This is a genomic window from Streptomyces sp. SID12501 (assembly GCF_010550245.1).
GTDB lineage: Bacteria > Actinomycetota > Actinomycetes > Streptomycetales > Streptomycetaceae > Streptomyces.
The window spans coordinates 114,834-228,583 of record NZ_JAAGLU010000001.1 but is presented as its reverse complement, the minus strand read 5'-3'; the positions used below and the strand labels follow the sequence as shown (position 1 = coordinate 228,583).

At 70.7% G+C, this 113,750-nt stretch carries 105 protein-coding genes and 1 pseudogene (2 of these 106 cut by a window edge); 52 read left to right on the top strand and 54 right to left on the bottom strand.

The annotated features are described in order from the left end of the window. Together tgmB and rpmF are read left to right on the top strand one after the other, a co-directional pair. A protein-coding gene (gene tgmB, locus G3I71_RS01015) for an ATP-grasp ribosomal peptide maturase (RefSeq protein ID WP_164311921.1) crosses the window boundary here: on the top strand, positions 1-120 show its 3' end. 873 nt of this gene lie to the left of the window's left edge; 120 of the gene's 993 nt are visible here — the last part of the coding sequence; its start codon lies beyond the left edge, outside the window; its stop codon occupies positions 118-120. Positions 121-215: 95 nt separating this feature from the next. After that, positions 216-380, top strand: a complete 165-nt coding sequence (rpmF, locus tag G3I71_RS01010) for a 50S ribosomal protein L32 (RefSeq protein ID WP_164311920.1) — start codon at positions 216-218, stop codon at positions 378-380. Positions 381-401: 21 nt separating this feature from the next. Here rpmF and G3I71_RS01005 read toward each other — a convergent pair whose 3' ends face one another. After that, positions 402-1,184: a TIGR03943 family protein gene (locus G3I71_RS01005; RefSeq protein ID WP_164311919.1), complete on the bottom strand. Its 783-nt coding sequence runs from the start codon at positions 1,182-1,184 to the stop codon at positions 402-404. After that, positions 1,181-2,227 carry a permease gene (locus tag G3I71_RS01000; protein ID WP_164311918.1) on the bottom strand — a complete coding sequence of 349 codons (1,047 nt, stop codon included), beginning with the start codon at positions 2,225-2,227 and terminating at the stop codon, positions 1,181-1,183. The genes G3I71_RS01005 and G3I71_RS01000 overlap by 4 nt, the downstream gene beginning before the upstream one ends. A 115-nt stretch (positions 2,228-2,342) precedes the next feature. On the opposite strand from G3I71_RS01000, the gene G3I71_RS00995 reads away from it, so the two are divergent. The 3 genes from G3I71_RS00995 (at position 2,343) to G3I71_RS00985 (ending at position 4,662) form a co-directional block, all read left to right on the top strand. Then, on the top strand, positions 2,343-2,750 hold the full coding sequence (locus G3I71_RS00995) for a molybdopterin-binding protein (protein ID WP_164311917.1): 408 nt from the start codon (positions 2,343-2,345) through the stop codon (positions 2,748-2,750). A gap of 90 nt (positions 2,751-2,840) precedes the next feature. Continuing rightward, the gene (locus G3I71_RS00990; RefSeq protein ID WP_164311916.1) at positions 2,841-3,959 is read left to right on the top strand and encodes a serine hydrolase domain-containing protein; all 1,119 of its coding nucleotides are present in this window, start codon (positions 2,841-2,843) and stop codon (positions 3,957-3,959) included. Positions 3,960-3,972: 13 nt separating this feature from the next. Continuing rightward, positions 3,973-4,662 carry a nucleoside/nucleotide kinase family protein gene (locus G3I71_RS00985; protein WP_164311915.1) on the top strand — a complete coding sequence of 230 codons (690 nt, stop codon included), beginning with the start codon at positions 3,973-3,975 and terminating at the stop codon, positions 4,660-4,662. A 63-nt stretch (positions 4,663-4,725) separates the two neighbouring features. Here the strand turns inward: G3I71_RS00985 and G3I71_RS00980 are convergent, their stop codons facing one another. The 6 genes from G3I71_RS00980 to G3I71_RS00955 form a co-directional block, all read right to left on the bottom strand. Further along, complete coding sequence (locus tag G3I71_RS00980) at positions 4,726-6,573, bottom strand: hypothetical protein (RefSeq protein WP_164311914.1); 1,848 nt, start codon at positions 6,571-6,573, stop codon at positions 4,726-4,728. Positions 6,574-6,621: 48 nt separating this feature from the next. Beyond that, positions 6,622-8,340, bottom strand: a complete 1,719-nt coding sequence (locus G3I71_RS00975) for a hypothetical protein (RefSeq protein WP_164311913.1) — start codon at positions 8,338-8,340, stop codon at positions 6,622-6,624. 7 nt (positions 8,341-8,347) lie between these two features. After that, a complete protein-coding gene (locus tag G3I71_RS00970; RefSeq protein ID WP_164311912.1) occupies positions 8,348-9,259 on the bottom strand; it encodes a carbohydrate ABC transporter permease in 912 nt (303 codons plus the stop codon). After that, on the bottom strand, positions 9,256-10,176 hold the full coding sequence (locus tag G3I71_RS00965) for a carbohydrate ABC transporter permease (RefSeq protein ID WP_164311911.1): 921 nt from the start codon (positions 10,174-10,176) through the stop codon (positions 9,256-9,258). The genes G3I71_RS00970 and G3I71_RS00965 overlap by 4 nt, the downstream gene beginning before the upstream one ends. Before the next feature lie 125 nt (positions 10,177-10,301). Further along, positions 10,302-11,624, bottom strand: a complete 1,323-nt coding sequence (locus tag G3I71_RS00960) for an extracellular solute-binding protein (protein ID WP_164311910.1) — start codon at positions 11,622-11,624, stop codon at positions 10,302-10,304. Between the two features lie 276 nt (positions 11,625-11,900). After that, positions 11,901-13,031 (bottom strand): ROK family transcriptional regulator, encoded by a 1,131-nt coding sequence (locus G3I71_RS00955; protein WP_343242800.1) that lies wholly within the window; start codon positions 13,029-13,031, stop codon positions 11,901-11,903. Positions 13,032-13,362: 331 nt separating this feature from the next. Between G3I71_RS00955 and G3I71_RS00950 the strand changes: the two genes are divergently transcribed. The 5 genes from G3I71_RS00950 to G3I71_RS00930 all read left to right on the top strand — a co-directional run bounded on the left by G3I71_RS00950 (position 13,363) and on the right by G3I71_RS00930 (position 20,005). Beyond that, complete coding sequence (locus G3I71_RS00950; protein WP_164311908.1) at positions 13,363-14,271, top strand: BadF/BadG/BcrA/BcrD ATPase family protein; 909 nt, start codon at positions 13,363-13,365, stop codon at positions 14,269-14,271. Positions 14,272-14,496: 225 nt separating this feature from the next. Then, positions 14,497-16,476, top strand: coding sequence for a phosphatase PAP2 family protein (locus G3I71_RS00945; RefSeq protein WP_164311907.1), 1,980 nt, complete (start codon positions 14,497-14,499; stop codon positions 16,474-16,476). 302 nt (positions 16,477-16,778) lie between these two features. Further along, entirely contained in the window at positions 16,779-18,338 is a 1,560-nt protein-coding gene (locus tag G3I71_RS00940) for a phospholipid carrier-dependent glycosyltransferase (protein ID WP_239148787.1), read from the top strand. 47 nt (positions 18,339-18,385) lie between these two features. Further along, positions 18,386-19,309 carry a MurR/RpiR family transcriptional regulator gene (locus tag G3I71_RS00935; protein ID WP_164311906.1) on the top strand — a complete coding sequence of 308 codons (924 nt, stop codon included), beginning with the start codon at positions 18,386-18,388 and terminating at the stop codon, positions 19,307-19,309. Positions 19,310-19,621: 312 nt separating this feature from the next. Then, entirely contained in the window at positions 19,622-20,005 is a 384-nt protein-coding gene (locus tag G3I71_RS00930) for a hypothetical protein (protein WP_164311905.1), read from the top strand. Between the two features lie 45 nt (positions 20,006-20,050). Here G3I71_RS00930 and G3I71_RS00925 read toward each other — a convergent pair whose 3' ends face one another. Next, entirely contained in the window at positions 20,051-20,734 is a 684-nt protein-coding gene (locus G3I71_RS00925) for a peptidoglycan-binding protein (protein ID WP_343242799.1), read from the bottom strand. A 157-nt stretch (positions 20,735-20,891) separates the two neighbouring features. Then, entirely contained in the window at positions 20,892-21,926 is a 1,035-nt protein-coding gene (locus G3I71_RS00920; protein WP_164311904.1) for a LuxR C-terminal-related transcriptional regulator, read from the bottom strand. 321 nt (positions 21,927-22,247) lie between these two features. Here G3I71_RS00920 and G3I71_RS00915 point away from each other — a divergent pair, with 321 nt between their 5' ends. The 4 genes from G3I71_RS00915 to G3I71_RS00900 all read left to right on the top strand — a co-directional run bounded on the left by G3I71_RS00915 (position 22,248) and on the right by G3I71_RS00900 (position 27,767). Continuing rightward, entirely contained in the window at positions 22,248-23,279 is a 1,032-nt protein-coding gene (locus tag G3I71_RS00915) for a sugar ABC transporter substrate-binding protein (RefSeq protein ID WP_164311903.1), read from the top strand. A gap of 9 nt (positions 23,280-23,288) precedes the next feature. After that, the gene (locus tag G3I71_RS00910; protein ID WP_164311902.1) at positions 23,289-24,968 is read left to right on the top strand and encodes a sugar ABC transporter ATP-binding protein; all 1,680 of its coding nucleotides are present in this window, start codon (positions 23,289-23,291) and stop codon (positions 24,966-24,968) included. Continuing rightward, on the top strand, positions 24,965-25,954 hold the full coding sequence (locus G3I71_RS00905; RefSeq protein ID WP_164311901.1) for an ABC transporter permease: 990 nt from the start codon (positions 24,965-24,967) through the stop codon (positions 25,952-25,954). The genes G3I71_RS00910 and G3I71_RS00905 overlap by 4 nt, the downstream gene beginning before the upstream one ends. Before the next feature lie 112 nt (positions 25,955-26,066). After that, positions 26,067-27,767, top strand: coding sequence for an amidohydrolase (locus G3I71_RS00900; protein WP_164311900.1), 1,701 nt, complete (start codon positions 26,067-26,069; stop codon positions 27,765-27,767). A 143-nt stretch (positions 27,768-27,910) separates the two neighbouring features. Here the strand turns inward: G3I71_RS00900 and G3I71_RS00895 are convergent, their stop codons facing one another. The 10 genes from G3I71_RS00895 to G3I71_RS00850 form a co-directional block, all read right to left on the bottom strand. Then, entirely contained in the window at positions 27,911-28,618 is a 708-nt protein-coding gene (locus tag G3I71_RS00895) for a gamma-glutamyl-gamma-aminobutyrate hydrolase family protein (RefSeq protein ID WP_164311899.1), read from the bottom strand. After that, complete coding sequence (locus G3I71_RS00890) at positions 28,615-30,105, bottom strand: aldehyde dehydrogenase (protein ID WP_164311898.1); 1,491 nt, start codon at positions 30,103-30,105, stop codon at positions 28,615-28,617. Before G3I71_RS00890 ends, G3I71_RS00895 begins: the two co-directional genes overlap by 4 nt. 113 nt (positions 30,106-30,218) lie before the next feature. After that, positions 30,219-31,679: an APC family permease gene (locus tag G3I71_RS00885; protein ID WP_164311897.1), complete on the bottom strand. Its 1,461-nt coding sequence runs from the start codon at positions 31,677-31,679 to the stop codon at positions 30,219-30,221. 204 nt (positions 31,680-31,883) lie between these two features. Next, the gene (locus G3I71_RS00880; protein WP_164311896.1) at positions 31,884-32,492 is read right to left on the bottom strand and encodes a TetR/AcrR family transcriptional regulator; all 609 of its coding nucleotides are present in this window, start codon (positions 32,490-32,492) and stop codon (positions 31,884-31,886) included. A 26-nt stretch (positions 32,493-32,518) separates the two neighbouring features. Continuing rightward, positions 32,519-33,364, bottom strand: coding sequence for a fumarylacetoacetate hydrolase family protein (locus G3I71_RS00875; protein WP_164311895.1), 846 nt, complete (start codon positions 33,362-33,364; stop codon positions 32,519-32,521). 1 nt (position 33,365) lies between these two features. Next, positions 33,366-34,286, bottom strand: coding sequence for a 3,4-dihydroxyphenylacetate 2,3-dioxygenase (locus G3I71_RS00870; RefSeq protein ID WP_164311894.1), 921 nt, complete (start codon positions 34,284-34,286; stop codon positions 33,366-33,368). Further along, a complete protein-coding gene (locus G3I71_RS00865) occupies positions 34,279-35,745 on the bottom strand; it encodes an aldehyde dehydrogenase (RefSeq protein ID WP_164311893.1) in 1,467 nt (488 codons plus the stop codon). The genes G3I71_RS00870 and G3I71_RS00865 overlap by 8 nt, the downstream gene beginning before the upstream one ends. Before the next feature lie 121 nt (positions 35,746-35,866). Beyond that, positions 35,867-36,679 carry an acetoacetate decarboxylase family protein gene (locus tag G3I71_RS00860; protein WP_164311892.1) on the bottom strand — a complete coding sequence of 271 codons (813 nt, stop codon included), beginning with the start codon at positions 36,677-36,679 and terminating at the stop codon, positions 35,867-35,869. Beyond that, entirely contained in the window at positions 36,676-37,920 is a 1,245-nt protein-coding gene (locus G3I71_RS00855) for an NAD(P)/FAD-dependent oxidoreductase (RefSeq protein ID WP_203729036.1), read from the bottom strand. The genes G3I71_RS00860 and G3I71_RS00855 overlap by 4 nt, the downstream gene beginning before the upstream one ends. A gap of 19 nt (positions 37,921-37,939) precedes the next feature. Next, on the bottom strand, positions 37,940-38,128 hold the full coding sequence (locus tag G3I71_RS00850) for a ferredoxin (RefSeq protein ID WP_055535835.1): 189 nt from the start codon (positions 38,126-38,128) through the stop codon (positions 37,940-37,942). Positions 38,129-38,481: 353 nt separating this feature from the next. On the opposite strand from G3I71_RS00850, the gene G3I71_RS00845 reads away from it, so the two are divergent. The 5 genes from G3I71_RS00845 to G3I71_RS00825 all read left to right on the top strand — a co-directional run bounded on the left by G3I71_RS00845 (position 38,482) and on the right by G3I71_RS00825 (position 45,530). After that, on the top strand, positions 38,482-39,852 hold the full coding sequence (locus G3I71_RS00845; RefSeq protein WP_164311891.1) for a glutamine synthetase family protein: 1,371 nt from the start codon (positions 38,482-38,484) through the stop codon (positions 39,850-39,852). Between the two features lie 78 nt (positions 39,853-39,930). Next, positions 39,931-41,238, top strand: a complete 1,308-nt coding sequence (locus G3I71_RS00840) for a cytochrome P450 (RefSeq protein ID WP_164311890.1) — start codon at positions 39,931-39,933, stop codon at positions 41,236-41,238. Positions 41,239-41,341: 103 nt separating this feature from the next. Further along, entirely contained in the window at positions 41,342-42,037 is a 696-nt protein-coding gene (locus G3I71_RS00835) for a TetR family transcriptional regulator (RefSeq protein WP_164312051.1), read from the top strand. Between the two features lie 140 nt (positions 42,038-42,177). Beyond that, positions 42,178-42,558: a Zn-ribbon domain-containing OB-fold protein gene (locus G3I71_RS00830; protein WP_164311889.1), complete on the top strand. Its 381-nt coding sequence runs from the start codon at positions 42,178-42,180 to the stop codon at positions 42,556-42,558. Between the two features lie 182 nt (positions 42,559-42,740). Next, positions 42,741-45,530: a hypothetical protein gene (locus G3I71_RS00825; protein ID WP_164311888.1), complete on the top strand. Its 2,790-nt coding sequence runs from the start codon at positions 42,741-42,743 to the stop codon at positions 45,528-45,530. A gap of 84 nt (positions 45,531-45,614) precedes the next feature. Here the strand turns inward: G3I71_RS00825 and G3I71_RS00820 are convergent, their stop codons facing one another. Continuing rightward, a complete protein-coding gene (locus G3I71_RS00820) occupies positions 45,615-46,007 on the bottom strand; it encodes a PPOX class F420-dependent oxidoreductase (RefSeq protein WP_164311887.1) in 393 nt (130 codons plus the stop codon). 185 nt (positions 46,008-46,192) lie between these two features. On the opposite strand from G3I71_RS00820, the gene G3I71_RS00815 reads away from it, so the two are divergent. From G3I71_RS00815 to G3I71_RS00805, 3 genes are all read left to right on the top strand, one after another. Next, the gene (locus tag G3I71_RS00815) at positions 46,193-47,194 is read left to right on the top strand and encodes a hypothetical protein (RefSeq protein WP_164311886.1); all 1,002 of its coding nucleotides are present in this window, start codon (positions 46,193-46,195) and stop codon (positions 47,192-47,194) included. 82 nt (positions 47,195-47,276) lie between these two features. Then, positions 47,277-48,098 (top strand): SAM-dependent methyltransferase, encoded by an 822-nt coding sequence (locus tag G3I71_RS00810; RefSeq protein ID WP_164311885.1) that lies wholly within the window; start codon positions 47,277-47,279, stop codon positions 48,096-48,098. Positions 48,099-48,246: 148 nt separating this feature from the next. Then, positions 48,247-49,605: a S1 family peptidase gene (locus tag G3I71_RS00805; protein ID WP_164311884.1), complete on the top strand. Its 1,359-nt coding sequence runs from the start codon at positions 48,247-48,249 to the stop codon at positions 49,603-49,605. A 73-nt stretch (positions 49,606-49,678) separates the two neighbouring features. Here the strand turns inward: G3I71_RS00805 and G3I71_RS00800 are convergent, their stop codons facing one another. Both G3I71_RS00800 and G3I71_RS00795 read right to left on the bottom strand, forming a co-directional pair. Beyond that, on the bottom strand, positions 49,679-49,864 hold the full coding sequence (locus G3I71_RS00800) for a hypothetical protein (RefSeq protein WP_164311883.1): 186 nt from the start codon (positions 49,862-49,864) through the stop codon (positions 49,679-49,681). 109 nt (positions 49,865-49,973) lie between these two features. Next, positions 49,974-51,134: an ROK family transcriptional regulator gene (locus G3I71_RS00795; RefSeq protein WP_164311882.1), complete on the bottom strand. Its 1,161-nt coding sequence runs from the start codon at positions 51,132-51,134 to the stop codon at positions 49,974-49,976. Positions 51,135-51,316: 182 nt separating this feature from the next. Between G3I71_RS00795 and G3I71_RS00790 the strand changes: the two genes are divergently transcribed. The 4 genes from G3I71_RS00790 to G3I71_RS00775 are packed head-to-tail and all read left to right on the top strand — an operon-like array spanning position 51,317 to position 55,845. Further along, positions 51,317-52,219, top strand: a complete 903-nt coding sequence (locus tag G3I71_RS00790) for a carbohydrate ABC transporter permease (RefSeq protein ID WP_164311881.1) — start codon at positions 51,317-51,319, stop codon at positions 52,217-52,219. A gap of 16 nt (positions 52,220-52,235) precedes the next feature. Next, positions 52,236-53,183 carry a carbohydrate ABC transporter permease gene (locus G3I71_RS00785; RefSeq protein ID WP_164311880.1) on the top strand — a complete coding sequence of 316 codons (948 nt, stop codon included), beginning with the start codon at positions 52,236-52,238 and terminating at the stop codon, positions 53,181-53,183. 47 nt (positions 53,184-53,230) lie between these two features. Beyond that, entirely contained in the window at positions 53,231-54,586 is a 1,356-nt protein-coding gene (locus tag G3I71_RS00780) for an ABC transporter substrate-binding protein (protein WP_164311879.1), read from the top strand. 56 nt (positions 54,587-54,642) lie between these two features. Continuing rightward, the gene (locus G3I71_RS00775; protein WP_164312050.1) at positions 54,643-55,845 is read left to right on the top strand and encodes a Gfo/Idh/MocA family protein; all 1,203 of its coding nucleotides are present in this window, start codon (positions 54,643-54,645) and stop codon (positions 55,843-55,845) included. A gap of 50 nt (positions 55,846-55,895) precedes the next feature. Here the strand turns inward: G3I71_RS00775 and G3I71_RS00770 are convergent, their stop codons facing one another. After that, positions 55,896-56,591 (bottom strand): L,D-transpeptidase, encoded by a 696-nt coding sequence (locus G3I71_RS00770; RefSeq protein WP_164311878.1) that lies wholly within the window; start codon positions 56,589-56,591, stop codon positions 55,896-55,898. A gap of 56 nt (positions 56,592-56,647) precedes the next feature. Next, positions 56,648-56,776 carry a hypothetical protein gene (locus tag G3I71_RS52175; RefSeq protein WP_275409139.1) on the bottom strand — a complete coding sequence of 43 codons (129 nt, stop codon included), beginning with the start codon at positions 56,774-56,776 and terminating at the stop codon, positions 56,648-56,650. Between the two features lie 49 nt (positions 56,777-56,825). On the opposite strand from G3I71_RS52175, the gene G3I71_RS00765 reads away from it, so the two are divergent. Next, on the top strand, positions 56,826-57,386 hold the full coding sequence (locus G3I71_RS00765) for a hypothetical protein (protein ID WP_164311877.1): 561 nt from the start codon (positions 56,826-56,828) through the stop codon (positions 57,384-57,386). A gap of 40 nt (positions 57,387-57,426) precedes the next feature. On the opposite strand, the gene G3I71_RS00760 is transcribed toward G3I71_RS00765, so the two are convergent. The 3 genes from G3I71_RS00760 to G3I71_RS00750 form a co-directional block, all read right to left on the bottom strand. Continuing rightward, positions 57,427-58,392, bottom strand: coding sequence for an SDR family oxidoreductase (locus G3I71_RS00760; RefSeq protein ID WP_239148766.1), 966 nt, complete (start codon positions 58,390-58,392; stop codon positions 57,427-57,429). 58 nt (positions 58,393-58,450) lie between these two features. Beyond that, positions 58,451-59,023 carry a DUF6624 domain-containing protein gene (locus tag G3I71_RS00755; protein ID WP_164311876.1) on the bottom strand — a complete coding sequence of 191 codons (573 nt, stop codon included), beginning with the start codon at positions 59,021-59,023 and terminating at the stop codon, positions 58,451-58,453. 218 nt (positions 59,024-59,241) lie between these two features. Then, positions 59,242-59,484, bottom strand: a complete 243-nt coding sequence (locus G3I71_RS00750) for a hypothetical protein (protein WP_203728965.1) — start codon at positions 59,482-59,484, stop codon at positions 59,242-59,244. Between the two features lie 247 nt (positions 59,485-59,731). On the opposite strand from G3I71_RS00750, the gene G3I71_RS00745 reads away from it, so the two are divergent. The 4 genes from G3I71_RS00745 (at position 59,732) to G3I71_RS00730 (ending at position 62,913) form a co-directional block, all read left to right on the top strand. Continuing rightward, positions 59,732-60,598, top strand: coding sequence for a helix-turn-helix transcriptional regulator (locus G3I71_RS00745; protein ID WP_343242798.1), 867 nt, complete (start codon positions 59,732-59,734; stop codon positions 60,596-60,598). Between the two features lie 3 nt (positions 60,599-60,601). Continuing rightward, on the top strand, positions 60,602-60,847 hold the full coding sequence (locus tag G3I71_RS00740; RefSeq protein ID WP_164311875.1) for a DUF397 domain-containing protein: 246 nt from the start codon (positions 60,602-60,604) through the stop codon (positions 60,845-60,847). A 233-nt stretch (positions 60,848-61,080) separates the two neighbouring features. Continuing rightward, positions 61,081-61,890 (top strand): SAM-dependent methyltransferase, encoded by an 810-nt coding sequence (locus tag G3I71_RS00735; RefSeq protein WP_164311874.1) that lies wholly within the window; start codon positions 61,081-61,083, stop codon positions 61,888-61,890. 87 nt (positions 61,891-61,977) lie between these two features. Then, positions 61,978-62,913 carry an alpha/beta hydrolase fold domain-containing protein gene (locus tag G3I71_RS00730; protein ID WP_164312047.1) on the top strand — a complete coding sequence of 312 codons (936 nt, stop codon included), beginning with the start codon at positions 61,978-61,980 and terminating at the stop codon, positions 62,911-62,913. A gap of 22 nt (positions 62,914-62,935) precedes the next feature. On the opposite strand, the gene G3I71_RS00725 is transcribed toward G3I71_RS00730, so the two are convergent. From G3I71_RS00725 to G3I71_RS00690, 8 genes are all read right to left on the bottom strand, one after another. Next, positions 62,936-63,856 (bottom strand): RNA polymerase sigma-70 factor, encoded by a 921-nt coding sequence (locus G3I71_RS00725; protein ID WP_164311873.1) that lies wholly within the window; start codon positions 63,854-63,856, stop codon positions 62,936-62,938. A gap of 224 nt (positions 63,857-64,080) precedes the next feature. Then, the gene (locus tag G3I71_RS00720; RefSeq protein WP_164311872.1) at positions 64,081-65,280 is read right to left on the bottom strand and encodes an NAD(P)/FAD-dependent oxidoreductase; all 1,200 of its coding nucleotides are present in this window, start codon (positions 65,278-65,280) and stop codon (positions 64,081-64,083) included. Between the two features lie 289 nt (positions 65,281-65,569). Then, positions 65,570-66,913: an aromatic acid/H+ symport family MFS transporter gene (locus G3I71_RS00715; protein ID WP_164311871.1), complete on the bottom strand. Its 1,344-nt coding sequence runs from the start codon at positions 66,911-66,913 to the stop codon at positions 65,570-65,572. A 170-nt stretch (positions 66,914-67,083) separates the two neighbouring features. After that, on the bottom strand, positions 67,084-68,034 hold the full coding sequence (locus tag G3I71_RS00710; RefSeq protein ID WP_164311870.1) for a catechol 2,3-dioxygenase: 951 nt from the start codon (positions 68,032-68,034) through the stop codon (positions 67,084-67,086). Continuing rightward, the gene (locus G3I71_RS00705) at positions 68,034-69,134 is read right to left on the bottom strand and encodes a 4-oxalomesaconate tautomerase (RefSeq protein WP_164312046.1); all 1,101 of its coding nucleotides are present in this window, start codon (positions 69,132-69,134) and stop codon (positions 68,034-68,036) included. Before G3I71_RS00705 ends, G3I71_RS00710 begins: the two co-directional genes overlap by 1 nt. Before the next feature lie 32 nt (positions 69,135-69,166). Continuing rightward, the gene (locus G3I71_RS00700; protein WP_164311869.1) at positions 69,167-69,922 is read right to left on the bottom strand and encodes a 4-carboxy-4-hydroxy-2-oxoadipate aldolase/oxaloacetate decarboxylase; all 756 of its coding nucleotides are present in this window, start codon (positions 69,920-69,922) and stop codon (positions 69,167-69,169) included. Then, a complete protein-coding gene (locus G3I71_RS00695; protein WP_164311868.1) occupies positions 69,919-70,668 on the bottom strand; it encodes a PIG-L deacetylase family protein in 750 nt (249 codons plus the stop codon). Before G3I71_RS00695 ends, G3I71_RS00700 begins: the two co-directional genes overlap by 4 nt. A gap of 64 nt (positions 70,669-70,732) precedes the next feature. Then, on the bottom strand, positions 70,733-71,383 hold the full coding sequence (locus tag G3I71_RS00690; RefSeq protein ID WP_164311867.1) for a GntR family transcriptional regulator: 651 nt from the start codon (positions 71,381-71,383) through the stop codon (positions 70,733-70,735). 259 nt (positions 71,384-71,642) lie between these two features. On the opposite strand from G3I71_RS00690, the gene G3I71_RS00685 reads away from it, so the two are divergent. Together G3I71_RS00685 and G3I71_RS00680 are read left to right on the top strand one after the other, a co-directional pair. Continuing rightward, entirely contained in the window at positions 71,643-73,715 is a 2,073-nt protein-coding gene (locus tag G3I71_RS00685) for a discoidin domain-containing protein (protein ID WP_203728961.1), read from the top strand. A 22-nt stretch (positions 73,716-73,737) separates the two neighbouring features. Continuing rightward, a complete protein-coding gene (locus G3I71_RS00680; protein ID WP_164311866.1) occupies positions 73,738-74,331 on the top strand; it encodes a TetR/AcrR family transcriptional regulator in 594 nt (197 codons plus the stop codon). A gap of 94 nt (positions 74,332-74,425) precedes the next feature. Here the strand turns inward: G3I71_RS00680 and G3I71_RS00675 are convergent, their stop codons facing one another. The 3 genes from G3I71_RS00675 to G3I71_RS52550 form a co-directional block, all read right to left on the bottom strand. Further along, a complete protein-coding gene (locus G3I71_RS00675) occupies positions 74,426-75,067 on the bottom strand; it encodes an NAD(P)H-dependent oxidoreductase (protein WP_164311865.1) in 642 nt (213 codons plus the stop codon). A gap of 132 nt (positions 75,068-75,199) precedes the next feature. Then, the gene (locus G3I71_RS00670; RefSeq protein ID WP_164311864.1) at positions 75,200-76,687 is read right to left on the bottom strand and encodes an ATP-binding protein; all 1,488 of its coding nucleotides are present in this window, start codon (positions 76,685-76,687) and stop codon (positions 75,200-75,202) included. Continuing rightward, entirely contained in the window at positions 76,684-77,382 is a 699-nt protein-coding gene (locus G3I71_RS52550) for a response regulator transcription factor (RefSeq protein ID WP_164311863.1), read from the bottom strand. The genes G3I71_RS00670 and G3I71_RS52550 overlap by 4 nt, the downstream gene beginning before the upstream one ends. A 150-nt stretch (positions 77,383-77,532) precedes the next feature. On the opposite strand from G3I71_RS52550, the gene G3I71_RS00660 reads away from it, so the two are divergent. From G3I71_RS00660 to G3I71_RS00650, 3 genes are read left to right on the top strand one after another with little or no spacing between them, the layout of a single operon-like run. Then, the gene (locus tag G3I71_RS00660) at positions 77,533-78,870 is read left to right on the top strand and encodes a ferredoxin reductase family protein (protein WP_164311862.1); all 1,338 of its coding nucleotides are present in this window, start codon (positions 77,533-77,535) and stop codon (positions 78,868-78,870) included. Between the two features lie 10 nt (positions 78,871-78,880). After that, positions 78,881-79,621, top strand: coding sequence for an FMN-binding protein (locus tag G3I71_RS00655; RefSeq protein WP_164311861.1), 741 nt, complete (start codon positions 78,881-78,883; stop codon positions 79,619-79,621). A 4-nt stretch (positions 79,622-79,625) separates the two neighbouring features. Then, a complete protein-coding gene (locus G3I71_RS00650; protein WP_164311860.1) occupies positions 79,626-80,348 on the top strand; it encodes an FAD:protein FMN transferase in 723 nt (240 codons plus the stop codon). Positions 80,349-80,431: 83 nt separating this feature from the next. Here the strand turns inward: G3I71_RS00650 and G3I71_RS00645 are convergent, their stop codons facing one another. Then, on the bottom strand, positions 80,432-81,061 hold the full coding sequence (locus G3I71_RS00645) for an MBL fold metallo-hydrolase (protein WP_164311859.1): 630 nt from the start codon (positions 81,059-81,061) through the stop codon (positions 80,432-80,434). Next, the gene (locus tag G3I71_RS00640; protein WP_164312044.1) at positions 81,061-82,146 is read right to left on the bottom strand and encodes an S-(hydroxymethyl)mycothiol dehydrogenase; all 1,086 of its coding nucleotides are present in this window, start codon (positions 82,144-82,146) and stop codon (positions 81,061-81,063) included. The genes G3I71_RS00645 and G3I71_RS00640 overlap by 1 nt, the downstream gene beginning before the upstream one ends. Before the next feature lie 185 nt (positions 82,147-82,331). On the opposite strand from G3I71_RS00640, the pseudogene G3I71_RS00635 reads away from it, so the two are divergent. From G3I71_RS00635 to G3I71_RS00630, 3 genes and pseudogenes are all read left to right on the top strand, one after another. Further along, positions 82,332-83,672: pseudogene (locus G3I71_RS00635) on the top strand (rhodanese-like domain-containing protein); the annotation flags it as partial. Between the two features lie 9 nt (positions 83,673-83,681). Then, on the top strand, positions 83,682-84,203 hold the full coding sequence (locus tag G3I71_RS50780) for a rhodanese-like domain-containing protein (protein WP_343242807.1): 522 nt from the start codon (positions 83,682-83,684) through the stop codon (positions 84,201-84,203). Continuing rightward, on the top strand, positions 84,200-84,946 hold the full coding sequence (locus G3I71_RS00630) for a sulfite exporter TauE/SafE family protein (protein WP_164311858.1): 747 nt from the start codon (positions 84,200-84,202) through the stop codon (positions 84,944-84,946). Before G3I71_RS50780 ends, G3I71_RS00630 begins: the two co-directional genes overlap by 4 nt. Before the next feature lie 35 nt (positions 84,947-84,981). Here G3I71_RS00630 and G3I71_RS00625 read toward each other — a convergent pair whose 3' ends face one another. Beyond that, the gene (locus tag G3I71_RS00625) at positions 84,982-85,269 is read right to left on the bottom strand and encodes a metal-sensitive transcriptional regulator (RefSeq protein ID WP_164311857.1); all 288 of its coding nucleotides are present in this window, start codon (positions 85,267-85,269) and stop codon (positions 84,982-84,984) included. A 77-nt stretch (positions 85,270-85,346) separates the two neighbouring features. On the opposite strand from G3I71_RS00625, the gene G3I71_RS00620 reads away from it, so the two are divergent. Further along, positions 85,347-85,985: a rhodanese-like domain-containing protein gene (locus tag G3I71_RS00620; RefSeq protein ID WP_164311856.1), complete on the top strand. Its 639-nt coding sequence runs from the start codon at positions 85,347-85,349 to the stop codon at positions 85,983-85,985. Here the strand turns inward: G3I71_RS00620 and G3I71_RS50775 are convergent. Further along, positions 85,897-86,265 carry a hypothetical protein gene (locus G3I71_RS50775; protein WP_239148765.1) on the bottom strand — a complete coding sequence of 123 codons (369 nt, stop codon included), beginning with the start codon at positions 86,263-86,265 and terminating at the stop codon, positions 85,897-85,899. The two genes, G3I71_RS00620 and G3I71_RS50775, sit on opposite strands and share 89 nt — an antisense overlap. A 261-nt stretch (positions 86,266-86,526) precedes the next feature. Here G3I71_RS50775 and G3I71_RS00610 point away from each other — a divergent pair, with 261 nt between their 5' ends. Beyond that, positions 86,527-88,284, top strand: a complete 1,758-nt coding sequence (locus G3I71_RS00610) for an ABC transporter ATP-binding protein (RefSeq protein ID WP_164311855.1) — start codon at positions 86,527-86,529, stop codon at positions 88,282-88,284. 22 nt (positions 88,285-88,306) lie between these two features. Here the strand turns inward: G3I71_RS00610 and G3I71_RS00605 are convergent, their stop codons facing one another. Beyond that, positions 88,307-89,152, bottom strand: coding sequence for a (2Fe-2S)-binding protein (locus G3I71_RS00605; protein ID WP_164311854.1), 846 nt, complete (start codon positions 89,150-89,152; stop codon positions 88,307-88,309). Between the two features lie 92 nt (positions 89,153-89,244). On the opposite strand from G3I71_RS00605, the gene G3I71_RS00600 reads away from it, so the two are divergent. The 5 genes from G3I71_RS00600 to G3I71_RS00580 all read left to right on the top strand — a co-directional run bounded on the left by G3I71_RS00600 (position 89,245) and on the right by G3I71_RS00580 (position 95,815). Next, positions 89,245-89,415: a hypothetical protein gene (locus tag G3I71_RS00600; RefSeq protein ID WP_164311853.1), complete on the top strand. Its 171-nt coding sequence runs from the start codon at positions 89,245-89,247 to the stop codon at positions 89,413-89,415. A gap of 107 nt (positions 89,416-89,522) precedes the next feature. Continuing rightward, positions 89,523-90,701, top strand: coding sequence for an acetyl-CoA carboxylase biotin carboxylase subunit family protein (locus G3I71_RS00595; protein ID WP_164311852.1), 1,179 nt, complete (start codon positions 89,523-89,525; stop codon positions 90,699-90,701). Beyond that, the gene (locus G3I71_RS00590; protein WP_164311851.1) at positions 90,698-92,467 is read left to right on the top strand and encodes an IucA/IucC family siderophore biosynthesis protein; all 1,770 of its coding nucleotides are present in this window, start codon (positions 90,698-90,700) and stop codon (positions 92,465-92,467) included. The genes G3I71_RS00595 and G3I71_RS00590 overlap by 4 nt, the downstream gene beginning before the upstream one ends. A 394-nt stretch (positions 92,468-92,861) precedes the next feature. Then, complete coding sequence (locus tag G3I71_RS00585; protein ID WP_164311850.1) at positions 92,862-94,610, top strand: IucA/IucC family siderophore biosynthesis protein; 1,749 nt, start codon at positions 92,862-92,864, stop codon at positions 94,608-94,610. Continuing rightward, the gene (locus G3I71_RS00580) at positions 94,607-95,815 is read left to right on the top strand and encodes a type III PLP-dependent enzyme (RefSeq protein ID WP_164311849.1); all 1,209 of its coding nucleotides are present in this window, start codon (positions 94,607-94,609) and stop codon (positions 95,813-95,815) included. The genes G3I71_RS00585 and G3I71_RS00580 overlap by 4 nt, the downstream gene beginning before the upstream one ends. Positions 95,816-95,897: 82 nt before the next feature. Here the strand turns inward: G3I71_RS00580 and G3I71_RS00575 are convergent, their stop codons facing one another. Further along, a complete protein-coding gene (locus G3I71_RS00575) occupies positions 95,898-96,194 on the bottom strand; it encodes a hypothetical protein (protein WP_164311848.1) in 297 nt (98 codons plus the stop codon). A 172-nt stretch (positions 96,195-96,366) separates the two neighbouring features. Here G3I71_RS00575 and G3I71_RS00570 point away from each other — a divergent pair, with 172 nt between their 5' ends. Beyond that, positions 96,367-96,741: a nuclear transport factor 2 family protein gene (locus G3I71_RS00570; RefSeq protein WP_164311847.1), complete on the top strand. Its 375-nt coding sequence runs from the start codon at positions 96,367-96,369 to the stop codon at positions 96,739-96,741. Positions 96,742-96,865: 124 nt separating this feature from the next. Here the strand turns inward: G3I71_RS00570 and G3I71_RS00565 are convergent, their stop codons facing one another. From G3I71_RS00565 to G3I71_RS00555, 3 genes are all read right to left on the bottom strand, one after another. Then, positions 96,866-97,843, bottom strand: a complete 978-nt coding sequence (locus G3I71_RS00565; RefSeq protein ID WP_164311846.1) for a CU044_5270 family protein — start codon at positions 97,841-97,843, stop codon at positions 96,866-96,868. Continuing rightward, entirely contained in the window at positions 97,836-98,285 is a 450-nt protein-coding gene (locus G3I71_RS00560; protein WP_343242797.1) for a sigma factor-like helix-turn-helix DNA-binding protein, read from the bottom strand. Before G3I71_RS00560 ends, G3I71_RS00565 begins: the two co-directional genes overlap by 8 nt. 187 nt (positions 98,286-98,472) lie before the next feature. After that, entirely contained in the window at positions 98,473-99,174 is a 702-nt protein-coding gene (locus G3I71_RS00555; RefSeq protein ID WP_164311844.1) for a TetR/AcrR family transcriptional regulator, read from the bottom strand. A gap of 204 nt (positions 99,175-99,378) precedes the next feature. Here G3I71_RS00555 and G3I71_RS00550 point away from each other — a divergent pair, with 204 nt between their 5' ends. Further along, positions 99,379-100,644 carry a YncE family protein gene (locus tag G3I71_RS00550; RefSeq protein ID WP_164311843.1) on the top strand — a complete coding sequence of 422 codons (1,266 nt, stop codon included), beginning with the start codon at positions 99,379-99,381 and terminating at the stop codon, positions 100,642-100,644. A 37-nt stretch (positions 100,645-100,681) separates the two neighbouring features. On the opposite strand, the gene G3I71_RS00545 is transcribed toward G3I71_RS00550, so the two are convergent. After that, a complete protein-coding gene (locus tag G3I71_RS00545; protein WP_164311842.1) occupies positions 100,682-102,544 on the bottom strand; it encodes a cellulase family glycosylhydrolase in 1,863 nt (620 codons plus the stop codon). 113 nt (positions 102,545-102,657) lie between these two features. Between G3I71_RS00545 and G3I71_RS00540 the strand changes: the two genes are divergently transcribed. The 3 genes from G3I71_RS00540 (at position 102,658) to rfbC (ending at position 106,668) form a co-directional block, all read left to right on the top strand. Beyond that, complete coding sequence (locus tag G3I71_RS00540) at positions 102,658-103,764, top strand: XdhC/CoxI family protein (RefSeq protein WP_164311841.1); 1,107 nt, start codon at positions 102,658-102,660, stop codon at positions 103,762-103,764. A gap of 314 nt (positions 103,765-104,078) precedes the next feature. Beyond that, positions 104,079-106,067 carry a glycosyltransferase family 2 protein gene (locus G3I71_RS00535; RefSeq protein ID WP_164311840.1) on the top strand — a complete coding sequence of 663 codons (1,989 nt, stop codon included), beginning with the start codon at positions 104,079-104,081 and terminating at the stop codon, positions 106,065-106,067. Positions 106,068-106,071: 4 nt separating this feature from the next. Further along, positions 106,072-106,668, top strand: a complete 597-nt coding sequence (gene rfbC / locus G3I71_RS00530) for a dTDP-4-dehydrorhamnose 3,5-epimerase (RefSeq protein ID WP_164311839.1) — start codon at positions 106,072-106,074, stop codon at positions 106,666-106,668. A gap of 73 nt (positions 106,669-106,741) precedes the next feature. On the opposite strand, the gene G3I71_RS00525 is transcribed toward rfbC, so the two are convergent. From G3I71_RS00525 to G3I71_RS00505, 5 genes are all read right to left on the bottom strand, one after another. Continuing rightward, positions 106,742-107,545, bottom strand: a complete 804-nt coding sequence (locus tag G3I71_RS00525; protein ID WP_164311838.1) for a class I SAM-dependent methyltransferase — start codon at positions 107,543-107,545, stop codon at positions 106,742-106,744. Then, a complete protein-coding gene (rfbD, locus tag G3I71_RS00520) occupies positions 107,545-108,417 on the bottom strand; it encodes a dTDP-4-dehydrorhamnose reductase (protein ID WP_164311837.1) in 873 nt (290 codons plus the stop codon). The genes G3I71_RS00525 and rfbD overlap by 1 nt, the downstream gene beginning before the upstream one ends. Further along, the gene (gene rfbB / locus G3I71_RS00515) at positions 108,414-109,424 is read right to left on the bottom strand and encodes a dTDP-glucose 4,6-dehydratase (protein WP_164311836.1); all 1,011 of its coding nucleotides are present in this window, start codon (positions 109,422-109,424) and stop codon (positions 108,414-108,416) included. Before rfbB ends, rfbD begins: the two co-directional genes overlap by 4 nt. Then, the gene (locus G3I71_RS00510) at positions 109,421-110,488 is read right to left on the bottom strand and encodes a glucose-1-phosphate thymidylyltransferase (protein WP_164311835.1); all 1,068 of its coding nucleotides are present in this window, start codon (positions 110,486-110,488) and stop codon (positions 109,421-109,423) included. Before G3I71_RS00510 ends, rfbB begins: the two co-directional genes overlap by 4 nt. An 81-nt stretch (positions 110,489-110,569) precedes the next feature. Next, complete coding sequence (locus G3I71_RS00505) at positions 110,570-113,053, bottom strand: SpoIIE family protein phosphatase (RefSeq protein ID WP_164311834.1); 2,484 nt, start codon at positions 113,051-113,053, stop codon at positions 110,570-110,572. Positions 113,054-113,493: 440 nt separating this feature from the next. On the opposite strand from G3I71_RS00505, the gene G3I71_RS00500 reads away from it, so the two are divergent. Continuing rightward, positions 113,494-113,750, top strand: the beginning of a protein-coding gene (locus G3I71_RS00500) for a SpoIIE family protein phosphatase (RefSeq protein WP_164311833.1). Its footprint extends 1,894 nt past the window's final position; the window shows 257 of its 2,151 coding nt (coding positions 1-257); the start codon lies at positions 113,494-113,496; the stop codon falls past the right edge of the window.

Below are 113,750 nucleotides of genomic sequence, written 5' to 3'. Positions count from 1 at the left end.
GTCGAGATGGACACCGGGCAGCCGATAGCCCGGTACGTCGCCGACTGGCTGGCCGGGGAAGGGCCGCACGCGCCGCCGTATCCCCATGACCCGCAGGGCTCCATGCGCATGGCTCCCTGAGAGGCCGTCCGGGCCGACCGCACCAAACTGTTAATGGGATCCGTTTTCATGTAGCGTCCTGTCTCGCCTGCCAACCGAGACCGAGGAGGACTCCCATGGCCGTTCCCAAGCGGAAGATGTCCCGCAGCAACACCCGCCACCGCCGCGCCCAGTGGAAGGCGACCACGGCCCAGCTGGTGCCGGTCACCGTCGACGGGGTCGAGCACATGGTTCCGCAGCGGCTGGTCAAGGCGTACGAGCGCGGCCTGATCCAGCCCTGACCGGGCTCCCCGGCCCGGGCGTCAGTTGTTCCAGCTCTCGTCGTACGGGTCGCGCGGGGTCGGGACCGGCCTGGCCTCGGCGATGTCGAAGAACGGGATGCGTCCCTTGTTCACCGGGTCCTTGGTCTGCCGATCGGTGTAGGTGCCGGTGAGCTCGAGCCAGGTGTCCGGTTGCAGCACCGGGGGGATCCGGCCGGTCAGGCCGACCTTCACCGGCTGGGCGTCCGCCGCACAGCAGTTGAGGGCCATGCGCACGAGGTACGGGGTGCCCTTGCCGTCGAGTGCGACGAACCCGGTGATCGCGATCCGCCGGTTTCCCAGCGAGCGCCCGTGGTCGTAGGCCGCGCGGCCCGCGTAGTCGACCAGGCTGAGGCGTACGGGGTCACCGGCGGGCATGGGCGGGTAGGCCAGCGGCGCCTGGAGGGCCGTACCCGTGCGCAGGGCGCTGTAGGAGCCCAGGGCGGGCGGTGCGACCAGGATCAGCGCGAACAGAGGCAGCACCAGGAGCCAGGAGACGCGCGGTTCACGGTGCACGTGAACTTCCCCGTCGTCTGTGTGCAGCTCCTCGTCGTGTTCGTGCGACTCCTTGTCGTGGCCGTGAACTTCGTTGTCGGGGCCGGTCTTCGAGTGTTTCCGCTCGTACCAGACCGTCGCCAGCGCGGCCACCATCAGCACCGCGCCGGCGCCGACGACCATCGGCTGGAGCCCTGCCTTGACGTAACGCAGGTAGAGGTCGGTGGTGCCGGCGTGCACCATCGCTCCGCCGACCAGGAACAGGACGACCACCTGTGCCTGCCGGTTCACAGGAGCACCGCCCCGACGAGGACCGCCGACGCCACGGCCATGACGAAGGTGGCCGGTGCGAAGCGGACGGCGAACCCGCGGCCGAAGGTGGCCGTCTGCATGGCGAAGAGTTTCAGGTCGATCATCGGGCCGACCACGAGGAACGCCAGCCTGGCCGTGAGTGAGAACTGGGTCAGGGACGCGGCGACGAACGCGTCCGCCTCCGAGCAGATCGACAGCAGCACCGCGAGGACGGCGAGCGCGAGGACCGACACCACCGGGTTGTCCGCCGCGAGGTTCAGCCAGCTCGCCGGCACGACGGACTTCAGAGTGGCGGCGGCCATCGCGCCGACGACCAGGAAGCCGCCGGCGTGCATCACGTCGTGCCGTACGGAGCTCCAGAACGCGGCGCCCTTGCCGAGTCCCTCGTCCGACGGATGGGCCGGGGGACGCAGCCAGTCGGTGCGGCCGAGCCGCTGCCAGAGCCAGCCCATCGCACACGCCGTGAGCAGGCTCGCGACGAACCGGGCGACGACCATCTCCGGCCTGCCGGGGAACGCGATGGCGGTCGCGGTCAGCACGATCGGGTTGATCGCCGGGGCGGAGAGCAGGAACGCCAGCGCCGCCGCCGGGGCGACACCCCGCCGCACCAGCGCGCCGGCCACCGGCACGGACGCGCACTCGCAGCCGGGCAGGATCGCTCCGGCCATCCCCGCGACCGGCACCGCGAGGGCGGGCCGGCTGGGCAGGGCGCGCACGAAGAACGACGGCGGTACGAACACCGCGAGCATCGCCGACAGCAGCACCCCGAGGACGAGGAAGGGCAGGGCCTGCACGACGACGGCGACGAACACCGTCATCCAGCTCTGCATCACCGGCGCGGACACCGCCCGGCGGATCGGCCCCTGCAGGGCGACCACCAGGATCATCAGCATGGTCAGGACGAGCGGCGAACTGAACTGCCAGCCCTGCTGCTCGCCCGTCGCACTGCCCTTCGCCTCGTCCGGCGGGGCCTCCGTGTCGCGGTGGCCGGCCCCGGGCGGGGCCGCTTTGGTGATGCTCACGGGTGGGGTACCTCCGGGCGTGGCTGTATTGCGTGCGTTCCCTACCACTTCAGTACGCCGGGACGGGCGCGGTTGCTCATTTTGCGAGATCGGGGAACGAGCTAGGTTGGCGCGTATGCAGTCCTACACCATTGGTCAGGCCGCCCGTCTGCTGGGCGTGAGCCCCGACACCGCGAGGCGGTGGGCGGATGCGGGCCGGGTGAAGACCCACCGCGACGAGGGCGGACGGCGGCTGATCGACGGACGGGATCTGGCCGCGTTCTCGATCGAACTGGCCGGCTCCGGCGCGGGCACCGGCTCCGGCGAGGAGGAGCCGTCGTACACCTCGGCCCGTAACGCCTTCCCCGGCATCGTCACGGCGGTGAAGCTCGGTGACGTCGCCGCTCAGGTCGAGATCCAGGCGGGCCCGCACCGGCTGGTGTCGCTGCTGACCCGGGAGGCCGTGGAGGAGCTGGGCCTCGAAGTCGGGGTGGAGGCGACGGCCCGGGTGAAGTCGACGAGCGTGCACATCGACCGGACCTGAGCGGCGCGCGCCGCCGGTGTGCGTACGGGCCGGGCGCGGGGCCGGAAATAATCGGTGGCCGTGTCGGCGACGCCTGGCTACGGTCGCCGCATGGTGGAGACATCCGGCACGTGCACGGACCGGTTCGCCCCTGTACGGGCGGCGTTGGCGGCCTCGCTCGACGACAAGGACGTCGGCGCGTCCGTCGCGGTGTACCTCGACGGCGAACCGGTGGCCGACCTGTGGGGCGGCCACACCGACGAGGCCCGTACCGTGCCGTGGGAGCGCGACACGCTCACCAACACGTGGTCCACGACGAAGACGATGACGGCCCTGTGCGCCCTGGTTCTCGCCGACCGGGGTGAACTCGACCCGGACGCGCCGGTCGCCCGCTACTGGCCCGAGTTCGCCGCGAACGGCAAGGAAGACGTCCTGGTACGGCAACTGCTGGGCCACACCGCGGGCCTCCCCACCTGGGACGAGCCGATGACCGTCGAGGACCTCTACGACTGGCCGACCGCCACCGCCCGCCTCGCCGCCCAGGCCCCGGCCTGGAAGCCCGGCGCCGAGGGCGGTTACCACGCCATCACCTACGGCTACCTCGTCGGCGAGGTGGTCCGCCGGGTCACCGGCCGCACTCTCGGTGCCTTCTTCGCCGAGGAGATCGCCGGGCCGCTGGACGCCGACTTCCACATCGGACTGGCCGCCCAGCACGACCACCGCGTCGCGCCCGTCATCGCGCCGCCCGAGCGGGTGCTCGATCCGAACGCCGCCCTGGCGCGCGACCGCCCCGGCAACCCGCACGTTCCGTCCGCCACCGCCAACACCGAGGCCTGGCGGCGCGCGGAACTTCCGGCCGTGGGCGGCCACGGCAACGCCCGCTCGGTCGCCGCCGTCCAGTCGCTGCTGTCCTGCGGCGGCACCGCGAGAGGCGTACGGCTGCTGTCGGAGGCGGGCTGTGAACGCGTCCTGGAGGAACAGTTCGCCGGGACGGACTCGGTCCTGGGCGTGCCCATGCGCTGGGGCCTGGGGTACGGCCTGAGCAACGGCCAACTCCCCAACCCCCGCACGTGTTTCTGGGGTGGCTGGGGCGGTTCGATGGTCCTGGTCGACATGGACGCGCGCCTGACGGTGGCGTACGTCATGAACCGCATGCTCGACGCGGACGGACTCGGCGACGACCGGGCCTTCCTGATGCTGGCGGCGGCCTACGAAGGACTGTCCGGGTGAGAGACTCGGCCGCGTGGAACGCCCCCTCTCCTCCCCCGCACCCACCTTCGACGATCTCCTTCGCCGGGCCCGGGAGCTGGTCCGGGACGACCGGCGTGCCGTGCTCGGTGTCACCGGGAGTCCCGGCGCGGGCAAGACGACACTCGCCGAGCGGCTCGTCCGGGCGCTGAACGGCGACGGCGCTCCCTGGGTCGCCCATGTGCCGATGGACGGGTTCCATCTCGCGGACGTCGAGCTGGAGCGGCTGGGCCTGCGGGACCGCAAGGGCGCTCCGGAGACGTTCGACGCGGCGGGATACGCGGCTCTGCTGCGGCGGCTGCGTGAGGACGACAAGGGGGCGGGCGACACAGAGACCGTCTACGCGCCGGGGTTCGAACGAGTCCTGGAGCAGCCGGTCGCGGGCGCGATCCCGGTGTTTCCGTCGGCCCGTCTTGTCGTCACCGAGGGCAACTACCTTCTCCTCGCGGAGCGTTCGTGGTCGCGGGTGCGGTCCCAGATCGACGAGGTGTGGTTCTGCGAGCTGGCCGAGGACGAGCGCGTCCGCCGGCTCGTCGCCCGGCACGAGGAGTTCGGCAAGGACCACGACACGGCCGTCGCGTGGGTGCGGGGCACGGACCAGCGCAACGCCGACCTGGTCGCCGCGACCCGGGACCGGGCGGATCTGGTGGTGCCGGGGGCGCTGCGATACCCGGCTGCCGGGTGACACGACGAGGCCGAGCAGCGCGCGGGTGAGCTGCTCGGCCTCGTACGTCATGTGGGGTCCTGCTCAGCCCTCTCGGCCGACGAGTGTCAGCTCCGGCTCACCGTGGGCGTCGCCCGCCGCCTCGCCGATCAGGGCCGTGAACGCCTCGGTGCTCACTCGCAGGCCGTCCGGCGTGGTCTCGAAGACCGGCGCGAACCCGGCGTCGCCGTCACCGCCGTACCGTACGGCGAAGACGCTCAGCCCCTCCGGTGCGCCGGGGGCCGGGTCGGCCTCCAGTGCCGTGGAGGTGACCAGGTGGCGCCAGCCCTCGTCGGGGTTGCCGTAGCCGCGCGGGTCGGCCGCGAGGGCGAAGGCCGCCTGTTCCTGGGTCGTCTCCGTGCGGGCGTCGAAGGCGTCCACGCCCTCCGCCTGGGGGTGAGTGAGACGCAGGGGGCCCGCGGAGGTCACGTCGGTGGCTTCCGCCGTGCGGCGGACCCGGTTGCCGTCGTCCGTGGCGTACGGCAGGCCGGCGAGCAGGTACGGGGTGCCGTCGAGGTGTTCGACGGCGACCGTGACCCACAGGGTCGTGCCGTCCGTGACGTACAGGGACCGGGTGTGACGCAGAACGTGGTCGCGGCCGACGACGGGCTTGGTGACCAGCTTGGCCGCGAAGTCGGCGGTGCGCAGGTCGCGTACCCGGACCTCGCCCATCGGGCGGCAGAGCAGGAAACCGTCCGCCACCGGGCCGAAGCCGTGCTGGCGGCCCACCGCCGCCGGGAGGTAGTACGTGCCCGCCGCCTCGACCAGTGACGGGGTCATCCTGTCGTCGAAGGCCACCGAGACCGTGCCCGCGCGGAGTTGGTGGCGCAGCGGTTCGGTCGAGGGGATGCGGTGCCAGGGGGTGGTGTCCTGGATCTGCCAGATGAGCATCCACGCGAAGTGGCCGTCGATGCCGCCGTCCTGCCTGACCGCGTGACGGGCCCAGCGGCTGTCGCCCCGGTAGCGGCCGAGGTCGGCGCCGATGCGGTGGCCGAAGTAGCGCAGGCCGAGGACCGATTCGAAGGCGGAGTGCTGCTCGCTGTAGCGGGGGCCGCCGTTGTCGTAGCCTCCGTTCGTCAGGCGGGCGTCGACATAGCGGGCCAGCGCCTCGCCGTCCTCAGCGAAGATCTCCTCGCCGCTGACCCGGTGGGCCTGGGCCAGGAAGGAGAGGGAGATCGGGCCGTAGTTGTTGTCGTAGGCGCCGCCGTGCTCGGGCGGCAGGGCCGCGCCCCGGTCCCGTACCCGGTGTGCGCGGATCTTGTCGACGTACAACGAGATCGCCCGCGACCGTACCGACTGCCCCTCTTCCGGGGGGAGATGGGGGGCCAGCATCAGGCCGCCCACGACGCAGCCGATGGCCTGGTTGCCGGCCTCCTGCGGGTTGAAGAAGGTCGCCTCGGTCAGCCAGCGCCAGTAGCCGTGCGCCAACCCGACCAGTTCCGCGCGCTGTTCGTCGGCGACGAGTCCCTCGGCCGCGTCCAGGACGTTCACCGCCTGGAGCAGCGCCCACACCGTGCTCGGCCAGTCGCCGATGGGGTGGGCGCCGGACTCCAGTACGTAACGGGCGTACGGGAAACCGGAGTTGCGGACCCTCAGGTTCGGATAGCCGGGATTGTCCTCGGTGTAGACCCGCTCCCTGAGGTGGAAGGCGAGGCTGCGGGCCACCGCCTCGGGCAGGCGTGGGTCCTTGTCACGCTGCCAGGCGAAGGCCAGCAGCGAGGTGATCCCGAGGGAGGTGTCGCCGATGTCGTCGTCGGTGTCGGGGTGTTCGAGGTTACCGTCGCGGGTGAGGCGAGTGAGCGCCTCACCCACGACGGCGTTCAGGAGGCCGTCGTAGTCGGCCGGTGTGTCCGGCAGATCGTGCAACGGCCCTCGCTGGTGCGGGAGATGCAATGCCCTCAGCCCTTCATGCCTGGGGTGGCCATGGTGTGGTCGTCGAAGTCACACGACGGGTGCGGGTCGGCGGGCGCGCAGTGCGACGGTCAGTGTGTGCGGGCCGAGTCCACCGACATAGACGCGGTTCCCGGTCGTCGCGTCGGTGCCGCCCACCACGGTGTGGTCCTGACCGGGGTCGTACCGCAGCACGTCGCTCCGGTCCGGTCCGGCGAGCGGTTCGCCCGTCTCGACGGCGGCCTCGACCCGGATCTCGTCGTCGCCGACCCGGTAGGTCATCGGCCCGGTCGTCAGGCACCAGCGTCCGTCGCCGATCGGTACGGCGCCCTGCGGCTCGCCGCCCGGCCGGAAGGTCAGTTCGAGGGCCCAGGGCACCGGTGGGCCGCTGATGTCGATCCGCAGGTCGGCCCCGTCCTCCCGCAGGTCGACCTCGACTCGGATCGTGTGGGAGACCTCGTCCTGAGGGCGGTCGGGGAAGGCCATCGCCGCGGAGAAGCGGCCCTCGTCCACCAGGCGGTAGGCGCCGTCGTCGCGCCTCCGGTCCTTCGGGAGCGGCTGGTAGTAGGCGGTCGTGAGGGTTTGGGTGAGCCGGTATCGGTTGTCGGCGAGCTGTTCCATGTCGGCGGCGCGGAACGGGCCCAGGTCGAAGAACACCCGCGAGAGGCGGACCGCGTCGAGGACGGCGTCGCCGGCGAACATGCGCAGGAAGGTGGGGTTGCAGGCGAGGCCCGAGCGGATGCGCCGGTGCTCGGGCATGTCGGAGCCGCCGTACACCACCGTGTGCGCGGTGGCCGAGGCGTGTGCGGCGAGGCGTGCGGTGGGGAGGTACCGGTCGCGCGGAAGTGTCTCCGCGACCGGGGCCGGCAGGGTGTGGCACAGGTCCGGGGTGAGGAGGGTCTGGGCGAGCAGGTCGGGGTCGTCGATGCCGTCGGCGGCGGCCAGCCGCGCTGCCCGGGCGAAGTCGCCCCGGCCGGTGCGGATCGCGAGCAGCCGGTAGTGCGGCAGGTAGAGCCACAGCGGGAACGAAAGCTTCTGGTCCTGGCGGCGCGAGTGGACGGTCTCCACCGTGCCGTCCGGCCTGATCAGGTCCAGGGTCGTGGCGAGGTTGCGTTCGACGGCGTCCAGCAGGTCGGTACGCCCGAGCACCTCGGCCAACAACAGCAGCGAGGGGTTGGTCACGAGGGACGCGTAGACGGCACTGCGTTCCGAGTACAGGCCCTCCGCGTCGATGTCGACGCCCTCGGAGAGCCACTCCTCGGCACGGTCGAGCAGCCGGTCGTCCGGGAACGACCGGTGCAGCCGGGCCAGCGCCGCGCACAGCTCCCAGCGGTGGTTCGGGGTGTGCACCCCGCCCGTCAGGAGACTGCCCGAGGCGGCGCCGGCGATCTCGGCGAGCGCGGCAGTGACGTCGCGCAGTTCCGGCCCCGCGCCGGCGGCGAGGACATGCGCGTCGCACACGTCGTTGACGGTGAAGGCGGAGTCCGGCGGCGACTGCACGTTGTCGCCGCCGGCGAAGAGGCCGACGGTGGTCTGCGCGGCCCGCAGAGCACCGAGGTGGGTCATCGCGGCGGCGACGGCCTGCCCGCTGCCGTGCAGTGCCGAGTCCGGGGAACGGTATGCCGCGACCAGAGTCCTCACCCGGCGGGCCAGAACGCGGTGGGTCACGCCGGCGGGTTCCTCGTCCGGGCAGGCCGCCAGCGGGGCGGCCTGCCGGTCGGCGGCGCGGGCCGCCGCACGGACGAACTCGTGGTCGAGCGCGGTGGGCACGGTCGGGTCAGTCCTTCAGTCCGGCGTTGATGTCGGCGCCCATGACGTAGCGCTGGAAGACCAGGAAGACGAGGATCAGCGGGATCATGGAGATGACCGATGCGCCGAGCAGTACCGACCAGTTGATGTTCTGCGCGCCCACAATGCTCTGGATGCCGATCTGCACCGTGAACTTGTTGGGGTCGTTGAGCATCAGCAGCGGCCAGATGTAGTCGTTCCACCGCCACTGGAAGGACAGGATGGCGAGGGTCAGCATGATGGGCCGGGAGATCGGCACCATGATCCGCAGGAAGATCGACAGCTCACGCGCGCCGTCGATGCGTGCGGCTTCCACGAGTTCGTCGGGAACCGTCAGGAAGAACTGGCGGAACATGAAGCAGCCGGTCGCGGTGAGCACGGCCGGGAGGATGATGCCGGCGAAGGAGTTGTAGAGGCCGAGGTTGCGGACCACCAGGAACTCCGGGGCGAGCATGACCTCGCCCGGCAGCATCGTGGTGGCCAGGATGCAGATGAAGAACGCCTTGAGCCATCTGTTGTCGTACTTGGCCAGCGCGTACCCCGTGCAGCAGCTGACACCCACCGTGAGGATCGTCGTGATCACGCACACGAGGGCCGTGTTGATGAAGTACTGGGAGAAGTTGGCACTGTCCCACGCCGCCTTGAAACCCGACAGGGTGGGGTTGTGCGGAACCAGCGTCAGCGGATAGGAGAACAGGTCGCTGGCCGGCTTGAAGGAGCTGAGGATGAACCACAGCACCGGCACCCCGTACAGGCACGCCATGATCCACAGCAGTGTCGTCGCGGACACCGCCCGCCGGAGCCCGCCGCTGCCCGCCCTGCTGGCCTTACTGGGCCGCTTCTTGGAGACGGCCCGTTTGGGATCGGCGTCCGCCGGTCGGGGCATGTCTGTGGTTGTCATCGGTTCTCCACCCGCCGGTTGACGATCAGCTGGATGATCGCGACGGCCATCAGGATGAGCATGAGCACGAATGACGCGGCACTCGCGTAGCCGATCTGGCCCCGTTTGAAGCCGGTCTCGTAGATGTACTGGACAAGCAGGTTGTTCGACGTGCCGGGTCCACCGTTGTTGAGGGCGACGAACACCGGGTATTCCTTCATCGCGTTGATCGTGTTGAGCAGGATGACGATGAACGAGGTGGGCGCGATGCTCGGCAGCGTGATGCTGATGAACTGACGCCATGGGCCGGCGCCGTCGAGCGAGGCCGCCTCGTAGTACGACACCGGTACGTTCTTGATCGCCGCGATGAACAGCAGCATCGAGAAGCCCGTCCATGCCCAGGATGCCGCCATCACCACCACGATCAGCGACAGGTCCTCGTTGGACTGCCACGGAACGGCACTTCCGCCGAACTTCTCGATGACGTAGTTGACCAGTCCGAAGTTCTCACCGAACAACCACCGCCACAGGACACCCACGACGATGGGCGACAGAAGCCATGGGATGAAGAAGATGACGCGGGCGACCGACGCGCCCTTTGCGTGCTTGTTCACCACCAGGTTGGCGGCGAGCAGCGAGAGCCCGAAGTTCAGCGGTACGAAGAGCACCGCGTAGAGCAGCGTCCGGGTCAGCGCGTCGTAGAAGGTGGAGTCCCCGAGCAGGTTGTGGTAGTTGTCCAGTCCGATGTACTGGAAGGCCCCCACACCCGTGTAGTTCGTGAAGGAGTAGACGAGCCCGATCACCGCCGGCCAGACGAAGAACAGCGAGAAGAGCACGACATTGGCCGCGATGAGGACGAGCGGCGCAAGGGTGTACTTACTGCGTCTCCTGGGCGGGCTCGCGGACACGGCGGACACGTCCGAGGCGCGTTTTGTCATCTTCCTGACTCCGTGCTGGTGGAATGGATTCCGGTGGACTCATACAAATGAGCCCGGCATTGCGTGGGCGCCCAGGGCCGGGCGGCGGTGTCCTCGACCCCGCCGCCCGGCCCTCGGGCCTACGATCAGCCGCCGACCTGCTGGTTGTAGCCGGCCACGATGTTCTCCAGGGCCTTGTCAGCCGTCTGCTGGCCGTTGATCGCCTTGCCGAGCTCCGTCTTGGTCGGGTCCTCGGTGAGGCTCTTGCCCTTCAGCACCCAGTTCGTCTGCGCGCCGCTGAAGTAGCCGGAGATCGGGGCGTAGAGCGGGATCGACTCGTTGTACAGCTTGTACGCCGCCTGCGCCGCAGCGGACTTGAAGGGGTACGTCGGGGTCAGACCGCTCTCGACCGGCAGGAAGCCGGACGCCTCGCACAGCGTCTGGTAGTGGGCCGGCTCGTACAGCCACGACAGGAACTTCGTCGCGGCGGCGGACGCGTCGGCGTTGTTGTTGAAGCCCACCGTCAGGCCGCCGCTGTTGACGTCACTGGCCTGCACCGGCTGGGCGGGAGTCGGAACACTCGCCCACTCGAACTTCTTGATGGTCTCCGCGAAGGCGGGAACCTGCCACACGCCGGACCAGTAGGCGACGACGTCACCGCTCTGGAACATGGCCGACGGGTCGGCGCCGCTGGTCCACACCGACTTCGGCATGGTCTTGTCGTCGTTCAGTCCGACGAAGTAGTTCACGGCCTTCTTGGTCGCCGCGTCCACCGAGAACTTGCCGGAGTCGTCCGCGTGGACGTACTGCCCGCCCATCTCGTAGACCATGGCGCGGAGCCTGGACGGCGACTGGTCGAACGTCAGGGAGTACTTGGCCTTGGCCTTCACGCGGACCTCGTCCGCCGCCTTGATGAAGTCGTCCCAGGTCCAGGTCGTCGCGGGCGAGGCCGGGAAGGAGACGCCTGCCTTCTCGAAGAGCGTCTTGTTGATGAACAGGCCGGACGCGGTGACGTCCGAGGGGATGGCCAGCACCTTCCCGGACGAGTCCTTCGCGAGGAAGTTGGCGTTGATCTTGTTGGTCGCGTTGTTGGCGATGGACTTGAGGTCGATCAGCTTGTTCGACCAGATCGGGTCCAGCGCCGGCACGGCCGCCACGTCGGGCAGGGAGTTCGCCTGCGCGGCGTTGTGCAGCTTCGTCGTGTAGCCGTCGTAGGGGATGTTGACGAGCTTGACGTTGACGCCGGATTCCTTCTTGTACTGCGCCACCACCTTCTTCCAGCCCGCGTCCTGCCCCGGAACCGTGGAGATCCAGAACGTCAGCGACTTGGACGTACCGCCCGAGTCCGACCCCCCACCGCAGGCGGAGAGCAGCAGGGCACCTGCCGTGGCAACGGCAGCGAGGGGAGCCAGGCGGCGCATACCGCCGCGGCCGAGTCGGCTGGAGCGCCGCACACCCACAGTGGTCATCTTCGATCCCTTTTTTTCGGTAGGGGACAGAGCACGGCGCCGATCGAGACGGCACGGGTGCAGTTTGCAGGAAAGTTTGCTTTCGGGGGGCGCAGCCTCGCCCGGCCGCGTCGTCCACGCGGGGCGGGATCCCCAGCCGTTCTGGCCGTCACCGCACGGGCACGCCCTCGTGCGGTTGCCGTACGTCGAGTACGGGCGGGAGGCTCGCCCCAAGTCGGCGTCCCGGCCGACCTAGAAAGCGCTTGTCCGGACATTGGCAGACCGAGTCCGAAACCGTCAATCCTTCTTCCCCGCCGCCTCGGTCACGGTTTGGACTCCTCTGGCGACCGCGAGCCGCGCCGCGCCCACCACGGTGCCGAGATCACCGACCTGACTGCTGACCACTTCGGTGGGCCAGCTCAGCCGCTCCAGCTCGGCCCGCACACCGGGCAGGAGCTGCGGATACGCGCCGGTACTGCCGCCCAGGACAAGCAGCCCGGGGTCCAGTACGGCGGTCACCGCGGCGGCCAGCCGGCCCACGTCCACCGCGTGCCGGTCGACGATCGCGCGGGCCGTGACGCCGCCCTGTCCGGCCAGCGAGAACAGCCGTTCGGCGGTACGGGGGCACGAACCGTCGGATTCCGGCCAGACCTCGGCGGCCCGGCGCAGCAGGGAGCGGGCGCCGATGTACTCCTCCAGGGCCTCGTGGCGGGGCTCCAGGTCGTCGTCCCAGGGGTAGGGCAGCCGGGCGAGCTCTCCGGCCGCACCGTTGGCCCCGGCCAGCACCTGCCCCCCCACGACGATTCCGAGACCGATACCGACACCGATCCGCAGATAGCCGAAGGTGTGCCGGCCGCGCGCCGCGCCCTCGTGCAGCTCGGCGAGCGCGGCGCAGTTGACGTTGTTCTCCAGGTGGACGGGCACCCCGGGCGGCAGCGCCACGGCCACCGCGTCGAAGACGGGTCCCGCCTTGGCGGTCGCCGGACGCACGGTGCCCTCCTCGGCGCGCGCGGTGACATCACCGACGGCCACGACGATGGTGCGCAGCGGAGCGTCGGCGGGGAGCGCGGACAGCGCTTCGCGCACCACGTCGGCGGCCTCCTCACGGGGACCGGTGGCTTCGGCGAGCAGGGTGCCGTCCAGGGCGCAGCCACGCACCCGGGTCAGGGCGGGGCCGAGGTCGACGGCGAGTACGGAGCCGGCCGCCGGACCGAGTCCGTACACGGCGGCGGAACGGCCCGTACCGCCGGAGGCGATGCCCGAGTGGGCGGCGAGCCCGGCGTTCTCCAGCTCCGCCACGGCGGAGGACACGGTCGGCTTCGACAGGCCCGCCAGTATCGCGAGCTGCGGCCGGGTGGCCGTGCCCGCCCCGGCCAGCACGGCGAACACCGCGCTCGCGCTCTCGGTCAGGCGGGGGGCCTTCGCCACGTCATGTTCCACAGTCTCCCCAAGGTCGAGGGCCGCACTCCCCCGGTAGCTCGATGTCGTGGGAGTGCGGCGATGGGATGCCCTGGTATCGCGGTTTCCCGCCGCGTTCCGGCCCGGTCGGTCCACCGCCGCTGTCGGGTGCGCGATACCTCTTGACACGCACTGTACTTCGTTAGTTAACTTCCTAACGAATGTCACGGTAGTCGCCTGCCGTGTCCGCTCAGAGGCCCGTCCCGGGGCTTCCCTAGCTCTTCCGTACATCAGGTTTTCCCTGCTCCAGGCACGGTTCGCCCACCGTCGCAGCCACAGTGCAACGACGTAAAGAGGATCCGTGCAGGACTCCCCCTTCCCGCGCCCGCTCGTCGTGGGCATCGACGTGGGCGGCACCAAGACGCACCTGCGCGCCTGCGCCGGGGACGATCTGACCGCCGATCACGTCCGCCCGAGCGCCGGCTGGCAGCCACACGATCCGGTGGCCGCCGCCGACTGGCTGTGCGCTCTGGTCGACGAGGCGCTGCCCGCGGGCGCCCGTCCCTCCTCGGTGGCCGTCGGCGCCCACGCCTGTGAGACGCCCCGGCAGTGCGAGGAGATCCGCTCCGTGCTCCAGGGGCGTCTCGGTGTGCCGTGTCTGGTCGTCGGCGACGCCGAACTGCTGGTCCCGGCAGCGGGACTGGACAAGGGTGTCGGGCTGGTCGCCGGCACCGGCTCGGTGGCCGTGGGACGGCGCCTCGACGGCACTCTCGTACAGGTCGGCGGCTGGGGCGCGGCACTCGGCGACGAAGGAGGGGCCGCGGGTCTCGTACGCGAGGCCGCGCGGGCCGTCTGGGCCGCCCATGACCGGGGCGAGGCGCCCGACACCCTCGCCGAGGGGCTCATATCCGCGTTCGGGGTGAGCGAAGTACCCGCCCTCGGCGCCGCGTTGGAGAAGGCCACCGACATCTCCGCGGAGTGGGGACGGCACGCTCCCGTGGTGTTCGAGGCCGTCGCGAGCGGCTCCCTGGTGGCCGGTGAGGTGGTCGCCGAGGGCGGCCGGTCCCTGGCGTCACTCGTGGTCCGGCTGGCCGAACGCGGGGTCCCCGTCGACGACGTGGTGGTCTCGGGCGGTACGGTGCTCGCTCAACCCGCCCTGCACGACGCACTGCTGGCGTCACTTGCCATACTCCTCCCCGGTGCCCGGCTACGGCCGTTGCGGGTGCCGCCGGTCGAAGGGGCCGTGGCGCTGGCTCGTTCACTCGCATGACAGTTCATGGCCGTCTCGTCGTCGCCGGACCATGGGCACCGGTACACGCTCCGGCCGTAGATCTTCGCTCGTACTCCCCGTACTGTGCGCTTCCTCCTCCGGAAACACACAACACACAGGCCGCATAAACCCCATGCGCCCCATGCGCCCCATGCGCACCTGGGGTACTGCCGTCCGCACGTCGTCACCCGGCCGCAGGGCCGAAGAACTCAAGAGAGGCATCGCATGCCGTCAGCAGCCGGGCACCACGCCACCCCGTCGGCCCGTGGCCGTGAACTCGCGGTCGACAGACGCAAGTTCCTCCGTACCTCCCTCGGCGCGTCGGCGGGTCTCCTCGCCGCGCCGACCGCCGTCAGCTGGCTGGCCGCGGCCGACGCGAAGGCCGCCACGCCTCTCGCGGTGGCGGCCGACGCGACGACCGCAACCGCAACCGCGCCTCTCGCGTTCGTCGACGACTACAGCACCAACATCGTCGCCAACTCGACGCCCGAGACCAACGCGGTCATCCGCGCCCTCGACGGCTTCGCCAAGGTGTGGAAGACCGGTGACGCCTGGAACACGGGCACGCCGCTGCAGCCCTCGGTCCTGCGCGCCAACGTGCGGTACAGCATCCAGCTCACCGGGCTGCGCACGGAGGCGCAGGCGAGGGAAGCGTTCGTCTACGACCGCCAGCACCAGAGCTACGCCGTCATCAACGGGCTGGGCCCGCTGGCCGAGTTGTACCGTTCGGGCGCCAAGGCGGTCACCTCGATCACCGCGGCCCCGCACAGCATCCCGGCGGCCAAGATCAACGACGCCGTCCCGGCCGGCGCGCCCGCGGGCTCCGCGCTGGGCGCCGGCTCGTACGACTCGGACCTCGGCCAGGTGGCCAAGCTCGTCGACACCGTGCGCGGGGACTTCACCTCCAGCAACCCCGCCAAGTACAGCTTCCAGTACCCGCGGCCGTGGCGGATGAACGAGGACAGCCAGGTCGTCGACACCGGATCGGTCGACGGACTCGGTTACCCGGTCTACGACTCCGATGTCGTCGTGGTGACGCAGCTGCTGCGGCAGCGCAGCGACGTCCCGGCCGAGGACGGCGGTTTCCCCAGCGGTCACACCAACGCCTTCCACCTGGCGGCCCTGGCGTACGCGTACGCGGTCCCGGAGCGCTTCCAGGAGATCGTGACCCGCGCCTTCGAGCTGAGCCACACCCGGATCATGTCCGGCATGCACTCCACGGTCGACGTCATCGGCGGCCGGATCATGGCCACCGCGCTGGCCGCCGCCGTGCTGTACAAGCCGGAGAACACCGCGCTCAAGGCCGCCGCGGTCAAGCAGGCCGCCGAGTACTTCCAGGCCAAGACGGGCACGACGGCCGACACGCTGTTCGCCTACGCGCACTCCGACGCCCAGGACAAGTACGCCGACCGGGCCGCGAACCTCGCCCTGGTCACGCCCAAGCTGACGTACGTCCTGAACCGGCAGGGCCGCTCCACGCCGCTGACCGTGCCGAAGGGCGCCGAAGTACTGCTGGAGACACGACTTCCCTATCTGACGGCGGACCAGCGCCGGGCGGTGCTGCGCTCGACCGCGCTGCCCTCCGGGTACGTCCTGCTCGACGGGTTCGAGCAGTGGGGGCGGCTCAACCTGTTCGCCGCGGCGGACGGTTACGGCTCCTTCGAGTCCGACGTGACCGTCACGCTCGACGCGGCGGCCCACGGCTTCGGTGCGGCCGACGCCTGGCGCAACGACATCGACGGCCGGGGCAGGCTGACGAAGACCGGCACCGGCAAGCTCACCCTGACCGGCCAGAACACCTACGCGGGCGGGACGGTCCTCAAGGCCGGCACGCTGGTCTCGGCCTCGTCCCACGCGCTGGGCCGCGGCGACGTCCGCGTGCAGGCCGGGACGCTGCGAGTGACCGAGTCGCTGCAGCTGCACGGCTCGTACGTCCAGGAGGCGGGAACGCTGGCGGTCACGCTGCGCAAGGACCGTCACAAGGAGGTCGTGACGGTGGCTCGACAGGTGCAGCTCGGGAAGGGCAACCTCCTGTCGCTGACCCTCGACGCCAAGAACCCGCCGACCGTGGGCAGCGTCGTCCCCGTCATAGCCGCTTCGGCGATCCATGGCCACTTCACCCGTGTCGTGGTCAACTCGGACAAGATCCGCGCCGTACCCGTCTACACGGCAAAGGGTCTGTCGGTACGACTCCTGAAGCGGTAATGCACGCTGCGGGGCGGGAGCTGATGCGAGAGTAGGGCCATGGCCCGGCTCCGGATCACTCCCGCCGCGCGGTCCGCGTCACCGTGGGGCGGACGATGACGCACGATCGGCACACGGTTCTCGACCTCAGGACTCCCCCGGACGTGGGGAGCCCGCCCGGCTCCGAGGCTCCGGAGGAGGTGCTCCCCGGTGCCGCCCCCGCCGCGCGGGGTACCCCGACCGGACGCGCGCGACTGCTCGCCCGTCTCAGACGCCACCGTCGTCCGCTGGTCCTGCTCGCCGTGGCCGTCCTGCTCCTCCAGATGGCCGTGGCGATGGTCACGACGGCGGTGGAGCAGACGCCCACCATCGACGAGCCTGTGTACGTCGGCACGGCGGCCGTCCATCTCCACGAGCGCAGCCTGCGCCTCAACCCCGAGCACCCGCCGCTGGGCAAGCTGATCATCGCCGCCGGGGTGGCCGCGGCCGATCCGCACTTCGACCGGGCCTATGTCGGCGACCAGAGCCATGTGGGCCGGCATCTGCTCTACGAGTCCGGCAACGACCCCTGGCGGCTGATGCTGTGGGCGCGGGCGCCGGTGATCGCGCTGACGCTGCTCTTCGGGTTGGTGGTGTTCGCCTTCGGCCGTGAACTCGCCGGTGCGGTCGGCGGGTTGGGGGCGCTCACTCTCTTCGCGTTCTCGCCGGACGTCATCGCGCACGGCTCGCTGGCCACGCTCGACGTACCGGCGGCCGGGTTCGTGCTGACGTCGGTGTGGCTGCTGTGGCGGGCGAGGTGGCGGCCCCGCCTGTATCTCCCGCTCGCCGGAGCCGCGCTCGGGGCTGCCGTGGCCACGAAGATGAACACCCTCGCCGCCGTCCCCGTGCTGCTCCTGCTGGCCGGCCTGTCGGTGTGGCGTGCCCGGCGCACGGCGGATCCGGGAGCACGGCTGAAGCTGCTCGCGCGGGCTGTCGCTGGCGCGGCCCTGGTGGCGCTGGTCACGGTGGCCGTCGTATGGGCGTCGTACCTCGCCGTCGATCCTCGGCTGCGCTGGACGCCGTCCCCCGGCGAGGTACCGGCCGTGCACGGGCTGCGGGGGCAGCTGACCGGCCTGCTGCCCTTCCCGGAGGCCTACCGCGACGGGATGCGGCTGCAGTTCGGCCTGGAGAACGCGCACTGGGAGGGCTTCCTCTTCGGGCGGCACTACGAGGGTTCCCTCTGGTACTACCTGCCGGCGGCGCTCCTGGTGAAGACACCGCTCGGCATGCTGGCGCTGTGGGCGGCGGGCACGGTCGCGTTCTTGAAGGTCCGTCAACTACGGCCCACCGCACCCTACTTGCTACTTCCGGCGGCGGTGCTGCTGGCCGCGGCCATGGCCGGGCAGCGGGACTTCGGGGTGCGCTACGCCATCTTCGTGCCGATGTTCGGGGCGGTGGCGGCGGTCGGTGTGCTCGCGCTGCGGCGCCGGTGGGTGCCGGTCGCGGCGGCTGGGCTGTTGGCGTTCGTGGCGGTCAGTTCGCTGCGGACGTTCCCGTTCTATCTGCCCTACTCCAACGAGGCGTTCGGCTCAACCACGAAGACGCACGAGCGGCTGCACGACTCCAACGTCGACTGGGGCCAGGACCTGGGACGGCTCGCGGACCGGCTGCGGGACCGGTACGCGGGGCAGCGGGTCTGGCTGGTCTACAAGGGCAGCGGGGTGCCGTCGCACTACGGGATCCACGCGTCCGATCCGCGCGGCCGGCCCGAACGGAAGGTGCGCGGAGTGCTGGTGGTGTCGGACTCGTCCGTCGCCAAGGCGCGGGGTCGACTGGCACGCCTGATCCACAGCAGCCACGAGGTCGACGAGGTCGGCCACTCGATCACGATCTTCCGCAGGTGAACGGTGAGCTATGTTGAGTCGCTGTGGGAGACGAACGAGGCACATCGGTGCCATCGCTGCAGCAGGCACGCGCCCAGGCATCCGCGATCACCTCGGGCAAGACCGCCCCGGAGGTGGAAGCGGCGCCGACCTCCAGGCTGCGGGAGTTGTTCGACGGGCCCCGGCTCTCCCCCGGACAGCGGCGCATCGCGCAGTATCTGATCGAGCACATCACCGAGGCCGCCTTCCTGTCGATCACGGACCTGGCGGACCGGGTGGGCGTGAGCCAGCCGTCGGTGACCCGGTTCGCGGCGGCCGTCGGCTTCAGCGGCTACCCCGCGCTGCGCGAGAGGCTCCAGGCCATCGCGCTCAGCACCCTCGCGAGCGCGCCGGGCACGGCGGAGGAGAACCGGAGCAACGAACTCCAGGCGGCCGTGGACGCCGAGATCGCGAACCTGGAGAACCTGCGGCGCGACTTCGCCGACCCCGACCGGGTGATCGAGGTGGGCCGGAGCCTGTCGCGCTCGACTCCGCTGACCGTGCTCGGCCTGCGTATCTCCGGGTCGCTGGCCGAGTACTTCGCCTACGCCGCCCGACGTATCCACCCCGACGTACGGCTGGTGACCCGGGGCGGCAGTGTCGCCTACGACGCGGTCCTCCAGTCGCGGGAGGCCGGGGGCACCTGGGTGCTGGCGTTCTCGATGCCCCGGCACGCACAGGAGACGCTCACCGCGGTGCGGGTCGCCCGGCGGGCCGGGCTGCGGGTGGCCCTGATCACCGACCTGGCCCTCGGTCCGCTGGCCGACGAGGCCGACGTCACCTTCGCCACCGGCACGGGCTCCCGGTTGGTGTTCGACTCGTACGCCGGGCCCGCGGTGCTGTCGGCGGCACTGCTCCAGGCCATGACGGACGCCGATCCGGAGCGGACACAGGGGCGCCTGGAGGACTACGAGCAGAGCGCCGACCTGCACCAGTTCTTTCTCCGGGACTGAATCGGCAGCCTGTGCCCTCGTACGGGTCGTATGGGTGTTCATCCCGTTTTGTGCATGAATTTTTTCATACTTCTTGCAAAGCGGACGGTATATATAAATACTGCTCACGGATCGCGTCCCGGTGGGACTCCGGAACACGATCCGCGCCTGCGCACCCGCTGCCGCCGTCTCCTACCCGCGTCGGCGCCGCGGGTGTCCGGACGGGTGTCGCCTGCGCGAATGCCCGTTGCGGCCCCGGCCATCCCCTGGGCCGGGGCCGCTGAATCCCGTCGCACCACCCTGTCGACGCCGCACTCCCGGAAGCGATGAACCATGCCCATGACGTCCACGATGACCACACGGATCAGCCCGGACTGGCCCTGTCAGGTCAAGATCCCCGGCAGCTACGACTGGGAGCGCTCGGCGGTCAAGTGGCTGCGCGAGCTCGTGCCGACGCGCTACGCGGGCTACCCCACGCTGATCCGCCACCCCGTCCTGCTGGCCCGCCACGCGCACATCCAGGTCCAGCACGAGATCCGCGTAGCCCGCACCGCCCTCCAGACGGCCCGCGCCGACCTGCCCGGCCTCGGCCTGAGCGAGTCGGTCATCGAGCACACGATCAAGATGTACGCCGCCGAGGTGCTCCAGATCCAGCACATCGCCCGCAGCATCCGCGCGGTCACCCAGGCCCTGGTCGACGCCCACGCCGCCCGCTGAGCCCGCCCGCCTGCGTACCTGGCCGGCCGTCCGTCACCAGGGCGTTCAGGACGCCGTACGGGACTCCAGGTCCTTGCGCGTGTCGTCACCGTAGACGCCCGACTCGTCGCCACGGATGCCGTACCAGAGCTGGAAGCGGGCCACGGCCTCGGTGAGGGCGGTGTCGTAACTGCCGCTCGTGGCGCCGTGGGTGTAGACGTCCGGGATGCGCAGCAGACGTTCCTGCAGGTCCGTCACCTCGGGGCCGCTGGCCCCCTCACGCAGGGTCCCCGGGCCGTCCGGGTCTGCCGCGACGGGCGCCGACGGGGCGGGAGTGGTGGCCGGGGTGACCGAGGGCGCAGGCCGGACCTCGTCGCCCTCGGCGCTGCCCGGGAGCAGCAGGGCCGACCCGAAGCCGACCAGGGCCGCCGCGCCGACGGCGACCACGACAGCGGCCCGGCGCAGGTTCGGGCCGAACCCGAAGCCCCTGTCGGTGCGTTCCGCGCGATTGACACGTCGGCGGCGGGACACGGGGGGCAACTCCTGCGTCGTGTCCTCGGCGCCGGGAGCCGGGCGGGGCGCGGGCCGGGGCAGGGGCACGGACTCGTAGCCCTCCGGGATCCCGGACATCGCCTCCGCGTGCTCCCGCATGAGCTGCGCCAGTGACTCGGTGCGGCGACGACGCACCACGCGCGTCGGCTCCAGGGGTCGGCGGCCTTCCGGCCGGCCTGGTGCGGGCGGTGTCGACACTCTGCTCCCCTTCACATTCCCAGCGTTCTCCTGCGTACGACTTCGTACGAGCCGCGTACGGCAAGGCCGTTGGCTCCGTGAAGTGATACGCGTTCAGATGCCACCGGGTTCAGTGCGGCGGGCAGAGGTTGCGGGAAGTCCGGCGTCCGGCACCGCCTCAGCTCAGGCCGGCCCGCTCGACGAAGTGGTCGAGGTGGTCAGGCGCCGGGCGCAGCAGGCCGTCGCGGACCGCGAGGGCGGTGGCCTCGGCGCGGGAGGCGGCGCCGGTCTTGCGCAGCAGATGTTCGATGTGGCTGTGGACGGTCCGCGGGGACAGGAACAGCGCCTGTGCGATGGCCTGGTTGGTCTGTCCGGTGGCGGCCCGCGTGAGCACTTCCAGTTCGCGCGGGCTGAGCCCGTACGGCAGTTCGGTCGGTGTCTCGTGGACCAGTACCGCCTCCGCCGGGCCGGCCATACCCGGGGCCGTGATGTGCCGGTGCAGGGAGACGCGGTACCAGGTTCCGTCGAGCGGCCACAGCAGCCGCAGCCGTCGGCCGCCCGTCCCGGCGAAGGCACGCAGCAGGGGACGGAACTCCTCGTCCGCCGCCACCCGGGCGCGCTCCCGCCCCGGCAGATCGACGCTGCCGCCCTCGGAGACGAGGCTCGCCGCGCCCTCGGCCGGCAGTCCGTGCAGGTCGCCGGTGTGTGCCGTCGGGTCGACGAGCGCTCCGAGCGCGGGGATGACGGAGGCGAGAAGGTGACGGGCCTCGGTGTCGTAGGCGTCCGCGTCGCGGGTCGAGAGGTTGATCAGGCCGACAAGTCGTCCGTCGTGCCGGAGCGCTCCGGTCATGGCGTCGCGCAGACCGGCCGGGCGGACCCGCTCGGCGTAGAACCAGCCGTGCCGGAAGCGCTGGCCGGGGTCGTCGGCGTCCTCGGAGATGGAGGGCGGCATGTCCTGGCGGACGACGTTGCGGTACCAGGGGGTGTCGACGAACTCGGCGGCCATCGCCTGCGAGTTCTCGGCGGTGTAGCCGATGCCGGCGACCTGGACGTGCTCGCCGGTCAGCGGGTCGATCGACAGCAGGGTCGCCAGGTCGAGGGGCAGCGCCCGGCCGAGTTCCTCCAGGGCCTGGGAGCACGCCGACACGGTGTCGCGCTCGCGCGTGAGCATGCCGATGCGGGTGGCCGCCGCGATCTGGTGGTGGCTGAGCATGCGCGCCTCCGGGAGCTGCCCGGGTGTCATCCAGCAGCGAAGTCGTTTGGCCCCTAACGTAGGGCCGCACCCCGCGCCGGGCAAGACGTTCGCCGCGACGTGACCGGATCGGTCCCGACCGGACCGCCGGGGTGGATCACGGAGGGCGCGGGGTCGGGACGGGGGCGGGACGGGGTCGGTATTTGTACGGATGGTGCTGCGGGGCGCGGGGGTCTTTTCTGGTCGGCACGGCCGGTCCTCGTGACCGGAAGCGTCACCAGCCCCTTGCCGCACCCCTCGCAGCCCGCCCCCGACGGGCACCTTCCCTGGGAGAGCACCGCCATGATCACATCCCCGTTCGCCGACTCCGCGGCCTCGCGCAGACAGTTCCTCGCCTGGTCCGGCGCGGCCCTCTCCCTCGCCGCCGCGGGCTGTTCGGCACCCGGCAGCAGCGCGGCGGCGTCGGGGCAGAATGCCGCCGCCAAGGGGTCCGCCGAGCCCCTGGCAAAGATCGGCCTGGACTATCCGTTCACCCAACTCCCGCTCTACGCGACGCTGGTGAAGCTCTCCACGGCCGCCGCGAAGAAGCACGGGGTCTCCCTGCTGACGACCAGCGACGGCAGCAGCCCCGACACCCAGGCGACCAACCTCAACACCTGGGTCGCCCGCAAGACACCCGCGATCGTGTCGTTCCCCATGGTCTTCGAGGCCACCGAAACGATCGCCAAGGCCGCACTGGACGCCGGACTGATCTGGGTGACGTACGGCGGCACGCTCGAGAACCAGAGCGCCGACATCCGGTTCAGCTTCCGGGAGGGCGGCGCCCTGCTCGGCGAGGCGGCGGCCAAGTGGGCGCTGGAGAACCTGGGCGGCAAGGGCAAGATCGCCTTCCTCACCGACAGCACGATCGAACTGGGCCGCGAGCGCACCAAGGGCATGGTCGACGCCTTCACCAAACTGGCGCCGGGCGTCGACGTGGTCGCCCAGGAGCAGGCCATCGACCCGGACACGGGTCTGACGAGGACCAAGGCCATCCTGGCCAAGCATCCCGACCTCAACCTGGTGCTCGGGGTCACGGACGCGTCGGCGTACGGCGGCTACAAAGCCCTGGAACAGACGGGACGGGCGAAGGACGACGCGAAGACGTTCGTCGGCGGGCAGGACGGCGCGGCGCCCTCGCTCCTCGCGATCAAGGCGGGCACGTTCTACCGCGCCTCGGCCGCACTCGCCCCGCAGGACATCGCGAACGCCATCGTGGACGTGCCGCTCGCCGTCGCCGCGGGCAAGGCCGACCCCGGCGTGGAGGTGCCGATAACGCTCGTCGGCCCCCGGGACACGGCGAAGATCGACGCGCTGCTCGCCCAGAACGGCTAGGGGACCGTCATGACGGAGGTGAGTCTCCGGATCCGCGGACTGACCAAGTCCTTCGGCGGGGTCCGGGCCCTGGACGGCGTGGACCTGACCGTGCCGATGGGACAGGTCCACGCCCTCCTCGGGCACAACGGCGCCGGCAAGTCCACGCTCATCAAGTGCCTGGGTGGGGCCTACCCGCCGGACGCGGGCACGATCGAGGTCGGCGGGCGGGCGTACGAGCGGCTGAGCCCGCGCGAGTCGATCGCGGCGGGTGTGGCGATCATCTTCCAGACACTGAGTGTGGTCGACGCACTCACCGTCTCCGAGAACATCTTCCTCGGCCAGGAATGGACGCGGTACGGCCGGATCGACCGACGCGCCCAGGAACAGGTCGCCACCGGACTCCTGGAACGCGTGGCGGCGACCTGCTCACCACGCGACCGGGTCGGCGAACTCCCCATGGGGCAGCGCCAGTTGGTGGAGATCGCCAAGGCGCTCAGCCGCAGCGCCTCGGTCCTGGTCCTCGACGAGCCGACCGCCGCCCTGTCCACCGCCGAGAGCGACGCCCTGGCCGAGCGGGTCGAGGACCTGCGCACCCAGGGACTGGCCATCGTCTACGTCACCCACCTGCTGGCGGAGGTCGAACGCCTCGCGGACGCGGTCACCGTCCTGCGGGACGGCCGGGTCGCCCATCACGCGGTGGGCACGGGTCAGCGCCGGCGGGACCTGGTCGCCGCCATCGCCGGACGACCGGCCGACACGCCCCCCGAGGGCCGGCCGGCCGAAGCCGTGGCCCCCGGTCCCGATCACGGTTCCGACACCGACACCACACCCCGCGCCACGGCCTCCCCCGCCGGTCCATCGGCGCGGGGTGTGGGCTCCTCCTCCGGTGGCCTGGTTCTGGAGGGCCTGCGGGGCCCCGGCTTCGGGCCCGTCACCCTCACCGTGGGCAGCGGTGAACGGGTCGGGCTGTACGGGCTCATCGGTTCCGGTCGTACGCGCATCCTGGAGACCCTGTACGGCAGGCGCCGCGCTTCCGGCGGCACCGTGCGGGTCGGTGACCGAACCGTCGCAGCCGCCCGCCCCGGCGACGCGCTGGCCGCCGGGATCGCCCTCGTCCCGGCGGACCGGCGCAGACAGGGACTGTTCCCCACGCTGAGCGCCCGGGACAACGCGCTGCTTCCCGCGGTGCGCCCGCTGTCCCGGTACGGCGTACGGGCACTCGGCGCCGAGCGGCGGGTGTTCGAGGCGCTGGCCGGTGCGGTGGGCCTGCGTCCGGCACGGCCCCGGCTGCCGGCTGCCTCGTTCTCCGGCGGGAACCAGCAGAAACTGGTCCTCGGCCGATGGATCAACGACACCCGGGACATCCGCGCACTGCTCCTCGACGAGCCGACCCAGGGCGTCGACGTGGGTGCCCGGCAGGAGATCTACCGCGTCGTGCGCTCCCTCGCCGCCGACCGGGGCACGGCCGTGCTGTTCGCCTCCAGTGACCCGGAGGAGATCGTCGCGCTCGCCGACCGGTGCCTCGTCGTCGCCGGGGGCCGGGTCGTCGGCGAGTTGTCCGGAGCCGGACTCACGGAGGAGGCCCTGCTGTCGGCCGTGCACGACGCCTCCGACGCGTCGGACTCCTCCGGCCTCTCCTACCCCTCCGACAATTCGGACGCCCCACCCGCACACCAGCAGTCCGTCCCCGCCGAAGGAGCAGTATGACCACCGCCGACTCCGTCCTCGTGCGCCCGCGCGCCCTCGCCGCGGGCGGTCTCGGCACCGTGCGGCGGCATCCGCTGATCCTCGTGCTGGCCGTGATGGTGCTGGTGTTCCAGGTGTCGACAGGGAATTTCCTCGACCCGGCCAACCTGCGTGGGATCGCCACCGACGCGGCCACCCTCGCCATCGTCGCCGTGCCCCTCGCACTGCTGGTGATCAGCGGGTATCTCGATCTGTCCGTCGGTTCGACGCTCGCCCTGGGCGGGCTGGTCGCCGGGTGGCTGGCCGGGCAGGGGCAGTCGCCGGTCGTCGCCGTGCTGGGCGGACTGGCCGCCGGGGCCGCGGTCGGTGCGGTGAACGGGGTGCTGTGCTGCTACTTCGGGCTGTCGGCGTTCATCGTGACGCTGGGCATGCTGACCGCCGTACGAGGGTTCGCGCAGCAGCTCTTCCCGTTGCCGCTCAGCGGGTTCGGCTCCGGGTTCGCCTGGCTCGGCGGGTCGCGGATCGCCGGGATCGCGGCGCCGGTCGTCATCGCCGCGGTCGTGCTGTTCGCCGGGGCCCTGTTCCTGGCACTCACACCGGCCGGGCGGCATGTCTTCGCGATCGGTGTCAACCGGGAGGCCGCGTATCTGTCCGGAATCAGCATCCGGCGTACGCCCTTCACGCTCTTCGTCGTCACCGGGGTGGCCGCCGCGCTCGCCGGGGCGATCAAGGCGTCGGTGCTGGACAGCGCGGTCGCCGGGACCTCGGGTGCAGGGTTCGAGCTGACGGTGCTGACCGCCGTGCTGCTGGGCGGGGTCGCCTTGACCGGCGGTTCCGGGTCGGTCCTGGGAGTGCTGCTCGGCGTGCTGTTCCTCGGCAGCCTGCAGAACGGGCTGACACTGCTCGACGTGCCCACCTTCTGGCAGCAGATGGCACAGGGGACCGCGCTGGTGGCGGGCGCCGCGCTCGCCCACTTCGCGCCCCGGTCGGCCGGTTCGGCGCGGTGAACCCTTCCGTCGGTCTCTCGGGTGTGAACGCGGTCAACACGCCCAGGGCCGCCAACACCATTGACGCCACCAACACCGTGAACCCTGTGAACTGCGTGAAAGAGGTTTCCGCGTGAGCGACACCGCTCCCACCCTGATCCTGACCGGCGGTCAGGTCCTCACCGTCGACGGCGACTTCACCGTGGCGGAAGGCATCGCCGTGTGCGGCCGGGACATCGTCGCCGTCGGGACCGACGCCGAGGTGCGCGCACTCGCCGGACCGGACACCCGCGTCGTCGAACTGGACGGCCGTACGGTCCTGCCCGGCATCAACGACTCGCATCTGCACGGGGCCGCATACGGCATGACGAAGCCGCCCTTCGCCCTCGACGTCGGCCATCCCACGGTCGGGTCGATCGCCGACATCGTCGGAGTCGTCGATCGAGCGGTGCGGGAGGCACCGGCCGGTGAGTGGGTGGTCGGGCTGGGCTGGGACCCCGGGTATCTGGCGGAGTGTCTCGCCGATCCGCGGCGGCTTCCGCACCGCGAGGACCTGGACGCGGTCGCGCCGGACCACCCGGTCTGTCTGACCGACTTCTCCTCGCACATGGCGTGGCTCAACAGTGCGGCGCTGCATGCGTGCGGCATCGACGCGGACAGTGCGGCGCCGGGCGGCGGCGTCGTCGACCTGGGCCCGGACGGACAGCCCACCGGCATCCTGCGCGAGGCCGCCCAGGGGCTCGTGCAGGCCGGGCTCCCCTCCCCCACCGTCGCCGAGCGACGCCGGGCCATCCAGGGAGTGGTCCGTGAGCTGCACTCGCGCGGGATCACCAGTTACACAGAGCCGGGTCTCGGGCCGGGCGGTGCCGGGACCTTCTTCGGCGGGCTGAGCACCGACAACTGGACGGCGTACGCCGAACTGGCGGCGGAAGGTGAGCTGGACGCCCGGATCAGCGTGCTGCTGCTTCCCGCGCCGATGGGCGGTTCCGCCGACGACGTGCGCAAGGGGCTGGCCGAGCTGCGCCGGCCGGAGTCGGCCGATCCCCGGCTCCTCAACGCCATCGGTGTGAAGATCTTCGCCGACGGGGTGCCGCCGAACCGTACGGCCTGGATGAACGACCCGTATCCCGAGGGCGGCCACGGCGCACTGTGTGTGCACGGGGCAACGCCCGCGCTCCAGGTGGACGAACTGCGCGAGATGATCCGGGTCGCGCACGAGGCCGGTTTCCAGCTGGGGGTGCACGTCACGGGTGACCGGGCGATCGACACCGTGGTCGACGCGTTCGTCGACGCCGAGACCGCTTCGCCCCGCGCCGACGCCCGGCACTACGTCATCCACGGCGACTTCATCGGCCCGGACAGCCTGGCGAAACTGGCGGCGCACGGGTACGGGGTCAACATGAACCCCGGCATCAAGTGGACCATCTCCGATCTGATGGACGAGGTCGTGGGACCCGTGCGGTCGGCGTACCAGTGGCCGGTGCGGTCGGCGGTCGAGGCCGGGGTTCGGGTGTGCGCGAGTTCCGACGCGCCGATCACCACGCCGGACTGGCGCCAGGGTGTGGCCGCGATGCTGCTGCGCGAGTCGAAGGCCAGCGGCCGGCCCAGCGGTCCCGAGCAGTGCGTGACGCTGGCCGAGGCGCTGCGTGCCTACACGGCCACCCCGGCCTGGCAGGACTTCGCCGACGACTGGAAGGGCACCATCGAGCCGGGCAGGGTCGCCGACCTGTGTGTGCTGGACCGGCCGCTGCTGGACATCGACCCGCACGACATCACCGAGGTCGAGGTGGACCTCACGGTGTTCGACGGGCGGGTGGTGTTCGAACGAGGGTGAGCGTTCCACCGGTCGGGCGGTTCATCGTCCGCTGGACCGGTGGGGCTTGTCGCGCAGTTCCCCGCGCCCCCGGCAAATGGGCCGCCGCCCCGTACCCCGTACTCCCCTGGGGTCCGGGGCGGCTCCGACCTGCGCGAGTTCACTCAGTTGCGCCGGGCCGCTTTCACCAGCGCGTCGAAGAGGGCCTGTTGGGCCGGGTCCTCGTGGGCGGTGTCCTCGGGATGCCACTGGACGGCGGTGAACCAGCCCCGGGTGTACGGGAGTTCGAGTGCCTCGATCGTGCCGTCCATCGCCGTCGCGGTGACTTCCAGACCTGTGCCCGGGTGGTCGACGCGCTGATGGTGGTAGCAGGACACCTCAGCCTTCTCGACGCCGACGACCCTTGCCAGCAGCGAGCTCTGACGGATCGTCACCGGGTGGACGACGTGCCGGTGTTCGCGCTCCGGTCCGCCCATGTCCTGGTGCAGGGTGCCGCCCAGGGCGACGTTGACGACCTGCAGGCCGCGGCAGATCGCGAGCAGCGGGACACTCGATTCCAGTGCGCTGCGGGCGACTTGGAGGTCGAAGGTGTCCTGGAGGTCGTCGACGTCGTACACCGTGTCGTGGGTGTCGGCGGCGCCGTAGAGGTGCGGGGCGAGATCGCCGCCGCCTGGGAGCAGGACACCGTCGAAGCGGGCGAGGCGGGCCGCCACGTCGCTGTCGGCCGGATGGATGCTCGCCGGTTCGCCGCCCGCCCGCCAGACCGCCTCGATAAGGGCGCGGGCGTTGACCTCGGCGGCGTGGCGCAGCGCGGACGTGGAGGTGGCGAAGCGGGCCGGGATCGCGATGAGCGGCCTCGCTCGCGTCGTCACAGCTGGATCCAGGTGGTCTTGAGCTCGGTGTACTTCTCCAGGGCGTGCGCGGACTTGTCGCGGCCGTTGCCGGACTGCTTCATGCCGCCGAAGGGGACGGTCAGGTCGCCCTCCTCGTAGCAGTTGACCCAGACCGTGCCGGCCTTCAGCGCCCGCGAGACCTGGTGGGCGGTGGTCAGGTCCGAGGTCCACAGGCCGGCGGCGAGGCCGTACTCGGTGGCGTTGGCCAGCCGTACCGCCTCGTCGACGTCGTCGAAGGTGAGGACGGACAGGACCGGGCCGAAGATCTCCTCACGGGCGAGGCGCGCGCCGGGGCCGACCCGGTCGAAGACGGTCGGCTCCAGATAGGTGCCACCGGTGCTCTCCAGAACGCGGTTGCCGCCGGTGCGCAGGCGCGCGCCCTCCTCCCTGCCCGTACCGATGTGGTCGAGTACGCGGTCCAGATGGGCTTGCCCGACCAGTGCGCCCATCTCCGTGGCGGGGTCGAGCGGATCACCGACGCGCAGTTCGCGCGCCCGGCGGACGATCGACTCGGTGACCTGCTCGGCGATGGAGGAGTGGACCAGCAGTCGCGAGGGCGCGGTGCACATCTCGCCCTGGTTGAAGAAGATGCCCCAGGCGGCGGTGGCGGCGGCCTTCTCCAGGTCGGGGGCGTCGGGAAGGATGATGTTGGGTGACTTGCCGCCCAGCTCCAGCCAGACGCGCTTGAGGTTGGAGTTCGCGGAGTAACGCAGAAAGTGACGACCGACAGCCGTTGAACCGGTGAACGCCAGTACGTCGACGCCGGGGTGGAGCCCGAGCGCGCGTCCGGCTCCCGGACCGTCTCCGGCGACGACGTTGAGGACGCCCGGCGGCAGCCCGGCCTCGGTGCCGAGCCGGCCGAGAACGAGGGCGGACAGCGGGGAGTTCTCCGAAGGCTTGAGGACGACCGTGCAACCGGCGGCGAGTGCCGGGGCGACCTTCCAACTGGCCAGTGTGAGCGGGAAGTTCCAGGGGACGACCGCTCCGACGACACCGGCCGGTTCGCGAGTGACGAGGGCGAGCGCGTCGGGTGCGGTGTGCGGGGCCTCGTCAGTGAGTTTGTCGGCCAACTGGCCGTACCAGCGGAAGGTGTTGATGGCGGCGCGCAGTTCGATGTCGTGCGCGTCCGTGATCGGCTTGCCCATCTCAAGGGTCACCGTCAGGGCGAGCGACTCGCGCTGTTCTTCGAGGAGTTCGGCGAGCCGCAGCAGGACCCTGCCCCGTTCGGCGGGCGCGAGGCGCGGCCAGGGTCCGGTGTCGAAGGCCCGGCGGGCGGCGGCCACGGCGGCGTCCACCTCGGCGGGGCCGCCGTCGGCGACCTCGGTCAGCACCTGACCGTCGCGCGGCGAGACGACGGCGAAGGTGACACCGCCGCCGGGTTCGTCCCTGCCGTCGATGTGGTGTGCGCCGTACACCACGGGCGCCTTGGCTCGGCGGAGCCACTCGTCGTGGGTGACAGGCGACATGCGGGCCTCCAGAACAGATGGATGGGTGGGTGGGCGGGGAGCGAGCGGTCGAGAACGCGAGTGAAGGCCTCCGGAGCGGCCGGAGCCGCTCCGGAGGCGGGCGCGTGGCCGGATCAGGCGTCGGCAGCCGGTACCCGCGGGCGGGTCAGCCGGGCGGTGACGAGACCGAGTGCCATGACGGCCGGGACGGTCAGCTCCAGCCACAGGGCGGTGCCGCTGTCGCCGCCGATGAGGGTGGTGAAGTTGTCGAGGATCAGCCAGACCGCGCCCGCGACGGCGACCGTGGCCAGGGCGGGGGCGATCAGCGTGTTCCACAGGCGTGTGTCGAGGCGCTCGCGACGGAAGAAGACGACCACGGACACCGAGGTCAGCAGGTACAGGAGCATCATCCCGAGGACGGCGACACCGCTGAACCAGGAGAAGAGCGTCAGCACGGGGTCCTTGCCCGCGAAGGCGAACGGCACCACCAGGGCCACCGCGACGGCCGTCTGTACGCAGCCCGCCAACCAGGGCGAACGGCGGCTGTTGAGCGTGCAGAGGCGGCCGGGGAGCAGTCCGTCGCGGCCGAGCGAGAAGAGATAGCGGTTGGCCGAGTTGTGGAAGGTCAGGAGGCCGGCGAAGAGAGAGGTGGCCAGCAGGACGGGCAGGACGTCGCCCACCCAGTCGCCGAACTCGGCGGCGATCGGGGCGAAGACGAACGCCGTCGAGTCCCCGCTCTCCAGCGCCTGACCCGCCGCCGCGACAGCCTTCGAAGCGCCGTGCGCGGAGACGAGCATCCAGGAGGTCAGCGCGAAGAAGCCGACGACCACGACGATCGCCAGGTAGGTGGCCCGCGGGACGGTCTTCTTCGGTTCGCGCGCCTCTTCCCCGTAGATCGCGGTGGCCTCGAAGCCGAACATGGACGCGAGGGCGAACATCACGGCCACGCCCGGCGCGCCCTGGGTCACCGCGCTCGGCGAGAAGGTCTCCGAGATCCCGAGCCCCTCCGGCCCGCCGCCCTTGAAGAGGGTGACCAGGCTGAAGACCAGCAGGATGCTGAACTCGGCGATGACGAAGACAGCCAGCAGTTTGGCGCCCATGTCGATGCCGGTGGCGCCGAGCAGCTGCACGAGGGCCATGGTGGCCAGCGACCACACCCACCAGGGCAGGTCGAGTCCCGTGTGGGCGCTGACCAGGCCGTTGACGATGGCGCCGTACAGCCCGTACATGGCGGCCTGGATGGCGCAGTACGCGAAGAGCGCCACGCCCGCGCTGCCGGCGCCGGTGGTCCGCCCGAGGCCTTTGCCGATGTACGTGTAGAAGGCGCCCGCGTCGACGACGTGCCGGCCCATGGTGACGAAGCCGACGGCGAAGAGCAGGGTCACCACGCCGACCAGCACGTAGGCGCCGGCCGTGCCGGGACCGTTGCCGATCGCGACGGAGATGGGGACCGATCCGGCGATGCCGGTGAGCGGCGCCTGGGCGGACAGGACGAGGAAGAGGATGCCCAGCACGCCGAGGGCGTTGGGCTTGAGCTTGCCTGCGGTGGATGCGTCCCGCGCGGTCTGCTCTGGGGAGACCGTCTGACTGTCCACTCGGATCACCTGCCAAGGGAAGAGGGAGGATCGTTTCAGGCCAAACGAGTTGCCTCATGGTGGGGTGGAACTATCCGTTTGGCAAGGGGTCCGGCGCGGTGATTCCGGCACCGACGGGATTTCTTACACAGTCGAAATCCACGGCCGAGATCCACGGCCGAGATCCACGGCCGAGATCCACGGCCGAGATCAGCCGGAGACGGCTCAGGCCTCGCCGTCGCGGTCGGCGGCCAGGAGACGCAGGACGTTGCGCAGCTCGTCGAGGGCGTCCTCGATGATCTGGCGCTCGCCGAACACGAGCTGGTGCAGGACCAGGCCCTCCAGCGTGGCGAAGACCATGCGGGACAGGCCCTCGCCGACCGTCCCGGGCAGCAGTTGGGCCAGCTCGCGCCGGGTGGCCTCGAAGTACTCGTTGTCGTACAGCGCGCGCAGGTGCGGGAGCAGTTCGGGCTTGCGGCGGGACTCCAGGAGCAGTTCGTACTGGAAGGCCTGGAGGTCGGGGCCGCTCTCCACCATCTCCGTCAGCCCGGCCGAGAAGTCGGCCGCCCTGCCCGTACCGGTTTCGAGGTCGCTGCTGGTCAGGGAGGAGCGGATGGCGTGGGTGAGGGCTTCCTCGATCAGCGCGTCGCGCGAGCCGAAGTGGTGCACGACGAGCCCGTGCGTGACGCCCGCCTCCTCGGCGACCGCCCGGTACGTGAGCTTGCGGAGCCCGCCGCGGGCCACCACGCGTACGGCGGCGTTCAGCAGGGCCTCGCGGCCGGCACCGTAGGTCACGCGCTTGCGGGGGCGGCGCGGGGCGGCGGGCTCGGTCATGACCGTGACCCTACCCGTGACCATGGTCAACGCCGGGGCGCCCGGATGCCGCGGAACTCCCAGTCGCCGCCGAGCGCGGTGGACAGCACCTCCTCGGACTCGGTGGGCTGCGCGCCGACGTCGGTCCGGACCGGGGTCGGCCCGGTGACGATGTGGTTCGTCAGCCGTCCGAGCCCCTCCACCTCTACCTCGACGACGTCGCCGGGCTGGACGGGCCGGGAGTTGGCGGGCGTACCGGAGAGCAGGACGTCGCCCGGGTGGAGGGTGATGGTGCGGGCGATGTCGGCGACGAGGTAGTGCATGTCCCACTCCATCTCGTCCGTCGAACCGTTTTGCACGACCTCGCCGTTGACGTACGTGCGCAGGTACTTGCCGTGGAAGTCCCAGTCGGTGACGAGGCCGGGGCCGAGCGGGCACAGCGTGTCGGAGCCCTTGACCCGGAGCATCGAACCGGCGTCGGTGTCACGGAAGTCGTGCAGGCCGTAGTCGTTGGCGACGGTGTACCCGGCGATGTACTCCCCCGCCTCGGCCTGCGAGATGTTCCGCGCGGTCTTCCCGATGACGATGGCGACCTCGCCCTCGTAGTTGAGCCACTTGCAGCCCTCGGGGCGGACGACGGCGCGCCGGTGCGAGTTGAGTGAGGAGGTCGGTTTGTGGAAGTAGGTGGGCGTGGGCGTCAGTTGGATCCGGAACTCGTCCACGCGGCTGCGGTGGTTGAGATGAACGGCGACGACCTTGGACGGCACGACGGGAGGCAGATGCTGCGCCTCCCCCGTCTTGACCCGGCGACCGTCCCCGGCGACGAGTTCGTCACCGTCGACGGTGACCTGGACAGCGGCGCCGTCGAGGAGAATGCGGCGGTATTCGGGCATGTCAGGGCTCCTGTACGGGGGTTCGGGGCGCGGTCCAGCCACCAGTCGGGCGGTCGAACCACAGGTGGACCTGGCCGGTGCCGACGGAGTTCTCGTACTCGCCGTACTGGCGGGCGGGTGCGGTGCAGGCCTGCTCGCCGAGGGCGCCGGCCAGCATCAGGTAGTGGAAGAACTTCGCCTCGGGCTTGTGCTTCCAGAACTCCGGCATGGTGTCGAGGACTTGGTCGTGGCGGCCCTCCTTGAACCAGGCGATGCGCTCCTCGTCGGCGGCGCGGGCCTCCGGCGTGAAGATGTGGACCGGGTCGCTGGCCTCGTGGTCGCGGATCTGGCGCAGCGGCCAGAAGGTGTGCGAGAGGGCGCCGGAGGCGATGACGAGCACCCGGCGCCCGGGGGTGGCGGCGATCCCGTCGGCGAGCGCCCGACCCAGCCGCAGATGGTCCTCCATGTCGCCGGTCTGGCAGACCCCGATGGTCACCCACCGCTTGTCGGGCAGGCCCTCGCCGAGGAACTTCCAGAGGTTGATCGTCGCGTAGTAGACCGGTAGGTGGTCGTCGTCGATCGGGGTGATCCAGGTGCCGTGCTTGTCTGCGAACTGGGCGATGTTGTGGGCGAGTTCGGGGTCGCCGGGATAGTCGTACGGCATCCGGCACATACCGCGCGGCAGTTCTTCGGAGGTGAAGAGACCGGCCCGGCGCTGCTGGGCACCGACGACGAACTCGACGGTGGTGGCCCAGTGCGAGTCGAGGACGACGACCGTGTCGTAGTCGTCGGCGGCATCCCGCTCGAAGACCTCCCGGCGGAGCTGGTGCAGGCCGGTGACGAGGGTGATCTCCTTGCCCTCGTTCAGCTCCAGCCGGTCGGCCTCCGGCAGCACGATGGTGGGCACGTGCGCGAGCAGACCCGCCCCGACGATCTCACCCATGGTTGTTCCATCCGTTCGGCGCGGTCACGGTGTTCTTGACGTCGCAGTAGAAGTCGAAGCTCCAGGTGCCGCCCTCACGGCCGACCCCGGAGAGGCGGGAGCCGCCGAAGGGCGCCTGGAGGTCGCGTACGAAGAAGCAGTTGACCCAGATCGTGCCCGCGACGAGCCGCGCGGTGACGCGTTCGGCGCGCTCGGGGTCACCGGTGGCGAGGGTGGCGGCGAGGCCGAACCGGGTGTCGTTGGCCAGCCGGACGGCTTCGTCCTCGTCGGCGAAGGTCTGGAGGGTGAGGACCGGCCCGAACACCTCCTCCTGGACGATCTCCGAGTCCTGGGCGACATCGGCGAGGAGGGTGGGCGCGTAGTACTGCCCGTCCCCGTCCGTGCGGTGCCCGCCGATCACGGCCCGTGCCCCCGCGGTGAGGGCCCGCTGTACGAACCCGTCGATCTTCTCCAGCTGACGGGGGTGGATGTTGGGGCCCAGGTCGGTGGCTTCGTCACGCGGGTCGCCCTGCGTCAACCGCGTTGCCCTGTCGATGAATCGCCGGGTGAACTCGTCGGCGATCGACTCCTCGACGAGGATGCGGGTCGCGGCCAGACAGACCTGCCCGGCGTTGTCGTACTGCTCCACGGCCAGGTCGACGGCCAGTTCCAGGTCTGCGTCGGCGAAGACCAACAGCGGTGACTTTCCGCCGAGTTCGAGACTGAGCGGGGTGAGATTCGCGGCGGCGGAGGCGGCGATGTGCTTGGCGGTCGGTACGGACCCGGTGAAGCTGATGCGCCGTACGTCCGGGTGCGAGGTGAGCGCGTCGCCGATCTCGGAGCCGTAGCCCTGGACGACGTTCAGCACCCCGGCCGGCAGTCCCGCCTCGGCGGCGATGTCGGCCAGCAGGGACGCGGTGAGCGGGGACCACTCGGCAGGCTTGAGGACCACCGTGTTGCCGGCGGCGAGGGCCGGGGCGACCTTCCAGGTGGCCAGCATCAGCGGCGCGTTCCACGGGGTGATCAGGACGCTCGGGCCGGCCGGGTCCCAGGAGACATGGTTCGTGTGGCCCCGCGTCTCGAAGTCCTCGTGGTCCAGCTTCAGCAACCAGTCAGCGAAGAAACGGAAGTTGTGCGCGACCCGGGGCATCACACCCCGGCGGTGCGAGCGGAGCAGGGCGCCGTTGTCGTTGGTCTCGACGACCGCCAGGTCCTCGATCCGCTTCTCGACACCGTCGGCGATGGCGTGCAGGACGCGAGCCCGTTCGGTGTGGGAAGTCGCGGCCCAGGCAGGGAAGGCCGCTTTGGCGGCGGCGACGGCGGCAGAGGCCTCGGCAGGCCCGCCGCGAGCGATCTCACCGAGGGTACGACCGTCGATGGGCGAGGTGTCGGTGAAGGTGGTGGCGGACGCGACGCGTTCACCACCGATCCAGTGCCGGGTGTCGACGGAAACTCCGGCGACGATGAGTTTTTCGGACATGAGAACGGCTCCTACTTGAACAGGGGGACAGGCCACTCACCTAGGGGCGCGGGGCTGTGACATTTGCGGCTCCGCCGCGTGGGCGCGACCAGCCACAACGCACCCGCACCCGCCTACTACCTCACCCGGCAGACGCTCCGGACGTCCCCGACTCCAACAACCGCCCGCCGTCCCAGACAACGCCGACCTGGCGGAAATACGCGGCGATCGGCTCACGAATCTCCAGCCGGGCCAACTCCTCCGTAGGCGCCGAGAACAACTCCAGCTCCGCGTCCCCGACCCACGCCTGCCCGCCCTCGAACGAAGCCGCCCCGGACTCGATCAGCTCGTCCAGAGCCAACCCCTTGCCGCTCTCGATGGACGGCAGCCAGCGATGGTGAGCCATGGGATGCCTGTTGACGAACCCGTTCGTCGAAGAGGGCTCCCGCAGAGTCACCACCGCCTGCGCCAACCGCCGGTCGGCGGCGGCGAGCGTCGCCCCGAACCGCGCCCCCGACTCGATCCGCGGAGCGGGCCCGTAGGGATGCGGGCGCGTCTGATGAATCGACCCGAACTTCTTCGGATACCCCTGGTGCAGCCCGCGAGCGATCGCGAAGTCCTTGTCGACCCAGATGTAGACGCACCGCGAGTACGTCTCGCCCCGGTACTTGCAGCGGACGACCGCGAACGCCTCCTTGTACTGCCCCCGCACGGGATCCAACAGCTCGTCGCCGGACTGCGAGCACGACTGCCAGTCGGCCCAGATCAGGGCGACCGCGCCCGGATCCTCGTCGGCCAACTCCAGCGGCTCGGGCAGCAGTTCACGCACCCGCGAGGGGTCCGTGCGGTACTCGACGGTCAGCAGGTCGCCCGAGTAGCGCCAGGGCGGCGAGGGGATCAGCGACGAGGCACCGCTCGCCGTCTTGGGGTGGAAGAACCCACGGGGACCGGTCACTTGGAGGCTCCTTGCACGGTGAGGGCGGACGGCACAGCGGGGGCGGTCTGTTCGAGCAGTTCGGCGCGGCAGCGGGCGGCCTTGGCGGCCATGGCGTGTCCCCCGAGAGCGACGACACCGACGAGCCGGTCACCGACGTGGTAGCCGACGAGGACGTCCCCGTCGGGGTCGCCGTCCAGGACCCGCACGTCGTCGATGCCGAGCGCGGGCGCCCCGAAGGACTGCAGCCGGAAGTCGTGCTGGTCGCTCCAGAAGGTGGGCAGGGGCGCAAAAGGTGCCACCTCCCCTTCCCTGCCCGCAAGATGAGCGGCCAGCGACTTCGCCGCGTGCTTCGCCGTGTCCGTCGGGATCGACCAGTGCTCGACGCGGCGGGGTACGCCGTCGTAGCGGACGTTGGGGAAGCGGGCCACGTCACCGACCGCGACGACCTCCGGGCGCCCGCCCACCCTGAGCAACTCGTCGGTGAGCACGCCGTCGCCGAGATCGACCCCGTTGCCGTCCAGCCACTCGACGTTGGCGACGGAACCGACCGACTCGACGACGACGTCGGCCGGCAGGACCGTACCGTCGCCGAGGACGACGCCGGTGACCCGGCCGTCGCCCTCGAATCCGGCGACTCCCGTGCCGAGGGCGAAGCGCACCCCGCGTTCCTCGTGCCGCCCGAGCAGCGCGCGGGCGAGGAGTTCACCGAGGGGGCCCACCATGGGCAGGGGCAGCGGATCGACGACGGTGACCTCGGTGACGCCGAGTCCGACCGCCGTGGCGGCGACCTCGCAGCCGATGAATCCGGCGCCGATCACGACGACCCTGACGCCGGGCCGGGTCAGCTCGTCGCGCAGGCCCTGCGCGTCAGAAAGGGTGCGTACGGTGTGGCGGCCGGCCCGAGGGCCGGGGCAGTGCAGGCGTCGGGGGCGCATTCCGGTGGCGACGACCAGACCGTCGTACGAGAGGGTCGAGCCGTCGTCGAGGTCGACGGCGCGCTCGTCGAGACGGGCAGCGACGGCCTTCGTCCCGAGGCGCCACTCCACGTCCGCCGTCGACGCCTTCGGGGTGAAGGCGAGGGACTCGAAGGGGGCCTTGCCTGCCAGTACCTCCTTGGACAGCGGTGGGCGGTTGTAGGGCATGTGCGGTTCGTCGCCGACGACCGTGACCGCCCCGGTCCAGCCGGCCGCGCGCAGCTGCTCGGCGGCGCGCAGCCCGGCCATGGAGGCGCCCACCACGACCACGCCGGCCGGAGACATGCCCGTCTCGTCGGTCACGTCAGTCCTCGATCCGGATGGCCTGGAGCGGGCAGACGTCCGCGGCCTCCTCGACCTCGTCGCGCAGCGCGTCGTCGGGGTCGGAGACGTACAGCAGGTGACCGCCGTCGTCCATCGAGAAGACGTCGGGTGCCGCGAAGACGCACTGGCCGTGGTCCTGGCACTTGTTCATGTCGACGACGACCTTCATGGCCGGTCCTCCTGGTGGTGAGGGCGTCGGAACGGGGGGTGAGGTGAAGAAGGCGGGGAGGGGCCCGACCGTTGTCGGACCGGGCCCCGGCCAAAGGGAGCGGTGAACCGATCCCTGACTCGTTTGGCTTCAAACAAGATAGGAAGCAGCCGGAGTCTGGTCAATAGCTATCCGGATGGATAAATTCTTTCTCCGAACCTCTTGCGGGACGGGTCGCCCCTCCATACCGTTTGGCCTCAAACAACGAGCCTGGGATGTCCGCCCGCACCACGCGCCCCGGCCGCACTCCCCACGCCACCCGCCTCCCGGACCCCCGTCCCGGAGGTGCCCGACGTCCGCCCGAGGAGACAACGGTGAGCGCAATCGACCTTCCAGAAGTCCGCCGGCACATCGAGCGGCTCACCTCCGAGGGGATCGACGTGGTCCGGGTGGTCTATCCCGACCTCCTCGGCACCGACCGTGCCCGTGACGTACTCGTCGACGAGTTGCCGCGCGCCTGCGAGCACGGTCTCGCCTTCTGCCGGGCCGTCTACCACACCAGCCCGCAGGGCGATGTGGTCCCGGTCAGCGGCGGCCTGGACGCGGGGCTGCCCGACATCTGCGTCCGGCCGGATCTGTCCACCCTGGTCGCCCTGCCCTGGGAGCCCGGCGTCGCGGTCTGCCTCGGGGACGTTCTCGACCCGGCGACCGGCTCACCCGCGCCCGAGTCACCCCGCGATCTGCTCCGCGCCGTACTCGACCGGTGCGCCGGGCACGGGCTGCGGCCCGTCGTCGGGCCCGAGCTGGAGTACTACCTGTGCGATCCCGCGCCGGGGGGCGCGAGCGGCTGGCAGCGTTACAACCGGGACCCGGGCGTCGTCTACACGGCCGGTCTGCGCGCCGACCCCGCCAACCATCTCCTGCGGACCCTGCGCCACGTGCGCGATCTGAACATCGGCGTGCTCAGCGGCAACCACGAGTTCGACGGCGGGCAGTTCGAGATCAACCTGCTGCACTCGGAGGCCATGTCCGCGGCCGACCGGGCCTTCCGGTTCAAGGCCGCGATCAAGGAGCTGGCACGCAAGGAGGGCCGCCTCGCCACCTTCATGGCGAAGCCCTTCAACGATGCGGGCGGCTCCGGCTTCCACCTCCACCTCTCCTGCGACTCGGACCCCGAGGGGGAAGGCGGCGCACGCAACCTCTTCGACGACCCCTCGGGGCCGTACGGACTGTCCGCGACGGCACGGCACGCGGCGGCCGGTCTCCTCGCCCACGCGCCCGCCCTCGCCGCACTGCTCAACCCGACCATCAACTCGTACAAGCGCTTCGGGCCCGACACCCTCGCGCCCTGGCTGATCGACTGGGGGCTCGACAACCGCAGCGCCATGGTCCGAGTGCCGCCGGAGCGCGGGTCCGGGGCCCGGCTCGAACTGCGGCTCGGCGATGCCAGCGCCAACCCGTATCTCGCGATCGCCGGAGCCGTGGCCGCCGCGCTGCTCGGCGTGCTGGCCGGACAGGAGCCGTCGGCCCCTCTGGAGGGCTACGGCTACGACACCGACAGGTCCCCCGTGCTGCCGATGAGCCTGTCGGCAGCCCTCGACGCCCTGGAGGCGGACACCGCGCTGACCGAGGTGCTCGGCAAGGACTTCGTCGCCTCCTTCCTCGCCTACAAGCGCAACGAGGTCGAACGCTTCCAACGGCACGTCACCGACTGGGAGTTCACCGAGTACGCGTACCACCTCTGATCCCCCCGTCGCCTCCGATCGCCTCTGATCGTCGCCGATCACCCCTGATCGCCTCTGCACGACCTGCTGGAGCCTTCGATGACCGAGACCCTCCCCTCCACCACCACCGCTGCTGCTGCCGCCGCCGCCCACGAGCCACTCCCCCTCGACGCCGTCGACCTCGCAGACCTCGACAACTTCACCGACGGGGTGACGCCCTGGCGGATGTTCCACACCCTGCGCCACGAGGACCCGGTGCACTGGCAGCCCGAGGAGGCGCCCAACTCCGGTTTCTGGGCGGTGACCCGGCACGCGGACATCGCGCGCGTCGACCGTGACGCGGAGACCTTCACCTCCACGAAGTTCGTCAACCTCGAAGAGGTCGACGAGGACCAGATCAAGAAGCGCGCCTCCATCCTGGAGCTCGACGGGGTACGGCACCGGGCCCTGCGCAGCGTGATCCAGCGGCAGTTCGGCGCGGGCGTCATCAACAGCTACACCGACTTCCTGCGCGGGCTGACCGCACAGACCCTGGACTCGGCGCTGGCGAAGGGGAGTTTCGACTTCGTCAAGGAGATCTCCGCCGACTTCCCCATCAACGTCCTGGCCCGTCTCCTCGACGTGCCGCCGGAGGACAACCAGCAGCTCATCGACTGGGGCAACCGGATCATCGGCAACACCGACCCCGACTACGCCGACGTGCTGCTGCACAGCGCGGAGAGCGAGAAGTACCGCGACCTGCCCTTCCGTTCCCCCGCCTCGCTCGAGGTCTTCGAGTACGGGCGGGAGCTGGCCCGGCAACGACGCGGCGGCGAGGGTACCGACCTGGTTTCCCGGCTCGTCAACACCACCCCGCGCGACGGAGTGCCGCTGTCCGCGCAGGACTTCGACAACTACTTCCTGCTCCTGGTGGTCGCCGGCAACGAGACCACCCGGCACACCATCACCCACTCCATGCTGGCCCTCCTCCAGCACCCCGAGCAGCTGGCCCGCCTCAAGGCCGACCCGTCGCTGATCCCGGGCGCGGTCGAGGAGTTCCTGCGCTGGGCCTCCCCCGTCTACCACTTCCGGCGCACCGCGACCCGGGACGTGGAGCTGGGCGGCAAACAGGTCAGGGAGGGCGACAAGGTGGTCATGTGGTACGCCTCCGGCAACCGTGACGAGGCGGTCTTCGGCAATCCGTACGACTTCGACGTCGCCCGCACGGACAACGACCACGTCACCTTCGGCAAGGGCAGCCCGCATCTGTGCCTGGGCAACCTGCTGGCCCGCACCGAGATCCGGATCATGTTCGAGGAGCTGATCCCCCGCCTGGCGGACATCCGGCTGGTGGGGGACGTCCCGCGGGTGCGCTCGAACTTCGTCAACGGGATCAAGAAGCTGCCGGTGGAGGTCACCCTCGCGTGAGCAGTCGGCAGGACCCGGAGTGCACTCAGTTCCCCGGACGCAGCGCACTGAGTGCCATCAACCCCGGCCGGATGCTAGTTTCCCGACCATGACCAAACCGCCCATGCGGGACGCCCTGGTCGCGGCGGCCTTCCAGTTGTTCCTGGAGCGGGGCTACGAGCAGACCACCGTGGACGACATCGTGGCGCTGGCCGGGGTCGGGCGCCGGTCGTTCTTCCGCTACTTCCCCTCCAAGGAGGACGTGGTCTTCCCCGACCACGAGCGGTGCCTCGCCGACATGACGGCGTACCTGGCCGAAAGCGTGGAGGACGCGGAACCGGTCGGCCGGGTGTGCGACGCCGCCCGCATGGTCCTGCTCATGTACGCCGAGAACCCGGCCTTCTCCGTCCAGCGCTACCGCCTCACCAAGAAGGTTCCCGGGCTGCGGGCCTCCGAGCTGTCGGTGGTCTGGCGGTACGAGCGCGCCCTGGCCGCCTATCTGCGCGGGCGTTTCGCCGGCCGGCCCGACGGGACGCTCCAGGCCGACGTGATCGCGGCGGCAGTGGTCGCGGCCCACAACAACGCGCTTCGCTCCTGGCTGCGCTCGGACGGACACGGCGACGCGACCACGGCCGTCGACCACGCCCTGAACTATGTGAAGGCCGCGTTCGGCACTCCGCCCTCGGCTCCCGGGCGAACCGAGCCCGGATCCGAACCCGAGTCCGAGGACGTGGTGGTCGTCGTCTCGCGGCGCGGGGCGCCGATGTGGCGGGTCGTCCAGGAGATCGAGTCCGTGCTCACCACCCTGCCCGAGAATTGAGGGTACGCAGTGCCTTTACGCGTGACACTGAGTGCCATACCCTGAGGCCGTGCACGGTGGCACGGCGAACCGCGCACTTCGGATCAGGCCGAGCGCAGGGAGACGACACCGTGTACCACTCACTAGGCGCCACTCGTCCGATGACCGTCGGTTCCGCCGCGGGCCTGCTCGACGCCCCGGCCGACACCAACACCCTCGTCTTCCAGCGCTGCGGATGGTGCGCCAGCGCCATGTACCACCGGTTGCTCTGCCCGGTCTGCGCGGGCAGCGACCTGCGTACGGAGCGCAGCGAGGGATCGGGCACGGTCCGGCACGCCACGGTGGTCAACCGGAACACGCCGGCCGCGCGCAATGTGTCGCTGGTCGAGATGGCGGAGGGCTTCGTCGTACGCGGCCGGGTGATGGGTCCCGCCGCCGGCATCCACAGCGGGGACCGGGTCCGGCTGTCCACGGCGAAGGACCCGGTGCGCGGCGAGCCGGTGTTCCAGCTGCTCGACGAGCCGTACCGCGCCTGGATCTGACGGTGCGTCAACTCTCTGCGCCGTGAGGGTTCGCCCTCCCCCTGCTTCACCGACCGACGCCTTGGGCACGTGCATTGATCCTCCTCCACAGGCAACCCACAGGTCCGTGATCCCGTCCTCCGGGGCGAGAGGGGCCGTCGGGAATCCGGGGCTCCTGAGCAAGGGCCAGGAGGAGGAGACCGTTGCTACGTGCGCGGCGAATATGGGTCACCGCTGCGGCGGTACTCGCGGTGGTGGGTGGATCGCCCGGATGGGCGCAGGCGCAGCAGCCGACCCGGTCGCAGGTGGTGGCCGAACAGCTGCCCCCGGGCTGGACGTTCACCGGTGACGGTGCACAGCGGCAGCTCGTCTGGCACTCCGGCAGACCGGTACCGATGGGTGACGCGCGCGTCGAGTTCTACGCGGGCGGCCGGTTGCTCGGGCGCCCCCTGGCCGCGAAGGACGGCCGGACGTTCCGGCTTCCCCTGGAAGAGGCTCTGAAGGCCGGCGGCCTCAAGGGTGCCGAGGCGTTCCAGGACCTCCAAGTACACGCCGGTGGAAGCCGGTTGGACGCGGCGGGCCTCGCGGCGGTCCCTGACCGGCGCCGCGCGCCGGTCGTTTTGCCCGCCCTGGCGCCGGCCAATCCCGTCGACCCCGGCAAGCCGGGCTCGTACCGTACGGTCTCGGGCGAGTACACGCTCGACTCGGTGAAACTGCCCGGGATGCCCGTGCCGGTGGAGATGAAGGCCGTGGTGGTCGCCCCGACCGGGGCAACCGGCCGCAGACCGCTCGCGCTGTTCCTGCACGGACGCCACTCCACCTGCTACAAGCCCGGCAGCACCGATGTCAGCGGCGACTGGCCCTGCCCGGCCGGTGAGAAGCAGATTCCGAGTTACCGGGGCTATCTGCGCGACCAGAAACTCCTTGCATCCCAGGGCTATGTGACGGTGTCGATCTCCGCCAACGGTATCAACGCCCAGGACTCGGCGATCGAGGACGCCGGGGCGCAGGCCCGCTCCGACCTCGTACGGCAGCATCTGGCCCGCTGGGCCGACTGGACGGCGAACCGGCCCTCGGCGCCGGCGATCGTACGGACCGCGCCGCCCGCCGACCTCTCACGGGTGCTGCTGGTCGGCCACTCGCGGGGCGGCGAGGGCGTCAACCGGGCCGCGATGGACAGCCTGTACCGGCCGCCGGCCGGCCAGGACGGGTACGGCGGTGCGGTGCGCTGGAACATCCGGGGCACCGTCCTGATCGGCCCGACGATCTTCGGACAGAACCCGGTCGCCGACGTGCCGTCGGTGACGATTCTGCCCGGCTGCGACGGCGATGTGTCCGATCTCCAGGGCGAGTTGGCCGTGGACGGCACCCGCGGGATCAGCCGTGGCGCCGCCCTGCACAGCGCGGTCTACGTGATCGGCGCCAACCACAACTACTTCAACACCGAGTGGACGCCGGGTCAGGCGCAGGCACCGGCGGACGACGACTTCTGGTCCGAACCGGAGCAGAAGGACCCGGTGTGCGACGTGGGCACCAGGACCCGGCTCACCGCCGACCAGCAGCACAGGGCGGGCGCCTCCTACATCGCGGCGGCGGCCCGGCTGTTCGTCGCGGGCGACGACCGGGTACGTCCGCTGCTCGACGGCTCCGGCCTGCGGGCGCCGCCGGCCGACCCGGCGCGCGTCCTCACGCACGCGGTGGGCGCAAACCGTTCGGCCGGCATCCTGCCGGACGGCGCGGTGACCGTGCAGGGCGGCGGCGGACGACTGTGCTCCGCGGTGGACGACCGTCCTTCGGTCAGGTGCCTGGCCGCGAACGCCGGTCAGTCCCCGCACTTCGCGGGTTGGATGACGGAGCGGGAGGTCGGTCGCCGGGCGGTCGCACTCAAGTGGTCGCAGCCCGGGACCGCGGTGCGGGTGAGCCCCGGGCGACCGGTGTCCCTCGGCGGCGCCAAGGCACTCGCCCTGCGCGTCATCGTGCCCCCCAACACCACCGGAACGCAGCTGGACGTGTCCGTCACCGACACCGCCGGCAAGCGCGCCACGCTCGGCCGGGTCCGCGTGGACGGGCTGCCCGGAAGCGCGCGGACGGCCTCGTACTGGGCGCGGGAGGTCCGCGTACCGCTGTCCGCCGCTGCCCGGGCCGGGGTCGACCTGCGCAGCGTACGGAGTGTGGAGCTGACTCCGCGCAGCCGTGCGGGGCAGGCCTGGCTGATCGACACCTGGGGCTGGCGCCCCGGCACACCCGCGGTGCGCCCGGCCGCGCTGCCGCGCGTCGACCTCGGACGGCTGACCGTCAAGGAGGGCGACTCCGGAACCCGGACCTACCGGATGCCGGTCCGGATCGCCGGGCAGGGTGGCGGCACGGTCCGGCTCTACGTCCAGAATCCCGGGACGGACACGATGACGAGCCGGCTGGTCACGGTGCGACAGGGCGAGCAGAGCATCGACGTGCCGGTGACGGTGAAGGGGGACACGCTGTACGACTACGACGTCTGGCGCAGCGTGTTCGTGAAGGCGGTGCGCGGTGCGGTCATCGGCTCGTACAGCGGCGGGGTGACCGTCGAGAACGACGATCCCAGGCCCACGGTCACCATCACCCCGGTCGCGGACCGGGTCACCGAGGGACAGCGGCTGACCTGGCGCGCGACACTGTCGGCGCCCTCCCGCGCCGACATGTACTCCGTTCTGGAGGTGCTGCCGGTCACCGCCGGCACGGAACTGTCCACGACGGACGTCGACCCGGCGTGGCTGATGGACACCACCGGTGAGTCGCCGCTGCCGCAGCGGCCGTTGTCCAAGGTCGACGGGCTCCATCTGTACGTGCCCATCCCACCGGGCGAGTTGACCGCGGACCTGAGCCTGCCGACGGTCGCGGACGCGGTGACGGAGCCGGCGGAGTCGGTGCGGCTGCGGGTGACCGGCTTCGACGAGGAGACCGGGGAGCCGATCCCTGGACCGGAGTTCACGGGGACGGTACTGGACGGGTCGTAGAGGTTCGGTCGTCGGGCGCGGGTGCGCTGTGGCTGGTCGCACAGTTCCCCGCGCCCCTGAATCCTGCGGGGCGCGGTCCCGCCGTCAGCTGTTCACGAGGGTGATCCGGATCCCGACCGTGCCCGTGCTGCCGCGCCGCAGTCGGCTGCCGAACAGGGTGAGGCGGCCCATCACGCCGTACTTGCGGGCGAGAAGCCGCCGGTAGACGTCGGTCGCGGGCTGGTCGAGGATCTCGGCGGTGCCGGGGACCGATTCGCCGGTCGGGTTGCCGCGGATGTCGCACGGGCCGACGAGGACGTCGGCCCGGTTGCGGATCCGCTTCACCTTCCAGGAGTCCGTCACCGACCAGGCGCCGAGCGCGTCCGCGTCCCGCACCACCCAGACCGGGGTGGCGACGGACGTGCCGTTCTTGCGGAAGCTGGTGATCAGCAGGTACTTGCCCGCGGCGAGCCGGTCCAGGGTGCTGGTGTCGTCCATGGGCGGGAGTCTAGGCGCCGGGACCCGAACGCGATCGGGGTGACGATGAGTTCACGATCCCGGTACCAGTGCCCATGCCACCCCCAGACGTGGTCGGCGCAGCACAGGGAAGCCTTCCGTTCATATTCATGAACATCATTCACGAGTCCAAATAATCGCTGTACACTACGAGCGGTTTCGGCTACATGTCAGGACATGGTTCGTACGAGGGGCGCGGCGTGACCCGGCCGTACACGGAAGTCGAGATCGCCTGCGACGAGTCGGGGTCGGACGGCGAGAACCTGACCGGCGGGAACACCGACGTCTTCGCGCACGCCAGCGTGGATGTGCCCATGGAGTCGGCGGCAGCCGCAATCCGTGAGATTCGCGACCGGATCCGGTCCCCCGCCGAGGAGTACAAGGCGAACCACCTGCTGCGGGAGAAGCACCGCGCGGTACTCGAGTGGCTGCTCGCCCCCTCGGGGCCGCTGCACGGGCACGCGTACGTCCATCTCACGGAGAAGACCTTCTTCATGGTGGAGCGGGTCCTCGATCTGCTCCTCGGCGACCCGGCCGGCGCCCTTCCCCTCTGCCGCGCGGGCGCCGACGCCTTCGGGGCCGGGCGGTGGAAGGAGTTCCTGGCGGCGGCCAACGCCCTGCTCCGGGTGCGCGGCGACACCGACGGCGCTCCCGGGGCACCCGTCGACGCGTTCTTCCGCGCGGTGGACGCCCTGGCCCAACAGGCACCGGACCTCCGGGACCCGGAGGCGGCGGACGTACTGCGACTGCTCGGCGGTGCCCGATCCCGCGCCGCGGACCACCGGGCCCGGCTGCTCGCCGCCCCCGCCCTGATACCCGTACTCAACCCGCTGCTGCCCGCGATCGTGCGGACGGCCGCCTACTGGAGTGCCGACGGGCGGACCGTACTGCTGGTGCACGACCGGCAGAACATGCTGACGGACGAGCGCATCGAGTGGCTCAAGGACACCACCCGGATCGGCGGCCTGCGCCTCGTTGTCGCGCGGGACGACACCCGGGTCCAGCTGGCCGACTTCCTCGCCGGAATCGCCCGCAGCATCGCCTCCAACGAGCTGAACGGCCGCGGTGACACGACCCTCACGGCACTGCTGCGGCCGTACGTGAACGCGGGATCCGTATGGGGCGACGAACGCAGCCGGGGAAGGCTGTTCGGAGCTGCTCACAACTGATCCGTCAAGACTCTCGCCAACATCAACAACCTTGTCTAGATTGCCAGTTGACACTTTCCGCAGGTGCCCTGGAGCTGCCACCGTGCCCGAGAACCCGCCGGCCGCGTCGCTGCACGCGCGGATCAACTCGCGACAGCCGCACACGGCCCGGATCTGGAACTACTGGCTCGGCGGCAGGGACCACTACGAGGTCGACCGCGCGGCGGGTGACCGGATCCGTGAACTGCACCCGGGTATCGGCGACTACGCCCGCGAGGACCGGCTCTTCCTGGGACGGGCCGTCCGTCATCTGGTCACCGAGTGCGGGATACGGCAGTTCCTCGACATCGGGACCGGACTGCCGACCGCCGACAACACGCACGAGGTGGCCCAGCGGATCGCGCCGGACACCCGGGTCGTGTACGTGGACAACGACCCGCTCGTCATGGTGCACGCCCGCGCCCTCCTCACCAGCAGCCCCGAGGGGCGTACCGACCACATCGACGAGGACCTGCGCAACGTCGACGCGATCCTCGAACAGGCCGCGCGCACCCTGGACCTCACCCGGCCCGTCGCCCTGATGCTGCTCGGGGTGGTCATCTTCCTCGGCGACGAGGAGAACCCGCACGGTGTCGTACGACGACTGCTGGACGCCCTTCCCCCGGGCAGCCATCTGGCGCTGTCGCACACCATCACCGGACCGGCGATGGCCGAGGTGGACGCGGCGGTCCGGTACTGGAACGCGCACGGCACGCCCAGGCTGACCCAGCGCAGCCCCGACGAGGTGGCGCGTTTCTTCGAGGGGCTGGACCTCCTGGAGCCGGGGGTCGTGTCCTGCTCGCACTGGCGCCCGGACGAATTCCGCGCCGGGGAGGGCAAGCCGGCGGAGGTCGCCATGTACTGCGGAGTGGCCCGCAAGGCCTGACGCGGACCGCCCTCGGCCGGCCGACCCGAACGGGATCTTGGAGTCGGTGAACACGAACCCCTCTCGCCACGTATGGAAGTGAGGGTCACTCAACGACCGGAGGGCCCCGCGGTGTCGATACCGCGCGTTCAGGGTTCGGGAGCCATTGATGAGGCACGCACGACGACGGATCGTCCGGCGAGCGACACGGCTGGCGGCCGTCGGCGGAGTCATCCTCGGCGGATTGATGGTCACCCAGGCTGTGGCGACCGAGCCCCCACAGGCCAACCTGCCCTTCAGCTCCGCCCAGGCGGCTGGCACCACCGGCAGTGAGCTCGTCACCGAACTCGGCACCGACCGGACGGCCGGCAGCTGGATCGCGGCCGACGGGAAGCCGGTGGTCGCGGTCACCGACGCCGGAGCGGCGGCGGAGGTCGAGAAGGCGGGCGCCCGCGCCAAGGTCGTCGACCACAGCATGAACGACCTCAAGTCGGCGACGCAGACGTTGCGTTCGGCGCCGCGCGTGGCCGGCACGGCATGGGCGGTCGACTACACGAAGAACGAGGTGGTCGTCCAGGCCGACAGCACCGTGTCGGCCGCCGACTGGGCCAAGCTGTCCGCGGTCGCCAAGAGCATCGGCGGCTCCGTACGCATGGAACGGAGCGGGGGCACCTTCACCACCCGTATCAACGCGGCGCAGCCGATCCTGTCGACCGGCGGGCGCTGCTCGGCGGGCTTCAACGTGACCAACGGGTCGGCCGACTTCATCCTCACGGCCGGTCACTGCGGGCCCAACGGTTCGGTGTGGTTCGCGGACACCGGGGGCTCGACGGAGATCGGCAAGACGATCAGCAGCAGCTTCCCGATCAACGACTACTCGCTGGTGCAGTACAACGGCGGCTCGGCCGGTGACGGCGCCGATGTCGTCGCCATCGGCAATGGCCGGGGTGTGCGCATCACGGGCGCGGCCGATCCGACCGTCGGCCAGAAGGTGTTCCGCAGCGGCAGCACGACCGGGTTGCGCGACGGGAAGGTGACCGGGCTCAACGCCACGGTCAACTACCCGGAGGGCACGGTGTCGGGCCTGATCGAGACCACCGTGTGCGCCGAGGCGGGTGACAGCGGCGGCCCGTTGTTCTCCGAGGGCATCGCACTCGGGATCACCTCGGGCGGCAACGGCGACTGCAAGACCGGCGGTACGACGTTCTTCGAGCCGGTGACGGAGGCGCTGACCGCGCTCAACGTCCGGCTGATCGGCGAGGCCGGTCAGGCGGCCGCTCCGGCGCCGTCCGCGACCGCCACGCAGAGCGCCGTCGCTCCCGGGGAGGCCCAGCCGGGCTCGGTGGCGCCGGTGACGGGCAGTACTGCGGGGGAGGCGTTGCTCGACCGGCTCTCGGACCCGAAGAACGTGGGTCCCGGCCTGCTGATCGTGGGCGGCAGTCTGATCGCCCTGGTCGCCACGCGGTGGTTCCGGGTGGAACAGGACCGGAGGGACTACCGCCGGTCGTACTCGGCCACGTGGAGCTGAGAAACACAAGAGGCCGGGGCTGACGCGCGGTGCGCGGCCCCGGCCCTGCTGTTGAAATGTCGAACGAAAGTGGTTACGCGTCGCGCCCGGGGTGCGGAGAAGCCGCGGCCCACTCGGCGACGAGCTGCTGATAGGTCAGCCGCTGCTCGCTGTTGAGGATCCCGCCCGACCGGAGCCAGAGTGCCCGGATCTCTTCGTTGACGTCGGCTGCCGATCGATCAGAGGCGGATTGAAGAGTGGTGGACATGCTGTGAAGCATATGCCGCTCCAAGTGAAGACCAAATAGATTAATACGGACTGTTCCGGCATTAGTGACCGTGTTGCTGATCACGTCCAGCGCCCGTTATCTGCTGTTTCCGCGTCGGCGTTCATCTGTCGGCAGCCCCCAGTACCAGCACCTGAAGTGCGAGGACGGCGGCCCCGCGTGCCCAGTCGTGGAAGTCGGAGACCTTCGTCTCCAGATTGACCGGGTCCGCGAGCGGATGCCGGTTGGCGAGGATGCTCTCCTCGACCGCGGCGCGCGCCGCCTCGACGAGCCCGACGCCCTCGCCGGCGAGCAGGATCTTCTCGGGCATCGCGAAGTTGGCGATCTGGGCGACCAGCGTGCCCAGCGCGCGGGCCGCCTCGTCGACGACGCGGGCGGTCATGGGGTCACCGGCGGCGGCACCGGCGAGGATCTCGTCGTACGTCATGTCCTGGCCGGTGGCGGCGCGGATCTGGTAGCGGATGCTGGGGATGGTGAGCAGCGAGATGGCGCTGCCGCGCTCTCCGTCGGGGGTGAGCGGGCCGTTCGGGTTGACGATCCAGCGACGTCCGATGCCCCGGCCGTCCTCGGACGACTGCACGCGCCGGCCGCCGCTGACCAGGCCGTAGCCGAGGCCCGCTCCTATGGTGAGGACCGCGAAGCGGTCGAGGCCACGGCCCGCGCCGAACCAGCTCTCGGCCTCGACGAGGGCGGTGACGTCGTTCTCGACGACCACGCGCAGTCCGGTGCGTTCCTCGACGAGTTCGGCGAACGGGACGTCGTACCAGTCGAGGAAGACGGAGTCGGCGACCACGGAGCGGTTCTCGACGCGTCCGCCGACGCCGATCCCGATGCCTGACACGGCGGGGTGGGCGGCGGTCAGTTCGGCGGTCATCTCGCCGACCAGGTCGGCCACCTGGGCCGGGTCATGGCTGGTGAGGGGCCGGTCGAGGCGGGCGATGACGACGCTGCGCAGCGTGGTGACGACGCTGTAGACCATGTCCTCGGTGATCTTGAAGCCGAGGAAGGCACGGGACTCGGCGACGACATCGAGCGGCTGCGAAGGGCGCCCCTGGCGCACCTCGGCCGGGGAACCGGCGTCGGACACCTCGACGAGCAGTCCCGATTCGAGCAGCGGTTTGGTCAGCCGGGTGAGGCTGCCGGCGGAGAGGTCGAGCCGGCGGGCGAGTTCGGCGCGGGACAAAGGGCCGTTGACGAGCACCTCGATCGCCACCGAGCGCTCGCCGGGACTCAGTGGCGGCCAGCCATCGGTCACTGCGGTCATGCCGATCGAACCCCTCACCTTTTCTTTTGCCATGGAAGTAACGTGGATCAGCAAGGTCATCATACGGCCGGATTCCCTGCCGAAAAAAGATGTCTGCCCGCATCTTGACGGATGGATTGTTCCACCTCGAAAGTAAGTGCCCTGAGGACGAGCCGCCGAAGAGCAGACGAGGGAGTCTCTCCATGACCGTCGCCTCCACCAGCCCTCCCCTGCGTCGACCACGCGGCGACGGCGCACTCGCGGCGCTCTTCGTCGCCCCGGCGATGCTGGGCTTCCTGGTGTTCCTGCTCTGGCCGACGCTGCGGGGCGTCTACCTGAGCTTCACCCGCTTCAACCTGCTGACCCCGGCCGAGTGGGTGGGCCTCGACAACTACGTCCGGATGGTCAACGACCCCATCTTCTGGGACTCCTTGACGGTCACCGTCGAGTACGTCGCCATCAACATCGGTGTGCAGACGGTGTCGGCGCTCGCCATCGCCGTACTGCTCCAGCGGCTGACCCAGTCCGCGGTGCTGCGCGGGATCGTGCTCACCCCGTATCTGATGTCGAACGTCGTCGCGGGCATCGTCTGGCTCTGGATCCTGGACACCCAGCTCGGTATCGGCAACGAGATCGTCGCGGGCCTCGGCTTCGACCGGATCCCGTTCCTCGCGGACGAGACCTGGGCGATCCCGACGATCGCGGTGATCAACGTCTGGCGGCACGTCGGCTACACGGCGCTGCTGATCTTCGCGGGCCTGCAGGCCATCCCGACCGACATGTACGAGGCGGCCAAGGTGGACGGGGCGAGCGAGTGGCGGATGTTCTGGCGCATCACCATGCCTTTGCTGCGCCCGGTCCTCGCGGTGGTCCTGATCATGACGGTGATCGGCTCTTTCCAGGTGTTCGACACCGTCGCGGTGACGACGGCGGGCGGTCCGGCGAACGCCACCAACGTCCTGCAGTTCTACATCTACGGCTCCGCCTTCGGCCGCTTCCAGTTCGGCTACGCGTCCGCGATGTCCGTGGCCCTGCTGGTCGTGCTGAGCGCGATCACCTTCCTCCAGTACCGGCTCACCCGGGCCGGCCACACCGACCTCGGCTGACCGGGAGACGCACACCATGACAACCCTGACGACACCGGCGCCAGCACCGACGCCGACACCCGCCAAGGCAGCCGTACGACCGCTGCGGCGCACACCCTCCCTCGGGCGGATCGCCGCCTGGGCGGTGATGGCCGTGATCGTACTGTTCACCCTGCTGCCGTTCTACTGGATCCTGCGCACCGCGCTGTCCACCAACGCGGGTCTCGCCGCCGACCCCACCAACCCCCTGCCGGTGCATCCGACGACCGGCGGTTTCGAGCGGGCGCTCGGCCTGCAGTCCACCAAGGAGGCGATAGCGCAGGGCGGCGCGGGCGGCGGCCTGGACTTCTGGCGCTACCTTCTCAACTCGGTCGTCGTGTCGACCCTGGTCACCGGCTGCCAGATCTTCTTCTCGGCGATGGCCGCCTACGCCTTCGCCCGGTTGCGCTGGCGCGGCCGTGACACGGTCTTCGGGCTGTTCCTGGCGGGCCTGATGGTCCCGGCCATCTTCACCCTGCTGCCGAACTTCGTCCTGATCAAGCAACTCGGCCTGGTGGACAACCTGTTGGGAATCGCGCTGCCGACGATGTTCATGACGCCGTTCGCGGTGTTCTTCCTGCGCCAGTTCTTCATGAACATCCCGCGGGAGGTCGAGGAGGCGGCGCTGCTCGACGGCGCCGGCAAGGTCCGAGTCTTCTTCCGGGTCCTGCTGCCGATGGCGTCCACGCCGGTCATCACGCTCGCGATCCTGACGTACATCACCGCCTGGAACGACTACTTCTGGCCGCTGATGGTGTCGTACAGCGACAGTTCGCGCGTGCTCACGGTGGCGCTGGCGATCTTCCGGGCGCAGACCCCGCAGACGGGCGTCGACTGGTCGGGGCTGATGGCGGCGACGCTGATCGCGGCGCTGCCGATGCTTGTGCTGTTCGGGTGCTTCGCGCGCCGCATCGTGAGCTCCGTCGGCTTCACGGGTATCAAGTGACCGCGCCGACCGACCACCTGATCAATCGATCGACCGAGAGGACGGACATGCGAATTCGTACGGTCGTGGCACTGACCGGAGCCCTGGCACTGTCCCTCGTGACCGGTTGCGCGCAGGGCGGAGCGGCCGGCTCGTCGTCGGACACGGTGACGTACTGGCTGTGGGACGCCAACCAGCAACCCGCCTACGAGGCCTGCGCGAAGGGCTTCGAGCAGGAGAACCCCGGCCTGACGGTGAAGATCACGCAGTTGGGCTGGGACGACTACTGGACCAAGCTCACCGCGAGCTTCATCGCGGGCACCCAGCCGGACGTGTTCACCGACCACATCCAGAAGTTCGGCCAGTTCGCCGACCTGAAGGTCCTCGCACCGCTCGACGACCTCGGCATCGACGACTCCACCTACCAGCCCGGCCTCGCCGCCAACTGGATGGGCCAGGACGGCCATCGCTACGGCGCCCCGAAGGACTGGGACACCGTCGCCCTCTTCTACAACCGGAAACTGACGACGGCCGCCGGTCTCACGGCCGCACAGCTGAACGGTCTCTCCTGGAACCCGAGGGACGGCGGCACCTTCGAGAAGGCGATCGCGCACCTGACCGTCGACAAGAACGGCAAGCGGGGTGACGAGGCCGGCTTCGACAAGAACAACGTGAAGGTGTACGGCCTGGCCACCAACGGCGGCGGTGACGGCGACGGCCAGACCCAGTGGAGCACCTTCGCCGCCTCGGCGGGCTGGACCTACACGAACGAGAAGCGCTGGGGCACCGAGTACCAGTACGACAGCGGCACCTTCCAGTCGGTGATCAAGTGGTACTTCGGTCTGGCGAAGAAGGGCTACATGGTCCCCTTCACGGACTACAACTCCCAGTCCAACCAGGCCAACACCCAGATCTCGTCGGGCAAGGCGGCAGCGGCGTTCGACGGCGCCTGGATGATCTCGTCGTACGCCGGCTTCAAGGACCTGGACATGGCCACCGCCGTCACTCCGGCCGGCCCGACGGGCAAGCGGGCGACGATGATGAACGGCCTCGCCGACTCCATCACCAAGGACGCCCACAACATGGCGGGCGCCAAGAAGTGGGTCGCGTATCTGGCGTCGGCCGAGTGCCAGCAGAAGGTCGGGAGTTACGGGATCGTCTTCCCGGCCACGCCCGACGGCACGAAGGCAGCTGTGGCCGCGTACAAGAAGAAGGGCATCGACGTCTCGGCGTTCACCACGCCGGTCGCCGACGAGAAGGCGGGCGGGAAGGAGTTCGCCACCTTCTCCTACCCGATCACCAACTACGCGGCGGACGTGTACGCGTTGATGCACCCGGCCATGCAGGACATCTTCGGCAACGGCAGGTCCGTGACCAGCCTCGACCGGACCAACAGCCAGATCAACCTGATCCTCGACCAGTGACGACACCCGAGACACCGGTCGGACAACCAAGGAAACAGAAGAAGGGCACGCACAACATGACGTTCTCCCTCGGCATCGTGGGCGCCGGGCAGTTCTCCGGCCAGTTCGCCAAGCTGTTCCTCGCCCATCCGGGCGTCGGCGAGGTGTATGTGACCGACCTCCTGCCGGAGCGCGCGGAGCAACTGGCCGCAGCGGAAGGCCTGTCGGGCACGTTCCCCTCGTACGAGGCGATGCTGGAATCGCCCGCGGTCGACGCGGTGGCGATCTTCACCCAGCGCTGGACGCACGGCCCGCTGGTCCTCCAGGGCCTCGGCGCCGGCAAGCACGTGTACTCGGCGGTGCCGATGGCGGTCACGGCGGAGGAGATCGGCGCGATCATCGACGCCGTACGGGCCACCGGGCTCACCTACATGATGGGTGAGACGAGTCAGTACAACCCGGCGACCGTCCACGCCCGCAACCAGATCGCCGAGGGCGCCTTCGGCAGGATCTTCTACGCCGAGGGCGACTACGTCCACGACATGGACCTCGGGTTCTACGAGGCCTACCAGTACAGCGGCGGCGAGAACTGGAAGGCGACCGCCAGCTATCCCCCGCTCCTGTACCCGACGCACTCGGTGGGCGGGGTGCTCGGCGCCTGGCAGACGCACGCGGTGAGCGTGTCGGCGATCGGGGTGCGCGACGAGCGCGGCGACGGCGTGTTCGACAAGGAGGTCAGCCAGTTCGGCAACGACTACTCCAACGCGAGCGCGCTGTTCGAGGTCGCGGGCGGCGGTTCGTTCCGTACGAACGAGTTCCGGCGGGTCGGCTACCCCTCGCAGATCCGGGAGTCGCGGTTCCGGTTCTTCGGTACGGACGCGAGCATGGAGCAGCTCGCCACGGTCGCGGTGTGGCAGGACAAGAAGGGGGTCACGGACATCAGCGAGCTGCTGGAACCCAAGCCCACCATGGCTCCTGACGATCCGTCACTCCAGCACATCGCGCCGGACCTGCGGGCCGCGTTCACGTCCGGTTCGGCTCCGGTGCACGACCGCTCGCGTCTGCCGAGGGAGTTCGACGAGTTGCACAACGGCCACGAGGGCAGCCACCACTTCCTGGTGGACGACTTCGTGACCGCGGTGAACACCCGCACCCTGCCGTCGGTGAACGCGTGGGTGGCCGCCCGCTACACCCTGCCGGGCATCGTGGCGCACGACTCGGCGCGGCAGGGCGGGGCAAGGCTGCCCATCCCGGACTTCGGGGACGCGCCCGAGGCGTGAGGCCCGGGACATAAGACCCCAGGGCCCGAGAAGAGGGACGGCCGGGTGCCTCAGGTGCCCGGCTTGCGCCCGTACACGAAGACGTCGTCGCCGTTCTTCAGCAGCGACCAGTACTTCTTGGCGGTCGTCTTCGTCATGTTGACGCAGCCGTGCGAGCCCGGCGGGTTCCACATGCTGAGGCCGACCGAGTGGAAGGCCTGCCCGCCGTCGAAGAACTGGCTGTACGGCATCGGGACGTTGTAGATGTTCGAGACGTGGTCGATGTCCCGCCAGTAGATCTGCTTCAGTCCGGTGCGGGTCTCGAAGCCGTCGCGGCCGGTGCGGACCGGCACCGGGCCGTAGACGAGACGGCTGCCGTCCTGGATCCAGCTCAGCTGGAGCGTGAGGTTGACGCAGGCTATACGGCCCTTGTTGGTGGGGCACTTGCCTTCCGCGTTGGGCTTGTTCCCGACGGCCTTCTGCTTCTGCATCAGGTCCATCACGCCCCAGGTGACGGAACCCGCGTAGCCCGCACTGGGGGTGATGCCGTGCTTCTTCTGGAAGCCCTGGATGGCCTTGCAGTCACCGGTGGACTGCACCCCGTCGACGGGCCGCCCGAGGAACTTCTCCACCTTCTTCTGGTACGGGCCGGTCTGCGTCGTACAGCTCGCGGCCTGCGCCGGAGCGGTACCGAGCACGATCGTGAGCGGCGCCACCAGCCCCGCGATCCCGAGCGCGACGGCCCCTCGTCTGCGTACGTCCCCCATGTCGGTGCCTCTCTCCTACGTGCTGCGTGCGGGTTGTCATGAACGTTCTCTGCTTGCTAGACCGACGTTTCGGGTGATCGGTTGTAGGAGCGCCCGAGCCGGGACGAAACGGTGACATTCCCGTTGCCGGCCCACGTCGTCACCGTTCCCGTCTCCGGCCCGTCGAAGCGCCGTGTCGGTGTCATGGTCCGACCGTACTGTCCCGGCGATCAACTGGGCGGACAACGTGCGCACATGTCCGCGTTCATTCAGCAACTCCCCGCTCTCACAGGTGTCGTCATCGGCGCCCTCGGCTCCTACTGGGCCGTCGCACGAGGGGAGCGCGTCCGCTTCCGGCGTGAACGGGAGGCGCGTTGGGAGGAGCGGCGGCTCGCGGTGTACACGGACTACGCGCGGGTGCTCAAGAAGTCGGTCACGCTGACGTACCGGGTCTCGGCGAGTCTCGGCAACGACCCGCATCCGCATCCGCTGGCACCCGAGGAGGCGGCGCCGCTCATCGCCGAGGCCACCGTCGCCCAGGACCCGTACCGGGAAGCCCTGCTTCTGCTGGGCGACCCCGAGGCGCTGTCGAAGGCCCGGGAGTGGGTCGCCACGCTGCTGGACATGGAGGCGTTCCTGCGCGAGCGGACCGAGAACCCACGGGCCTGGCAGGCGCTGCCGGCACGTCGGCGGTCCGGACGTGAGGGCTACTACGCGGCCGTACGCGAGGATCTGGCCCTGCCGCCGGGCCACTCCGGCCGTTGGCCGGTCCTGCCGGTACCCGGGGGCACCGGCGAACCCGGCAACCGCGGCTGACGCGGGCGCCTGTAGCTGCTGTCCGCAAGGCCCTGAATCGCTAGCGGTATCCGGCCGCGTCCGCCGGTTTCCCCGCGTCCTGGACCTCGACCATGTAGCGCCAGGCGTCCGGACGGCTGCCGTCGAGGTCGGTGAAGCCGTAGACCTGGGCGAGTCCGCCGCTGGAGAAGGACCCTCCGTTCATGCGGGCCACGTCGGGGTCGGCCGCCAGGGCCGTCACGGCGCGGCCCACGTAGCGCGGGGTCTCCGAGATGGCGAAGTGCGGGAAGCGTTCCAGGGCGTCCCGCCAGTTCTCCTCGCGGACACCGAAGTTGTCGAGCATCATCTCGGAGCGCAGCCAGCCAGGCGTCAGCGCCACGGCGGTGGCGCCGCGCGGGCCGAGTTCTTGGCCCAGCGCGAAGCCCATGCGCAGGACGGACGACTTCGCGAGGTCGTAGAAGAAGGAGAGCCGGTAGTTGTCCCGGTTGTAGTCGGCGGTGCCGTCGGTCATCTCGACGACCAGGCCACCGGGGTTGCGCAGCAGCAGGGGCAGGGCGTGGTGGCTGGTGATCGCGTGGGTCTCGACGGCCAGCCGCAGCAGCCGCAGACCGTTGTCGAGGTCGTGCTCCCACACCGGGCTCTCCCACTCGAAGAGGTGCTCGCCGCCCCAGACGTCGTTGACCAGGACGTCGAGGCGGCCGTGTTCCTCGGCGACCCGGTCCACCAGCGCCTTCACCCGCATCGGGTCGAGATGATCGGTGGGTACGGCGATACCGTGGCCGCCCGCCGCGGTGACCAGGTCGGCGGTGTCCTCGATGGTCTCCGGCCGGTCGTACTCGGAGCGCTGCTGCCGGGTGCTGCGGCCGGTCACGTAGACGGTGGCGCCGGCGGCCCCGAGTTCCACCGCGATACCGCGTCCGGCACCGCGGGTCGCCCCGGCGACCAGGGCGACCTTGCCCGCCAGTTTCCCGCCCTGGGCCCCTTCCGGCTGCTGCCCGTCCAGGGGGCTGTCCGTCGTCCTCGCCATGCCCGTGTCTCCTCCGTGCGTGAGCGCGATCCAGGCCGGCCCGGCTCGGGAACCGTTGTCACGCCCAGGGTGTCGCTGATACCGGACACCCGCTGTCGGGTATTCCGCTCACGACATGCCGCAACGCGGGCAGATGTTCCGCCAGCGGGGCCAGACCCACGTCCTCACGGCGTTCCTCGACCGTCTCGGGGTGGCGGATCGGGTACGGGCAGAGGGTGTCCGCGTTGATACGGGTGCCGTAGAACTGCGGCTGGCTCAGCTCGACCGCGCAGTGGTCGGCGATGTAGGCGTGGTGCACGGCCGGACAGCCGCCGTCCGCCACGGCTTCCGCGATCAGATCGCGACAGGTGAGCTGGAACCCGAGGTCGGCGGTGTGCAGCAGGATCATCAGGGCCGCCGTCGAGGCGGGCTCTCCGACCTGACCGGCCTCCGGCCAGCCGCGCCGGGCCACGACCGACCTCAGGGCGTCGGCGTTGGCGCCACGGCACCGGGTGACGAAATGCCGGTTCAGCGCGGTCGGCTTCTCGCGGGCCAGCCTGGTCAGCCGCTGGTCCTCCTCGGCCCGGCGCACCAGTTCGGCGGCCAGGACCGCCTGTTTCGGCTCGGCTGCCGAGCCTCGTGCGGTCTGCATGGGCGGTGCACTCCTCATACCGTTCTCCAGCCCCCCGATGACCTTCACGCCCTTACGAAGGCGGGGACGCCGTGGGTGCCATGAGTGCCGTGGATGCCGCCATCAGGGCTCCTTCCGTTGCGCCGGTGCCGTTGTCGAAGGCAACAGCACCGGGGGCCTGCCGGGACAGGGAGTGCGGGGGTTGTCCGGTTGCATACGCGCAGTGGCGCCTGCGCCGGTTACGCCACCGCTCCCGGCACCGGTCGCGCCCCGCGTTCGAACTCCTGCACGCTCGGCTCCCGGCGGTGCGGGGCGAGCCGTCCGTGGAAGTCCCGCAGAGCCTGGATCGAGCGTTCGCTGTGGACACCGCTCAGCGCGTCGAGCGCCTCCGTGCCGAGCGCCTCCTCGATGCGGTGCTGTCGCCGATGGGCCGTCACCGGCACGCAACGGCTGACGGCCTGACGCCGGCGCCTTGTTCGCACCGCCCGCACCCCTGCCGGGGCTTCTCGGTTGTCCGTTCGTCACGGCGGCCATCCAGGTCTCGCATCACGTCGGCGTGGGGTGACGCACCGCGCGGTGTGCGGCAGGTCCCTCGTTCACTATGGTGACTGACAGGCACAGCTCGCAACCTTCGTTCTGATAATTTCAGAATGAAGCGCGAAGGCCTGTCGGTGTCAACCGAAGACGTGGCACACTGCCCGCTGTGACGGCGGTCTCCGGAGGTCCCACGTGAGCGACAACCGCTCAGGCGGAAGTGCCCCCACCGTCCTTCGGATGGTCCTCGGCAAGCGCCTGAGGCAGCTGCGGGAGCGGGCCGGGGTGTCGTTCGAGGACGCCGCACGGGCGATCGAGGTCACGCCGCTGACGGTCCGCCGGATGGAGAAGGCCGAGGTCGGCCTCCGCATCCCCTACGTGAAGGAGTTGCTGCGCACCTACGGGGTCCTGGCCAAGGAGATCGAGGACTTCGTTCACCTCGCCAGGGAGGCCAACCAGCCGGGCTGGTGGTACTCGTACCGCGATGTGCTGCCGGACTGGTTCAGCGCCTATGTGAGCCTGGAGAGCGAAGCCAGCGTCATCCGGCTCTACGAACCCCACTACGTCCCCGGCCTGTTGCAGACCGAGGAGTACGCCGTCGCGCTGCTGCGCATCGGCTTCCCCAACGAGAGCACCGAGGACATCCGGCGCCGGGTCGCCCTGCGGCTGAGGCGCCAGGACCTGCTCGACAAGCCCGAGGCGCCCGCCGTCTGGGCCGTACTGGACGAGACCGTGCTGCGCAGGCCCGTGGGCGGGGCCGAGGTGATGCGGGCTCAGATCGACCACCTCAGCGAGGTGTTGGAGTACCCGAAGGTCCGGCTCCAGATCATGCGGTTCGCCGCGGGTCCGCACCCGGGAGCCTTCGGTCCCTTCCACTACTTCCGCTTCGGCTTCTCCGAACTGCCCGACGTCGTCTACACGGAGAGCCTCGCCGGCGCGCAGTACTTCGACCAGCCCGCCGACGTCGTGACGTACCTGGAGGTACTGGACCGGATGTCCGTTCAGGCGGAGCCGGTCGCCCGGACCAGGGAGATCCTGGCAGCACTGCGTAAGGAGTTGTGAACCATGGCAACCGACGGCCCCATCCACAGCGGCATACCCGCGTCCGAACTCGGCTCCGAGGGCTGGCACAAGCCCTGGAGCGGCACCAACGGCGGAAGCTGCGTCGAGACCAAGCGACTGCCCGACGGCAGTGTCGCGTTCCGGCAGTCCAAGGACCCGGACGGGCCCGCGCTGGTCTACTCCCGGGACGAGATGGTGGCGTTCCTGGAGGGCGCCAAGTCCGGCCAGGCCGACTTCCTGATCGCCTGACAGCCCGATCGCCGACCGCGGCCGATCGCCGTACGCCTCCGGCGGGCGCGGCGCTCGACTTCGCCGACGCGGTCGCGGAACCGTGAACGTCACCTACGCCATGACCGACGTCGCCACCGACCGGACTCGCCGCATGCGTGCGCCCACGCCCCGTCAGTCCCAACTCCGGCATGCGAAACGGCAGTTGCCGATAGGTTGGCGAAGTCCGCGCGAGGCAAGTCAGGAGAACGCCGATGACAGACGGCCGGTCCACCCCCGACCAGGAAGCACTGTCCAAGATCGACACGACGGTGCCGCACTCCGCCCGCATCTGGAACTACTGGATGGGCGGCAAGGACAACTACGAGGTCGACCGCGCGGCGGGCGACGAGTACCGCGAGATCGCCCCCAACATCGAGACGATGGCGCGGGCCTCGCGCACCTATCTCATCCGCGCCGTCACCTTCGTGGCCCGCGAGCGCGGTGTCCGCCAGTTCCTCGACATCGGTACCGGCCTGCCGACGTACGACAACACGCACCAGGTCGCCCAGAAGGTGGCCCCCGAGTCGCGCATCGTCTACGTCGACAACGACCCGCTCGTCCTGCGGCACGCCCAGGCCCTGCTCACCAGCACCCCCGAGGGCACCACGGACTACGTGGACGCGGATCTGCGGGAACCCGAGAAGATCATCGAGACGGCGCGCCGGTTCCTGGACCTCGACAAGCCGGTGGCGCTGATGCTGATGGGCATCCTCGGCCACATCCACGACTGGGAGGAGGCCAAGTCGATCACGCGCCGCCTCCAGGCGGCCCTGCCCGCGGGCAGCTATTTCGTGCACTACGACAGCACGGACACCGACGAGGAGCTCAAGCGCGCTCAGGAGGGGTACGACGACACGGGCGCGATCCCGTACGTGCTGCGCAGCCCCGACAAGCTCTCCGCTCTGTACGAGGGCCTGGAACCGGTGGAGCCCGGCATCGTCTCCTGCCCTCTGTGGCGCCCGGAGCCCGGCACCTCGCCGGAGCCGACGGACGTGTACGGAGGGGTCGCGTACAAGGCGTAGCCGCTTCCGCTGTACCGATCGGTCATGTTTAATGTCACCCTGTCGATCGACAGGATTCCTGGCAATAGCCCGACCGAACGGAACCGCGTGTCCCTCCTCGCCAGGCCTGCGGTGGCCTCCCTCATCGCCAAGACGATGCAGCGTCTCGTCATGCTGGCGGACCGACGGCCCAGCGGCCGGGGTTCCGCCGCCGAGTCCCACGCCCGCCTTCCGGAATTCCCGCGTGCCACAAGCGAGTTGACGGTTCCGACCGCGATCGCTCCGGCCCGGGTCGTGGTCTACCGGCCCACGACGGAGGACCCGGCCCCGCCGGTCCACGTCAACTTCCACGGCGGCGGATTCATCATGCCGGTGACGGAGACGGACGACGCCTTCTGCCGTGCCGTCGCCGCGCTGGCGGGTGTGGTGGTCGTCAACGTGGACTACGTCGTCGCCCCGCAGCACCCCTTCCCCGCCCCGCCCCGGCAGTCCTACGAGGTGGTCCGGTGGATCGCCGAGAACGGCGCCGAGCACGGCTGGGACGGCACCCGGCTCACCGTGGGCGGGCAGAGCGCCGGCGGCGGTCTCGCGGCGGCCGTGGCCCGCCAGGCCCTGGAGGAGGGCGGCCCCTCGATCGCGCTGCAGGTCCTGCACTACGCGCCGCTCGACCTGGCGACCGCCGCGAAGGACAAGCGTGCGGCGATCGCCAAGCCGATGCTGCGCCCGTGGATGGGCGAGGTGTTCGACAGCGCGTACGTGCCGGACCCGCGCGAGCGCACCGACCGGCTCGTCTCCCCCGCCCACCCGAACGAGACCGCGGACCTCAAGGGCATCGCCCCGGCCCTGATCGTCACGGCCGCCCACGACCGTCTCCGGGCGGAGGGCGCGCGTTATGCCGAGCGGCTGCGTCAGGTGGGCTCGCTGGTCGAGCACCATGACGTGGCGGGCGTCGATCACGCCTACGACCTCAACGACGACGAGCAGGGCCGGGAGATCTACGCCTTCATCTCCCAGCACGTACGGCAGGCCACGGCGGACGACTGACGCCCGCACGGGGCACTCCCACTCATCGCAGGGTGAGCGGGGTCTCCGTTTCGGCCCGGGTCAGTTTCTCGGGATTGCGGACGTAGTAGAGGCCGGTGACGAGGGCGTCCTCGACGCGCATCGCCATGATGCCGTCGAGTTCGCCGTCCAGGTGGACGACGAGCGCCAGGCCGCCGTTGACCATGGTGGGGGCCACGGTGATCGGGCTCTTGTTCTTGCCCAGAACGCCGACCAGGAAGCGGGCCACCTTCTCGGCGCCGGTGATCGGCCGCAGCGCCGACTGTTTGATCCCGCCGCCGTCGTTCACCAGGACGACGTCCGGAGCGAGCACGTCGAGGAGGGTCTGCGGGTCCCCGGTCTCCAGTACACGCTGGAACGATTCCAGGACGGCCCGGCTCTCGGCGGGGGAAACCGTCTGGCGGGGGCGCCTGGCGTCGACGTGCCGGCGGGCACGGTGGGCGATCTGGCGGACGGCCGCGGGGCTCTTGTCGACGGCGGTGGCGATCTCGTCGTAGCCCGTGTCGAAGACCTCACGGAGCACGAAGACAGCGCGTTCGGTCGGCGAGAGGGTTTCGAGGACGAGCATCAGGGCCATCGAGATGCTCTCGGCCAGTTCGACGTCCTCAGCCACGTCCGGCGCGGTGAGCAGCGGCTCGGGCAGCCAGGAGCCGACGTAGGCCTCCTTGCGGCGGCTCATCGTGCGCAGCCGGTTGAGGGCCTGCCGGGTCGTGATGCGGACCAGATAGGCGCGCTGGTCGCGGACCTGTGTGAGGTCGACCTCGACCCAGCGAAGCCAGGTCTCCTGGAGGACGTCCTCGGCGTCGGCCGCCGAGCCGAGCATCTCGTAGGCGACGGTGAAGAGCAGGTTGCGGTGGGCGACGAACGTCTCGGTCGCCGGGTCGGCGGCCGGCGCGGGCTCCGGGGCGGTGGTGTGCTCGCTCATGTCCCTGCCCCTGTCCGTGTCCCTGCCCCTGTCCGTGTCCCTGCCCCTGTCCGTGTCCCTGCCCCTGTCCGGCGCGGGCGCCGGCGGTCTTGGCTGCCGGCGGTTCTCAGGCGTGCGTCCACAACATGGTCCGTTTCGTTTTCTTCGGCTGCCGTTCGATCGGCGGAGGGAGGAGGGGGAGGGGGGCACTGCCGGCGCTCCGCTGTGGCACACCGGGCAGTGTCTCAGGACGCCGGTTCAATGGCCGCCCGCGCCTGGCCGGGCCCGGCCTGGACCAGTTGCCGGCGCTTGGTGTCCTTGACCCACCAGGTGCGCGCGCCGGGCTTGCGTGCCTCGTACGACAGCTGCCAGGGGACGCTCCTGCAGATGAGTTCCTTGATCCTGGCGCCCGGCCGCCCCCCGAGGTAGTACCCCTTCGCGGTGTCGTCCCGGCCGGTGAGCTGGAGGACTCCGGCGTGCCGGCCCAGGCTGATGCACTGGCTGACGAACCCCACGTCGATGGGCGCGGGCCGCTCACCGGCGATCCGGCTCAGCACCGTCCGGGCGGCCTGCGGGCCCAGTTGGACCGCTGCCTGGCAGCTCATCCGGAACGGCAGGTCCGACGGAGCCGCCGAGTCCCCGGCCGCGACGATGTGCTCGTCGTCGACGCTCGTCAGCGTCTCGTCGGTGAGCAGACGGCCCAGGGCATCGGTGCGCAGCCCGCTGCGCGCGGCCAGGTCCGGCACCCCGAATCCGGCGGTCCAGATCGTCACCGTGCTCGGCAGTTCGCGGCCACCGGCGAGCCGTACGGCGTCGCGGGTCACCTCCGTCACCTTCGTGTCGGGGCCGTCGAGCACGCTCACCCCGAGCGCGGCGAGTCGCCCGGCGACCGAGCGGCGCCCCCGCGGGTGCAGGGACGGGCCGAGCAGCCCGCCGCAGAGCAGGGTCACGGTGCGGCCCTGTTCCGCGAGCTCGGCGGCGGTCTCGATGCCGGTCGCACCGGCGCCGACCACGGTCACCGGAGCCGACGGGGGCGCCGCGTCGAGGACCGGCCGGAGCCGCTGCGCCTCCTCCAGGCCGGCGATGGGGAAGGCGAACTCGGTGGCGCCGGGTACGCGCGGGTCGGCGCTGCCGCTGCCCACCGCGTAGACCAGGTGGTCGTAGCCCACGGTGTCGCCGCTCGCCAGTGTCAGGGCGCGCCCGGCCGCGTCGATCAGTGTCACGGTGTCCACCAGCAGCCGGACGCTGTCGGCCAGGAGCTCGCGGTAGTCGGCGACCGCCTGGTGGGTGCCCGCGACGAGTTGGTGCAGGCGGATCCGGTCGACGAAGGTCGGGCGCGGGTTGATCAGTGTGACGGTGACGTCGGCGCGCCGCGTCAGACGGTTGGCCGCCATGACGCCGGCGTAGCCGCCGCCGATCACGACCACATCGGTGTTGCCGCTCATGGTGTCTCCTGCCCTTGGACGGTGCCCCTTCAAAGGGGTTCGACCCCAAGACACCGCTCGGGTGGTGGTTGTGACAGGAAGGTCCGCCCTTTTTTCGCCCCCGCCGCCCCTACCCGTCCCATCCTTGGGGGGGCTCCGCCCACCAGACCCCCGTTTTCGGCCCTGAAGGGGCCTCGTCCTCAAACGCCGGACGGGCTGAGGCGGCCGGAGACGCTCGGCGCGAGAGGTTCAAGGCCGCCGGTCCAGCAGGGCATGCCTCCCCCCGGATGAAGGAGGCGTGCGTGACCGGTCAGCCGGCCGTGGACAGTTCCTCGGCCCGCTCGGCCGGCGTCGGCCGTCCGGGCCCGCGCAAACCCGTCAGCGCGACGAACACCGTGGCGAGCACCGCCGCGACGGCGAACGCCGTGAACCCCCAGCCCTCCGACCCGCTCGCCACCAACTGGCCGCCCAGCCACGGTCCGAACACCGCGCCGAAACGGCCGATGCCTGACACCCAACCCACCGCCGTCGCCCGGTCGGCGTCGGTGGAACGGCCCGCCACCGTCGCGTAGATCATGGCCTGGGCGCTGAAGAGGAACATGCCGGTGAGGAAGACCACGGTGTAGGTGAGCGGCAGCTCCATGTGGATGCCCAGGAGGTAGACGCCGACCGCGGTGCACGCGAACCAGACGGTGGCGATGCGGGCTGCGCCGTAGCGGTCGGCGCAGCGGCCGGCGACCAGCATGCCCATGATCCCGCCGAGGTTGATGACGATGAGGAAGGACAGGGACGAGCCGAGTTCGTAGCCGGCGCCGCGCATCATGGTCGGCAGCCAGTTGCTGACCCCGTAGACGAGCAGCAGGCCGCAGAAGGAAGCCAGCCAGAAGAGGACAGTGGTGCGCCACAGGCTGTCGCGGAAGAGGGCTCCGACGGCACTCCAGCGGTCCCCGGTGGCGGGGCGTTCCGTCGCGGCGGCGGGCAGCTCGACGTCGTAGCGGTCGGCGAGGGCCCGGGCCTCCTCGATGCGGCCCTTCGCGATCAGGAAGCGCATCGACTCGGGCAGGAACTTCGCGACCAGCGGGACTCCGACGATCAGGGGGATCACACAGACCCAGTAGGCGACGCGCCACCCGTCGGGGCCGCTCGTCCACAGGCCCAGGAAGCCCGCCATGATGCCGCCGGCCTGGTGCGCGGTCATCAGCGTGCCGACGATCAGGGCGCCCCGGCCGCGCGGGGCGTACTCGGAGACCATCGTGATCGTCGTGGGCAGCAGACCGCCGAGGCCGAGGCCCGCGATGAAGCGGCCGAGGCCGAACACCCCGAGGCTGGGGGCGAGTGCGCACACGGCGGACGCCAGCGAGAACACGGCGGTGCAGGTGAGGATCACCTTCTTGCGCCCGATCCAGTCGGTGACCGTACCCGCGGACAGGGCGCCGATGAGCATGCCGAAGGTGGCGTAGCTGCCCAGGTCGCCCGCCTGGTCGGGGACGAGTCCGAGGGCCTTGTGCTCCAGCATGTGGGGCAGTTCGGCGCCGTAGACGAACATGTCGAGGCCGTCGAAGAAGACGACCAGCCAGCACAGGCCGACGACGAGCACGGCCAGTCTGCCGCCGCGAGCGGGCGGGGCTGAGGCAGGGGCGGGGGACGGAGACATCGTTGTTTCCTATCGTCCGGCAGGAGAGTCCCTGGGGAGGGGGATGCGCTCGACCGTAAAGAACCATCCGAGTGAGTGTCAACGTTTTTGTCAACAATCTCATGGGCGAGGTGAGCCGTGCCGTCGTCGGTCACGGCTCACGCCGCAGATGGAAGCGTCGAGCGGGCACGTCAGTCGAGCGGAGGCGTGCCGTGCGTGTGGAAGGACTCGATGGTCTTGAGGCCCCACGCCTGCCCCTTGGCGCGCTCGGCCGTGGTCCAGGTGATCAGCGGCCAGTCCGGGGCGAGCACCAGCCGGGTCAGCGGGTTGCACAGTTCGACGCGGTTGCCGCCGGGCTCGTAGACGTACAGGAAGAACGTCTGCTGGATGGCGTGCTTGTGCGGGCCGGTCTCGATGTGCACGCCGTTGTCCAGGCACAGGTCGGCGGCGCGCAGGATGTCCTCGCGGGTGTCCGTGGCGAACGCGATGTGGTGCAGGCGGCCGTTGGAGCCGGACCAGTCCTCCGTGTAGACGATGTCGTACGACTTGTTGGTGAACGTCAGCCACTGGGCGGCCAGGCGTCCTTCGTCGAGAACGATCTGCTCGGTGGGGCGGGCGCCGAGGACGTGCTGGATGAACCCGGCGTTCGGTTCGACCGCGGCGGCGAGGAAGTTGACGTGGTCGAGGCGGCGTACGCCGACGCCCGTCGCGGGTTTGGCCTGGGGCTGGTTCTTGAGGCCGGGCCGCAGTTCGGGCGGCGCCTGGTACCACTCGCTCTCCCAGTACAGGGCGATCTCGTGGCCGTCGGGGTCGGTGGTGACGTAGAGCGGGCCGAGGCCGGGTTCGTCCTCGGCCCAGCGGCCGGGGCGGCCGGCGTTCTCGGCCTCCTTGACCCTGCGCTGCAGGGCCTCCTCGCTGGAGGCACGCAGGGCGGTACGGCGGATGCCCGAGGTCGAGTGGGCGGTGAGGGTGAGGCTGTGGTGCTCGTAGTCGTCCCAGGTCCTCAGGTACACCGAGTCGCCGGAACGGCCGTTCTCGGTCAGGCCGAGGATCGTGGTGAAGAACCGGACGCTGGCGTCGAGGTCGGGGGTGAGGAGTTCGACATGGCCGAGGTGGGCGATGTCGCCGAGCGGCGGGGTCATCAGCGGCTCCTGTCAGCGAAGGGAACAGCGGGAGGGACTGCGGGAGAGGCGGTGGGCGGGACGGCGGGGCGGGGGAAGACCGTGCCGTCGAAGATCTTGCGGGCGGTACGGACGACGGCCGTGCGGTGCGCGACCGGGGTGGGGCCGTCGGTGTCGACGACGGACTCGACGTCCAGGAATCCGGTGGGGTGTTCGATGCGCAGCGGGTCGTCGTCGTGGGCGGGGAGACGTGCCACGCCCTCCCCGACGCCGCCAGCCATGCGCAGGCCGGCGGCGACGCTCGCGGCCCCGAGTACGCCGATCGCCGTGTGGCAGCGGACCGGGATGAAGGTGCGGGTCGTGACGGTGCCGCCGTGGGCGGGCGGGGCGAGCAGGGTGAGCTTGGGCACGGTCGTCGCGGAGACATCGCCGAGACCCATCAACTCGCCTGCCGCCAGCCGGATTTCGCGCAGCCGTTCGTTGAGGGTGATGTTCTCCTCCAGGTCCCCCGGGTTTTCGTGGCCGGTGACCTGGAGCGCGGAGGCGGCGATCAGTACGGTCGGCATGCCATTGTCGACGCAGGTCACCGGTGTCCCGGCGACGGTGTCCCGGGCCCGGCCGGTCGGCAGCAGGGATGCGCTCCCCCGCCCGAAGCCGAGCGTGACCGGAGCGGCGGCGCCGGGCACACCGGAGATCTCGGTCGTGCCCCGGTAGACGACACGCCCGCCCTCGGTGGGAAAGGTCGCGGTGGCGTGGTCACCGCTGTTGACCATGCGGATGCGTACGGAGGTCAACTCCTCCTCTGCCGCGACCAGTCCGCGCTCCACGGCGAACAGGCCGACTCCCGCGAGCAGGTTCCCGCAGTTCTGACGATCCGTCACAGTCGGCCGGTCGACGCCGACTTGCAGGAACAGGTAGTCCACGTCGGCCTGTTCGTCGGCCGAGCGGGAGACGACGGCGACCTTGCTGGTGAGGGGGTGGGCTCCGCCGAGTCCGTCGATCTGGCGGGGGTCGGGGCTGCCCATGACCCGCAGCAGCAGCTCGTCGCGGGCCGCGGGGTCGGCCGGCAGGTCCTCGGCGAGGAAGTAGGCGCCCTTGGAGGTGCCGCCCCGCATCAGCATGCAGCGCAGCCCCTCCTCCGGGCGGCCCGTACTCACGGGCGGGCCCCCGGTCCGGAGCCCGGGTCGACTCCCGCGCCGGTTTCCGAGTTGGCGGCACCTGCGTACTCCTCGTACGACTGGTACCGCACCCCCAGCCGTACGAGGGTCTCGCGCAGCCCGTACCGGTCCAGGCCCAACTGGCCGTCGGCGAAGGCGAGTCGGGACGCCTCCTCCTTGGCGGTGCGGGCCTCGGACGCCTTGACGGCCTCGGCGGAGCGCTGCCGGGGTACGACCATCACGCCGTCGTCGTCGGCGATGATCACGTCGCCGGGGTGGATCTGCTGCCCGCCCACCACGACGGGGACGTTGACCGAGCCGCCGGTCGCCTTGACGGTGCCCTGGGCGGACACCGCCGCCGACCAGACGGGGAAGCCCATGGCGCGCAGTTCGGCGGTGTCGCGTACGCCGGTGTTGATGACCAGGCCGCGTACGCCCCGGCGTTGCAGCGCGGTGGCGAACAGTTCGCCGAACAGGCCGTCCGTACAGGGGGACGTGGTGGTGACGACCAGGATGTCGCCCTCGGCGCACTGTTCGACGGCCGCGTGGATCATGAGGTTGTCGCCGGGCCAGCACAGCGCGGTGACGGCGGTGCCCGCGATACGTACGTCCTGCTGGACGGGGCGCAGGGTCGGGCCGAGGAGTCCGGTGCGGCCCAGAGCCTCGTGGACGGTGGCCACGCCATAGCCGGCCAGCGCCTCGACGTCCCCGGCGGCTGCGCGCGGCGGGTCGGTGACGATGACGCCGCTCATGCCAGTTCCCCCGTGACCTGCGGGTAGGGGCGCATATAGGCCTCGCCGTAAGTGGTGTGCGGCAGGCCGAGGTTGGGGCCGGCGTTGCGCTTGAGCTGGACGCCACGCCGTTTGGCGAGGTCGGTGTAGTAGTCCCACAGGTGCTGCTGGGCCGGCAGACACTCCATGGCCTTGCGCTTGGTGTCGAACACCTCGGTGATGTCGAGCAGTACCTGCGGAGTGAAGTCGCACATCTCCGGCTGGTGGGGTTCGAAGAAGAACACCGGTGGCGCGCCCAGGACTTCACCGGGGGCCGGGTAGCCGATGGCCTGGGCGAGGATGCGTGCGTCGAGGGCCATGCGGGCGGCGGCCGGGTGGTCGGCGTTGTAGGGGTCGGACAGCGGGTGGGTGAGCACGACGTCGGGCTGCGTGTCGCGGTAGATGCCCACGAGGCGGTCGGTCAGCTCGGGTGTGGCGAGGAGGGGGTAGTCGCCGGCGTCGAGGAAGCGGACCTCGGCGCCGAGCGCGGCGGCGGCCTGCTCGGCCTCGGTCCGGCGTATCCCCTTGATCTCGTCGAGCGACCTGCCCTCCCGCCAGGCCTTGGCGGACTCGCCGCGTTCCCCGTAGGACAGGCACGCGATGACGACCTTCTCGCCGCGCGAGGCCGCCAGGGCGATGGCACCCCCCGCCCGCCAGACGAAGTCACCGGCGTGTGCGCTGATCACCAGTGTCGAGCGAGCGGCGGCGGGCACCGCACCGTGTGTCATGGCAGAGATCTCCTTGGTGGACAGATCGGTCGGCCCACCCCGGCGGCGTCATCCGCGCAACGCGCTATTCGCGCAACGCGGCGATCACGCTCGTGAGATGGGCGCGAGCGGCCGCTTCGGCCGCCTGCGGGTCCCTGGCCGTGATCGTCTCGACCATGGCCAGGTGTTCACCCAGGGACTGCTGGGGACGCCCCGGTCGCAGCGCGAGCTGGAAACGGTGACGCACCAACTGGGCGTTGAGCTTCTCCAGGAGTTCCACGGCCGTCCGCTGGCCGGAGAACTGTCTGATCCTGGCGTGCAGTTCTTGGTTGAGTTCGGAGTACGTGACCGGCTCGCCGTCGGCGACGGCCTTCGCCATCGCCTCGCCCAGGCCGGTCAGTTCGGCCAGTTGGCCGTCGGTGGCCGCCACGGCCGCCTTGGCCGCACACAGCCCTTCGAGGACCATCCGGCACTCGGTGATGGCGACCGCTTCCTCCACTGTCACCACCCGCACCCGCGAGCCGCGGTTGAGGATCCGCTCGACCAGCCCCTCCGACTCCAACTCGATCAGCGCCGCCCGGACGCTGGCCCGTGTCACACCGAACTGCTCGGCGAGTTCGTTCTCCACCAGCCGCTGAGCCGGCGACATGTCGCCGCGCAGGATCGCCTGCCGCAGCCGCTCCAGCGCGTGCTGCTTGGCCTGCTCTCCGGTGCCTGGACGGGCCTGGTTCGGCATGTGCCCTCCTGAGTGAGTGCCTGTCGACGCTAAATCTAGACGGACAACATTGTCAACAATATTGTTCTCCATACTTGCACACAGTTCACGCCCGATCGGCGAGATGTTCTCGTGCGGTTCACGCACAGAAGTCCCCCTTTAGGGCCGATCCGGCTATCAGGTCAAGCGTCCCGGACTATTGACTCCATCACCTTGCTGTCGCGATCCTCATCACAGTGTTGCGCGAGCCATGACAAACCTTTGTGCGAGGACGTGAGTGATGACCGAGCCTGCTTTCCCGCCCCGCCCGCATCGAGGACGCAGACCCCTGACCGTGCTGCCCCTGCTCCTCGCCGTGATGGCGCTGATGCTCGGCACCGGGCCCAGTTCGGCGGCCGGCACGGACTGGTGGACACCGACCGCGCGCCCGACGCCCGACTCCCAGATCAACGTCACGGGCGAGCCCTTCAAGGGCACCAACGCCCAGGGCGAGGTACAGGGGTTCGTCGACGCGCACAACCACCTGTTCTCCAACGAGGCCTTCGGCGGGCGGCTCATCTGCGGGAAGGTCTTCTCCACCAGCGGGATCGCCGACGCCCTCAAGGACTGTCCGGAGCACTACCCGGACGGCACCCTCGCGCTCTTCGACTACATCACCCACGGCGGCGACGGCAAGCACGACCCGGTCGGCTACCCGACGTTCAAGGACTGGCCCGCGTACGACTCGATGACCCATCAGGCGAACTACTACGCCTGGGTCGAGCGCGCCTGGCGCGGCGGTCAGCGTGTGCTGGTCAACGACCTGGTCACCAACGGCGTGATCTGCTCGGTCTACCCGTTCAAGGACCGCAGTTGCGACGAGATGACGTCCATCCGTCTCCAGGCGAAACTGACGTACCAGCTCCAGGACTTCATCGACGCGCAGTACGGCGGCACCGGCAAGGGCTGGTTCCGGATCGTCACCGACAGCGCACAGGCGCGTGAGGTGATCAAGCAGGGCAAGCTGGCCGTCGTACTCGGTGTCGAGACCTCGGAGCCCTTCGGCTGCAAGCAGATCCTGGACATCGCGCAGTGCAGCAAGGCCGACATCGACAAGGGCCTCGACGAGCTGTACGGCCTGGGTGTGCGCAGCATGTTCCTGTGCCACAAGTTCGACAACGCGCTGTGCGGGGTGCGGTTCGACGAGGACGGTCTCGGTACCGCGATCAACGTCGGCCAGTTCCTGTCGACGGGCACTTTCTGGCAGACGGAGAAGTGCACGACCGCGATGCACGACAACCCCATCGGCGGCGCCACGGCGACCAGCGCGACGGAAGACCTGCCGGCAGGCACCGAGCTGCCGACGTACGCCTCGGACGCGCAGTGCAACAAGCGCGGGCTCACCGCGCTCGGTGACTACGCGGTGCGCGGCATGATGAAGCGCAAGATGATGCTGGAAATCGACCACATGGGCGTCAAGGCCGCCGGTCAGGCGATGGACATCTTCGAGTCGGAGGCCTACCCGGGCGTCCTCTCCTCGCACAGCTGGATGGACCTCAACTGGACCGACCGGGTCTACGGCCTCGGCGGCTTCATCGCCCAGTACATGCACTCCTCCAAGGAGTTCGTCGCGGAGGCCGCGCGCACCGACGCCCTGCGCACCAAGTACAACAAGGGCTACGGCTACGGCACCGACTTCAACGGCATCGGCGACCACCCCGCTCCGCGCGGCACGGACACCGGTACGACGGTGACGTACCCCTTCACCAGTGTCGACGGCGGCTCGGTGATCGACCGGCAGACCACCGGTTCACGTACCTGGGACATCAACACGGACGGGGCCGCGCACGTCGGGATGATCCCGGACTGGATCCAGGACATCAAGCAGGTCGGCGGCGCGGACGCGGTGAGCGACCTGTTCCGGGGCGCCGAGTCCTACCTCGGCACCTGGGGTGCCTCGGAGGCCCACAAGGCCGGGGTGAACCTCGCCAAGGGCGTGACGGCGACGGCCAGTTCGTCCGAGTCGAACCCGTTCACCAGCTACCAGCCCGGCCGCGCCGTGGACGGCGACTCGGGTACCCGCTGGGCGAGCGACTGGAGCGACGACCAGTGGCTCCAGCTCGACCTCGGGTCGACGAACCTGGTCAAGCGGGTCACGCTCGACTGGGAGAAGGCGTTCGGCAAGGAGTACCGCATCGAGCTCTCGACCGACGGTACGACCTGGCAGACCGCGTGGTCGACGACCGTCGGCGACGGCGGCCTGGACACCGCGCAGTTCGCGGGAGTTCCGGCCCGCTATGTGCGCGTCCACGGACTGGATCGGGGCACGGACTGGGGATACTCACTCTACGAAGTGGGTGTCTACAGCAGCTGAGTTCCGTACCCAGGGGGAGTTCATGGCACGCAAGCCGTCGGCCGAACGGCGTCGGCAGCTGACCGAGGCGGCCATCCGCGCGATGACCCGGGACGGCGTCCCCAGGACGACGACCCGGTCCATCGCCGCGGAGGCCGGCGTGTCGCTGAGCGTCTTCCACTACTGCTTCGACTCCAAGCAGGCCCTGATCGAGTCGGTCATCACGACGATCATGGACCACTTCGTCGATGTGGTGCGGGAGGCGATCCAGCCGCGGCCCACCCTCCAGGAGACGATCCGGGCGGGCTTCAGGGCGTACTGGGACCATGTGGCCGCTCACCCGGGCGAGCACATGCTGACGTACGAACTCACCCAGTACGCCCTGCGCGAGCCGGAGTTCGCGCATCTGGCCCGTCGGCAGTACGAGCTGTACGCCGACACGTACGCCGGACTGCTGGAGCAGCTGCGCGAGACCATGGGCTTCGAACTGAGCGTTCCCGTCCCGGTGTTGGCCCGCTATCTGGCCGCGATGACGGACGGGCTGACGCTCAACTTCCTCGCCCTCGGCGACGAGAAGGCCTGTATGGACATCGTCGACACGGTCACCGACCATGTGGCATCCCTCGTACGGGAGTAGCTCGTACGGGAGTTGGGGCCGCGCCACTGACGCGAGGTGAGGGCGCTCACCTCGTCGGTGAGGGAGCCGCGTGTCGATGCGGCCCCACGCCCCTTCAGGGCACGGCCAGCAGGCGTTCGGCGTATTCCGTGAGGTACTCCTCCCGCTGCTTCGCCGACGCCTCCCCGGGGGCGCGTGCGACGAACGGCGGCAGGACGTCGAAGCCCAGGCAGCCGAGGATGCCGTGTTGGATGGGCCAGAGGGCGCGGTCCAGGTCGTCGTCGGTGCCGTCGGGGCCGTAGAGGCCGGAGGGGGTGCCGGTGGTCGTGCACACCAGGGCGCGTCTGCCTCTGAGCGGGCCGGTGCCGTAGGCGCGCCCCTTCCCGTAGGCGAAGCCGCGGGCCATCGTGCGGTCGACCCAGCCCTTGAGGATGGCCGGCATACCGGACCACCACAGGGGGAACTGGAGGATCATCAGATCGCACCGGGCGACCTTCTCCTGTTCGGCGAGGACGTCGGGCGGGGTCTCGTGGGCCGCCGACACACGTTCCTGCTCTGCGGGGACGTCCAGGAAGTCGGGGTCGGTCCAGACCCCGGGGAAGTCGTCGGCGTCGACGGCGGCCTTCCAGCCGAGCCGGTACAGGTCGCTGACCACGACCTCGTGCCCGGCCCGCTTCAGGACGTCCACGGCTCTGACCTTCAACGCGCCGTTGAATGAGCAGAGTTCGGGATGGGCGAAAACGATCAGTACGTTCACAGTGGGGGGTCTCCTCAGATCGTCCGTGCTGAGCCGTTCGGACTGAGTCGTTTTTGTTCAGTAGGTCGTTCTGTTCGGGCAGGTCGTTGTCCTCGGTCAGGACTTTCTCTTCGGTCAGGTCTTTCTGTTCGGTCAGGTCTTTCTGTTCGGTCGGTCCATCCTGTCGAGCGGGATGCGCAGGGTGAAGGCGGTGCGGCCGGGGCCGCTGGTCAGGTCGAGGGTGCCGCCGTGGGCCCGGGCCAGGGAGAGCGCGACCGCGAGTCCGAGGCCGCTGCCGCCCCGGTCGCGGCTGCGGGCCTTGTCGACGCGGTAGAAGCGGTCGAAGACCCGGTCCTGGTCGGCGGCCGGGATGCCGGGACCCGCGTCGGCGACCCGGACCACCGCGTGACAGCCGGCACCGTTGCCGCCATCGTCGGCCTTGTCACCCTTGTCGACGGTCAGGTCCAAGGACACCGCGGTGCCTGCGGGCGTGTGCACGGCCGCGTTGGTCAGCAGGTTGTCCAGGACCTGCCGGATACGCAACGGATCGAGTCGCAGCCACAGTTCCTTCGGGGGCGCCGTCACCGTCAGCGGATGCTCCGGGTGGCCCGCGCGGAAAGCGTCCGCCGCCTGGGCGGCCAGTTCCACCAGGTCGGCGTTCTCCGGGCGCAGCGGTGTCTCGACCTGGGCCGCGTCCAGCCGGGCGAGCAGCAGCAGGTCGTCGAGGAGGACGCCCATCCGGGCCGCCTCGGCGCGCAGCCGGGCCAGGTGCCGGTCCCGTTCGCCGGGCTCGTTGGCGGCGGCGTACTGGAAGAGGTCCGCATAGCCCCGTACCGACATCAAGGGTGTGCGGAGCTCGTGCGAGGCGTCGGCGACGAAACGGCGCAGGCGCTGTTCGGCCTCGGTGCGCACGGCGAGCGAGTCGTCGATGTGTTCGAGCATGGTGTTGAACGCGGTGCGCAGTTCCTCGACCTCGGGGCCGCCGTTGCCCCGGTCGGCGCGTACGGGCAGCCGGGCGGAGTCGGTGAAGTCGTGCGAGGTGATGCCGCGTGCGGTGTGGGCCATGTCGCTGAGGGGCCTGAGGCCGCGCCGCAGCACCGCGCGGCCGAAGACCACGAGGCCCAGCAGGGCGAGCGCGAAGGCGACGACCTGGACCGTGACCAGCCGGTCCATCGTGTTCTCTATGTCGTCCATGGGCGCCGCGGTGACCAGGACGACCCCGTCCTCGACCTCGCAGGCGCGCAGTCGGTAGGCCTCCCCGTCGATGCGCGCGGTGCGCAGGACGGGGTCGGTGTCGGTGGCGCGCACATCTTCGGCCGTGGTGAGAAGTTCGGCGGAGTCCTTCGGCACGTCGGCGGGCTCGCGGAGTACGGGCTTGCTGCCCGAGACCTTGTACGAGGCGGTGTACCAGCCGTAGTACGGCTTTCCCTGCACACTGCCGTAGTCCACGACGTCCTTGGACTGGGCGGTCTGGACCATCTTCATCTGGTCGCTGAGCTGGCGTTCCAGGTACTCCCGCATGTACATCGACAGCGACGCGCCGACGACGGCGAACACGGCCAGCGAGAGCACGCCCATGCCCAGCGCCAGCCGCGTGCCCAGCCGCAGCCTGCGGTAGTTCTCCCGGCAGTGGCCGATCACTCGCCGACCTGCCGGACCACGTAGCCGACACCCCGCACGGTGTGGATCAGCGCTTCGTCGTGCTGGTCGGGATCGTCGAGCTTGCGGCGCAGCCGGCTGACGACCAGTTCCACGACGTTGGAACGGCCGCCGAAGCCGTACTCCCAGACGTGGTCGAGGATCTGTGCCTTGGTGAGCACGGTCGGCGACTTGCGCATCAGGTAGCGCAGCACCTCGTACTCGGTCGGGGTGAGGGTGAGCCGTTTGTCGCCGCGGCGGACCTCGCGGGTGTCCTCGTCCATCGTCAGGTCGGCCACCCGGAGCACGGACCGCTGGAAGGCGGGGCCGGCGCTGCGGCGCAGCACGGTCCGTAGCCGGGCCATCAGCTCCTCCACGGCGAAGGGTTTGACCAGGTAGTCGTCGCCGCCCCGGGTGAGCCCCGCGACCCGGTCGGCGACTCCGTCACGGGCGGTGAGAAACACCACGGGCACCATCGTGCCCGACAGCCGCAGCCGGTCGAGCACGGCGAAGCCGTCGAGGCCCGGGAGCATCAGGTCGAGCACCACGATGTCCGGATGGAACTCGGCGGCCCTGGTCAGCGCCTCCTCACCGGAGTACGCGGTGACCGCCTCCCAGCCCTCGTAGCGGGCGACCGTCGCGACCAGGTCGGCGATGGGCGGATCGTCGTCCACAACGAGAAGTCGTACTTTTTCCACGTGCTCATAGTGCTGCACGCCGCATCAGACACCACACCTCTTCCCCTCCGAACGCGAGATCGATAACAACTTGAAAGTCCAACGACAGCTGAACGACAGCTACCGTCGGTCATGCTCTGTGTTCCTGGATCCGATCAAGGAGCACCGTCCGTGACGACCGTCCAATCGCGTCCCGCGCCCCCCACGGCGATACGCCCCAAAGTGGTGGCCCGCACCGGCCTGTACGCCGTGCTGGCCGCCAACGTGGCCGTCGTGACCGTCTTCTTCTTCCAGGCCGGGTTCGCCTCGAACGCCCTGATCGTGATGGGCCGGCTCGCCGGGCTGTACGGCGCCCTCGTCATGGCCTTCCAGCTGGTGCTGGTGGCCCGGCTGCCGTGGCTTGACCACCGCATCGGCATGGACCGGCTGACCTCCTGGCACCGCTGGGTCGGCTTCGGACTGCTGTGGACGCTGATGTCCCACGCGGTGTTCATCACCTTCGGCTACGCCGAGGGCACGTCCATGGGCCCGGTCGACGAGCTGGTGGAGCTGGCCGAGACCACCGAGGGCGTGCTGCGCGCGATCGTCGCCCTCGTCCTGATCATGGTCATCGGCGCGGTCTCCGCGCGCTACGCCCGCCGCCGCCTCGCCTACGAGACCTGGCACTTCATCCACCTGTACACCTACGTGGCGGTCGTCCTGGCGTTCACGCACCAGGTCGGGGTCGGTACGACGTTCACCTCGTCGTCCGCCGCCACCACGTACTGGTGGGCCCTGTGGAGCGTGGCGCTCGGTTCGGTGTTCCTGGGCCGGGTGGTGCTGCCGCTGCGCAAGAACCTCCGTCACCAGCTCCGTGTCTCGGCCGTCGTTCCCGAGGCCGACAACGTCGTGTCGATCTACATGACGGGCCGCGACCTCGACAAGCTGCCCGCCCGGGCCGGCCAGTTCTTCCTGTGGCGGTTCCTCACCAAGGACCGCTGGTGGCAGGCGAACCCCTTCTCGCTGTCGGCGGCGCCCGACGGCAGGACGCTGCGGCTGACCGCGAAGGTGGCCGGCGACGGCACCGCCGCCCTGAAGCACATCCCGGTCGGCACCCGCGTCTTCGCCGAGGGCCCGTACGGCGCGTTCACCGCGCTGCACCGCACCCGGCCGGAGGCCGTCCTCATCGCCGGCGGAGTGGGCGTCACGCCCATCCGCGCGCTGCTTGAGGAGATCCAGGGCCACGCCGTGGTCATCTACCGGGTCGCCAGGGACCAGGACGCCGTCCTCTACCAGGAGCTGCGGGACCTCGCCCACGCCAAGGGCGCCGAGCTGCACCTGGTGAGCGGGCCGGTCGCCCCCGACAAGCTGGCCCCGGCCGAGCTGGCGAAGCTGGTGCCGGACATCGCGGACCGGGACGTCTTCCTGTGCGGCCCGCCGCCCATGATGAACGCGGTGCTGCGCAGCCTGCGGGAACTGGGCGTGCCCAAGTCGCAGACCCACTTCGAGCGCTTCAGCCTGGCCGGATAAGAGGAACGTCGTGAAACGAGCACTGCCTGTTCTGGTCCTGAGCATCGCGGGCCTGGTCCCCGTCTGGCTCTACGAGCCGTCGCTGGGCACGACGTCCTCGGAGGCCTCCGCCCCCGCCTCGACGCCGTCCTCGTCGTCCTCGGCCTCGTCCTCCGGGTCCTCCGGTTCGTCGCCCACGGTCGTCGCCGGAACCACCGTGGCCACCGAGAAGGGTGACGTCCAGGTCGAGGTGACGTTCGCGGGGTCGAAGATCTCCTCGGTGCGGATGCTGAAGCAGCCGAACCACCCGCAGACCACGGCCGCCGTGCCGGTCCTGATCAAGGAGACGCTGGCCGCGCAGAGCGCCGACATCGACACGGTCTCCGGCGCCACCATCACCAGCGACGGCTACAGGGAATCCCTCCAGGCCGCCATCGACTCCCAGGCCGACTCGGCCGAGGCGTCCCCGTCGCCCTCCGCGTCCATCTCGTCGTCCGCGGCGGCGGAGTCCGCGTCCAAGGTCGTCTCCGGGACCGCCGTGGACACCGAGAAGGGCACCGTGCAGGTCGAGGTGACCTTCGAGGGCGACACGATCGCGTCCGTGAAGATGCTCCAGCAGCCGAACCATCCGCAGACCACGGCCGCGGTACCGGTCCTGATCTCGGAGACACTCGAGGCACAGAGCGCCGACATCGACACCGTCTCCGGCGCCACCATCACCAGCGACGGCTACAAGGAGTCCCTCCAGGCCGCCATCGACGCGAAGGGCTGAGGGCATGCGGCGCGTCGAGCACATCATGGGGTTCCCGATCTCGCTGCGGATCGACGACGAGAACGCCCCGGTGGAGGCGGCGGACTCGGTGTTCGCCTGGCTCCATGAGGTCGACGCGCGGTTCAGCCCCTTCAAGCCCGACAGCGAGGTGTCCCGCCTCGACCGGGGCGAGCTGGAGACCGGTGAGCTGAGCGCGGACCTCACCGAGGTGCTCGGCCTGTGCGAGGAGTTCCGGGCAGCGACCGGGGGCGCGTTCGACGTACGGCTGCCCGGCCGGGGCCTGGATCCGTGCGCGGTGGTGAAGGGCTGGGCGGTGCAGCGGGCGGCGGATCTGCTGGAGGCGGCGGGTGTACGGACGTACTGCCTGAACGCCGGGGGTGACGTGGTCGCCGCCGGACGCCCCTGGCGGGTCGGGGTACGGCATCCCGAGCACGCCGACCAGCTGTGCACGGTGCTGGAGATCACCGAGGGGGGTGTGGCGACCTCCGCCCGCTACGAGCGGGGCGACCACATCCTCGACGGCCGCACCGGCCGCCCGGCGACCGGGCTGCTCAGTCTGACCGTCGTCGCCGCCACGCTCACCGAGGCGGACGCCACCGCGACGGCCGCTTTCGCGATGGGTGCGGAGGGTATCGAATGGGCCGCCGCGCGCAAGGGCTGCGAGGTGTTCGCGGTGGACGCCGACCGGCAGGTCTTCCGGACCCCGGGTCTGCCGGTCGCCGCCTGAACGTCCTCACCCGCTGTTGTACGTCCGTGTGGGCGCCCTCCGTTCCAACGGAGGGCGCCCACGGTCATGCGGAGTCCGTGCCGTCAGTGGCCCCGGGCGATCCACTCCTGGAGGTTCGGTGCCTCGGCCCCGATGGTGGTGGGGTCGCCGTGCCCGGTGAGGACCTTCGTCCCGGGCGGGAGGGCGAGCAGCCGGTCCCGGATCGAGTCGATGATCGTCGGGAAGTGGGAGTAGGAGCGGCCGGTGGCACCGGGGCCGCCGTTGAAGAGGGTGTCGCCGGTGAAGACGGTGCCGAGTCCCGGTGCGTGGAGGCAGACCGCGCCCGGCGCGTGTCCGGGCGTGTGCAGGACCGTGAGGGCGGCGCCGGCGGCCTCGATCACCTGGCCGTCGGTCAGCCAGGCGTCGGGTTCCCGGTCCGGATGGGTCTGCTTCCACAGGGGCAGGTCGTCGCGGTTCAGCCAGATGGTGGCGCCGGTGCGCTCGGCGAGAGCGGGGGCCGCGTCGATGTGGTCGTTGTGGGCGTGGGTGCACACGATGGCGGTCAGGCGCCGGTCGCCGACGGCCGCCGCGATGGCGTCGGCGTCATGCGCGGCGTCGATGACGATCGCCTCGTGGTCGTCGCCGATGATCCACACGTTGTTGTCGACGTCCCAGGTGCCGCCGTCGAGGCTGAACCGCCCGGAGGTGACGAGGTGTTCGATGCGGGCGGCCATCACAGCACCACCACGGAACGCAGTACGTCGCCGCCGTGCATCCGCTCGAACGCCTTCTCCACCTCGTCGAGTTGGATGGTCTCCGTGACGAACTTGGCCAGGTCCAGGCGGCCTTGGAGGTGCAGGTCGATGAGCATGGGGAAGTCACGGGAGGGCAGGCAGTCGCCGTACCAGGACGACTTCAGCGAGCCGCCACGCCCGAAGACGTCGATCAGTGGCAGCTCCAGCTTCATCTCCGGCGTCGGCACACCCACCAGCACGACCGTCCCGGCGAGGTCACGGGCGTAGAACGCCTGCTTGTACGTCTCCGGGCGGCCCACCGCTTCGATGACCACGTCGGCGCCGAAGCCTCCGGTCAGTTCCTGGATGGCCTCGACCGGGTCGGTCTCCTTGGAGTTGACCGTGTGCGTGGCGCCCATCGTGCGGGCGGTGGCCAGTTTCCGGTCGTCGATGTCGACGGCGATGATCTTCGAGGCACCCGCGAGGTTGGCTCCGGCGATCGCGGCGTCGCCCACGCCGCCACAGCCGATGACGGCGACCGTGTCACCGCGACCGACATTCCCGGTGTTGATGGCGGCGCCGATACCGGCCATCACCCCGCAGCCCAGCAGTCCGGCGACAGCGGCCGAGGCGGCCGGGTCGACCTTGGTGCACTGCCCGGCCGCGACGAGGGTCTTCTCTGCGAACGCGCCGATACCCAGCGCGGGCGACAGCTCGGTGCCGTCGAGCAGGGTCATCTTCTGCTTGGCGTTGTGCGTGTTGAAGCAGTACCACGGGCGCCCACGCAGACAGGCCCGACAGTTCCCGCACACCGCACGCCAGTTGAGGATCACGAAGTCACCGGGGGCCACGTCCGTGACCCCCTCCCCCACCGACTCCACGACACCGGCCGCCTCGTGGCCCAGCAGGAAGGGAAAGTCGTCGTTGATCCCGCCCTGCTTGTAGTGCAGGTCGGTGTGGCACACGCCGCAGGCCTGGATCCGGACCACGGCCTCGCCCGGGCCGGGGTCAGGCACGACGATCGTCTCGACCCGCACCGGTTCGTTCCTGCCCGGTGCGATCACGCCGCGTACTTCCTGCGCCATGGTGCTGAACCCTTCCATCGGCCAATGTTCGGTTCTTCGCTCCGACCCTACGTGCGACTGATCGGTAACGGCACGCTCACGGTCGAGCCGCCCCACAAAATACCCCCGGGGGTACCTCTGCTACGGTGAGACACATACCCCTGGGGGTATTTTTCGTAAGGCTTCACGAGGAGAGGAGTGCCGCCGTGTACTTCGTCGACCGCATCGATGTGCCGGGGCTCGGCAACCGTGGCTACCTGGCGGGCGGGCCGCACCGGGCCGTGATGATCGATCCGCCACGGGACATCGACCGGGTGATCGGGGCCGCTGCCCGGCGGGGGGCGCGCATCACGCACGTCGTCGAGACACACGTCCACAACGACTACGTCACCGGCGGCTTGGAGCTGGCCCGGATCACCGGCGCCGCCTACCTCGTCCCGGCCGGCGCGCGGGTCGCGTACGACAGGGTGCCGGTCATGGACGGGGACAGCGTGCGGGTCGAGGAGGGGTTGGAGCTGCGCGCGCTGGCCACGCCGGGGCACACCCCGCACCACACCGCGTACGTCCTGGAGGAGGACGGCCAGGCCGTGGCCGTGTTCACCGGCGGCTCGCTGCTGATCGGCTCGGTCGGGCGACCGGACCTGGTCGAGCCGAGGCTCACCGGGGCGCCGGCCCGCGCGCAGTACGACTCGGCGCACCGGTTGGCTGCCGAACTCCCGGACCAGACCGCCGTGTTGCCCACTCACGGCTTCGGCAGCTTCTGTTCCGCCGGAGCGGCCACGGGCGACGCCACGACCATCGGTCGGGAGCGCGCCACGAACGAGGCACTGGTGAAGGACGCCGAGACATTCGTCGCCGAACTGCTCGCCGGGCTCGACGACGTGCCCGCGTACTACGCGCACATGGGCCCGGTGAACTCCGCCGGGCCCGCGCCCGTCGACCTGACACCGCCGGCCCCGGCGGACGCCATGGAGATCGCGGCGCGGCTCGCCGCCGGGGAGTGGGTGGTGGATCTGCGCAACCGGGTCGCCTTCGCCGAAGGGCATGTCGCCGGGTCGGTCAACTTCGAGGCGGCGGGACAGCTCGCCACCCATCTGGCGTGGCTCCTGCCGTGGGGCAAGCCGGTCACGCTGCTCGCCGAGTCGGCAGCGCAACTTGCCGACGCTCAGCGGGAGTTGGTCCGGGTCGGAATCGACCGTCCGGCTGCTGCCGCGACCGGCTACCCCACGGCGTGGCTGCGACCGGGCGAGCAGTCGCGCACCTTCTCTCGTGCCACGTTCGTCGAACTGGCGGGCCAGGAGCGCAAGGAGGTCGTGATCCTGGACGTGCGGCGTGACTCCGAGCGCGCGGGCGGCCATGTCGCGGGTTCGCTGCACATCCCGCTCCACCAGGTGCGCGACCGGCTCGCGGAGATACCCGACGGGACGGTGTGGGTGCACTGCGCGGGCGGGATGCGGGCCGCGATCGCCGCCTCGCTGCTGGACGCGGCGGGGCGCGCGGTGGTCGCCGTCGACGACGCCTTCGCCGGTGCCCGCCGGGCCGGGCTCCCCACGCGGATCACTCCGGCGGAGGCCCACGAGCTCGCAGGCGCGGTCGGGACGGCCGTACTCCTGGACGTCCGGGAAGCCGAGGAGTGGGCGGCCGGGCATGCCATCGGCGCGGTGCACGCCCCGCTGTCGGCGCTGACGGCGGGTGCTTCGCTGCCGGGGTCCGCGCAGGGTCGCCCGCTGATCGCCATCTGCCGTTCCGGCAAGCGCTCCCGGGAGGCGGCCACGCTGCTCGAAGCACGCGGCGCGGAGGTCATGGACGTGATCGGCGGGATGCGGGCATGGGCGGAGGCGGGCCTGCCGGTGGCTGCCGGGGGCGGGCTGCCGACAGAGTCGGGTCGGCCGAGGGCGACCGGCAACGGACTGCAAGCGGATGCGGGCCGACCGGCATCGACCGGGGATGGGGTGCACACGGAAACGAGCCCGCCGGCGGCGACCTGGGGTGGACTGCGCACGGAAACGAGCCCGCCGGGGACGACCGGGAGTGGACTACGGGCGGCCTCCTCCAGCGATGGCGGCCCGGTCGCGTGAGCGCGCTCGTTCTCGCTCTGGTCGCCGGGGCCGTGACCGGTCTCGCGCTGGGGGCGCTCGGGGGCGGCGGCAGTGTACTTGCCGTGCCCGCGCTGATCTATCTGCTCGGTTTCACCCCGGCCGCGGCCGGCACCGCGAGCCTGGCCGTCGTCGCCGTCACCTCCACCACCGCGCTGACCGCGCACGCCCGTGCGAGCACCGTCGATTGGCGGGCCGGGGCGGTGTTCGCGGCGGCGGGACTGGTTCCCGCCACACTCGGCGGGGTGGTCAGCGGGTATGTGCCGTCTGCCGTCCTGACCTGCGCGTTCGCGGTGATTGCCGGGCTCGCCGCGTACCGCATGCTGCGCCCTTCGGCGTCGGTACGGGAGGGGGTGCCGGTGCGGCCCGTTCAGGTCGCTCAGGCAGGCGCGGGGCTGGGTGCGATGACCGGGGTACTGGGCGTGGGCGGCGGCTTTCTCGCCGTACCGGCGCTGGTGAACGTCGTGGGGCTGCGGATGCGGGCCGCCGTCGGGACGAGCCTGCTGGTCATCACCGTCAACTCGCTCGCGGCGCTGCTGGCCCGGGCCGGCACGGCGACCCGTGTCGACTGGACGCTGGTCGCGCCCTTCGCCGGCGCCGCGATCCTCGGCGCGTGGGACGGCAAGCGGCTCGCGGGCCGGATCTCCGGGAACCGGCTCCAGCGGATCTTCGCCTGGGTACTGCTGGCGGTCGCACTGTTCATGCTGGCCGACGCGCTGGTGTGACCACCGACCACCCACCGTTCACCCCTCGAACACACTCACGCCAGCGACAGGAACAGCTTCTCCAGCCGGGCCCGCATCTGCTCCTTCGTCTCACCGTTCCGCTCGGCCGCCTTCACGTCGGTCAGGCACTGTTGGAGTCCGGTCGCGATGATGGCGAAGCCCGCCCGGTCCAGGGCACGCGAGGCTGCGGCGAGCTGGGTGACGACCTCCTCACAGTCGCGACCCTCCTCGATCATCCTGATCACCCCGGAGATCTGCCCCTGCGCCCGGCGCAACCGGTTCAGCACCGACTTGAGCTCATCGCCCTCGAACTGCAGTTCCACAACCACTCCTCCACATACCCCTCTGCATACCCTTGGGGGTATTTTACCCGCACCCCAGGAGAGGATCACACTTCCCCATGACGGCTCCCGTCGCCCTCGACACCGACCAGGCCCACATCCGCCTGCCCCAGCTGACCGTCGTCGACGTCCGCACCCCGGGCGAGTACGCCTCCGGACATCTTCCCGGCGCCCTCAACATCCCCCTAGACCTCCTCCGGCGCGCACTGCCCACCCTCAAGGAGTCGTCGGACCAGGGCGAACTGCTCCTCGTCTGCGCCTCCGGCGCCCGCTCCGAGTCCGCCTGTTCGGTCCTCGCCGAGAACGGCGTCCCGGCCATGACCCTGACCGGAGGCACCCAGGGCTGGCAGGACCGGGGACACGCACTGCAGCACGCCGCGACCGAGGCCCGCACCACCTGGCCCATGGAACGCCAGGTCCGCTTCACCGCGGGCGTCATCGTCCTCGCGGGCCTCGGACTGGGCCGACTGCACCCCGCCTGGCGGCTGCTGTCCGCGGGTGTCGCGGGCGGCCTCGTGTTCTCGGCAGTGAGCAACACCTGCGGCATGGCCCACCTGCTGGCCAAACTGCCGCACAACCGGCCACGGCCCGCCGACCTCGATGCCACCCTCACCGCGCTCGCCCGGCGGCCCCAGGAGCGCGCCGAGTCCACCGGGTCGGCCGAGCCTGCGGGGTACGCCACGGACGCCGGCGCATGAAGTCCCGGACGGCTCGGGCGAGTTGGGTCTCGTCCAGGCCGTCCGGACCGGCGAAGGCGAGCAGCCGGTGCGGGACGTGGACCAGCGTGCCGGCGATGTGACGGGCCGAGGTGACACGCGGGCAGGGCGCGACCAGCACCACGTCAGCGTGGTCGGCGCCGAGCAGGACCCCGCGCAGTCCGGCCTCGTCGAAGGGCGGACGGTGGCCGCGCTCCCCGACCGCTTCGGCGGCAGCGTCGGCGGGCTGCTGAGCACCGGAGGCCCGGACGGCTCCGGTCACCGGCACGGTCTGGTCGCCGGCCGTGTGCGGGAGTCGGACTTGGTCACGGGCGTCGGCGAGGAGATGACCTGTGCTCGGAGGCTGTCTACCGGGCGGCGAGGCGGAACCTCTCGTCCTCGCGACGACCCGGGACAGGCGGTCGCTCCAGCGACAGGAGCGGGGGGGCAAGGCGGGGCGGGGCGGGGGGTACAACCGTTTCGTCTCTCTCTCGGCCGCCGACGTAGGGTGAATGTCCCGCCCGTCCGCCGCCCCAGGAGCGCCGTGAGCATCGCAGAGCCGAACACCGGTCCGCCCGCCTGGCGGCTGCTCCTCGGATACGTACGGCCGCACCGCTGGACCCTGCTGGCGGGAGCCCTGCTGTCGCTGGCCACCGGTGCCGCCGGGCTGGCGCTGCCGTTGGTGGCGCGGGGGCTCATCGACGATCTGTCCCACGACCGGACGATCACGGGTGCGCTGGTGCTGATGTCGGCGCTGGTCGTCACCAACGCGGCACTGGGCGGGCTGGGTTCGTACGTACTGCGGCGCACCGCCGAGTCGGTGGTGCTGGGCGCTCGCCAGGAGCTGTCCTCCTATCTGCTGCGGCTGCGGATACCGGCCGTGGACCGGACCGAGCCCGGCGATCTGATGGCCCGGGTCACCTCGGACACGACCCTGCTGCGCGAGGTCACCACCGACTCGCTCGTCGGCCTCGGCACCGGCGGTCTCACCCTGGTGGCGACGATCGTGATGATGGGCCTGGTGGACCCGGTGCTGCTGGGTGTCACCCTCGCCGTGATCGTGGCGGCGGGGACCGTGCTCGGAGTGATCGTGCCGCGCATCAACAAGGCGAGCCGGCGGGCGCAGGACGCGGTCGGTGTCATGGGCGCCTCCCTGGAACGGGTACTGGGCGCGCTGCGCACGATCAAGGCGTCCGGCGCCGAGCACCGGGAGGAGCAGCGGCTGCACGAGGCGGCCGAGGAGTCGTGGCGGCAGAGCGTACGGGCCGCCAAGTGGGCTGCGGCGGCGGGCAACACGGCCGGCCTCGCGATGCAGATCGCCTTCATCACGGTGCTCGCGGTGGGCGGCGCGCGGGTGGCGACCGGCGCGGTCGAGGTCGGCACACTGGTCGCGTTCCTCCTCTACGTCTTCTATCTGATGTCGCCGATCCAGCAGGTCGTCGGCGCGATCACGCAGTACCAGACGGGCGCCGCGGCCCTCACCCGCATCCAGGAAGCCCTCGCCCTGCCCGCCGAACCGTCGTCGGCCCAACCCGCGCCCCTCCCGGCCACCGACGCCGAACCGGCGGCACTCGCCTTCGACGAGGTCCGCTTCCGCTACGCCGACGATCTTCCGTACGTCCACCACGGTGTGACGTTCGCCGTGCCGCCCCGGGGCATGACGGCGTTCGTCGGCCCGTCCGGCGCGGGCAAGACCACCGTCTTCTCGCTCATCGAACGGTTCTACGACCCCGAGTCCGGTGTCATCACCGTCGACGGCCGGGACACCTCCGACTGGGACCTGACCGAACTCCGGTCCGCCATCGGCTATGTCGAGCAGGACGCGCCCGTGCTGTCGGGCTCGCTGCGCGACAATCTGTTGCTGGGCAGTCCGGAGGCCGACGAGGACGCGGTCACGCGCGTGGTGAAGACGACCCGGCTCGACGGTCTGGTGGACCGGCTGCCGCGCGGCCTCGACACACTGGTCGGACATCGCGGCACCAAGCTGTCGGGCGGCGAGCGCCAACGGGTGGCCATCGCCCGCGCGTTGCTGCGTCACCCCCGGCTGCTCCTGCTCGACGAGGCGACCTCGCAGCTGGACGCGGTGAACGAGGCGGCACTGCGCGACACGGTCGCGGACGTCGCCCGTACGACGACTGTTCTGGTCGTCGCGCACCGGCTGTCGACGGTGACGATGGCGGACCGGATCGTGGTGATGGACGCGGGCCGCGTCCGCGCGGTCGGCACCCACCGTGAACTCGTCGCCGGGGACCCGCTGTACGCCGAATTGGCGGCGACGCAGTTCCTGGCGACCACCGGCTGACCGAACTCACCCCGGAGGGCGCTCAGTTCTCCAGTCTGCGCAGTCGTTCCGTGTCGCAGGTGCGGGGGCAGGTGGAGCAGGCCTCGTCCGGGCGGATCGTGTAGTAGAGGCAGCAGCCGGCGCGTGTGCGGGTCGGATGACGGCGTCCGGACGCGTCGGTGAGGTGGCGGAAGTCGGCGCCGCCGGGGTACGGGGAGACGGCCGAGGGCAGCAGTTCGGTGGCCGCGCGGACGGCGTCGTCCTCCCGGCCGAGGACCCGCCCGAGGTACCAGATCCCGGAGACGAGGTCGTCGGAGACCAGGCCCCACAGGGCGCGCGATCCCCGGCGGGTGATGGGGCCGAGCGCCGTGAGCAGCGGGGTCATGTGGTCGGCGACGGCGGAGCGCAACTCGGTGCGCAGCGACTCCTCGTGCGGGAGCACGGTGACTCCGGGGAGGGCGGCGGCGGGGTCATCGGGGAGGCAGGACAGGGAGGAGCGCGGCGTGATCCCGTACACGCCGGTGGCGAGGTCCAACCGGACGTCCTCGGGCCGGATGCGCGGCACACGGCGTTCCAGGTACCAGACGCCGCTCATCAGCAGGCCGACCGACCAGGCGTAGTCGTGCAGGGCGCGGGAGGCGGCGACGTGGGGGCGGGCGGTGTGCCCGTGGCGTTCCTGGATCCGCGCTGCCTCGGCCTCGACGAATGAGTCGAGGGCTTCTCGGCTTTCCGTCAACTCCGCTCCGCTCACCCCCCTTTGAGGGGTGGTCATGCCCGGTTGCACGACCTGTGCGGTGAGTACTTCGCAGATGCCGACGAGGCGTTGGTAGGCGCCGCCGAGCACACGCGCGGCGGCAGCGGCCGTCGGGGTCTCCAGGGCGACGCTCATCGGGTTCTCCTGCGCAGCAAGATGCGGGTGAGGTTAGATAGGAAAGGCTTACCTTACTGGCAAGATCGCGAGGCGGTTACCGGGGTGCTCTCATGAGGACGATCAAGGGCTGCGCACGTCCCACTACCTCCACAACTGCTCTGAACAGCAAGGTCTTCGAGGTCCCGGCCGGGATTCGGTTGTCCGGCATCGGCGTCCGGCCCTCCGAACAGATGCTCGTCGACATGGCCGAGGCCACCGGTGCGGAACTCCCCGATAGGTAACTCCCGCCGTACGGGAGCGGGGCGCGCCCTTCTGCACGCACCCCGCTCCCGGGCCTCCGAGTCAAGCCCCAAACCCCGACCAGCTAGCGGAAGTTGTCTCCCACGTCATGCGTCTGTACCTGCTCGCCCTCAACCCCACAGACTCCGTCACCGAGGGCTTCCTGCCCGCCGCCGCCCGCCTCGGTCTCGACGTCACTCTCCTCACCGACCAGCCGGACGCCCACCGGGCCGTGTACCCGGACGTCGAGGTCCTGGAGTGCGACGTCCGTGACTTCCGGGCCGTCGTGACCCGGATCTCCACGCATCACCGGCCCGACGGCGTCTTCAGCAACAGTGACCACCTCCAGACCCAGGCTGCCCTGGCCGCCGACTACTTCGGCCTGCCCGGCAAGGACTGGCGGGCCGCGCTGGCCTGCAAGGACAAGGCCGAGATGCGGCGCCGGCTCGCCGCCGCGGACATGGACACCGTGTGGTCCGCCGAGCTGACGGAGGCGGGGCCCGTCGCCCTGGCCGCGCCGTACCCTTGCGTCCTCAAGCCGCGCGAGGGCGTGGCCGGCGAGGACGTCGTCCTTGTCACCGGGGCCCAGGAATTGGAGTCACGCGCGAAGGAGATCTTCGCGCGGCGGCCGGGTGCCGTACTGGTCGTCGAGGAGTATCTGCCCGGGGAGCTGTACACCCTGGAGACGCTCGGTGACGGCAACGTCCGGCACGTACTGGGTGGTTTCCACACCGGGTTGTCGGCGCCGCCGTACTTCATCGAGGAGCGGCTCGTCCTCGTCCCGGCCCACCCCGAGCCGGTCGTCGCCCGGATACTGGCCCAACTGGACGCGCTGGGCGTCGGGTTCGGTGCCTGTCACACCGAGTTCGTGGTGCACGAGGGTCGCGCCCGGATCATCGAGGTCAACTACCGGGCCATCGGCGACCAGGTGGACCTGCTGCTGGCCGGGCTCCTGGGGATCCCGCTCTTCGAGCACATCCTGCGCACCCACCTGGGCGAGCCGCTCCCGGCCGACCTGGGCATCCGCCGCGACGTCGCGGCCCGCCTGGAGTACCCGTACGCCGACCGAGCGGGCACGCTGGCCTCCGCTCCCCCGGCTACCGAACTCACCCTGGACGGCGTGCATCTGACGTACCGCCCGCTGCGCGCGGTGGGTGAGCGGCACGACCTGTACCGCACCAACCGCGACTACCTGGGCGTCCTGCGGGCCACCGGCACCGACCAGCCGACGGTCGACCGGGTGTCGGCACAGTTCCTGGCCGCCCGGCGCTGGGAGGTCCGACCGTGACCGCCGCTCCTGACGCCCCCGTGACGACCGACGCCGCCGAGGCCGAACTGCTCGTCCGCGTCCTCAGCGCCCTGCTCCGCGAGGACGTGGTCGGCCTGCGCACCCTCGGCACGCTCACGCACCGCCCGGACGGCCTCTGGCTGCGCAGGCCGACCGACGGCGACGCCCTGTTGCTGCCGCTCACCGAGGACGGCTTCCAGTGCGTGTACGCGGCCCGACTGCCGCTGCTCGTGCGCGAGTCGGACGGCGCCGAGTTCACCTCGTACGCCACTGTGCTCGCCGCGCTGCGGGCGCTGGCCGATCCGGTGGACCGCGACGGCTTCGACGCCTTCACCGAGGAGTGCCGGCAGACCCTGGCCACTCTGCGGCTGCACGACGCCACGCGGGAGGAGGTCACCGGGCGGCTGGCGAGCCGTCATGGAGTCGACACGGCCAACTGGACGGGCCTGACGGCGTCCCTGGCGTACGACACCCTCGCGGCCCGCGTCGACCATCCCGTGTATCCGACCGCACGCGGCCGGTCCGGGCTGAGGACGGAGCAACTGCGTTCGTACGCACCGGAGTTCCATCCCCGTTTCGCGCTGCGCTGGCTCGCCGTGCCCAGGGAGGCGGTGACCCTCACCGGGACGTTGCCGGAGGGCCGGCCGACGCCCGCGATGCTCGGTATGGAGGATCTGCACGGCACGCATCTCGCCCTGCCCGTGCACCCGTTGACCGTCGGCGCCCCGCTCGACGAGGCCCTGCGGGTCACCGGCCTCGCGGGACGCGCCCGGCTCGCGGAGTGCACGTACCTCGACGTGGTTCCGACGCTGTCCATGCGTACCGTCGCGGTGGTCGCCGATCCCGCCCTGCACCTCAAACTCCCGCTCACCACAGCCACGTTGGGGCTGCGCAACCGGCGATCCATCAAGCCCGGGACGCTCGTCGACGGCGCCGCCGGGCAGCGGCTGACCGAGCGGGTCGTCGAACGCGAGCCGCGCTTCCGGGACACCGTCCTGCACGCCGACGAGACCACGTACGCGCACGCCGGACACGAACTCCTCGCCGTCCTGTGCCGCCGCTACCCGGCCGGCCTCGACGACGCCGCCGTCGTCCCGCTGGCCGCCCTGCTCGCCGAGGCGCCCGACGGACGGCTGGTCGTCGACCAGCTCGCCGACCGCTTCCACGACGGCGACCCGCTCGCCCTGCTGGACGCCTGTCTCACCCTCCTCTTCGACTGGCAGACCACCCTCTTCGGTCACGGCATCGCCCTGGAGTCGCATCAGCAGAACGTCTCGCTGGTCCTGGGGCCCGAACCGGGGCGGGTACGGCTGCTGTTCAAGGACAACGACGGCCCGCGCGTCAACACCGCCCGGCTCGCAGCCGTTCTGCCGGGGCCCTGGGGCTTCGACGACGAGCGGACCTACGGCACCGAGGACGGGCCCGTCGCCGACGTGTTCGCCAGCATCACCGTCCATCTGTGCGCGGGCGCCTACGCGTTCGGGTTCGCCCGGCACGGCCGCGCCACGCTCCCCTCACTGCTGAGGCTGGTCCGCGACCGGCTCGGGGAGTCCGTCGACCGGCTCGGCGGCACCCCGGCCGCCGAACTGCGCGCGCGGATCCTGGACGCTCCGCACCTGCCCGTCAAGGCGATGGTCAGCGCCGGAACCCTGCTCGGCAAGGAGCGTTCGGGCGCCGCCGACATCAACAAGCACTACACCACCGGCCCCAACTACCTGCTCCACGCCGGAGATCAAGGCGGACCGCACGCCGGGGACACCGAGTGAGCGCCGAGGCATGGTGCCTGCCGACACACTCCGCGCCCCCCTTCCGGGACGGACCCGCCGACCGCTCAGGCCGCAACCGGCTGCCGTTACACGCCCAGTCGGGCCAAGCCGTCGCCTTCCGGCTCGACGGCCGGGCCGACTCACCGACCACGTTCACGGCGGCACCGAACCTCCGGGGCCGCCGACAGCGCCAAGGGCCGTGCGCCCGGCGGGATGTCCGGCGCCCTGGAGTTCCTGTGTCAGATCGACGCTGTAGTCGCCGGTCCCGCCGAGGCGGCGGGCAGCGCCCGGTTCACCCCGCCGCACCGGGGCCGACCGGCAGCGGCGCCGTCACCGTGCCCGCCTCCCCCTTTCCCCCCAACCCCCGCTCACCCCGTGCCCGTTGGAGCCGCTGATGCCCTCACTGACCGACTCACCCGACGCCCCCAGCGCCCCCGCCGGACTCGTCGACGCCGGCCTCCCCAGCGCCGACGACGTGGTGACCCACACCCTCCTCAACTGCCTGCTGCGCGAGGTGTCGGGCCCGGAACGTCAGACCGTCGTCGACAACGGCCACCTCCTGCTCCGCCTGCCCTGCCGCGGCGTTCTCCTGCGGGTCCGCCTGCGCCGGACGTCGCTCCTGGGCGCCCACCGCTTCAGCGGCCCGGTGTACGAGCAGGCCGGTGACGACTGGGCGGCGGTGGACTGGCGGCGCCTGGCCGAGTACACGCGCGACGAGCTGTCCCTGCGGACCGGGGAACGCAATGACGAGTTCCTGGAGCAGATCGCCTCCAGCCACCAGGCCGTCACGGCCGCCCTGGCCGGTGAGCGCACCGCCGGACCCGCCGACGGCCACCTCGCCGCCTACCTGGTCTCCGAGCAGTCCCTGCTGTTCGGCCACCGCTTCCACCCCACACCCAAGGCCCGCACCGGCGACCCGCGCGCCTGGGCGGCGTACGCGCCTGAGACCGGGTCCGCTTTCCCGCTGCGGCACCTCGCCGTCCGCGCCCACCTGATCGCCGAGGAGAGTGCCGCCCCCTGGGCCCCCGCCGCGCTGGACGGCCAGCGCACGGACGTACCCGACGGCTACCGGCTACTGCCCACACACCCCTGGCAGTACGACACCCTGCGCGAACACCCGCTGCTGCGGGCCGCGCTGGAACGCGGCGACATCCTGGACCTCGGGCAGGGCGGCCGCCCCTTCGCCGCCACGGCGTCCGTGCGCACCCTGTACGACGGCGAGACGTTCCTCAAGTTCAGCCTGAACGTGCGCATCACCAACTGCCTGCGCAAGAACAGCAGTTACGAGCTGTCGGGCGCCGTCGCCCTCACCCGCGCCCTCGCCCCGGCCCTCACCGACCTGGCCGAGCGCTTCCCCGGCAGCGCGGTGCTCCGCGAGCCCGCCTACCGCGCGCTCGCCCTGCCCGGCCCCGACGGCACCCCGGACCGTGACCTCTTCGAGGGCTTCGGCGTGATCGTCCGCGAGGGCCTGCCCCGACACCTGGCGCCGGGTTCGACACCCCTGCTCGCGGCGGCGGTTGCCGACGAGTACCCGTCGAGCGCAGCGCACGTCTCCCGGCTGCTCACCGACACGGACCCGGACACGGCCCTCGACTGGTTGTCGACGTATCTCGACCTGCTCGTCCCGCCCGTCCTGGCCGCCTACTTCGACCACGGACTGGTCCTGGAACCGCACCTCCAGAACGTGCTGATCTGTGTGGACGCCGACGGCCGCCCCGTCCAGGTGCTCTTCCGGGACCTGGAGGGCACCAAGCTGGTCCTCGATCATCACGCCGACACCCTCACCGCCGTACCGGCCGACGTCGCGGGCCCGCTGACGTACGACGCGGAGCGCGGCTGGGACCGGGTCGTGTACTGCCTGCTCGTCAACAACATCGCCGAACTCCTCGCCGCCCTGGCCGACCTGCACCCGGACGCGGAAGCCGCGCTGTGGGCACGGGTGCGCGACACACTCCGGTCCTACGCCGACCGCTCCGGCTGCCCGCCCCGGCTCACCGCGCTGCTCGCCGGGGTGCCGCTGCCCGCGAAGGCCAACCTCCTCACTCGCTGGGGGCGAAAGGCGGATCGCGAGGCAGGATATGTACGGCTGCCGTCCCCGCTCGGCGAGGACATCCTGCGCGACACCCCCCGGAGCACCCGATGACCCTCGCCGTGCGCGACCACGCCCTGTCCCTGCCTGCCACGGAACTGCCCGCCTATGTCTACGACTTGACGGAACTGCGCAGTCACGCGGCGATGGTCCGGGCGGCACTGCCCAAGCGGGTCGAGCTGTACTACGCGGCGAAGGCCAACCCGGAGCCGGAGATCCTGGCCGCGCTCTCGCCGTACGTCGACGGCTACGAGGTGTCCTCGGGCGGTGAACTCGCCCATGTCGCCGACGCGGTGCCGGGCCGGCCGCTGGCGTTCGGCGGACCGGGCAAGACGCCGGACGAGATTCTGACCGCGCTGGAGCTGGGCGTCGACCGGATCCATGTCGAGAGCGAGCACGAGCTGCGCATGCTCGCCGAGTTGACGCGGCAGGTCGGGCCCGAGCGCCGGGTGGCGGTGCTGGTGCGCGTCAACATCCCGGTGTCCGACGGTTCGTTGGCCGGCAGCTCGCTGACGATGGGCGGTCGGCCGACTCCCTTCGGGCTCGACCCGGCCGGGGCCGAGCCGGTGTTCCGGGCCCTGATGGACGGGACGTATCCCCAGCTCGAACTGCGCGGTGTGCACGCTCACTTGGCGAGCGGACTCGACGCTCGGGAGCTGCTGGCCGTGGCCGAGTCGGTGGTCACCTGGGCGACGGGGCTCGGGGTGTGTGTCGGCGAGGTGAACGTCGGCGGCGGGATGGCCGTCGACTACGCCGCGCCGACCCGCCGTTTCGACTGGGCGGCGTTCGGCAAGGGCCTGACCTGGCTGACCGAGGCGTACCCGGAACTGACCCTGCGCATCGAGCCCGGCCGGGCCCTGACCGCGTACTGCGGCTGGTACGCCACCGAGGTGCTGGATGTGAAGCGGAGTCACGGCGAGGAGTTCGCTGTCGTCCGGGGCGGCACCCATCATCTGCGCACCCCGGCGGCGAAGGGCCACGACCAGCCCTGCACGGTGCTGCCGGTGGATGCCTGGCCGCACCCGTGGCCCCGCCCGGCGGCCGAGGAGTCGCGGGTCACGCTGGCCGGCCAGCTGTGCACGCCGAAGGACGTACTGGCCCGGCGGGTTCCGGCGCCGGGGCTGCGGGCGGGCGACCGGGTGCTGTTCTCGCTGGCGGGCGCCTACGCGTGGAACATCTCCCACCACGACTTCCTGATGCACCCGAGGCCCGGCTTCCACTTCCTGGGCGCGCGGCCGGCGGCAGCGAACCAACCGTAATAGAACGCGCGCGCGAAACAGGTGAGGGCCGCCCGGTCCGGCCGGGCGGCCCTCGTCCCCACTCTCCCGATCAGTACGTCCGTCAGGCCTCGATACCGGGCAGCAGACCGGTGACGGGGGCGGCCATGTCGGTCAGCTGGTGCAGCTGCTGGAGGTCGCTCAGCCGGTTGAGCGAGGTCAGCTGGCTGGAGACCCGGGGAATGTCCTCGTGGTACTGCGCGGGAATCTCGCTCACGGCGAGCGAGTCGAGCTGGGCGATCGGGTTCAGCTTGCCCGCGTTCTGGTCGGCGGCGGGAGCCGCGCTCGCCAGCGGGGCGGCGAGGCCGGTGACGCCGACGGCGAGACCAATGGCGGCAGCGATTCGTCGTGTTGAGATCATGTATTGATGAACGGCGCGCGCCCCGCCCCGGACACGGGCACCGCGCCCCGCTCACTCGTCAGGCTCATCCTCCGTCTGCGCTTGCCGAGCCTCCCCAGGCGGAGGACGCTCAGGAGGAGAGGTCCCTCGCGGCCCGCGCCCGATCGGGCCGCGGCCCTCGAAGGAGGTCACCATGGGCACCGCGGCAAGCCCCGCATTCGACATCGAAGCACTGCGCCGGGGCATCGAAGCACATGACGCGACGGTACTGCTGTCGCTCTACGCCGAGGACGCCGAACTGCGCGTCGTCGACCGCAACTCCCAGCCCAGCCACCCGATGGTCAAGCACGGGCGCGGCGAGATCGGCGCCATGCTGGAAGACGTGTGCAGCAGGGACATGACCCACAAGCTGGAGCAGGTCATCGTCCAGGGCGACCAGGTCGCCTACACCGAGTCCTGCGAGTACCCGGACGGAGTCCGCGTCCTCGTCGGCTCGATGCTGTCGCTGCGCGACGGCAAGATCGTCGACCAGACCGTGCTGCAGGCATGGGACGAGGAGGCTTCCTGACCTCGACCAGGGCTGAGGGCTGGGGGCTGGGGGCTGGGCGGGACGCCGGGTCGTGACTGGCGCCGAGGTGGAGAACCACCGGAGAGCGGCCCCGCGAAGCCCTGAGGATGCCCTGGGGCTGTGATCAGCGCATCCAGGCGCTGTAGTCCATGACGTCGCCCGCCTTCAGGCCCCACTCGGGCTCGGCGGTGGTGGCGGTCTCCTCCAGGCCGAGTACGGCACCGGCGGCCGGATCCATGATCAGCATCTGGCGGGAGCCGTGTCCGTCGTCGTACACATACGCCCGACCGGGCCGCCCCAGCCGATCCGTCACCCGGCCGACGGGCCGCAGCCCCCCGGCGTCCGCCAGCAGCCGGGCGACGGCCGCGTTCTCGCGGGCCCCGAGGGTCCAGTGGTCGAGCAACACCCCTACCGCGTCGAGGAGTTCGGGGGTCGTCAGCGCAGTGTTCCGGTGCTGCGCCTCCTGAAGGTAGGCCTTCAGGAGGCGCGGGTCGTGCGGCGGCGTCGACTCGGGCGGGGCGTCGCTCCAGCTCGGCCCGAACGTCTGCTCGCTGATGACGTGCCCGTCCTCGACCAGACCGGTTCCGTCGTCCCCTTCGCTCAGGACCGGCCTGCCGGGATGCCGCGGGTCGGTCGCCACGACCAGTTCCGTATGGCTCGCGTCGGCCTGCCAGCGCACCACTCGCTCGACGGGCAGCGTGATCGGGGGCTTGTCCTCCGACATGCCCATGCTCCACGTCTGTACGTGGGTGCCCTTCCGGAGTTCCGGCGAACCGTCCGCGGCTGCCGCCTCGGCGAGCTCGGCCATCCTGGTCAGGGGTACGGGGGTGGAGCCGGTCTGAACGAGCAGCGGTCGGGGAGCGGCCACCGCCGGGACGGTGTTCGGGCCCGCGAGGAGCAGCGCCAGCGCGGTCGCCGCGACCACCGCGACGGTCGCGAGGCTCCACATCCAGCGGGTACGGCGACGGCCGAACGGGCCGCTGCCGTGCAGGAGTTGATTGAGTCGGCGTTCCGCGTCGTGGTCCAGCGGTCCGTCGCCGAAGCGGGGGCCGTCCGGCGGCGCCGGGTTGGCGCCGCGTAGCAGGTCGAGTTCGTCAGGCATGACCGTGTTCCTTCGAGGAGTGCACGTCGGCGGCGAGCGAGGGGCGTATCCGGTCGATCTCGGTTCTCAGCCGGCGTCTGGCCCTGTGCAGCCGCATCGCCGCCGCGCGGGTGCCGCAGCCCAGGGCCACTGCGACCTCGTCGACGGCGAGCTCCTCCCAGGCCGTCAGACGCAGTACCTCCTGGTCGGCCGGGGTGAGACGGGCGAGCGCCTCATGCACCCAGGCGCCCGGCGACTCGGTGTCCGGGCTCGCCACGACCTGCCTGCCGTGTGCCGTCTCGTCGTTGCCCAGCCGGTCGAGGAGCCGACGGCGCCGGCCCTGGCCGCGTACCGCGTTGGCCAGGCAGTTGCGTGCCACGCCGTACAGCCAGGGCAGCGGGGAAGCCTTCTCGTCCTGGCCCCGCTGCGGCGCTAGGCGGAGCGACCGGGCGGGTGGCGGCACCGCGCCCCGACGGGCCCGGCCTGCCCCCGCAAGGACCGACCCTGTACGGGGAACGGGCACGCGGCGCGGGCCGGCCCGGACCGGACCGGCGCGGAGGAAAGTGTCGGGCCCGTACCGGAGTCAGTGAATCGGCTGTCCGGGTGAGTACCGCCGTCGACATCACCTCGGCTCAGGCAAGCAACAGACGTCAGGAGCCCTCAGCGACCTCATCGGCGTCCTTGGCGTGCCCGCCGCCCGGGGGCTGCCAGCCCGCCGGCCGCAGGATGCCCAGCAGCATCCGCACCAGTTCGTCCACCGCCTCGTCCAACGTGGCGTCCACCCACCCGGCGCTCCAGTCGTGCAGCAGACCGTTGACGCTGCCGATGAACGCCGTCGCGGCGAGCTGGTAGTCGCGCGGCGCCGCCTCTCCACGGACGACGGCGGCCTCCGCCTCCGTACAGATGAGGTTCACCCAGCGGGATCGGCGGGCGAGGCGCTGTTCCTCCAGACGGTCGCTGACACCGATGATCTCGACGAAGGTCAGACGGATGCGGCGCGGGTCGGCGGTGACGTTGGCGGCGTAGGCGCGGAAGATCGCGGAGGCGCGTTCGGCGAGGGGCAGCCCCTCCGCGTCGGCCAGCGCGCCGAGCGCCGCCGCCTCGGCCCAGTCGTTGACCTGGAGGTGCAGGGCGGCCAGGACGTCCTCGAGGGTGCGGAACTCCTCGTAGAACTGGCGCGTCGACAGACCGGCCGCCTCACTGAGCGCGGCGACGGTCGTCGAGCGGTAGCCCGGGGTGTCGCCGAACATCTGGAGTGCGGCGTCCAGAAATCTCCGGCGCCTTTCGGTCTGCCGTTCCTGGGCCGTCTTGCCCGCGTAACGGCCGGTCGGCGCCCTGAGTCTGCCCGCCAATGAACCCTCCTTCGTCGGTCCGGGGGCCAAGTTTGTCCTGCACGCAGTCTTGTGGAGAAGGGCACCCCCTCCTTACTTTCCAGTAAGTCCAATCTGAACGTGACCGTGTTCAGTTTTTTCGAGCGCAGCCATGTTCTCCCTTATGCCCCACATGTCATGCACCCGCCACCGTCAATCTGTTCACTCCCGGAAGGGAGAGCACGCATGCCTGCTTCCAGATCCAGGTACCTCTGTGCCATGGCCGCCGCCCTCGTCCTGACCGTCACCGCCCCCGCGTCGGCCGCCGTCGCGGTGACCGACGCCGAGGACGCCACCGCCGCGAGTCTGCGCGAGGTGCTGTTCGTCGGCAACAACTGGGAAGGCACCGCGGACGTCGTCAAGTCAACCGGCGACTTCGCCAAGATCGGCCGGATCGACGTCGTACCGGACAAGGCGGCGCGGCTGGCCGCGATCAACGCCGACCCGATCAAGTGGATCTACTTCATGGCCATCCGCAACGGAGTCGGCGAGGGCCACGACCAGCTGGTCGACGACATGTACTCCACTCCGGACGGCAAGTCGGTGGTGGTCTCCCGGCCGAGCTTCGCCGACGTCGTGTCGATCGACCTCGCCACCGGGGCGATCAACTGGCGTTTCCCCGTGTCCGGCTACCGCTCCGACCACATGGCGGTCTCCCCCGACGGGACCCGGGTCGCGGTCTCCGCCTCGATCTCCAACACCGTGCACGTGCTGAACATCGACACCGGCGCGCAGATCGGTTCGTTCGCCACCGGCGACAAGCCGCACGAGAACATCTTCACCAAGGACGGCAAGTACATCTGGAACATGGCCATCGGTGACGTCAACACCGATCAGGACGCTCCGTGGCAGGACTTCACCAAGGGCGACCGGAAGATCACGGTCGTCGACGCGGCCACCTTCAAGCAGGTGAAGGTGATCGACATGCGGGACCGGCTCAACGCCATCGGCCTCACGGACTTCTCCGACGCGGTCCGCCCGGCCACCTTCTCGCCCGACGAGACGAAGCTGTACTTCCAGGTCTCGTTCTTCAACGGCTTCTTCGAGTACGACATCGCCACCGACAAGATCACCCGGACGAAGACCCTGCCGAAGAACCCGGCGACCAGCGACGACCGCACCACGTTCGTCAACGACTCGCGCCACCACGGCATCTCGATGAAGCCGGACGGCACGAAGCTGTGCGTCGCGGGCACGATGGACGACTACGCGACGGTCGTCGACCGTACGACCCTCCAGGAGGGTCCGCTCGTCCCGGCCTCGAAGCCCTACTGGGCCACGGTGAGCGGCGACGGCAAGTCCTGCGTGATCTCCGAGAGCGGCGCCGACCAGATCACGGCCATCGACTTCGCCACCGGGCTGAAGACGGTGTCCGTGCCGGTCGGCGACCACCCCCAGCGGGTCCGCCTCGGCCATGTCGAGGCGGACTGGACTGGCCCGGCGACCAGCTGACCTCTGTTTTCAGGTCAGTTGGCCGCCGGTTGATCGGTTAGCTGAACTCCTGCGCGGCCCATGAAGCCAGTTCGGTTCGCGCGGCGCTCAGTACGGTCGCCGAAGGAGCCGTCGCCCCGTTGGTCACCAGCGCGTAGTGCAGGACTCCCGAGTCCGACGCGGTGAGCAGCAGGCGGCGGCTTCCCGTGCCACCGGGGTCGGTGCCCGCCGCGATCGGGGTCGTACTGGTGTAGGCCGGCGGGCCGTAGACCGTGCCGAGGTCGGAGACGACCGTGGTGGTCGCCGTCGGGAAGGACGCCGGCAGATGGAGTTCGGTCGGCGCCGAGATGCCCTTCGACCGCCACACCAGCACGCTGTACTGCCCAGAGCCCACCAGCGTGGACACGTTCGGCAGCGAACTCGGCACCGGGTTCCAGGTGAGGGTCGTGGACCCGTCCCGGGAGCGGTCCTCGAAGGTGAAGGCGAGCGTCGTCCCCGCCGTGGCGCCCGGATAGACGCGGTCCAGCATCCGGGCGTCCTGCCGCAGGACGGCCGTAGCGGAGTCGTCGAGGCGTACGGCGGACAGGTCCTCGTCGTTCCAGCCGTCACCGGAGGTGATCACCTTGTCGGCGTTGTCGTTCATCAGCTCCTTGTGGCGGCCGTTGTAGATGTCCCACTGCCACTGGCTGCTGGAGAGCACCGGGCCCGAAACGCTCGCGTTGGCCCACCAACTCGCGCCCTTCACCCGGGAGTCGAGGGCCTGGTACATCGCCTTGTAGACCGTCGGCGCCTTGCCGGACACCGTCCCGCTCAGCGGATGGCCGAACTCGCTGACGATCCCGGTCGTCCCGAGGGCGGCAGCCCGGTCACGGACCGTACCGAAGTCGGTGACGTACTGGCCGTCCCCCGCATTGCCCCACATCAGGATGCCGGAGATGGCCTTCTGGTCGTAGAAGTGGGTGTTGAAGACGTAGCGCCCGCCGACCGTACCGGCGTCCAGGAGGCCACCCTCCTGCTTCTGGGAGTCGATGTTGGCGTTCCAGAACATGTTCGGTTCCACGAAGGCGGGCTTGTCCTGCCAGCCGGCCGAGTCCATCCGGGCCCGGAACTTCACGAAGAACGGCCACAGGACGTCCTTCTCCCAGGTCCGGCTGGTCTGCCCCGAGTCGAGATTCCCCGGATGCGGTTCGTTGTACGGGTCGAAGCCGACGACGCCCGTGAACTGGGCGCTCGTCAGGTTCTGCTTGAGGTACGTCATCGTCTTCTGGGCGGTGTCGAGGAACGAGTCCTGGATCCCGTAGGTGTTGTGCCAGAAGTCGTACGTCGCGTTCTTCACGGCCGCGTTCTGGGTGATGTTCTGTCCCCAGAGGATGCAGATCCCGCAGTACTCGTCCGGGTAGTTACCGAGATCGACGGCCCACTGGGGGGCGCCGTCACCGGTGTACCAGCTGTCCGAGTCGAAGAGCCAGCGGGAGTAGAGGTCCTGGTGGAAGTCGGGGTAGACACGGATGCCCGCGTCCAGGAAGGCACCCATCTGGGCGGTGGCGGCGGCCAGGTAGCTGCTGCTCACCGAGCCACGAACCGGCTCCGCATACGCCCAGGAGAGCAGGAAGCGGACGCTGTTGCCGCCGCCGAGCGCTCGCAGGGCGGTCGCCGACTTCTTGGCGTCGGCGACCGAGGCGAAGGGCAGTCCGTTGTTCTCCTTGAGCTTCGTCTCGCCGGAGACGTTGTAGCCGCGGAGAACGACCTCTCGGCCCAGAGCGTCGGTGAACCGACCGTTCTGGACGGTGAGGGTGGTGGAGGTGGGAGAGTCGAACCAAAGGGTGTCGGCCCGAGCGGGCTGGGAGCCGACAGTAGTCACGAACCCCGTGACCAGGACCAGTACGCCGAGCAGATGCACTCGCAACTTCGACATGTGCATTACAGTCCCGCGCGCATCAGGAGTCGTCAATACCAACTGACTCATGAGTAACCTTCAGCTTTTGACGCTCATGGGCGATCATCAAGTCACATGGGCGACAAAAGGAGCGGATCGTGCGTGACATCCTCCCCGCGCTCGGGCGCTGGTACGCGGCGGGCGAACCGTTCGGACTCGCCACCGTCGTCTCGGTGAGCCGCAGCGCGCCCCGTGACCCCGGCGCCGCGATGGCCGTGGGGCCCGGCGACGAGGTCGTGGGCAGCGTGTCCGGAGGATGCGTCGAGGGCGCGGTGTTCGAGCTGGCCCAGGAGGTCGTGGCGAGCGGGGAGGCACGCCTCGAGACCTTCGGCTACAGCGACGAGGACGCCTTCGCGGTGGGGCTGACCTGCGGCGGCGAGATCACCGTGCTGGTACGGCCGGTCACTCCCGCCCTCGATCCGTCCTTCGCGGCGGTGGCGGAGACGGTGGCGGCGGGCCGTCCGGTGACCGTGGCAACCGTGACCGACGGTCCGGCGGCACGTGGCGCCACACTCGGCGTCTGGCCCGACCGGGTGTCCGGCACGCTGGGCACGACCGGCCTGGACGTGGCCGTCACCGCCGACGCGCGCGGTGAACTCGCCCTGGGCGCAACGGGATTGCGGCACTACGGGCCCCACGGGGAGCGGCGCGAGGACGCCGTCACCGTGTTCCTGCACTCTTTCGCGCCCCCGCCCCGCATGCTCGTCTTCGGCGCCATCGACTACGCCGCCGCCGTGGCCCGGATCGGCGCCTTCCTCGGCTACCGGGTCACCGTCTGCGACGCCCGCCCGCCCTTCGCCACCCCGAGACGCTTCCCCGAGGGCGTCGAGGTGGTCGTCGACTGGCCGCACCGCTATCTGCGCGGCACGGACACCGACGAGCGCACGGTGATCTGCGTCCTGACCCACGACCCGAAGTTCGACGTACCGCTGCTGGAGGAGGCGCTGCGCCGGCCCGCCGCGTACATCGGGGCGATGGGCAGCCGCCGCACCCACGACGACCGGCTCGGACGGCTGACGGAGGCCGGCCTCACCGGCCCCGAGCTGTCCCGGCTGCGGTCCCCCATCGGGCTGGATCTGGGCGCCCGTACGCCCGAGGAGGTGGCGGTGTCCGTGGCCGCCGAGATCGTCGCCGTGCGGTGGGGCGGCAGCGGGGTGTCGCTGACAGCGACGGGCGGCGCCATTCACCCGGCCGGGGTCGTGTAGCCGCTCAGGGGCGCCGGGGCGGCAGCGGCCCGCGGCAGTTGCTTGGCGCGTTTGGGGAGGTGAGTGTCGGAGAGAAGCAGAAGGTGCACTTGGGGAGCGTTGGCGCTCTGGGGGTGCCGCGGTCTGCCGTTGCGCGGCTGCGGCATCGTCGTGGCTGGTCGCGCAGTTCCTCGCGCCCCTTTGGCGCGCTGGCGCGCCCCTCGGGGCCCGTGCCCCGGCAGGTCGCGGAGAGCCTCGCACGGTTAGTATCAGGCAGCCCTGACCGTGTCGTCGCGGAAACGGGGAGTAGAGCCAAAGAGGGAGCTTCCAGCCGCATGCCGGTCAAGGTCAGCGTCATCGTTCCGGTGTACAACCCGGGACCGTACATCGAGGAATGCGTCGCGTCGCTGCTGCGGCAGTCGCTGCCCGCCGACGAGTACGAAGTGATCTTCGTCGACGACGGTTCCACCGACGGGACCCCGGCCCTGCTGGACCAGCTCGCCGCCGAGGAACCGCGTGTCCAGGTCATCCACCAGGAGAACTCGGGCTGGTCGGGCAAGCCGCGCAACGTCGGTATCGAGGCCTCGCAGGGCGAGTTCGTGATGTTCGTCGACAACGACGACTACCTCGGCGACGAGGCCCTTGAGCGGATGTACGAGTACGGCGTGACCAACGGCGCCGATGTGATCGTCGGCAAGATGGCCGGCAAGGGCCGCCCGGTGCCGGTCGAGCTGTTCCGGCACAACCACCCCAAGGCCAGTGTCGAGAACGCCCCGCTGATCGACAGCCTCACCCCGCACAAGATGCTCCGCCGCGCGTTCCTCGACCGCATCGGCCTGCGCTTCCCCGAGGGCAGGCGTCGCCTCGAGGACCATGTCTTCGTGACCGAGGCCTATCTGCGCGCGGACAACGTCTCCGTGCTCAGCGACTACGTCTGCTACTACCACGTCAAGCGCGACGACGCCTCGAACGCGGGGTTCCAGCGCTTCGACCCGGTCGGCTACTTCCGCAACCTGCGTGAGGCCCTCGACGTCGTCGAGCAGTACACCGAGCCCGGTGTGGTGCGCGACCGGCTCCACCGGCGCTGGCTGCGCAACGAGATGGTCGAGCGCATGCGCGGCAACCGGCTTCTCAAGCTGCCGGAGGACTACCGCAAGGAGATGTTCGACGAGATCCGAGGGGTCGTCGTCGAACGTTTCGGCCCGGGTGTCGCGAACGGGATGCAGGAGGCGCAGCGGATCGTGGCGGCGCTGATCGCCGCCGACCGGCTGGACGACGTGGTGGCGTTCGCCGAGTGGGAGGCGTCGCTCGCCCCCACGGCCACCCCGCAGAGCGTGGAGTGGCGTGACGGCGTCCTGCACGTCGGCTTCACCGCCGAGTTCACGTCGCGCGGCAAGCCGATGACGTTCCCCGCCGAGGACGACAGCGACGGCGCCGACCTGGACGGCACGCCCACCGACGCCGACGACGCGATCGCCCGGGTGGGCGCGTCCACCGTCGCCCGGTTCGGCAGCGCTACGGCGGACTTCCTGGTCCGTGAGCGGACCACGGCCGCCCAGTTCTTCCAGCCGGTGGAGCTGACCCGCGAGACCCTCCCGGCCGACGAGGACGGTGACGAGGGCGGGCAGGTGCGGCTGGTGCTGCGCGGCACGGCCACCGTCGACCCCGGCACGGCGGCGGGCGGTGTGGCGCTCGGCGGCGGTCTGTTCGACGTGTTCGTCCGGATCAAGCTGGGCGGCTGGACCCGCGAGTGCCGTCTCGGCCCGGTCAGGCTGGACCCCCGTCCGGTGCCGCCGGCCGGTGTGGTCGCCGGTCGTGTGGTCCTGCCGTACTGGACGGCGAAGCAGGCCACGCTGTCCCTGGACGTCGACCGCGCGGTCAAGGGCGTAGGCCTCGGCCGCCTCAAGCCGGACGATGTCACCGTCACGGGTGACCGCCTGCGCGTCGCTCTGCCCCTGCACGTGCCCGGCGGCGCCTTGGCGCTGTTGCGGCTGACCTCGTCGGCGGTCGCCGAGCCCGTGGAGGTGTCGGGCACGCTGTCCGGCGCCCCCGAAGGGGCCGGGGCGTTCGTCGAGGCGACACTGCCCGGCGGTGCACTGGCCGACGGGACCTGGAAGCCGTCGCTGTGCCTGGCTCCGGAGGCCGGCGAGCCGCGCTTCCTGGCGATGTCCGTCGGCCTCAGCGCCAAGGGCGGCCGTGTGCAGGTCGTGCGGCCCGCCAGGCCGGCCGGACCGAGCACCGGACAGCGGCTGGTCCGCAAGGTGCGGCGCACCCTCGGGAAGATCGCGCGCAAGGCCGGGCTTCGACGCGGAAACGGAGCCTGACAGCATGCGAGCACTGGACATCGAAGGCGCCTGGGTACTGGAGCCGAAGATCTTCCCGGACGACCGCGGCGCCTTCCACGAGTGGTACCGGGGCGAGGAGTTCCGCGAGGCCACCGGCTACGACCTCTCCCTGGCCCAGGCGAACTGCTCGGTCTCGCGCCGGGGCGTCGTACGCGGGGTGCACTTCTCGGACGTACCGCCGAGCCAGGCCAAGTACGTGACATGTGTGCGCGGCGCGGTCCTGGACGTCGTGGTGGACATCCGGGTCGGCTCACCCACCTACGGGCGGTGGGAGGCGGTGCGGCTCGACGACGAGACCCGGCACGCCGTGTTCCTCTCGGAGGGCCTCGGGCACGCCTTCATGGCGCTCACCGACGACGCCACCGTGGTGTACCTGTGCTCGACGGGGTATGCGCCGGGCCGTGAACACGGGGTGAATCCGCTCGACCCCGAGCTGGGCATCGCCTGGCCGGAGGGCATCGAGCCGGTGCTGTCGGAGAAGGACGCCGAGGCGCCGACGCTGGCGGAGGCGGAACGCGCCGGGCTGCTGCCGTCGTACGCGGACTGCGCGGCCTACTACGCCGGACTGCGCGACAAGTAACCACAGCGAACGAAGCGTGCGGCCCGGCAGCTGATCAGCTGCCGGGCCGCACGCTTCGCTGTCCGGTCCTGCGTCAGCGGCTGGTGCTCAGCGGCGCCAGGCTGCGGCGCAGCTGCTCCAGGCCCTTGCCGCGCTTGGTGCCGCGGTTGCGGGACCTGACGAGGGGGGCCCAGAAGCCGGCCTCGACCAGGGTCTCCGGCTTGACCGCGGGCGTCCGCTCCAGGACGCTCTCGGGCACCTTCTGCGGGTCCGGGACCTCGAACTCCGCGATGATCTCGTCGTACTTGTCCTTCAGCACCGTGTTGTCGGGGTCGGCGCCGAAGACGATGAGCTGTCCGGTGGGCGCCGTGTCGACGAGGACCGTGACCAGGTCGGGGCGGTACCGGGCGAGGATCTCGATCAGCTTGTAGACGTCACCGGTCCAGGCGTTGGTGTGCCGGTCGCGGGCGGCCTCGTCGATGCTGCGCGGCAGCATGTCGTCGAGGACGATGACGCTGGCCCAGTCCGAGTGCTTCTCGACGTTGATGAAGTCGCGCAGCGCGTACTCGAACAGGTGCATGCCGTCGATGAACGACAGGTCGAGCGTGGTGCGCTGCCAGTAGCCGAACGGGCTGCGGTTGCGGGCCAGGTTGCGCAGCGGGTGCCGGCCGCCCTTGAGATGGGCGAGGGGGTTCTCCCGGGCGAAGAAGTCGTCGCTGGTCGCCTTCGCGAGATGGACGTCGGTGCGGATCTCCGAGACCACCTTGAACGCGGGGTCGATCGCGATGCTCGGTACCCGGGACAGGGTCAGGCTTCGGCCGTCGTTGACGCCGATCTCCAGGTAGTTCCTGTTCGCGCTGACCTTGTGGAGCTCCCGGAGGAACTCATGGCGTTTCACTAGGAAATCTCCTTGCGGATGTGTGGCAGTGCTTCGTGCAGGGCGGTACGCCAGTCGCGGAGAGGTCCGAGACCGGCCTGCTGCCAGCGGCCGTGGCCGAGGGCGCTGTACGCGGGTCGGGGTGCGGGCCGGGTGAAGGCCGCGCTGGTGGTGGGGTGTACACGGTCAGGGTCGGCGTCGATGAGGCGGAACACCTCACGCGCCAGCTCGAACCAGGTGGCCTCGCCGGAGTTGGTGGCGTGCAGGATACCGCTCACCTCGGGGCCGATCCGGGGCCCGAGATCGACGATCCGTTCGGCGACGTCGGCGCTCCAGGTGGGCTGGCCGCGTTGGTCGTCGACGACGTCGAGGGTGTCCCGACGCGCCTCCAGGCCGATCATCGTAGCCACGAAGTTGCCGCCGTGGGCGCCGTACAGCCAAGCCGTGCGCAGGACGACGCTCGCGTCCGGCAGCGTGGCCAGGACGGCCTGCTCGCCGGCGAGTTTGGTGCGGCCGTACGCCGTGCGCGGGGCCGGGGTGTGGTCCTCGGGGTACGAGGTCTCGCGGGCATCGCCGTCGAAGACGTAGTCGGTGGACACGTGGATCAGCCGGCTGCCGTGCTCGGCGCAGGCCTGGGCGAGCAGGCGCGGTCCGACGCCGTTGATCAGGAGCGCCGTCTCCTCGTCCGTCTCGGCGTCGTCGACGGCGGTGTAGGCCGCGCAGTTGACGACCAGGTCGGGCCGGTGCTCCCCGAAGACACGGCGCACGTCGTCGGGGTCGGTGATGTCGAGGGCGGCGCGGGCGAGGCCCACGACGTCCTCACCGCGCCGGAGGAGTTCGTCGACGGTGTCGCGGCCGAGCATCCCGGCGGCGCCGGTCACCAGCCACTTCATCCCTTTACCTGCTTCTCGGCCTGCTGGTCCTTCTCGTCGGCGCCGACGAGCCGCTTGAGGGGCTCCCACCATGCGCGGTTGTCGCGGTACCAGGCGACGGTGGCGGCGAGTCCGGCGGCGAAGTCGTGGCGCGGGGTGTAGCCCAGCTCGTCGTGGAGCTTGCCCCAGTCGACGGAGTAGCGCAGGTCGTGGCCCTTGCGGTCCTCGACGTACTCCACGCTGTCCCAGTCCGCCCCGCAGGCCTCCAGGAGCAGCCCGGTGAGTTCCTTGTTGCTCAGCTCCGTGCCGCCGCCGATGTTGTAGACCTCGCCGGGCCTGCCGCCGGTGCGCACCAGGTCGATGCCCTGGCAGTGGTCGTCGACGTGCAGCCAGTCGCGGACGTTGAGGCCCTCGCCGTACAGCGGGACCTTCTTGCCGTCCAGCAGGTTGGTGACGAAGAGGGGGATGACCTTCTCGGGGAACTGGTGCGGCCCGTAGTTGTTGGAGCAGCGGGTGACGCGGACGTCCAGGCCGTGGGTGCGGTGGTAAGCGAGGGCGAGCAGGTCCGAGGACGCCTTCGACGCCGAGTAGGGCGAGTTGGGGGCCAGCGGATGGTCCTCGGGCCACGAGCCGGACTCGATCGAGCCGTACACCTCGTCGGTGGAGACGTGCACGAAGGGGCCGACGCCGTAGCGCAGGGCCGCGTCCAGCAGCACCTGGGTGCCCACCACGTTGGTGCGGACGAAGTCGGCGGCGCCGTCGATCGAGCGGTCCACGTGGGACTCGGCGGCGAAGTGGACCACCTGGTCGGCCTCGGCCATCAGCTTGTCGACGAGTTCGGCGTCGCAGATGTCGCCCTGGACGAACTTCAGCCGGGGGTGCCCCACCGGCAGGTTCTCCAGGGTGCCCGCGTACGTGAGCTTGTCCAGCACGGTGATCCGGGGCGCGTCGGGGGCGTCGGACGCGAGGAGGGTGCGGACGTACGTGGAGCCGATGAATCCGGCGGCGCCGGTGACGAGGAGGTTCATGAGTGGATCTGCACCTTGCTGTGGTCTCCGAGGACTAGTCGGTGGGCGCTGGGAACACTGGGGGCCGGGGTCACCTCGACGTGCCTGCCGATGAGCGAGGACTCGATGCGGCCCACCCCGGCGATGGAGGAGTCCCGCAGCACGATGGAGAACTCCAGCTCGCTGTCGGTGATCCGGCAGTTCTCCGCGACGGAGGTGAACGGCCCGACGTAGGAGTCGCTGACGACGGTTCCGGCGCCGATGACGACCGGCCCGACGATGCGTGAGCGGCTGATGCTCGCGCCCTCCTCGATCACCACCCGCCCTATGGTCTCGGACGCGGTGTCCACGTCGCCGTCGATCCGCCGCTCCAGTCCCTCCAGGACCATGCGGTTGACCTCCAGCATGTCGGTGACGTTCCCCGTGTCCTTCCAGTAGCCCTTGATGAGCGTGGATCGTACGTCGGACCGGGCGTCGATGAGGTACTGGATGGCGTGGGTGATCTCCAACTCGCCGCGCCCGGAGGGGCTGATGGCGCGTACGGCGTCGTGGATCGCCGGGGTGAAGAGGTACACGCCGACGAGCGCGAGGTCGCTCTTGGGGTGCTCGGGCTTCTCCTCCAGGCCGATCACCTGGCCGTCCGCGTCGAGTTCGGCGACGCCGAAGGAGCGAGGGTCGGGCACCTGGGTGAGCAGGATCTGGGCGTCGGGGCGCAGCCGGCGGAACTCGTCGACGAGGTCGCTGATGCCGCCGATGATGAAGTTGTCGCCGAGGTACATGACGAAGTCGTCGTCACCGAGGAAGTCCCGTGCGATCAGCACCGCGTGGGCCAGACCGAGGGGCCGTTCCTGCGGGATGTAGGTGACCTTCAGGCCGAACTTCGATCCGTCGCCGACCGCTTCCTCGATCTCGGCGGCGGTGTCACCGACGATCATGCCGACCTCGGTGATGCCCGCGTCTGCGAGGGATTCCAGGCCGTAGAACAGCACGGCTTTGTTGGCCACGGGTACGAGCTGCTTCGCCGAGGTATGGGTGATCGGCCGAAGCCGCGTGCCGGCGCCGCCGGAGAGCACGAGAGCCTTCATCCGTTCACCCTAGCTGCGATTTCCCACGACGTAATATCCGGTGCCGCAGCGTGACCGGTACGGGAGCCCGCTCGCGCGTCCTCAGGGCTCCAGCGCGAGCTCGCTCCACACCTGTTTGCCGCCGCTGACCGGGACGGTTCCCCAGGCCGCCGACATCGCCTCGACCAGGAGCATGCCCCGGCCGCCGGTGGCCTCCCAGCCGAGGTTCGTCGGTCTGATGGGTGTGCGGGGCGAGTTGTCCGCGACGGCGACGCGCAGGCGGCCGTTGAAGAGGGTGAGGTCGAGACGGACCTGCCCGTCGGTGTGCACGAGGGCGTTGGTGACCAGCTCGGAGACGACCAGGAGCATGGTGTCCACGTTTTCCTGAAGACCGGCCTCCTGGACGCCCGGCTCGCCCGCCGCACCCCAGGCGCGCAGGGTGCGCCGGGTGAAGCGGCGGGCGTGCCGGACCGCCTCGGGCACCCGCCACACCGTCCAGCTCTCCCGCAGCGGGCGCCGCTCCATGCCGTCGTAGCGCAGCAGGAGCAGTGCCACGTCGTCGTTGCGGTTGGCGCCGGCGAGCAGGGCGTCGGCGACGAGGCCGAGGTGGGCGGGGTCGGCGGCGGCGAGGTCGGCGGCGAGAGCGTCGAGGCCGTCCTCGATGTCGATCTGGGCGGACTCGACGAGACCGTCGGTCGTGAGGGCGATCAGGGTGCCGGGCTGGAGGCGGAGCATGCTCATCGGGTACTCGGCCCGGGCCAGCACCCCGAGCGGGGGGCCTACGTCGGACTCGGTGATCTCGGTGGTGCCGTCGGGGTGGCGGACGACCGGGGGGAGGTGGCCGGCGCGGACGTACCAGGCGGTGCCCTCCTCCATGTCGACCTCGACATAGCAGCAGGTGGCGAAGAGATCGGTCTCCATGTCGACAAGAAGACGGTTGGCGTGGGAGACGACGACGTCCGGCGGGTGGCCCTCGACCGCGTACGCGCGCAGGGCGGTGCGCATCTGGCCCATGAGGGTGGCGGCGCCCGCGTTGTGGCCCTGGACGTCGCCGATGACGAGGCCGACGTGGTTGTCGGGCAGCGGGATCACGTCGTACCAGTCGCCGCCGACCTCCAGGCCCTCGGTGGTCGGGAGGTAGCGGGCCTCGGCGACCCCGCCGGGCAGCTTGGGCAGGCGGCGGGGCAGTAGAGAGCGCTGGAGCATCCCGACGAGTTCGTGTTCGGCGTCGAAGGCGTGGGCGCGGGTCAGGGCCTGTCCGGCGAGGCCGGCGGCGGCGGTGAGCAGGGCGCGTTCGTCGGTGCCGAACTCGTGCGGGCTGTCCCAGCCGATCAGGCAGATGCCTGCCATCCGGCCGCCCGCGGGCAGCGGCAGGACGGCGAGACCACCGGGGCCGACACCGTCGAGCGCGGGCTCCAGTTCGGTGCCCGCGGGCCAGATGGCAGCCCTGCCCTCGCGCAGGGCGGCGGCCAGCGTCGGCATGGAGCGGACGGGTGACTCGGGCCACTCGGACCGCCACTCCAGCCGCCACAGCTCGGGCCAGGACTCGGGTTCGGGCGGGTCGAGGACGGTGACGACGAGCCGTTCGTTGTCCAGTTCGGCGAGGGCGATCCGGTCGGCCAGCAGCGGTTCGCGCAGCGCGGTGACGACGGCCCGGCTGACGTCACGGACGGTTCCGGCGGTGGCCAGGGCGGCGGCGAGGCGCTGGACGCGGGCCACGTCGGTGACGCCGGAGCGCAGGGTGGAGGCGTCGCCGACGGTGCCCACGAGCCGGGCCGCCCGGCCCTCCCCGGCGGTCACGAGCCGCCCGCGCAGCCGCAGCCATCTCGGCGGGCCGGCTGGCTGGAGGACCCGGAACTCCAGTTCCCGGTCGCCGATGGACATGTGGTCGGCCTCGACGACGGACATCAGGGAGGGCAGGTCCTCGGGCACGGTCAGACCGAGCAGGGTCTCGACCTTCCCGTCGAAGTCCGCCCGGCCGAGCGCGAACAGTTCGAGGAGTTCGTCGCCGACCTCGACGCGCCCGCTGTCCATGGCGAGGCTGAAGGCGCCGGCCGCCAGTTCGCCGGGGTCTCCTGCGGCGGGCGGAGCGGGCCAGGCGACGGCTTCGGCGAGCAGTCCGAGGCAGTCCCGGGCGCTGTCGTCGAAGCCACCGGGACGCTCCGTCACGACGAGCAGACAGCCGCCGTCACCGGCCGCCGCGCCCGCGCGGACGGGCAGGGCGGCCAGATGGACGGCACCGGCCGGCATCCGCCGGGACTCGGCGCACTCGGCGAGTTCGTCGGGACCGAGCCAGACCGGCCGTCCGGTGCGGTGGGCGTCCGCGGCGGGCGAGTGGGCCGCAACGGGGTAGCCGTCGCGCAGGCCGTAGAGCGTCCGGGGCACGCCGGCCGACTCGACGAGACACAGCACGTCACCGGTGTCGCCCGGGGTGTAGACGGCGGCGACGCTCGCGCCCGCGAAGACGAGCGTCTGTTCGAGGACTCGGCGGAGGCGCTCACGGGGGTCGAGGTCGACGGCGAGCGACTTCAGGGCGAGTTCGGCACGCGCCGTTCTCCCTCCGCGTCCCGCCTCCTCACTGACCACGTGGTCATTACAGCGCGTATGGGGCGCAGGCGCAGCCCCTGACGCTCCGGGCGTTCACCCGGGCCGCATCCGAGCGTGCCCTCCGCACAGTGCTCGTGTGTCAGCCGTGACTGTCGGGACCCGTGCGCGGGCTGGAAGGCTCGGTGCGGACCATCGAGGAGGCGGGCATGGACCAGCGGGCCGGACGGGCGTCGGACTCGGGTGGCCGGGGGTTGCCGTGCTCGCGGTCAGCGTCGGGGCGGACGGCACGGGGCGGACGTACCGGGCGATCGGCACGCGCGTCGAACCGTCGCGGAACCGGTGCGCCCGCCTCCGCCGCCCGCTTCGGCCCGGGTTCACCGCTGTCGCGTATGCCCCTTTTCGGTTCCCGCCTCGCGCGGCGGGCCGAGTGGACAGAGCCTTGAGTCGGAAGTACCCGGCCCGGCGAGGAGGTGGTCCCGATGGCCGATGGACGGGCCTCCGCGCGCGGACGGCCGGAGGGGGACGCCCGCTCGGCCTCGTTCGGGAAGCCGCTGCTGTCGCTGGCGCTCGCGGGGATGATGGAGGACGTCCGGGCCCTCGCGGGCGGGGTGTATCTGCTGGCCCCCGGCGGGTCGGTGCTGGAAATGGCCGTCATGGCGGGGCTGCCCCGGGCGTTCGCGGCGCCCTGGGAGCGGGTCGGGATCGGCTCACCGGTCCCCGTCGCCGAGGCGGCGCG

Coding starts and splice junctions, on each gene's coding strand:
- rpmF (WP_164311920.1), top strand. CDS start 216: ATGGCCGTTCCCAAGCGGAAGATGTCCCGCAGCAACACCCGCCACCGC.
- G3I71_RS00995 (WP_164311917.1), top strand. CDS start 2,343: ATGCAGTCCTACACCATTGGTCAGGCCGCCCGTCTGCTGGGCGTGAGC.
- G3I71_RS00990 (WP_164311916.1), top strand. CDS start 2,841: ATGGTGGAGACATCCGGCACGTGCACGGACCGGTTCGCCCCTGTACGG.
- G3I71_RS00970 (WP_164311912.1), bottom strand. CDS start 9,259: ATGACAACCACAGACATGCCCCGACCGGCGGACGCCGATCCCAAACGG.
- G3I71_RS00965 (WP_164311911.1), bottom strand. CDS start 10,176: ATGACAAAACGCGCCTCGGACGTGTCCGCCGTGTCCGCGAGCCCGCCC.
- G3I71_RS00960 (WP_164311910.1), bottom strand. CDS start 11,624: ATGACCACTGTGGGTGTGCGGCGCTCCAGCCGACTCGGCCGCGGCGGT.
- G3I71_RS00945 (WP_164311907.1), top strand. CDS start 14,497: ATGCCGTCAGCAGCCGGGCACCACGCCACCCCGTCGGCCCGTGGCCGT.
- G3I71_RS00940 (WP_239148787.1), top strand. CDS start 16,779: ATGGCCGTGGCGATGGTCACGACGGCGGTGGAGCAGACGCCCACCATC.
- G3I71_RS00930 (WP_164311905.1), top strand. CDS start 19,622: ATGCCCATGACGTCCACGATGACCACACGGATCAGCCCGGACTGGCCC.
- G3I71_RS00920 (WP_164311904.1), bottom strand. CDS start 21,926: ATGCTCAGCCACCACCAGATCGCGGCGGCCACCCGCATCGGCATGCTC.
- G3I71_RS00915 (WP_164311903.1), top strand. CDS start 22,248: ATGATCACATCCCCGTTCGCCGACTCCGCGGCCTCGCGCAGACAGTTC.
- G3I71_RS00910 (WP_164311902.1), top strand. CDS start 23,289: ATGACGGAGGTGAGTCTCCGGATCCGCGGACTGACCAAGTCCTTCGGC.
- G3I71_RS00905 (WP_164311901.1), top strand. CDS start 24,965: ATGACCACCGCCGACTCCGTCCTCGTGCGCCCGCGCGCCCTCGCCGCG.
- G3I71_RS00890 (WP_164311898.1), bottom strand. CDS start 30,105: ATGTCGCCTGTCACCCACGACGAGTGGCTCCGCCGAGCCAAGGCGCCC.
- G3I71_RS00880 (WP_164311896.1), bottom strand. CDS start 32,492: ATGACCGAGCCCGCCGCCCCGCGCCGCCCCCGCAAGCGCGTGACCTAC.
- G3I71_RS00875 (WP_164311895.1), bottom strand. CDS start 33,364: ATGCCCGAATACCGCCGCATTCTCCTCGACGGCGCCGCTGTCCAGGTC.
- G3I71_RS00870 (WP_164311894.1), bottom strand. CDS start 34,286: ATGGGTGAGATCGTCGGGGCGGGTCTGCTCGCGCACGTGCCCACCATC.
- G3I71_RS00865 (WP_164311893.1), bottom strand. CDS start 35,745: ATGTCCGAAAAACTCATCGTCGCCGGAGTTTCCGTCGACACCCGGCAC.
- G3I71_RS00855 (WP_203729036.1), bottom strand. CDS start 37,920: ATGTCTCCGGCCGGCGTGGTCGTGGTGGGCGCCTCCATGGCCGGGCTG.
- G3I71_RS00850 (WP_055535835.1), bottom strand. CDS start 38,128: ATGAAGGTCGTCGTCGACATGAACAAGTGCCAGGACCACGGCCAGTGC.
- G3I71_RS00840 (WP_164311890.1), top strand. CDS start 39,931: ATGACCGAGACCCTCCCCTCCACCACCACCGCTGCTGCTGCCGCCGCC.
- G3I71_RS00835 (WP_164312051.1), top strand. CDS start 41,342: ATGCGGGACGCCCTGGTCGCGGCGGCCTTCCAGTTGTTCCTGGAGCGG.
- G3I71_RS00830 (WP_164311889.1), top strand. CDS start 42,178: ATGACCGTCGGTTCCGCCGCGGGCCTGCTCGACGCCCCGGCCGACACC.
- G3I71_RS00820 (WP_164311887.1), bottom strand. CDS start 46,007: ATGGACGACACCAGCACCCTGGACCGGCTCGCCGCGGGCAAGTACCTG.
- G3I71_RS00815 (WP_164311886.1), top strand. CDS start 46,193: ATGTCAGGACATGGTTCGTACGAGGGGCGCGGCGTGACCCGGCCGTAC.
- G3I71_RS00805 (WP_164311884.1), top strand. CDS start 48,247: ATGAGGCACGCACGACGACGGATCGTCCGGCGAGCGACACGGCTGGCG.
- G3I71_RS00800 (WP_164311883.1), bottom strand. CDS start 49,864: ATGCTTCACAGCATGTCCACCACTCTTCAATCCGCCTCTGATCGATCG.
- G3I71_RS00795 (WP_164311882.1), bottom strand. CDS start 51,134: ATGACCGCAGTGACCGATGGCTGGCCGCCACTGAGTCCCGGCGAGCGC.
- G3I71_RS00790 (WP_164311881.1), top strand. CDS start 51,317: ATGACCGTCGCCTCCACCAGCCCTCCCCTGCGTCGACCACGCGGCGAC.
- G3I71_RS00785 (WP_164311880.1), top strand. CDS start 52,236: ATGACAACCCTGACGACACCGGCGCCAGCACCGACGCCGACACCCGCC.
- G3I71_RS00780 (WP_164311879.1), top strand. CDS start 53,231: ATGCGAATTCGTACGGTCGTGGCACTGACCGGAGCCCTGGCACTGTCC.
- G3I71_RS00775 (WP_164312050.1), top strand. CDS start 54,643: ATGACGTTCTCCCTCGGCATCGTGGGCGCCGGGCAGTTCTCCGGCCAG.
- G3I71_RS00770 (WP_164311878.1), bottom strand. CDS start 56,591: ATGGGGGACGTACGCAGACGAGGGGCCGTCGCGCTCGGGATCGCGGGG.
- G3I71_RS52175 (WP_275409139.1), bottom strand. CDS start 56,776: ATGACACCGACACGGCGCTTCGACGGGCCGGAGACGGGAACGGTGACG.
- G3I71_RS00765 (WP_164311877.1), top strand. CDS start 56,826: ATGTCCGCGTTCATTCAGCAACTCCCCGCTCTCACAGGTGTCGTCATC.
- G3I71_RS00760 (WP_239148766.1), bottom strand. CDS start 58,392: ATGGCGAGGACGACGGACAGCCCCCTGGACGGGCAGCAGCCGGAAGGG.
- G3I71_RS00755 (WP_164311876.1), bottom strand. CDS start 59,023: ATGCAGACCGCACGAGGCTCGGCAGCCGAGCCGAAACAGGCGGTCCTG.
- G3I71_RS00740 (WP_164311875.1), top strand. CDS start 60,602: ATGGCAACCGACGGCCCCATCCACAGCGGCATACCCGCGTCCGAACTC.
- G3I71_RS00735 (WP_164311874.1), top strand. CDS start 61,081: ATGACAGACGGCCGGTCCACCCCCGACCAGGAAGCACTGTCCAAGATC.
- G3I71_RS00725 (WP_164311873.1), bottom strand. CDS start 63,856: ATGAGCGAGCACACCACCGCCCCGGAGCCCGCGCCGGCCGCCGACCCG.
- G3I71_RS00720 (WP_164311872.1), bottom strand. CDS start 65,280: ATGAGCGGCAACACCGATGTGGTCGTGATCGGCGGCGGCTACGCCGGC.
- G3I71_RS00715 (WP_164311871.1), bottom strand. CDS start 66,913: ATGTCTCCGTCCCCCGCCCCTGCCTCAGCCCCGCCCGCTCGCGGCGGC.
- G3I71_RS00710 (WP_164311870.1), bottom strand. CDS start 68,034: ATGACCCCGCCGCTCGGCGACATCGCCCACCTCGGCCATGTCGAACTC.
- G3I71_RS00705 (WP_164312046.1), bottom strand. CDS start 69,134: ATGCTGATGCGGGGCGGCACCTCCAAGGGCGCCTACTTCCTCGCCGAG.
- G3I71_RS00700 (WP_164311869.1), bottom strand. CDS start 69,922: ATGAGCGGCGTCATCGTCACCGACCCGCCGCGCGCAGCCGCCGGGGAC.
- G3I71_RS00695 (WP_164311868.1), bottom strand. CDS start 70,668: ATGACACACGGTGCGGTGCCCGCCGCCGCTCGCTCGACACTGGTGATC.
- G3I71_RS00690 (WP_164311867.1), bottom strand. CDS start 71,383: ATGCCGAACCAGGCCCGTCCAGGCACCGGAGAGCAGGCCAAGCAGCAC.
- G3I71_RS00685 (WP_203728961.1), top strand. CDS start 71,643: ATGACCGAGCCTGCTTTCCCGCCCCGCCCGCATCGAGGACGCAGACCC.
- G3I71_RS00680 (WP_164311866.1), top strand. CDS start 73,738: ATGGCACGCAAGCCGTCGGCCGAACGGCGTCGGCAGCTGACCGAGGCG.
- G3I71_RS00650 (WP_164311860.1), top strand. CDS start 79,626: ATGCGGCGCGTCGAGCACATCATGGGGTTCCCGATCTCGCTGCGGATC.
- G3I71_RS00645 (WP_164311859.1), bottom strand. CDS start 81,061: ATGGCCGCCCGCATCGAACACCTCGTCACCTCCGGGCGGTTCAGCCTC.
- G3I71_RS00640 (WP_164312044.1), bottom strand. CDS start 82,146: ATGGCGCAGGAAGTACGCGGCGTGATCGCACCGGGCAGGAACGAACCG.
- G3I71_RS00620 (WP_164311856.1), top strand. CDS start 85,347: ATGACGGCTCCCGTCGCCCTCGACACCGACCAGGCCCACATCCGCCTG.
- G3I71_RS00605 (WP_164311854.1), bottom strand. CDS start 89,152: ATGAGCGTCGCCCTGGAGACCCCGACGGCCGCTGCCGCCGCGCGTGTG.
- G3I71_RS00600 (WP_164311853.1), top strand. CDS start 89,245: ATGAGGACGATCAAGGGCTGCGCACGTCCCACTACCTCCACAACTGCT.
- G3I71_RS00595 (WP_164311852.1), top strand. CDS start 89,523: ATGCGTCTGTACCTGCTCGCCCTCAACCCCACAGACTCCGTCACCGAG.
- G3I71_RS00585 (WP_164311850.1), top strand. CDS start 92,862: ATGCCCTCACTGACCGACTCACCCGACGCCCCCAGCGCCCCCGCCGGA.
- G3I71_RS00580 (WP_164311849.1), top strand. CDS start 94,607: ATGACCCTCGCCGTGCGCGACCACGCCCTGTCCCTGCCTGCCACGGAA.
- G3I71_RS00575 (WP_164311848.1), bottom strand. CDS start 96,194: ATGATCTCAACACGACGAATCGCTGCCGCCATTGGTCTCGCCGTCGGC.
- G3I71_RS00570 (WP_164311847.1), top strand. CDS start 96,367: ATGGGCACCGCGGCAAGCCCCGCATTCGACATCGAAGCACTGCGCCGG.
- G3I71_RS00565 (WP_164311846.1), bottom strand. CDS start 97,843: ATGCCTGACGAACTCGACCTGCTACGCGGCGCCAACCCGGCGCCGCCG.
- G3I71_RS00550 (WP_164311843.1), top strand. CDS start 99,379: ATGCCTGCTTCCAGATCCAGGTACCTCTGTGCCATGGCCGCCGCCCTC.
- G3I71_RS00545 (WP_164311842.1), bottom strand. CDS start 102,544: ATGCACATGTCGAAGTTGCGAGTGCATCTGCTCGGCGTACTGGTCCTG.
- G3I71_RS00535 (WP_164311840.1), top strand. CDS start 104,079: ATGCCGGTCAAGGTCAGCGTCATCGTTCCGGTGTACAACCCGGGACCG.
- rfbC (WP_164311839.1), top strand. CDS start 106,072: ATGCGAGCACTGGACATCGAAGGCGCCTGGGTACTGGAGCCGAAGATC.
- rfbD (WP_164311837.1), bottom strand. CDS start 108,417: ATGAAGTGGCTGGTGACCGGCGCCGCCGGGATGCTCGGCCGCGACACC.
- rfbB (WP_164311836.1), bottom strand. CDS start 109,424: ATGAACCTCCTCGTCACCGGCGCCGCCGGATTCATCGGCTCCACGTAC.
- G3I71_RS00510 (WP_164311835.1), bottom strand. CDS start 110,488: ATGAAGGCTCTCGTGCTCTCCGGCGGCGCCGGCACGCGGCTTCGGCCG.